Here is a 103,438-nt window from a genome sequence, read left to right on the forward strand (position 1 = left end):
CTGAACGGGACGCTGAACAACACCGGGATGTTCTCAAACACAGGCACGGCGGGGGCCACGACAAACTCGGGCACGCTCTCGAACTCGGGCACCATCGCGAGCCTGACCAACAATGGCGGCACCGCAACCAATACCGGCACCATCACAACCACCGTCACGCAGTCGGCGGGCACCATCAACATGAATGCCGGGTCGGTGGGTGGTTTGACCGACATCGGCGGGGGCACGTTCAACTTCAACGGTGGCACGCTTGCCAATGTCGAGAATGGCGGCACATTCGCCATTGTGGAGAGCGAGACCGTCGGCGGCAGCTTTGCCAACGAAAATGGCGGTACGCTGGATGTGACCGGCCTGACCGCCCCCGGGACGTTGACCACCAGCGGCTTCAGCACCGACGGCGATATCGACACGGATGGCACGAATGCCGTCACCATCTCGTCGGCGACCATCACGATTGAGGACGATGCCACCTTTGACGGTACCAATAATCTGGATGGCAATGTGCTGTTTTCCGGCAATGTCACCAACAATGCCGATCTGGATGCGACTGCGACCCAGACCGTGACCGGCGCCTTTACCAACAACAATCAGCTTGATGTCGACACGGGCACATTCACCGTGACCGGTGCTACCACCAACGCCAATGGTGGTACGCTGACTGTCGCCTCGGGTGCGACCTTGCAGGCGGGCGCGACCGGTACTGGCACGGTGACCAACCAGGATGGCGGTACGCTGGCGGTGACCGGCACCCTTGATGGTAATCTGATCAACCAGGCTGATGGCCCCGAAGGTGTGACCCTGACCGGCACGGGCGCGGGGACCACCACTGGCATCGTAACCGGGACTGTCACCAATACCGGCGATCTTGATATCAATGGCGGTCGTGTTGCCACGCTGATCAACAATGCCGGGGGCGACACCGATTTCACCGGCGACGGCACCGTGGACAGTGGCCTCACCCTGAATGGCGGTACGGTCGATGTGAACACTGGCACTCTGACTGTGACCGCAGGCGGTGCGCAGATCAACGGTGGTGCCTTGTCGATCCAGTCTGCGGGCACGCTGGCCTCGACCGTGACCAATGGGGGCGGCACCCTGAACGTGTTCGGCACGGCCAACAATGCTGTCACCAACACCAGCGGCACCGCCAACGTGAGCGGTACTGTCGGGGGTCTGTTCACCAACACCGGCACTCTGAATTTCTCGGGCGGGACCATCGACACTCTGGACGCCAATGCGGGTGGGATCGTCAACAGCACCGGCAACACCACCGTCACGAATGCCATCACCAACGCGGGCCGTTTCGGGATCTCGGGCGGGACCTTGAACAACGCCCCCACCAACGACTTCACCAACGAGAGCGGCGGATCCTTGACCATCGCTTCGTCCGGGACGTTGGTGAGCGATTTGACCAATAGTGCGGGCGGCACTGTCAGCCTGCTTGGTCAGGTGACCGGCAATCTCATCAACAGCGGCACGTTGACCACGACCGGCACCAGCGGCACCGTCACCGGCAACCTGTCCGGTTCGGGCGGCACCATTGATCTGGGCGATGGTGACCCGACCACGCAGCTGAACGTGTCGGGCAATGCCGATATCAACGGCACTGTGGTGCTGGATGCGGATGTCACCACCGGCTCGACCCGTGGCGATACGATCGCTGTTGCGGGCGCGCTGAGCGGTACGGCTGCGCTGCAGTTCAATACCATCGGTGAGGCGGGCAATATCGGCAACATTGATCTGTTCACCTATGGCACCTCGAACGCGCTGAGTTTCAGCAGCTTCTCGGGGCTGCCCGAGACGGCGGCCTTTGAGTATTTCGTGAGCGACAACGGGTCGGGTGCGATCCAGTTGCAAAGCCGGGTGAATACCGGGATTGCGAACCTGGCTGTGACCGTCGGTCTGACCCAGACGCTGGTCGATGCCATCATCAACCGTCCGACCAGCCCCTTTGTCAGCGACATTGCCGGCGACAAGGAGACTGATCCGTGCGGAGCGGGTGCGTGGTCGCGCCTGACGGGCGGGAATGCGGATGCCGAGGGTGCATTTGTCGATGATACGTCGGGGGCAAGTGGCACCTCGCCTGTTGAACTGAATTATGGTGGTTTGCAGGTCGGTGGCGATTTTGCCTGCTTTGGGGGTACCTATGGTGGTTGGGATCTGGCCTTTGGCGGGTTGCTGGGCGTGAACCAGGGCACCACGATCAACAACGTGTTTGACGTCGATCTGAACACGGGCCTGCCCACCAACACCCTGCTGAGCGTCACCGAAACCGACATCCTGCAACGCTATGCGGGTATCTATGCGACGGCCGCACGGGGCCGGTTCTTTGCCGATTTGCAGTATCGCTATGAGCTGACCGATTTCACCTCGACCAACACGGCCGTGGCGAGTGGGGCAGGCTTTGATCTGAACGATGAGGAATACGAAAACCGCGGCCAGACCCTATCGGGCGCGTTGGGCTATTCCTGGCCCGTGGGCAATACGCCGGGCCTGACTTTTGTATCCTCGGCGGGCTTTTCCTTTACCAACAACGAGACGGACACCATCAGCCTGGGCAGCACCGGCGAGCTGACGTTGGATGACAGCAAAAGCCGGATCGGCTTTGCCAGCGCCACCCTTGCCAAGTCGCGGGTCCTGCCGGATGAGATCAGCGTGTTGAGCTATTTCGGGACGGCCACGCTCTACAATGACTTTGCCAATGACCGGGAGGCACAGTTCGTGTCCGCCGCAGGCGCTGTGCGGGACCTGACGATTTCGAATGTGGGCCGCTACAGCGAGATCAGCGCAGGGATCAACTATGTCCGCCTGCTGGAACCGAGCAAGGCCGCCGGGTCACGCCAGCTGAACGCCGCCTTGCGGGTGGATGCGCGGTTCGGAGACGATATCGACAGCCTCGGGATCACAGGGCAAATCCGGTTCCAGTTTTAGGGCCGAGTGGTTTGAGAGTGGATATTTGAGCGTCTTTATGAGGGATGGGGGAACGTAGGGTTTAACCGCCGTTCCGCCATGTCGTGGACGAATCGGTGGGACGGCGGGACAAGCCAGACCTTCGCCCCGCTTGCACGAACGGCCACTTTGTTGCGCGGCATAGATTCTGGCTCGCTTGATGTATTGTGCATGTCGATACCAACGACGATGCTGCAAAGATGGCCACTGAAATCGAGTTCTCTTTCGCAGCACTGAACGCTTCAGCGCAACGGCACATTCGCGTATTTCAGATACACCAGTTCCTTGACCGTTTTGCGATGGGACTGACCGTCGCCGTTGTTGCTCTGGCATTGACTGACCGTGGCATGGACCTCTTTCAAATCTCGCTGCTTTTCGGGGTCTACTCGCTCACGACGATGGCGATGGAGCTGCCGTTCGGTGGCCTTGCCGACAGCATTGGCCGCAAGCCGGTCTTTCTGACGGCGGTCGTCACCAGCTTGATTTCGCTCGTGCTCTTTCTTTCGACGCGTGATTTTCATGTTCTGGCGTTTTCGTTTGCCTTCATCGGTTTTGGACGCGCGCTGAGGTCAGGCACGCTTGATGCGTGGTTTGTCGAAACCTTCAAGGCCGCAGCACCTGATGTGGATGTCCAACCTGCACTGGCCAAAGCGCAATGGGCCAATGCCGTAGGGTTGGCCATTGGCGCAGTCTTGGGAGGTCTTCTGCCCGATGTCTTTGGCGAGGTCGCGAAAAGCCTTGGGTTCAGCATCTATGATGTATCCTACGTGGCAAGCTTTTGCGTAATGTCGGGCGTGTTTGTTTTCACGATGTTGGCCATTGTCGAAAAACCGCGCCCTAGAGACGTCACTGCTCTCATCCAGGGCTTTGCGAGTGTCCCAACGGTGATAAAGGACGCGGGCCTTTTGGCACTGAAACATCCCGCGCTGTCGATACTTCTGGCAGCGTTGGCGTTCTTTCTGATGGCAACCAACCCTGTCGAGGTGATCTGGCCGACCCGTGCAAAACCCATGTTGGACGAGGGGTACGCAAATACCGTCATCGGTGTCGTCACTGCGACCTATTTCTTCTCCATCGCTTTGGGTGCATCTCTATCTTCGCATATCAGCCGGATATTCAAGCGGCGGCACGCCATGACGCTGGCGGCGGCCTTTGCCTGCTTGGCAGGCGCTCAGATCGCATTGGCGGTGCAAGACGATATCGTCGGTTTTGTGACGGCATTTATCCTGTATTCCGTGATCCTTGGTGTTTCTGAGACGCCAGCCAGCAGTATTTTGCATCGCTGCGTAGAAGACCGTCAGCGCTCGACCATGCTATCTCTGAGATCGCTGGTACAACAGTTGGGGGGCGCATTGGGTCTGGTGTTGGCCGGAACTGTCGCTGAGATTTACTCGACACCTATCGCATGGATTGTCGGTGCGGTGTTTCTGTTCATTGCAGTCATACTGATCTTGGTGTTGGCCAGACGACTGGCCGTAGAAGCCAAATAGCAGATATTCGTGTGCCGTGCAGCACTGATCATTTTGGGCTCACTCTTGGAATCCGCGACGCTGAGGACGAACGGCAGCTTAGCCGATAAGCCTTAGAGGCTCGTTGTTCCCGTCCAGAAAAGGACCCCAGATATACACGTTCGTTCCTTATGATCCCTTGAGGCAAGACTTGATCGCCAACCCGGACTGGACATCATCTTGCCCGCCTCCGTCACCCCGATGCTGACTTGAGCCAGACCCTGCAACTCACCCCTGCCGCGCGCCGCTTTACGCCTTGGACGCCCGCCCCAAGGCCTCTTCCGCACGCCCCACGAACAGGCGGCGCAATTCCTCGAGCCTCCGTGTGTTCAGCCGTTTTGACCATTTGCGCAGGGGTATACCCTGTTTGCATCCAAAGCTGTCGATCCAGACAAAGCGTCCGTGGCCCCGCCGTTCGGTCTGGAAAATGATGTTTTTGAGGTTCTTGTTGCTGACCACCACATGATGCGCGATCAGCGTATCGAAGAACGTGTGAAGCGCGGCCACGTGCCATGCCTCCAACCGCCCGGCATCCATCAACTCTCTGAGCGAAGGGGGCAGGCTGCCGTCGGGATCCGAGATGCGTTCATAGACCAACCCCAATCCCAGATCGGACGGCACCGTTCCGTGCACTGCGCTGATTGGCAGCAGCGCACCGGGGTCCTGATATTCGGCCTTGAGTTCAAGATAGGCGACGAATTCGCGCAAGAAACCCTTGTACATGGTCGCACGGCGAAAGCGGCGCGTCAGCCAGCCTGCGTCCGGCAGGTGCCCGTCGGGATCAAAGGTGCCGGGTTGGGGCACCTTGACCAGCAGGGTCGGATCGTCAGGATGCGCATAGACGTGTTGCCGCTCACCCTTGGCAATGACGGGCTTGTCGCTGAGCTTGAGCATATCCTGGTCTGCGCCTTCTTGTTTTGGACAGCTCTGGGACGGCTGTCTTAATCTTGGGTTTTGTCGTTGTTTTAATCGGAGATCAAGCGGGCCGGCGCGGTGCTTCCCGTGGGCCGTGATCCGGTGCCGTTACAGGCTTGCCAGTGCCTCGGAATAGCGCCGTGCGAACGCATCGACAAACGCGTCCAGCATCCCGTTTTCGCCTTGATCCGCGCGGGTCGTCCAGCGCTTGTTGTATTCGTCCCAACACTTGCGCGCGCCGCTGCCGAGCATGCCGCCACCGCCTCCGGCTGCGGCTTCGATATCCTTGGGCGCAAGCCCTTCGAGCATGTCGGCCATGGCGGGCTGGACCGCGGCCATCATCGCCATCTGGTGTTTGCGAATATCCGTCAGCGCGTTGTCGAACCCGTCTGGCCCTGTCTGATAGCCGTCGCGGGGGGTGACAAACATCGTCTCGAAGGCCTGATCGGGGTCAAGCATGAATTTCATCGGGTTGTTGCCCGAGGCCACGCGCATTGTCCGGTCTTCCTGCGCGACGAACAGTTTCACCGCCGAGCGGTCTTGCAGCATCTGCATCATCTCGCGCGTGCCCATGCGTGCGCATTGCCCCAGCATCCGCCCCAGATCGCGCAGCGGGATTTGCAGGGCCGCCGCATCGTCAATTTCCGCCCCCTCAAGGAAGCCTGCCAGAAGGTCATTCGTCGCCGCGTTCACGTTGGGGGCAGGGGTGTTTTCAACTGCTTGGGGTTGTGATGTGGCGGGATCGGGAGTGGGGTCGCTGAAGGACTCCCCGAACCCGCGCGGTGCCTTGGACAGTTCAGCCCCGATGGTGGGTTTGGCTGCGGCTGGCGTGTCCACGAAAGGCCCATCCACAGAGGGCGCGCTTGGTTTGGGCAGGTCGTGGGTGAAATCGTCATCCGGGATCTGGAGATCGTTGCCACCAGCCGGGGCACCGCCAACATCGCCGGGCGGATCAGAGGGAAGCGCCCCCGTTGGCGGCACCGAGACTTTGCTGCGAAAGCGGGTGAAGTCGGGTGTTTGTGCGGCCTGTGCCGATGAACTCGCCCCGCTGCCGGGCGCTTGCACCCCGGGCTTGGGCCCATTGTCCACGAATGCCGCGCCGGGAGGCGCCTGCACGGGCTGCCCGCTTTGGGTGAGGGGCCGCGTCTGGATTGCCACCTTCGCACCGGGGCTTGGCACATTTGTCGGCCCAAACGGCCTTTCCATTTCGCGCAGTCGCGCGTGCATGACATAGGGCCCGATCTGGAGCCGATCCCCATCCGCAATCACGTGCCCGTCCGCAATCCGTTCTTTTGACCCGTTCAGAAAGGTGCCGTTGGTGGACAGGTCGTGCACCAGATAGGCGCCGTCCGTGAACCGGATATCAAGATGGTGCCCAGAGATGTGCCGCGTCGGATCCGGCAGCACCCAGTCATTGCCCGCCTTGCGCCCGATCCGGATCGAACGCGCGGTAACATCGCATGTGGCCTCTGTTTCCAGGTCTTCGACCGCATGGCTTTCAATGGTGAGTGTCAGCGCATCCATTTGAAACGACGATCCTTTGGCGAGAACGAGTGGGTTGGCCGCGCGGCACCCCTAGTGAATTCGAAACAGTCCGGCGGCCCGGTCCAGCACGTGATCAAGGGTGGCTTGTCGATGTTCGGTCTGCACCTGCCCGACGGCCCGCAGCACAGCTGCACTGATCGCCCGCGGCGCCCGCCATGGCGGCACTGTCACCAGATCATTGGGCGCGAGCGGTCCACCTGACCATCCCACCGCCATGCCCAGATGCACCACCGCCGTCCGGCGCTGCGCAAACATCGCCATTTGCAGTGTTTTCCAGCGTGCGTCCGTTGTCGGTTCTTCGAGCCATTCGGCGATCCAGTTGACCAGCATGGTTTCTTCGGGCGTCAGATCCCCCTGAATCGCCAGCACACAATCCAGCCCCCATTGGATCGCCACCTTGGGTTCGATCGCAAAGGCGGTGAAGGTGATCGCGTCCTCGGGGGTTTGCGAGCTGCGCAGCCGGTCCAGAAAGCCCCGATAGCCTTCGTCGCCCTGAGGGCGTTCGTGCATGAACTCTTCGATTTGCGGCACCCGTCCGAACAGGTCGGCCACCCGGTCAAATCGTATAGCGCGTGCCGGGGGCAGCGTTTGTTCAGAATTTAGATCGTCCATGCAGGCCGTCATATAAGTTTCTGTTTAATCACAGGCACAACTGTGCGCCGCGCAGCACCGCAGGTCAATCATTTGGTGGCGCAAGGGCGTCACCTTGTTGCGTCTTGTGACACAGTGATCGGGGTCCGCCCTGTATTGTGGACAATTGTTCCAAGGTAGGGAATTCCCCTATGTACTTTATGTAGCCAAAGTGGATTCCTCGGATTATGGTGTCGAAGCGTCAGGCATCTAAAGCCAACCTAAACAAGGCGCACTGGGGAAAGTTATGGACGTCGAAACGCTGCTTCAGAGCCATGGGGAAGATATGCCCAGTGGTGAGGACCTGGAGTATGATCCGGCCTTCATGGAGCTTGAGATCGCAGCCCAGCCCGGCGAGGAACGCCAGGCGGGTGACGAGATCATCGCGGCTGAGGACCCCGACTATAAGGACGTGGCCGAAAAGGCTGCCACCATCATGGAGCGCAGTCACGATCTGCGCGCAGGCGTGTTCATGGCCGAGGCCCAGTTGCGCCTGACAGGCTATGTCGGGTTCGCCAAGGCTGTCGCCTATATTGCCGGTTGTCTGGACCAGCATTGGGACACATGCCACCCGCAGCTTGATGCCGATGATGACGACGACCCGACCATGCGCGTCAACGCCGTTTTGGCCCTGACCGACGACGGGCGCATCCTGCGCGGTGTGCGCCGCGCACCCCTGACCAAAAGCCGCACCTTTGGTGGTATCTCGTTGCGCGACATCGCCGTGGCCGAGGGCGAAAGCACCCCTGCCAGCGATATGGAAAATATCCCGGATTCCGGTCAGGTCGCCGCAGCCTTTCAGGATACGGATGAAGACGACCTGCGCGAGATCGCCGAGGCCACCGCACAGGCCTATGCCGATGTGCAGGCCATCGATGCGCTGTTTGACGACAAGACACCGGGGCAGGGCCCCGATCTGGACCCCCTTCTAAAACTGCTCAAGCAGGCCAATGCCCGTCTTCAGGCTGCGGGCGGGGCCGCTGTGGCGGATGGGGATGCAGGCGAGGGCGACGAAGATGCCGCGACCGGCGGTGCCCCGATGGGTGGTGGCATCCCCGCAGGGGGCGGTGGTGCCGTGGGTGGCATCAACTCTCCCAACGACGTTCAGAATGCATTGGACCGCATTATAGGGTATTATGAGCGCCAGGAGCCTTCGAGCCCGCTGCCGATCCTGTTGATGCGTGCGAAAAAGCTTGTGAATGCGGATTTTCTGACCATCGTAAAAAATATGGCCCCTGAAGGTGTTGATAACGTGAACCTAATCGGCGGCATAGAAGAAGACGATGATGACGATTAAGCAAATTTTGGTCCAGTTCGCGTGACCATTGAAAAAACAAACTGATTTCGAAGGAGACAAATCGGATGGCTGGGAGTTCACAGAAATTCATTGCGCGCAATCGCGCGCCACGGGTGCAGATCGAGTATGATGTGGAATTGTACGGTGCCGAGAAAAAGGTGCAGTTGCCGTTTGTGATGGGCGTCATGTCCGATCTGGCCGGTAAGTCCGAGGTCGAGCAACCTGCCGTTGCGGACCGCAAGTTTCTTGAGATCGACGTCGACAACTTTGACGATCGTATGAAGTCGATGGCACCCCGCGCGGCCTTTACCGTGCCCAACACTCTGACGGGTGAGGGCAACATGGCCGTCGACATGACGTTTTCGTCGATGGATGATTTCAGCCCTGCCGCCATTGCGGCCAAGGTTGAGCCCCTCAAGGAACTGCTTGATGCCCGCACGCAGCTGAGCAACCTTATGACATATATGGACGGCAAGACCGGTGCCGAGGAGCTGATCGCCAAGATCACGCAGGATCCGACCCTGCTCAAGACCCTTGCCGCACAGCCTGCCCCCAAAGCTGACAGCGAAGATCAGGAGTAAAAGATGGCCGAGACAGAAACAGAAGTCGCAGCCGGTGGTGAAGCCACGGCGTTCGGGTCCTCCGATTTCGAGAACCTGCTGAAAAAGGAATTCCGGCCCAAGTCGGATCAGGCGAAGTCCGCCGTTGAACAGGCCGTCAAGACGCTGGCCGAACAGGCGCTGGCCAATTCCGCCCTGATCAGCGACGACGCCCTGCGCACCATCGAAAGCATCGTGTCCCAGATCGACAAGAAGCTGACCGAGCAGGTCAACGCGATCCTGCACCACCCTGATTTCCAGCAACTTGAAAGTGCGTGGCGTGGGTTGCACTACCTCGTCAACAACACCGAGACCGACGAGATGCTCAAGGTCCGGGTGATGAACATCTCCAAGAAGGACATGCACAAGACATTGCGCAAGTTCAAAGGGACGGCCTGGGATCAGTCCCCGATCTTCAAGAAGATCTACGAAGAAGAGTTTGGCCAGTTTGGTGGCGAACCCTATGGCTCGCTTGTGGCCGACTATCACTTTGACCACTCCCCACCGGATGTGGAATTGCTGGGTGAGATGGCCAAGATTGCTGCCGCCGCCCACGCCCCTCTGATCACCGGTGCCAACCCGACCCTGTTCCAGATGGACAGCTGGTCCGAACTGGCCAACCCGCGTGACCTGACCAAGATCTTCCAGACCCCGGAATACGCCTCGTGGCGGTCCCTGCGCGAAAGCGAGGATTCCAAATATATCGGTCTGGCGATGCCCCGGTTCCTGGGCCGTTTGCCTTATGGGTCGGCCACCGACCCCGTCGAAGCCTTTGCCTTTGAAGAGGACACAGACGGGTCCGATGCCACCAAATATGGCTGGGTCAACGCGGCTTATGGCATGGCTGTCAATATCAACCGCTCGTTCAAGGAATACGGCTGGTGCTCGCGGATCCGTGGTATCGAAAGCGGTGGCGCGATCGAGGGTCTGCCGTCGCACACGTTCCCGACGGATGATGGCGGCGTGGACCAGAAATGCCCCACCGAGATCGCGATTTCGGATCGGCGCGAGGCCGAATTGGCCAAGAACGGCATGATGCCTTTGATCCACCGCAAGAACTCGGATCTGGCCGCCTTTATCGGTGCCCAATCGCTGCACAAACCTGCGGAATATGACGACGACGATGCCACGGCGAACGCCAATCTGGCCGCCCGTCTGCCCTATCTGTTCGCGACCTGCCGCTTTGCGCATTACCTCAAGTGTATCGTGCGCGACAAAGTCGGTTCGTACAAAAGCCGCGATGATATGCAGGACTGGTTGCAGACCTGGGTCAACCAGTATGTCGATTTCAACCCTGACACCTCACCGGAATCAGTCAAGGCCCAACAGCCGCTGGCCGCCGCCGATGTTGTGGTTGAAGAAGTCGAGGGCAACCCCGGCTACTACACATCGAAGTTCTTTCTTCGACCCCATTACCAGCTTGAAGGGCTGTCCGTATCCCTTCGACTGGTGTCCAAGCTGCCGAGCGAAAAGGGCTGATCTAGCGCCCATTGCCTGACAGAGAACCAACTGAGAAACGATCAATCATAAGGAAAATCCGAAATGTCATTTGACGCATTTATGTATATCCCCGGTGTGAAAGAAGTCGAAGGCGAGACCCAAGACGAGGACATGTCCAAAGAGAAAGCCTGGGAAATCCTGAGCTTTGAAATCGGTGCCGAGAACAACATCAACATCGGTTCGATCTCTGGTGGTGGTGGTGCCGGTAAGGCCACGTTCAAGGAATTGACCGTGACCAAAAAGACCGACACGGCCTCGTGTGGTCTGTTCCTGAAGCTGTGCGAAGGCGCTCACTTTGATGACGCTCACATCGTGCTGCGTCGTTCGGGCGGTGCCACAAGCAAATCCGGTGTGACCTTCCTGCAGTTCGATTTCAAACTGCTGATGGTTCAGGATATCAGCTGGTCCGGTTCGGACGGCGATGACATCTGCGAAGAGACGCTGGTCATGCAGTACGGTGCGATGAAAGTCACGTACCATGCGCAGGACAAGCAGGGTAAGATGAAAGAGCACTCCAAAGCCATGTGGAGCCGTGTCAAGAACAAGGCCGAGCTGGTCGTATAAGCCCCGCGCTTTTCGCACTTTCTTGAACAACCTGGTCAAGCCCCCCCTCGGGGCTTGCCCTTTGCCGCCTTATGCCCAATCTGGAGATGCCCCGTGCAAGCCGAAGACCTACTCAAAGCCGGTGATCTGGATGGCGCATTGGCCGCGTTGCAGGATGCCGTTCGCGCAGACGCGTCGAACCCTGCCTTGCGCATCTTTCTGTTCCAGTTGTTGAGCGTCCGTGGCGAGTGGAAGCGCGCCATTGCCCAACTCAAAGTATCCGCCGAGATGGACGAGATGGCCGTGCCCATGGCCCAGACCTATCGCGAGGGCATCATTTGCGAGGTCTACCGCGACAAGGTGTTCGCGGGCGAAAAGGACCCTCTGATTTTTGGCGAACCTCAGGAGTGGATCGCCCTGATCCTTGAAGCCCTCAAGGCCAATGCCGCGGGCCGCCCTGACGAGGCCGCCGCCACCCGTGCCCGCGCCTTTGACGCCGCCCCCACAACCACCGGGTCCATCGACGGCACCCGCTTTGAATGGATCGCCGATGCCGATATGCGCCTTGGTCCGATCCTTGAGGTGGTGATCAACGGCAAATATTACTGGATGCCCTTCACCACGATTTCCCGCATCGAATTTGACGCCCCCGCCGATCTGCGCGACGCGGTGTGGACCCCGTGTACCCTGACCACCTCCAATGGTGGCGAGGTCGTGGGCCTGATCCCGACCCGCTATGCCGGAACCATCGAACGGGGTGGTGCGGCCGAAAAGCTGGCCCGCGCGACCAACTGGGTCGATCTGGGTGCCGAGACCTTTGCCGGGATCGGGCAGCGCCTGTTTGCAACCGATCTGGGTGACACCGCCCTGATGGATATGCGCGTGCTGGAACTCGACACGGCCGAGGATGCGGGTGCGGACACCTCTGGCGACGGGGATTGATCCATGTCCGACAAGATGATCGCCGAACGCTTGCAGCCCTCCCTTCTGGATCGGCTGACGGATGACAATCCGACCGAGTTGACCGAGCGCCGCGAGACCCGTGTGATCGACGTGCGCCAGCTGCGCGACATCATCCAGCGCGATCTGGCCTGGCTTCTCAACACCGCCAACAGTGCCTCCCAGATTGACGGCGATCTCTATCCCAATGTCATCGCCTCGACCCTGAATTTCGGTATTCGCGAGGTTGCGGGCGACTATTCCACCGCCGAGCGGGCCGAGATGATCCGCAAGTCCATCATGGAATCGGTACAGGTTTTCGAGCCCCGCATTCACCCTGGATCGCTGGATGTGGAATTGCGTGTGGGCCAGGAAAACCACGACTCTGTCGTGTCCTACGATATCCGCGCCGACATGTGGGCCCAACCGATGCCGATTGAGTTGTATCTGCGCAGCCAGGTCGATGTGACCACGGGCGAGCTGCAACTGGAAAGGATCGCCTGACCCCGCCATGGATACCCGACTGCTCAAACATTACGAAGGCGAACTGGCTTTCATGCGCGACATGGGTGCCGAATTTGCGCAGGCCTATCCCAAGATCGCCTCCCGTCTGGGCATGGACGGGATGGAGGTCGTGGACCCTTACGTGGAACGCTTGCTGGAGGGCGTCGCCTTTCTGTCCGCCCGCGTCCAGCTTGAATTGGAATTGCAGTATCCCGCGCTGACCTCGCACCTGCTTGAGATCATCTATCCTCACTACCTCAGCCCATCGCCCTCGATGATGATCGCCGCGTTCGAGCCTGACATGCAGAACGCCGCCCTTGAGGATGGCTATGTCATTCCGCGCCATTCCGAATTGCGCAGCGCCTTGGGTGACGATGATCATACCGCTTGTGTGTTCCGCACCGCGGCAGATGTGAATCTGTGGCCCATCACCATCACCCAGGCCGAGTATATTGACGGCCGGGGCGAGTTGGTCGCCGCCGGTGTGTCGCGTGAGACCGAGGCCCGTGCCGGTATCCGGTTGCGTCTGAACCGCCACGGCGGATTGCCGATCTCGGAATTGTCGATGGACAGTCTTGTGCTGTACCTGAACGGGCAGGAGGGCAAGAACTGGGCCTTGCACGAATTGCTCAGCACGCAGGTCACGGGTCTTGTGGGCCGGTCAACCGACCGCCGTGCCGACTGGATTGCCGACCTGCCCAATGGCACGGTCGAGCCGCGCGGCTATGACCCTGACGAGGCCTTGTTGCCCACCCCGCAGCGCAGCTTTGACGGTTACCGGCTGTTGCAGGAATATTTCGCGATGCCCGAACGCTTTCACTTTGTCGAAGTGAAAGGTCTGTCGCTCGCGCTCACGCGCTGCACCGGGTCCGATGTCGATATCTACATTCTGCTCAGCAACGGGGACCCCGACATTGCCGCGGGCGTCACACCCGAGGCCTTTACCCTGAACGCGGTGCCTGCCGTGAACCTGTTTCACAAACGCTGCGACCGGGTGCATGTCACCTCGTCCAAGGTGGATCATCATGTGGTTGCCGACCGTACCGCGCCCATGGATTTCGAAATTTATGCCATCGAAAGTGTAACCGGGATTTCAGCCGATGGCGAAAAGGATGTGCCGTTTCGCCCCTTCTATTCCGCGACCGACCTCACTGCGGCGGGTGACATGCACACCGCCTATTTCACCCAGGCCCGCAAGATGCGCCAGCGCTCGGAAAAAGAGCGGCTGAAGGGTGTACGCACCTCCTATCTGGGATCGGAGATTTACCTGTCGCTGGTGGATTCCGAACAGGCCCCCTTTGGCCAATCGCTGGATCAGCTGGCCATTCAGGCGATGGTCACGAACCGCGATTTGCCCTTGCTGTTGCCCACAGGTGCCAAGGATGTGTTTCACTTGCCCGTGGGTGGCCCCGTTGCCCATATCACCACGCCGGTGGGTCCAACCCGCCCCCGCCAGACCCTGGCACAGGGCGACACCGCGTGGCGGCTGATTTCGCATCTCAGCCTCAACTATATCAGCATCGCCGACAATGACGCGGATGACAGCGCGGCGGCCTTGCGCGAACTGATCGGGATTTATGCACCCTCGGGCAACAAGGTTCTGGAAAAGCAGCTTGAGGGGCTGAATGCGGTCCGCACCCGCCCCATCGTACGCCGCATGGCGGATGAGGTGTTGTCGACGGCTGTGCGTGGTCTTGAGATTTCGATCACCTTTGACGAGAGTTTTTTTGAAGGCACCAGTGCCTATGCGCTTGGTGCCGTATTGGAGCGGTTTTTCCGCAAGTATGTATCCATCAACAGTTTTACCGAAACGGTGCTTGTCACCCAGCAACGCGGGGAGATTACCCGATGGCGGCCGGAAACCGGTCTGGGGAGGATCGTCTAGCCTCTCTTGAGAAGCTGGCCGCGTCCCCGGAAAAACACCATATCTTTCACGCCTTCCGTATGTTGGAAGCGGCGTTTCCCGATGCCCCCCGCATTGGCAAGGCCCGCCGCCCGCGCGAGGATGCGGTGCGCCATGGCCAAGAGGCTGAGCTGAAATTTCCGCCCTCGACCCTGGCCGCATTTGAGCCGCCCAAGGGCCAAAAGCCGGGCCGTCTGACCAATCGGTTCTTTGGCATGTTTGGTCCCTCGGGGCCCTTGCCGCTGCACCTGACCGAATATGCCCGCGAGCGGATGCGCAACCACCGCGACCCCACGCTGGTGCGCTTTGCCGACATGCTCACCCACCGCCTGACCACGCTGTTTTATCGCGCGTGGCGGTCGGGCCAGCCTGCACCCAGTTTTGATCGCGGCGAGAATGACGGGATCGAACAGAAGGTTGCCGCCATTGCGGGCTTTCACGGGCAGCACCTGCGCGGCAAGGATCACCTGCCCGATCTTGCCAAGCGCCACTTTGCCGGGTTGCTGTCCCAAGGCCCCAAGAATGCCGAAGGATTGCAGTCAATGATTCAGGCCTTTTTCGGGGCGCGGGTCGAGGTGCAGGAATTCGTCGGTTGCTGGCTTGAGCTGGAACCGGATGATCGCTGGCAGATGGGTGCCCCTGCCCAATTGGGCCGCACCGCCTCGATCGGGGATCGCGTGTGGACCCGCTCGGCCAAGTTCCGGCTGCGCATTGGCCCCCTCAGCTATGCTGACTATCAGCGCCTGTTGCCGGGCGGTGGATCGCTGGCCCGTCTGCGCGCGGTTGTGCGCAACTATGTGGGCGATGCACTTGATTGGGATGTGAACCTGGTCCTTGCGGCGGATGACATTCCGCAGCCGAAACTGGGCGAAACGGTCCGCCTTGGCCAAACCGGATGGATTGGCCAGAAAACCATAACAAAAGATGCGGATGATCTGTTTCTGGAGCCAAACGCCCAGACCCATGCCGCTGTACTCTCGGGAGGGACATAACCCATGACGGAAATCAGCCGCGTTGCCCTGTTTGGCAAGCTCAACAGCCTTGGTTTCAAAGCCATTGAAGGCGCCACTGTATTCTGCAAGATGCGCGGCAACCCGTATGTCGAGGTGGTACACTGGCTGCACCAGATCCTCAACAATCAAGACAGCGACATTCACCACATTATCCAGCATTTCGATCTGGATGCGGGTGCCATCGCGACCGAGATGACCAAGGCGCTCGACAATCTGCCGCGCGGGGCCTCGTCTGTCAGTGACCTGTCGGCCCATCTTGAGGACGTGATGGAACGCGCATGGGTCTGGGGCTCGCTGCTCTATTCCTCGAACCAGGTGCGCACGGGTCATTTGATTTTGGGGATGCTCGAAACCCCCAACCTCAAGAACATCCTGATGAGCATTTCGCCCACATTGGCAGGCATCAAGGCGGACGCGTTGGCGGATGATTTCCACACTATCACCGACGGTTCGCCCGAGGATGCGATGCGCCCGCAGGACGGGTCGGTCACGGGCGGTGGTGCCGAACCCGGCGAGGCGAGCGGTGCCATGGCCCCCTCGCAGATGGGCAAGGAGGAGGCGCTGGCGCAGTTCTGTACCGACCTCACCGAACAGGCCCGCAACGGCGATATCGACCCTATCGTGGGCCGCGACGAGGAAATCCGCCAGATTGTCGACGTACTGATGCGCCGCCGTCAGAACAACCCGATCCTGACCGGCGAGGCGGGCGTGGGCAAGACGGCTGTGGTCGAGGGGTTCGCCCTGCGCATCGCCCGTGGTGATGTGCCCCCCGCACTGCGCGACGTGCGCCTGTTGGTGCTGGATGTGGGTCTGTTGCAGGCGGGTGCCTCGATGAAGGGCGAGTTCGAGAACCGTCTGCGTCAGGTCATTGACGAGGTGCAGGGGTCAACCACCCCCATCGTGATGTTTGTGGATGAGACCCACACGCTGGTCGGGGCAGGGGGGGCCGCAGGGACGGGCGATGCCGCCAACCTGCTCAAACCCGCGTTGGCCCGCGGCACCTTGCGCACCATCGGCGCAACCACCTGGGCCGAGTACAAGAAATACATTGAAAAGGATCCCGCCCTGACCCGCCGTTTCCAGGTGGTTCATGTCGAAGAGCCCGACATCCCAAAGGCCGTGCTGATGATGCGCGGGATCGCCGCGATGCTCGAAAAACACCACAAGGTGCAGGTGCTGGACGAGGGGATCGAAGCGTCGGTCACTCTTTCGGCCCGCTATATCCCGGCCCGCCAGCTGCCCGACAAATCCGTCAGTCTGCTGGATACCGCCTGTGCCCGTGTCGCCGTCAGCCAGCACGCTGTGCCCGCCCAGGTCGATGACAGCCAGCGCCGGATTGAATCGCTGACCACCGAGCTTGAGATTATCGGCCGGGACGAGACCGCCGGCTATGACGTGGCCGACCGCCGCGCCGAGGTGCAGGCCAGCAGGGACGCCGAAGAGGAGCGTTTGCTCGGCCTCAGGGCCAACTGGGAGAAGGAAAAGGCGCTGGTCTCCGAAATCATCGAGTTGCGCGCCAAGCTGCGCGAGGGTGGTCAGTCAGTCGAAAATACCCACACGCCCGAAGGTGCTGCCGCCGATGAGGCCGCCGCCGAGAGCGAAGCCGTGACCCCGATCAGCGAAGAAGACCGCGCCGCGATCATGGCCGAGTTGAAGGCCAAGAACGCCGAACTGGTAGAGCAGCAGGGCGACAGCCCCCTGATCATGCCCATCGTGGATCATCAGGCGGTGGCAAGCGTTGTCGGCGACTGGACAGGCATTCCCGTGGGCCGCATGGTCAAGGACGAGATCGAGACGGTTCTGAACCTCGAAGAACATCTGGCCAAGCGCGTCATCGGTCAGGACCACGCGATGAAGATGATCGCCAAGCGCATCCAGACCAGCCGCGCGGGCCTCGACAACCCATCAAAACCCATCGGGGTCTTCATGCTGGCGGGCACGTCCGGTGTGGGCAAAACCGAAACCGCGCTGGCCCTCGCTGAGGTTCTGTACGGTGGCGAGCAGAACGTCATCACCATCAACATGTCCGAGTACCAAGAGGCGCACACCGTGTCCTCGCTGAAAGGGGCTCCTCCGGGCTATGTCGGCTATGGCGAGGGCGGTGTGCTGACCGAGGCGGTGCGGCGCAAACCCTATTCCGTCGTCTTGCTGGACGAGGTCGAAAAGGCGCACCCGGACGTCCACGAGATCTTTTTCCAGGTGTTCGACAAGGGCGTGATGGAAGACGGCGAGGGCCGCGTGATCGATTTCAAGAACACCCTGATCCTGCTGACCTCGAATGCGGGCACGGACCTGATCATGGACCTGTGCAGCGATCCCGAATTGCTGCCCGAACCCGAAGGCATGGCCAAGGCGCTGCGAGAGCCGCTGCTCAAGGTGTTCCCGCCTGCGTTGCTTGGGCGTCTGGTTGCGATTCCCTACTATCCGCTCAGCCCCGACATGATCGGCAAGATCACGGTGCTGCAACTCAACCGGATCAAGAAGCGCGTCGAGGCCGCCCATGGTGTGCCCTTCGAGTATTCCGATGCGGTTGTGGCCGAGATCGTGGATCGCTGTCAGGAACTGGAAAGCGGCGGGCGCATGATCGACGCCATCGTCACAAACACCATGCTGCCTGATATTTCCGCCGAATTCCTGCGCCGCATGATGGAGGGGGGCACCATCGACAAGGTGGCCATCGACGTCGCGGACCACGAATTCACCTACAGCTTCGAGTAAGGACAAAGAACGATGCAATTCGTCATTCAACCCAAAAGCGGGTTCGCCGCCAGCGAACTCATTCGCATGAAAAGCAGGTCAGGCCGGATCAACTTTGAAGGCTCGATTTCAGCCACATGGAAGGACCCGGGCCTTGCCAAGGTCGATCAGGCTGTCGCCTCGGATTTCCTGGTCAAACTGGGGATCAACCTTGAGCGTGCCTACAAGGCCAAGATCAGTGCCTGGAAAAGTGATTTGCAAAGCAAGATGGATGCGCTGGAGGAAAAGCTCGGCAAATCCGAAGAGAAGTTTCGCAAGGAAGCACTGAAGAAATCCAAGTCTGACAGCGAGAAACAAAAGTTCGTCGACTCCCAGAACAAGGATCAGACCAGCCGTCTGGAGAAGATCAAGAAAGAAGCGCAGGCCGCCTATACCAAGCTGATTTCGGATCTGGCCTTGCCAGCCCGCAAGGCGACGATGAAGGCGCTGGCGGATGCGCCCAAGGAGCTGAAGAAAAGCAAGCTGTCCACGGCCATCAAGATCGGCAAATGGCTTTTGACCGCGGCTGTGATTGTGGCGGCCGCCCTTGCCCTGCCCCCCGCGGGTGTCACGGCGGCCTTCGTAGTCGCAGCAGCAACCATCGTTCACAAAAGCATGTCCGCCGCCAATGACGCTGTCGGGATCTACAAGGAACAGTTCAAGACCGCCAAGCTGAAAGTCGAAAAGGCGAATGTCTCGCTGTCGGCGGCGGATGACGCCATCGGCGAGGCCATCGCGGATATGCGCGGCGTCAAGGATGCCATCGGCGCGATGCGCGTCAAGAAGGCCACGACCGAGATTGCGATCAACAAGTACAAGACCCAGATCGCCGCGTCAGGCAAGGATTCCCCGGCTGCAACCAAGGCAATCGCCAAGTCCACGGCCAAGGCGGACGAGGCCCAGAAATACATGACTGAACTCGACGCTGCCGTGGGTGGCGACCCGGATGCTGTCTTGGCCAACCTGCAAGCCGCACGCACAGCCCTCAAAAAGGCGATAAATGCCATGCCCGAACCGAAGAAGGCCAAGGACAGCAAGTTGCAAAAGATCGTGGATTGTCTGGATGCCGTGTCCGGCATTGCCGATGATGTGAAGGAGTTGGCCTGATCGAATAGCGCGGGGCCACCGCCTGTGAATGACCTGTGATGACACGCGCGGCCCTGTGACCACCTGATGACCCCGCGGATCGGTTTGCGGTTCGCATCTGACCCGATGCTTTTGAAAGGAACTTCATTATGCCTGCCGCCCCCGGAACCAAGACGATGACCGCCAAGTTGTCGGTGCTACCCACGCAGGAAATGAAGCCCGAGGTCGTCAAGTGGATCAAGACCATGCCGAAGGTCGCCAAGTTGTTCGTCAAACCGCTGACCTATGACGACAAGATTGATCTGAACCCCAAGAAGTGGACAGACAAGAAATTGTCCAAGGCGATGGCCGCGTTGGTGCGGTACGAGTTGGCCCTTCTTGCCAACCGTGCGAGCGATGCCAAGAAAGTGTCGGACAAGGCCAAGTCCCCCATGGAGGAAATCAAGGTGGTGGGCCTTCTTCAGAAGGCGATCAAGAAGGCCCAGGCCGACATCGACAGCAAGTGTTCGGACGCTCTTGAGGAACTCGCATCCGGCAAGGGCGAGGCCAAGGCCGGGCTTGCTGCGGGTAAAAAGGCGATGGCGCAGATCAATACGCTCGACGTCTCATCCCTGTTTTCCGGGGTCATCGACACTGGCACCAAAGCCGCCAAGAGCCTTTATGCCCCGCTGACGGGCAGTGATGATAAGAAGAAGCAAGCGGCCATTTCCAAAGCTTCCAAGGACGTGGAAGGGGCCGTGTCCAAGCTGAACGACACGGGCAAAACCGCCCAATCCGTGGCCAAGTATCTGCTTGATACAGGTAAGAAGCTGAAGAACCACGAGAACGGCCAACTGGCCGATTTCGGCACCAGCATCCTCAAGAAAGATGTCCAGCCCGAGTTGGAGAAGCTGGATGCGGACATGTCCAAGCTTGAAGATGCGCTGACCCCTTTTGCCGCCGCCCTCAAGAAAGGGGATTTGGACCTTGCCGCCGCCAAGGCGTATGAAAAGAACCTGTCTGCACTCAGCGGATTGCAGGCCACCGCCAACAAGGCTGTCGCCGCGATGAAGTCCTTGCAGACCAAGTTCAAGAAAATCGAAAAAGACCTGAAGTAAGCCCCACAGTTTACGACCGGAGATGTGATGACCCAGACGAGCAGCGATATGAACACACCCAGTGCGCCCACGGACCATCGGGCCCGGTTGCGTCTGTTTCTGGAACAGCCGCGTGTGCACAACGCCATCCTTGCGCTGATCATTTTCAACGCGATCACACTTGGGGTCGGCACATCGAAATGGGTGCAGGCCCAGACGGGTGATTTGCTGTTTGTGGTCGACAAGATCGTGCTGACCATCTTTGTGATCGAACTGGTGCTCAAACTTTATGCCTATGGGCTGAGCTTCTTTCGCAACTCGTGGAACATCTTTGATCTGTTCGTGGTCGGGGTGGGCTTGTTGCCCCAGACGGCGGGCCTGTCTGCCTTGCGGGGTTTGCGCGTCATTCGGGCCTTGCGCCTGTTGTCCGTCATTCCGCAAATGCGCGCTGTCGTGCAGGCCCTGCTGGATGCGTTGCCGGGCATGGGCGCGGTGATTGTGATGATTTCGATCGTGTTTTATGTGTTCGGGGTCATGGCCACGATCATGTACGGTGCCGCCTTTGACGAATGGTTCGGCAGCCTTGGCCGCTCGCTGTATTCGCTGTTCCAGATTATGACGCTGGAATCGTGGTCGATGGGTATCGTGCGCCCGGTGATGGAGGTTTACCCATCGGCATGGGCCTTCTTTGTCCCCTTCATCGTGATCACTGCCTTTTCGGTGCTGAACCTCTTTATTGGTCTGCTCGTCAACACGATGCAGTCCGCCGTGGAGGACGAGACCGAAGCCGAGTTTGAAAAGCTGCGCGAATTGGTGCGCGAAGAGACCGATCAGGTCGACGCCCATGTCCTTGAGCTCAAGGCCGAGCTGGTGGCGTTGCGCGCTGAACTCAGCGCCGCGCGGGAGGGCAAGTGATGAGCGGCAGTCAGAAATTTATCGCCCGCAACCGCGCCCCCCGTGTTCAGATCGAATATGATGTCGAACTTTATGGGGCCCAGAAAAAGGTGCAGTTGCCCTTTGTCATGGGTGTGTTTTCCGACCTGTCAGGCAAGGCCGAAACCCCGGCAGTTGCAGATCGTAAATTCCTTGAAATCGACATCGATAACTTTGATGAACGTATGGCCGCCATCGCCCCCAAAGCACAGTTTTCCGTGCCCAATACGCTGACGGGGGAGGGCAATCTTTCGGTTGATCTGACCTTTACCAAGATGGCTGATTTTTCCCCGCAAGCCATTGCCGAAAATGTCGATGCTTTGCGCCCGTTGCTTGAGGCCCGCCAGCAATTGTCGGACCTGATGACCTATATGGATGGCAAGGCGGGGGCCGAAACCCTGATTGAAAAGCTGCTGTCCGAACCTGCGTTGCTGGCCACCCTGGGTGGCTCCGAAGGCCCATCTGCTGATGTAGACGCTGCACTTGATAGTCTGCGTGGTGCGTTGCCCTCAGATAGTACTGCTGACACCGGCACGGACGACACCCTTGCCGCATTGGCCGCGCAGGCCCCCACGGATGCGGCCCCCGACACCTCTGTTGCGGACGCGCTGAGCACCCTGCAACCCGCGCCGGAAACCGTGGTCGAGGATGCCCATGGCTCTGCCCTTGACGCCTTGCGCGCGACCCCCGTCGAAACGGCGCCCGAGGGTGACAGTGCGGAGGACGTGTTGTCCGGCATCGCCCGGACAGAGGTTGACACCCCTTCGGAAGGTGAAGACCCATCCGGTGACATTCTGGCGGGGATCGAGCGGGTGGACGACGCGCCAGTGGCGGACACCACCGACGACGTTCTTGCCGGATTGGATGCGCCCACAGCACCTGCCGACATGGGCGACGATGCGTCAGACGTGCTGGCCGGTCTTGCCGACGCCGCGGTCGAAGAGGCCCCGCCAGAAGACACCACCACGGATGTGCTGGCCGGGCTGGATCGGATCGAAACCCCAGACGCCGCAGATGACACGGCGGACATTCTCGCCGGGCTAGAGGTGCCTGATGAAGATGTCGTAGGGGCCGATGGCGTCGCTGATATTCTTGGTGATATGGCTGCTGCGCCACTGGCCGAGGATGCCCCCGAGGACGCCACCGACGATATTCTTGCAACCCTTGAGACAACAGCGCCCACGGCTGACGCGGATCAACCCCTTGATGATATTCTGGGTGGCATCGCGGCCGCGCCAGAGGTCGAGGACACGCGTGATGGGTTGGATGATATCCTGTCCGGGTTGGAGATCCCGGAGGCCACGCCCGAGGCGGATATGCAAGATATCCTGGGCGATATCGCCCCTGTCGAGGATGTTGCCGAAGATAACGGCGCCGACACTATTCTGGCCGGTCTCGACGCCGCGCCCGAGGATGCGCCGGAAGCCGACATTTTGGATGATGTGCTGGCCGGTCTGGAAGCTCCGGCTGTAGATACTCCACCCGACACCCAGGCCGACGATATCCTTGCAGGGTTGGACGCGCCCGATGCTCCGCCCGAAGACGAAGACACGCTGGATGATATCCTGGGCGGGCTTGATGCAGTGGAAGACACACCCGCCGAGGACGGGCTAGATGATATTCTGGGTGGGCTGGACGCGGTGGAGGAAGACGCTCCTACAGATGATCTGGACGACATCTTGGGCGGCTTGGACACGCCGGAGGCCGCGGCCACCGATACAGACACCGACGATATTCTGGGTGGGCTCGACGCTGCCGCGCCCGAAGCGGCAGCGGATGATCTGGATGATATTCTAGGTGGGCTTGAGGTGGCAACGGATGCCCCCGCCGAAGACGGGCTGGATGATATCCTGTCCGGTCTGGACGCGGCGGAGGACGACACGCCCGCAGATGATCTGGACGACATCCTCGGCGGCTTGGACGCACCAGACGCCGCGGCCTCCGACACGGATACAGACGATATACTCAGCGAGTTGGACGCTGTCGCAGCGGATGAAGCGGTGGACGATCTGGATGATATTCTTGGCGACATCGACGGCGAGGACAGCACGGATACCGACCTCTCCGATATTCTGGGCGATCTTGGTGATGATACCGAAGCGCCATCTGAGGGCGATGACCTTGATGCGCTGCTTGGCGACAGCGATGCCGAAACGGATACTGCCGATCTGGACGCGCTGCTTGGTGATTTGGACGACGACTCCGCAGGCGATGACCTCGATGACATTCTGGCAGGGCTCGACAATCCGAACCCACAGGAAGAGGGGCCAGCGGAGGCCCTGACCAGCATGGATGAAACCGGGGCCGAGGATGATGTCCCCGTCCCGCCTCCGCCCGCAGTGCAGTCGCCATTTGGTCTGATTTCCGCGCCACGCCCGGAACGCGACAGCCTGAACCGATCGAAATTCCGCATGGCCGTGTTTGGTGACTTTACCGGGCGCGCCGCGCGGGGGCTGATGGAGACTGGCGATGCGCTCGCCAGTCGCACACCCATCCCGCTGGATGTGGACACGATTGACGATGTGATTGCGGGTTTCGGCACCACGCTCACCCTCAAAATCGGCAAAGATGGCGGTGGTGTGGATGTGAAGCTGAAAGAGCTGGATGACCTGCACCCGGATGAGTTATACGAGAACATCGCGATCTTTGACGAGATTTCGGGACTGCGCCAGCAATTGGGCATGGGGTCGATGGCGGACAAGGCCGTCAGCCAGCTGAAGTCATGGTCCGAGACCTATGCCACTCCGATCAAGCTGCCCAAACGGTCAGCCAGCACATCGGTACCCACGAACCTTAAACTCAGCGATTTTCAGGCGCTGATCGGAGACAGTGGCGGCGTGCTCACCCAACCGGATGCTGCCGACGATCTGATTGCCCAGATCATCGGACCTCATATCGTGAAGGCCCCCGATGCGGGTGCCGCCGAGATGACCAAGGCGGTGGACGAAGCGCTGAGTTCGGCCATGCGGCTTGTGCTGCACCACCCTGACTTTCAAGCGATTGAGGCGCAGTGGCGCTCGCTTGATATGCTCGCGCGGCGGATCGAAACGGACAGCACCCTTGAGATCATCCTGTTTGATGTGTCCGCCGAAGAGTTGGCCGCCGATCTGGCCGCCCATGAGGACCTTGCCCAAAGCGGCTTGTTCAAACTGGTAACAGATGTACTGGACCCCGAAGAGGGGGCAGGCGGCTTTTCCGCGCTGTTCGGCCTCTATACGTTCGAGGAATCCCCGCCCCACGCCGAATTGCTGGCCCGGATCGGGCAAGTGGGTGCCCATGTGGATGCGCCGTTTTTCTCGGCGATCACGCCGGGCTATCTTGATGTCGCCAAGGAAGACCGCCACCCGTTGGTCGCCAAGGCGTGGGACACCCTTCGCGCGCTGCCAGAGGCTGCCTATCTGGCGCTGTCCTCACCCCGGTTCCTGTTGCGCCAACCTTTTGGTACAAAATCCGATCCGATCTATGCGTTCGAGTTCGAGGAGTTCACACCCAAAGAGGGGCTAAAGGGCATGCTGTGGGCCAACCCGGTCGTGATGGTCGCGATCCTGCTGGCAGGCACCTACAAGAAAGACGGCAAAGCGATGGACCTTGGCACGCTGATGTCATTGGGTGATCTGCCATTCCATTATGTGAATGACCGGCACGGTGATCAGGTGGCGCTGCCATGCACCGAACGCAACCTGACAAGTGACGCCGCCCAGACAACCCTGGGCCGGGGCTACATGCCTGTGGTCTGGGTCAAGGGGCGCAATGAAATCCGCCTTGGCTCGTTCCGCTCGCTTGCGGGTGACATGATCGCAGGCCCATGGGAAGCCGAAGTACCCGCCCCCCGGCCCGGTCCGGGTGCAGGCACATTGAGCCTTGAGGTGGACATTCCGACCGACGACGGTGAGGATGGCGATGACACATCGCTTGACGATCTGTTGGGCGATCTTGACGATGGATCAGATGCAGATACGGGCGATGATATGGACACATCGCTTGATGATCTTTTGGCTGGCTTTGATGATGACGATGACAGCGCGGACGCAGAGGATATGGATCCCGAGCTGGCCGCCTTGTTGGAGGGATTATAGATGAATTCGATGGGCAATATCCCGGAACCGGATCCTGAACGGGATGACGAACCGGATATCATTATTCTGGGGATCCAGAAGAGCAGCTACTACCTGTACAAGGGTGACGACTATTTGAACCAATTGCTTTTGGTGGACGGGGAATATCCAAAACCTGTCCTGTGTGTACATTTTGAGACTTTGATTGATGCAAAGCTTGTGATCGGAGACGGTTTTTCCATTGCGCAATACTGGGCCATTCACCCGGAAATCATTGCGCGCCTCCGATCCGATGAATGCCTTATTGAAACGGACGCATAGCCGCGGATTCCGAGGCGAGGAGTGCTGAGATGGCCGAAAAAGACTTAATACTGGAGAACCGAAAGGTCTGGATGGAGGGGGAGTACTCCGCCAAGACCGTGAACCTGAAAAATGCGCGTGTGGTCGAGGGGCTAAGCACCTTGACCACAACCACCGTGGAATTCACGTCATCCGACGACAAGTTGGATCTTCAGGATATTCTGGGCTCGGATATATCGCTTGGCATGAAAGACGCTGACGAGGCAGATCGGTTTTTCACCGGCACCTGCACATCCGTTGAATATGTGGGCCTGTCCCAGGGTCTGAACCACTTTGTTGCCGAGGTCCGCCCCTGGTTGTGGTTCCTGACCCGCACGCAGGAAAACCGCATCTTTCAGGAAAAGACCGTTTTGGAGATTATCCAAGAGGTGCTTGAAGACGAGGATTACGGTTTCTGGTCGGACGTGCAAAAGAAGACCACGGGCAGCTACAAGCAGCGCGTCTATTGCGTGCAATATAACGAGACCGATTTCGACTTCATCTCGCGGTTGATGGAAGAAGAGGGCATCTATTACTACTTTGTGCAGGACGGCAAAAAGCTGAAAATGGTGCTGGCCGACAGCATCAGCGCGCACAAGGCCACCCCCGGCGGCCCCGAATTCGAGTTCCACTTCAAAGAGGCACAGTACCGCCGCCGCAATGACCACATCTTTGACTGGAGCGAAGCCACGGGTGTCACTACCGGCAAGATCACCCTGAACGACTATGATTTCGAAAAGCCGAAGGCGGACAAGAAGACCGTAAAGGCGATTTCAAAGGGCAAGCACAAACACAATAAATACGAACACTATCGCTATCCCGGTCACAGCCGGATTGAGGGGATGGGCGACGATTTCACCAAAATCCGCATGGAAGCCGAGGCCGTCAAGCACAAGCTGTCGCGCGGGGCGGGCAACATCCGCACCCTTGGTGTCGGTCAGACCCTCAAGATGAAAGGGCACCCGCGCAAGAACAACAATGCAGAATATCTGGTGACCCATGCGGTGCATCACCTACAGATCGAGACGGATTACGAGGTTGAGGAAACCAAGAAGCCGCTCTTTGACAGCACCATTCCGGTGGATGAGGACAACAAGGACACCTACCGCGTCGTCTTTGATGTCATCCCCAAGGCCGAACCCTTCCGCGCGCCACAAACGACTGAGTGGCCCCGGTTGCTTGGCATGCAGACGGCCGTTGTGACCGGCCCCTCGGGTGACGAGATCTACACCGACAAATATGGCCGTATCAAAGTCCAGTTTTATTGGGACCGCGTGGGCAAGAAAGACGAAAACACCACCTGTTGGGTACGTTGTGTCATGCCGTGGACCGGCAAAGACTGGGGCATGATTTCGGTCCCGCGGATCGGACAGGAAGTCGCCATTCAGTTTGAAGAAGGCGACCCTGATCGCCCGATCTGCACCGGCATGCTTTATAATACCGACACCATGCCCCCTTATGCGCTGCCCGCCAACATGACCCAGACCGGGATCAAGACCCGCTCGACCAAGGGCGGCGGGGCGGCCAACTATAATGAGCTGGTGTTCGAGGACAAAAAGGATGCCGAGTTCATCCGCATGCACTCCGAAAAGGACTATTTCCAGACCATCGAGAACAACGCCGAAATCAAGATCGGGCAAGAAAAGAAAGACCCCGGTGACCTGACCCAGACGATCTATCACACCAAGACCGAAACGATCGAGACCGGCGACCACATCTTTAAGGTCGAGACCGGCAATCAGGATATCTTCGTCAAGACGAACCACACCGAAAAGATCGAAGGCACCTCGACCGAGACAATCAAGGGCAATACCGAGACGACCATCGAGGAGGGGAACTATACCCAGACCATCAGTGCAGGCAACGTGACCCGCGAGGTGTCTATGGGCAATGAGGATGTGACCGTGTCGATGGGCAACTACAGTCTGGACACCACCGCAGGCAAAGTCGTGGTGACCGCAGGGATGGAAATTTCGCTGACGGTGGGTGCCAATTCAATCACCATCGACAACAGCGGGATCACCATTTCGGGCATCATGGTCACTGTCGAAGGGCAGGCCACGGTCGATGTCGGCTCACCCATGACCACCGTAACGGGGGATGGTATGCTGACCCTCGACGGTGGCGTGACCATGATCAACTGAGCAGGCTTATGTCAGACCGATTTGAAAATCTCAAAAAGATCCCGGACCAGCCCGCCGCGCGGCTGCTCGCGGGTGCCAATGCCAAGCTCAGGACAGTGCTCAAGGCACCGGCAAGTGCTGCGGTGCCCGTTGTGCTGGCCGAGTTGGAAGAGGTCGGCGCGCATGTGGATCTGATCCGGGTGCTGTCCGTGTCCTTACCGCCGCGCGAATGTGTGTGGTGGGCGTGCCTGGCGGGTCGTGACCTGATCGGTCCCGACGGTCAAAGCCTGTGCCTGACCACTGCCGAGGCGTGGGTTTTCGAGCCCACTGACGATATCCGCCTGCGCCTACAAACGGTGCTGGAAACCGAGTCCTCCGGTGACAAGACCGCGCCCTGTGCAACGGCGGCGTTTTATGCCCCCGGAAATCTGGGCCCCGGCGACATGAAAGAACACCCGGCACCGATCGGCGTGGTGGCGGCCTGCGCCTTTGGGATCAACCTCAAGACCCTCAAACTGGGCCCCGATCCTGAAACCCGGTTTAATCTGATCATTGATCGGGCACTCGACATTGCACGCGGTGGCAATGGCAAGGTAGAGTTGACCGAACCGACCTCGCAAGAAGGAACCGCTTGATGCCGGGCCCACCCCAAGCACGTGTTGCAGACATGCATACAGGTCCCTGCACCTTGGGATCGCCTTTGCCGATCATGCCGCCTTGTTGCGTGACTGTGCTGGTGTGCAAGATGCCCGCCGCCCGGGTGACGGACATGTGCCTTGGCCTTATCGCACCTCCGGCCGCCAACTTTCCACCCCACCCGATTGCCAAAGGATCCGCGACAGTCTTGATCCAGAAGTTGCCTGCCGCCCGGATCGGTGACATGTGCTCATTAGGTGGTGCGATCGTTGCGGGCGCGCCGACGGTATTGACGGGCGGCTGAGGCGATATGGCAATTACACTAAGGTTCCAGTCTACAGGCAGTATTCCGGGCAACGGCGACCCTGTGTCGATGCACGGAGCCAGCCTGACCATCGGGCGCGGCAACGAAAATGATCTGGTATTGCCCGATCCCAACCGCGAGTTGTCCAAGCGGCACTGCGCCATCGAGGATCACAACGGCAACGTCATCGTTGTCGACTTTTCGACCAATGGCACCTTTCTGAACTACGGCAAGCTGGCGCTAGGCAGCACGCCCACCCCGCTTAATGACGGCGATATCCTGTCGGTCGGCCCCTACGAAATTCTGGTGACCATCGCCTCGGACGCCACCGAGGACGTGATTGCAGCCCCTGTGGCGGATACCCCCATTTCCCATGGGCTGGCCTCGAACGCGCCAAGCAAATCGGATTTGCTGGATGCGCCCGGCGACGGCGGTGATTTTCTGGACGATTTGTTGGGCGGACGCGAAGCGGCCCCCAAAGGCCCCGGCAGCGTCAATCGCGAAGAGCCCGACGATGATGGATTGTTGCCTCCGCTTGGCGAGGACGACGATATTCTGCCCCCCGCATCCGATCCCTTTGACGGGCAGGGGGCCAGTGTCGGCATGCACAACGCGGCAGCGCAGGATCATTTCAACGTGGCGGCCCCCTCATCGGGTGGCGGGGCGATCCCGGATGATTGGGATGATGATTTTCTGTCGCCCAACCCGCCTGCGCGCGGTGCTCCTGCGGGCCAGAGTGACCCCTTTGCGGCCCCAACGCCACCCTCCGCCCGCATCCCGGACGAGCCGAAAACACAGCCCTTGCAGCCCGTGGCCGAACCCCGTCCGGTGCCCGCGGCCCATGTCGTCCCGTCCCAAACCGCACCCGTTGGTGGTAGCGGTGGCAGTGCCCCGGCGCGCGGATTTCTGGCGTCCCTTGGGGCTGAAGGTGTCGATGTGCCAGACGCCGAGTTGCCCGCCACGATGGTGCGCATGGGCAAGGTGCTGCGGGTGATGATTGAAGGGATGCGCGAAATTCTGATGACGCGCAGTTCGATCAAATCCGAATTCCGCATCGAGCAGACCATGATCCAGGTGGGCGGCAACAACCCTCTGAAATTCTCGATCAGCCCCGAACAGGCGATCGAGGCGATGGTCCGCCCCAAAGCCCAAGGCTATCTGGATGCCGCAGACGCCACGACCGAGGCCCTCAAGGACATCAAGGCCCACGAAGTTGCGATGATCACGGGCATGGAAGCCGCGCTGAAAGGTATCCTGAAGAAACTCGACCCGGCTGTGCTTGAGGGCAAGATCAGCAAGGACAGCAGCCTGAGCGGTATGCTCAAGAGCCGCAAAGCCCGCTATTGGGAAATTTACGAAAGCATGTACACCGAAATTGCAGACCAGGCCGAAAACGATTTTCAAGAGCTGTTCGCCAAGGAGTTCGCCCGCGCCTATCAGGACCAATTGGATAAGTTAAAATGATGACGCGTGACCGCCGGGAGGACACATAATGTCCTGGGACAGCAAGGTTTTGTGGAATGAAGGCCTGTTCCTTCAGCCCCACCATTTTCAGCAGGCCGACCGCTATACCGAAAGCCTTGTCGCGGGTCTGGCGCGCCGCATTGCGCCCTATGCCTGGGGTGTGAACGCGCTTGAGATTGACGAAGAGGTCCTGAAGTTCGGTCAGTTCGCAATCAAGTCCTGTTCGGGTCTGACCCATGATGGCACCGTGTTCCGCGTGCCCGCCTCCGAAGATCACCCGCCCGCACTGGATGTGCCCGAGGGGATCAAGGACTGCGCCGTCTACCTGACCGTCCCGCAGCGCCGCCAAGGCGCGCTTGAGGTCGACATGACCGGTGCCGAACTGTCCGCCGCACGTCTGCGCCCCGGCGAGATCGAAGTGACCGACGTCACATCGACCGGGAAAAAGGCCGTGACCATGGGCGTGGGCAAACTGCGCCTGCAATTCGCGCTTGAGGTCGATGATCTCGCGGATCGGCTGTGCATCCCCGTCGCCAAGATCATGGAAGTAAAGCCCGACAAGGAAGTCGTGCTCGACAAGTCCTTCATCGCGTCCTGTCTGGATTGCAATGCCGCCGGGCCGCTCAAGGATTTCGTGCGAGAGCTCGATGGGCTGCTTGGGCATCGCAAGACGGCTTTGGCCGGACGGTTGTCCGAAGGGGGGGGCACCAAGGGCGTTGCCGAGATTTCGGATTTTCTGTTGTTGATGTGTGTAAACAAGATGCACCCGCTGGTGCAGCATCTGGCCCAGATCGAAAACGTACACCCGCAGGATATGTACCGCGTGTGCCTGATGCTGGCAGGCGAGTTGTCGACCTTTATGGCCAACGACAAATCCGCGCCCGAGTTTCCGCCCTATGCCCATGACAAGCTGACCCAGACCTTTAACCCCGTCATCAAGGTGCTGCGCCAGTATCTGTCGTCCGTGCTGGAACAAACGGCGGTATCCATCCCGCTTGATCCGCGCAAATACGGGATCAGCGTGGGCGTCATTGCAGATCGCAAACTGTTGTCGACCGCTGGTTTTGTGCTGGCCGTACAGGCCGACATCCCGGCCGAGAACATCCGCCGCCATTTCCAGAACCAGGCCAAGATCGGCCCGGTCGAGGAAATTCGTCAGCTGGTGAATTCGGCCCTTCCGGGCATCCCGCTGCGCCCCTTGCCTGTGGCACCGCGTCAGATCCCATATCACGCAGGTGTGGTGTACTTTGAACTGGACGGTGACAGCACCCATTGGGGTAAGATGTCGACATCCGGGGGTGTGGCCGTGCATGTGTCCGGGGAATTTCCAGGATTGAAAATGGAACTTTGGGCCATTCGGCAAGGCTGATAGCCAATTCGGGGCTAAAATTGGGGGACAGAACGCATGTCTGACAAGGATCCATTCGCCGAACCGGATGATGCGGATCGCACGATCATCCGCCCCAACCCCGGTGGGCGACGCCCTGCGCCGTCCAGCCCATCCCCCTTTGCGCAACAACCCGAGCCCACACCGCAGGTTACTCCGAACCCGCAGGCCATGGGCATCCCTTCGGCCTCTTCCGCGACCCGCGATACATCCAGCGAGCCCAGTGTCGAACAGGGGATGACGGGTATGAACAAGATCAACGCGGCGGCGGCCACGTTGTTCTCCCTGGTGTCGCGCATCCGCAACCGCGCCCAGCACATGGACCCCGAAAAGCTGCGCCGCTCGGTGGTGGCCGAAGTGCGCGAGTTCGAGAACCGCGCGCTTCAGGTCGGTGTCGATGCCCAGGACGTCAAGATCGCCCGCTATGCGATTTGCGCCACTTTGGACGATGTGGTGCTGAACACGCCCTGGGGTGGTCAATCGATCTGGGCGCAGCAATCCATGGTCGGTACCTTCCACAAGGAGACCGTGGGCGGGGATCGCTTTTTCGATCTGCTTGCACGGCTTGAGAAAGAGCCGAGCAGCAATATCGACCTGCTAGAGTTCCTGTATATGTGTCTTTCGCTTGGGTTTGAGGGGCGTTTGCGCGTCGAACAGAATGGTTCGGACAAGCATCTCCAGATCCGCGCCGGGTTGTCCCGCATCATCCGGGCCCAACGTGGTCCGGTGGAAAAGGACATGTCGCCCCATTGGAAGGGTGTCGAACAACCCCACAAGGTGCTGTCGATCTGGCGTCCACTGTGGATCACCACCGCCAGCGTGGCGGTCGTTATGACGGCGGTGTTCCTGACCTTTAACTGGGTGCTGAACCGTTCGACCAATCAGGTGATCGGGCAGTTATCCGTGCTTGACAGTGGGCAAGTGGCCGAATTGATGCGCCGTGCCCCGCCACCGCCGCCGCCCCCTCCACCCCCGGATGTTCAGTTGAAACGCGTGCAGGGCTTTCTGGAACAGGAAATCACCGACGGTATCGTCGAAGTGTTCCAGGACCAGCAAACCATCACTGTGCGGCTGGCAGGATCCGGCATGTTCGGCTCGGGCTCTGACCGCCTTCAGCCTGCGTTCGAGGAGCCGCTGCGCAAGGTCGCGCAGGCTCTGGACGAAACCGCTGGCCCGATCATCGTGGTCGGCCACTCCGACAACGTCCCGATCCGCTCGTCCCGCTTTCCATCGAACGAACATCTGTCGCTTGCCCGCGCCGAGGCTGTGATGAACACACTGGCCGGTAAGGTCGAAAGCTCTGATCGGCTTGAGGCCGAAGGACGCGCCGACAAGGAACCCATCGCCGATAATGGCACCCGCGACGGACGCGCCAAGAACCGGCGCATCGAGATCGTATTGGTCAGGGAAGACGCAACATGATTTTCACCCTTTTGCGCCGCATCCGATCCGGTATCACCACCACCATTCTGGTGGCGATCGCCCTGTCCTTGCTGATCTGGTTCTTTGGTCCATTTCTGGGTTTCGGCAGCGTTACACCCTTTGCCAGCGTACTGGCCCGCCTGATCTCCATCGGGGTGATCGTGCTGCTGGCCCTGACCACAATCCTGATCATCATCATGCGCCGCGCCAAACGCGAAAAGCAGATGGAGGACGATATTGTCGAGTCCATCGACGAGGATGCGGGGGACGAAGACGACGAGTTGGTCAAGGCCGAACTGCTCGAACTCAAGGGCAAGCTGAAAGAAGCGCTTGGCACGTTGCGCAAATCCAAGCTTGGCAAACGTTCGCTTTATGAGTTGCCATGGTACGTGATGATCGGCCCACCCGGTGCGGGCAAGACCACGGCCATCATCAACTCCGGCCTCAACTTTCCGCTCGCCGAAAGCGTGGGCAAGGCCAGCATCGGCGGGGTCGGGGGCACACGCAACTGCGACTGGTGGTTCACCAATGACGCGGTCCTGATTGACACTGCGGGCCGCTACACCACCCAGGACAGCGAAGAATCCGAGGACAACGCAGGCTGGCAGGGCTTTCTCAGACTACTCAAGAAGCACCGCACCCGCCAGCCGATCAATGGTGCCATTCTGGCCGTGTCCCTGTCGGATCTGTCCTTGCAGGACGAGGCCACCCAAAAAAGCCACGCCGCCGCGATCCGCCGTCGTCTGCACGAGTTGCGCGAGAAGCTGGGCGTCCGCTTTCCGGTCTATGTGCTGTTCACCAAATCCGATCTGATTGCCGGGTTCACCGAGTTCTTTGACCATCTTGGCAAAGAAGACCGCGAACAGGTCTGGGGCTTTACCCTGCCTTTGCAGAAAAAAACCAAGGCCGAACTGTCCCCCGTGGCGGCCTTTGACGAGGAATTCAGCCTGCTTTTGGGGCAGGTCAACGCCCAATCTCTGGAGCGGATGCAGCAGGAAACCGATCACCAGCGCCGCTCGCTCATCGCGAGCTTTCCTTCGCAAGTGGCGTCTGTGCGCGCCACGGCACGTACGTTTCTGGATGAGGTGTTTCAGGACAATCGGTTCGAAAAACGCCATCTGCTGCGCGGAGTCTATTTCACATCCGGCACGCAGGAAGGCACGCCCATTGACCGTTTGATGATGGGTATGGCCCGCACATTCGGCATTGGCCGTCAGGCCATCGGGACGGGGCGGGGCACCGGGCGCTCGTTCTTTCTGACCCGGCTGTTTGAGGGTGTCATGTTCCCCGAGGCCGGTCTTGTCAGCGCCGATGACAAGGTCGAACGCCGCTATCGCTGGACCAAGCGCATCGCCATAACCGCCGCCCTTCTGGGCGGTATTGGCATGACGGGCCTGTGGGCGCGCAGCTATGTGGGCAACGCCGAATTGCTGGAAGAAGCCGCCGAAAGCGTCGAACTCTACCGCACGGCCGCGGCGCAAATTCCCGGCAGCCCCATTGAAGACAGCGATCTGCCCGGCGTCGTCCCTGCGCTCAACATCCTGCGTGGCATGCCCGCCAACCCGGCGGCAGGGGACCCAAGCCCGGATGGGTCCGTCACATGGGGTCTTTATCAAGGCAAGGTGCTTGGCAATCAGGCTGGCCAATCCTACCGCGCCGCGCTGAACGAACACCTGCTGCCGCGCCTTCTTCTGCGTCTTGAGGACCAGATGCAGGCCAACATGAACAACCCTGACTTCTTGTATGAAAGCCTCAAGATCTATCTCATGCTTGGCCAACAGGGCCCGATGAATCAGGATTTGATCAAGGAGTGGATGGCGCTGGATTGGTCCGTCGCATTCCAGGGCAGCGGGCGCGACGAGTTGCGCAATAATCTGACGCAGCACCTGAACGCACTACTCGACGCACCGCTGGACAAGATCGGGTTGAACGGCCCGCTGGTCGAGCAGATCCAGGGACTGCTATCAGAAATGCCGCTGGCCCAACGCATCTATAACGGGATCATCAACTCCCCCCGCGCCAAGGAACTGCCGCAGTGGCGCCTCACGGATATTGGCGGCCCAGCCATCAGCCGCGTGATCGTGCGGTCCTCCGGCAAGCCGCTCAACGAAGGGGTAGAGGGCATCTTTACCTATGACGGGTTCAACAACGTGTTCCTCGAAGAGGCGCTTGGCGTGGCCCAACGGATCCAGCGTGAAAGCTGGGTACTGGGCGCGCGCGGTGAGGCCGAACAATCCGAGACCGTGCTTGTCGCGATGAGCCGCGATGTTCTTGATCTTTACTACACCGACTATATCTCGCGCTATGATCAGATCCTCGGCGATATCGACATCATCCCGATGGAAAGCCTGAGCCACGCGGTCGAAGTCACCAATGTGCTGTCGGGGCCGACCTCGCCTTTGGTGAATATCCTCACCGCCGTGTCCGACGAAACCAAACTGACGGAAACCCGCGAAATCGATGCCTCTGGCCTTGCTGACGGGGCGCAGGAGATCGGCGCGCTCGAACTGCAATCCACCCTGTCCAGCCGCAGCCAGTTGTTCCTGAATGCCCTGACGTCCAACCTGCCCACCGATCAAGGCCCGCCGCCCAAAGAGCCCGGCGAATTTGTTGTCGAACGCTTTGCATGGCTCCATGAGCTGGTCGCAGAAATCGACGGCCAGCCGTCACAACTGGCCGAACTGACCGGGCGGCTGACGGAAGTCTACCAAGAGCTTAACAAGCTCAGCTTTGCGGGCGGTGTCGGGGCAGGGGCAGGGGACGCCACTGCGATTGTCCGTTTTCAGGAGCTCGCCAACCGTCTGCCTGGACCGATCCAGCGCTGGTCCACCCAGATTTCCACGGGGTCCTCGGGGATCACAGCGGATGGGACCCGCGCCTCGATCAACGCCAAGTGGCAGGCACAGGTGCTGCCGTTCTGCACCCAAGCGCTCGACAACCGCTATCCGTTTGAGCGCGGAGCCAAGGCGGATGTCGCCATGGGTGACTTTGCCCGGCTGTTCGGTCCCAACGGGATGATCGACGGGTTCTTTAACGACAATTTGCGCGAATACGTCGACACGCGGGCAAGACCATGGGCCTGGAAACGGGTCAATGACACCGATCTGGGGATCAGCCCGGCGGTTCTGCAACAACTGCAATACGCTGCCGAAATTCGCGACGCGTTCTTTGCCGGTGGCGCGAACCCTGCCGTGTCGTTCCAGATCACACCCGAAGCGCTGGACCCGAAGGCGCAGGAAGTCGTGTTGGACATTGACGGCACCGAGGTGAAATTCGCCCACTCCGTCGCGCCCAAACCTGCCGCGATCACGTGGCCCGGCACGGTCGGATCGGCGCGCATCGTGTTGCAACCCGTGGTCAACAACACCTCCAACGCGATCACGCGCGATGGGCCGTGGGCCTGGTTCCGCCTGCTGAGTGCGGCCGAAGTGCGCCGCACCAACGTATCAGACCGCAACCGCGTGATCTTCAACGTGGGGGGGCGCATCGCAATCTTCCAGTTGCAGTCCGGCTCGGTGCTCAACCCCTTTGCTTTGCCCGCGCTCAGCAAATTCAGCTGCCCCAAGTCGTTCTGATGTCCGCTGTAACAAATGGGCGGTTTGGCGCATTCGGAAAGATCCCCGCACTTGGGGATTTCCTGCGGCTGAACGTCAGCGCCGGATTTGTGCAGCCATGGGACGCCTGGATGCAGCAGGGCATGATCGAGGTGCGCGCAGCACTCTCCGAGGCATGGGATAACGCCTATATGTCCGCGCCGATCTGGCGGTTCACGCTGCCCAAGGGGATAGCTGGCGACACCGGTATGATGGGACTGTTGATGGCCTCGGTCGACCGGGTCGGGCGGCAATATCCGCTGACGCTGGCAACCCCGATTGATGCAGCGGACACAGCGCTCAGCCATTTTGCAAACGCCGCGCTTTTTGAACATCTCGAACAGATCGCTTTGTCGATGCTGGATGATGGCAACACCCGCGAGGTGCTGGCAGGGGCGCTGGAACCGCTTGGCCCGATGCCCCCATTGCCAACGCATGCGCCCGCACTGCCCTATGCCGGCCCGATGCCCCTTGAGCATATGTGGGCAGGCCAATTGCTGTCGCAACAGACCGGGGGTACGACCGCCATCTGGTCAACTGCCATGGATCACGACCACCGCCTGATGCTGACGCGCGGGCTGCCCGAAGGGCGCAACATGCGCGCCCTGTTCGATCTGTCTCCCCACGCATGGGGCACCCAAGGTATGGCCGCGCATATATGACCCAAATACGATATTCCGCCTCCACCCATGTGGGGCTGAAACGCAAGGTAAACGAAGACAGCATTCTCGCGCTGCCCGATCAACGGATCTGGGTCGTGGCCGATGGGATGGGGGGCCATGAGGGTGGCGATTTCTCGTCGCAGGCCGTTGTCGACAGCGTCGCGATGATCGACCCGACATTGCCACCCGTCGGGTTGCTGCACGCATTGCGCGACACGCTGGCGCGGTCACACGAGTTGATCCTGAAAGAATCCGAGGCGCGCGGCGGTCTGACAATGGGCACGACCGTCGTGACCTTTGCCATCGCCGAAGACCACTTTGCGACGTTCTGGGCCGGGGACAGCCGCCTTTATCGCCTTCAGGGCGGGGTGCTGGACATGTTGACCACCGATCATTCCGTCGTCGCCGCCTTTGTTATGGCGGGTGAGATGACGTGGGACGAGGCCGAACACCATCCACAATCCAATGCCGTCACCCGTGCCGTGGGGGTCGGTGACGAGTTGGAGTTGGAAAAGATCCGCGGTGAAATCCTGCCCGGCGACCGTTTTCTGTTGTGTTCGGATGGGCTGACCAAATACGCGACATTCGGTATTCTGGAGAGGGTCCTGTCCGAAGAACCCATCGAAACCGTGACTGAACGCCTCCAGCAGATCGCGCTCGACGGGGGCGGGGCAGACAATATCTCGATCATTGTGATCGACGTGATCTGAGGCACATGATCACGCCAGCGCCTTGCTGTGATGCGATTTGTTGACTTGGTCAAATCGGTCATTCACTGTTTCCCAAACCCCGTTTTTCAGGCCAACATATTATGGACAATCGTATAATTCCCGCAATTCTCGGCGTTATGGCCCTGATCTTTGTCGGGTTGGGCGTGCTGATCTATTTGCAGTTTCGGCCCGAACAGGAAATTCGATACGAGTCCGATGGCGACACCGAATTTGCAGCCTCTGCCATCGACAGCGGTGCCCGGATCGAGATTGAAGTACTGCGTTCACAAATCGAGGCCCTGACCGAGGCGGTCCAGAACCTCGAAAAGGAAATCGGGCGTGTCGAGTTTTCCAGCCGTGGCCCGACCAACACAACACCCGGTGCAGGCACCGAGCCTGTATTCCAAGGTGACGGCACCAACGACATCATCGATTCCTACGCGCAGGTCGTCCTGATTGCGGGACGGCGTGATCTGAACAAAGGTCTCAAGATCGCGTCGCCATCGTACCTCGAAAGCGTGTTTGGCAAACCGCGCGACGTGCTGACATCAGAGTGTCAGGGCATGACCAATACCCGGCTCGCCGACAAGCTCAAGACAGAACAGGTTGGCCCTGTGCGTGTGCGCATGCTGACCCCCGCTATCGAGTCCCTGGGCAGGGTATTTGACAAGATCAAGGCGACCGACCCCGATCTTTATGCCCGGATCAACACGGCAGGTGCCTTGTGCGTGCGCCACATCCGTGGGGCACCGGGGCGCACCTCAACCCACGCCTTTGGCTTGTCCCTTGACCTGAACATTGATGGCAAACTCGACCGGCTCGGCGATGGCAAGACGCAGCTTGGCCTCACGATCCTTGCTGACTTTTTCCGCAACGAGGGCTGGTACTGGGGGGCCGGCTTCTCGCGCGAGGACAGCATGCATTTCGAAGTGAGCCGCGGTTTGGTCGAACAGTGGATCGAGGAAGGCAAGCTGTAGGGTCTATGGATCAAACGGCCCATTGATGATCGCAGTGTGAACTATAGCTGACTTGCGTCCCCTATTGGCGTTGAGGATGGGAGGATCGTGTGATCTCATCCATTATCTTTTCATGGAACACCTCGGTGGGTATACTCCATACTAAGCATTTACGCGGCGTGTTATCGGGGCGGTTGCAGATTGTTGTCATATCCTGATCTGTACATATCCGGATGTCGCGCTTGCGGAAAAGCTATCTCGCGTACGGGCACCTTGGTGAGCCGCAAGATCTCAATCTTGCGACGTTCTTGAAGCGAAAGTTGCGTATGGACGGTTCTCGTACGATGTTTGCCCGCATGGTTAAACATCGTTTTTGAAGATAAGTTTCAACTCAAAGTAGCGCGCTACGCTTTGTGCCGCCCGATGGGTCACGACACTCTCGACTGTTTATCCTGTCTCACCCGTTTGATCCGGGCCGTTTAGATGTAGAATCCGTTCCTGTTTCTTTCTCGTGATTAGGTTGCGGTCAAGGCCGCTGAGCGGAGCCCTTGCGTAGCTCAATCGAAGCAGGCCGGGTGGCCACGGTTGAGATTGGCGTAAACGGCTGGAGCCAGCCCGCCAAGTGATGTGTGTCGTCACTGTGTGTTACAATCGATCCTCTAGTTTTCGATGATCTTTCGGGCTTCGGCGAGATTGCCGAAGATATGCTCATTCAAACACCCATCTCGCAGACGGCCATTGAAGCGTTCCACGGGCGCGATGTAATGCCAGCCCACTCCAGTATCTTGGCACCATCTCAGCACTGCATGAGACGTCATTTCCGTTCAGTTGTCAGAGACGATCATTTCGGGCTGGCCACGCCGACGGATCAGGTCATCCAGTTCACGCGTCATCCTCGCGCCAGACAAAGAGCGATCCACGGCAGTTGCCAGCGCCTCACGGGTGCAGTCATCCACGATGCACAAGATGCGGAACCGCTGTCCATCTTCGAAGGCGTCGGAGACAAAATCCAACGACCGCTGATTGGCGCGATCCGGCATCAGAATGGGGCGCCGCATGCCCAAAGCCCGCTTACGTGACCGCCTACGGCGCACCGCAAACCCTTCCTCGCGATAGAGCCTGAACAGCTTCTTGTGGTTCACCTCGAAACCTTCCCTGCCCAGCAAGATGCCGAAGCGACGATAGCCGAACCAACGACGTTCATTTGCCAGCTCGCGCAGCCGCTTGCACAAGGCATCATCGCCCTGATCCCGCTTCTGATACTGAAAGACTGACCTATGCAGCCCGGCCAATTCACACGCCCCCTCTCGGCAGATTTGCCATGCAAATCGCCTGCCGGGCAACGGACGCTCGGACAAGCCGCGCCAATCCATCACAGCGCGCACGGCTCGTCGCTTCACATCAGGCGTCAGTAGTTTTTTGTCGCCAGATCCTTCGATGCGGCATTGTCCAGCATCGCATCCGCCAGCATACGCTTCAGCTTGTTGTTCTCGTCTTCCAGCGCCCGCAGCTTCTTGGCATCCGATACGTTCATGCCGCCAAACTTTGCTTTGCATTTGTAGAAGGTCGCATAGCTAATGCCGTAGCGGCGACAAAGCTCCTGGGCTTTCACGCCCGCCTCGTACTCCTTGATCATTCCAATAATCTGCTCGTCTGAAAATCTGCGTTTCATGGTCCATCCTTTTCTCGGACGGATTGCTAACACCTCAATGGCCTGACTTCAGGGGGCTGGGTCAAGAGCACTTAAACTTCATCGATGCTGAAGTTCGAGATGGACCGACTATGACTAGTTTGTTAACCGTGCATGGCAATCGAAAAGCGTTCTGCAGATCCAGTGAAGGCAGCGACACGACACATGGCAAGTGAAGAAACTACCGATCGTTTCAAGCGCATATTTGGTTGCGACATACTTCCCGAAATACCAGATGTAGGTATTACAGCCATTGTGCTCAGTTATAATGAGGCAATTCGCTTACCACATTTCATAGAGCATCATGCGGCACTGGGAGTCGGACATTTCATCGTCATTGATAACGACTCTACCGACGAAACGGCGCAAATTCTTGATGGTGATGCTCGGGTTACCCGGCTTCATACGAGCAATCCTTACTCTGAGCATAAAGCTGCATGGCGCGAGGTTCTTGCTGACCTGTTTTGCGACGGAAAATGGGTTGTGTTCATCGATGTGGATGAGTTGCTCATTTACCCTGGATGGCCAGACATCGATTTAAAGTCATATTGTGCATTGCTCGAGACGCGAAATAAGAACGCATTGTTCACAACAATGGTGGATATGTATCCGAAAGAACCGCTTTCGAAAGTTCAATATCAAGCTGGAGCGCCTTTTCTAAGTGTTGCTCCCTTTTTCGACAGAGGGAACTACCGGCTGATCCCGCTTGAACCTAAAGCGCAGAAACTGTGGCCCACACCACACTACCGCATATTCGGTGGTGCACGGGAACGGTTATTTTCGGACGGAGAGGATCGCATACCCAGGCTTGTTGAAGAAGTTGTCGAGAAAACAGTTTTCAATCTTAAACGTCGCAATCTACGGCCGGGGAAGAAGCGCCGGAAACTTGATGCATGGGCGCGGAAATTCATTGGTGAAGGCAAGCAAAAGCTTTCGCCACCAAACATGTCAAAGGTCCCGCTCCTGTGGTGGCAAAAAGGTACCCAGTTTCCTGGTGGGCCACACAGGGTGAGCAAAGCGTATGCAATGTCAGATGATTGGGGTGCGTTGTTGCACTTCAAGTACTTCGATGATTTCGGCGCGCGCTCCAAGGAAGCGGTAGACCGGGAACAACACGCCGCAGGGGCTGCGCACTACAAGCTTTACCTAGGCGACTTGGACAAGGTCGAGGACCAGAGCTTAGTTTTTTCGGGATCACGGCGGTTTTCGTCAACGGAAGATCTTGTTTCAGCAGGCTTGATGCGCGTTTCAAAGGCAACGCGTAGTGCACTTGAAAGATACTCCAAATGAGCGACACCAGCCTGACAATCGAAACCCGGAGCATGTGCGTAACGTGCAGCATTTGTCGATGGGTTGCCGGATGATGATCCATAAACCAACACTAGAGCAGGATTTGGCGTCCGACAAACCAACGCTTGTAGAATTTGCCGCTGCATTTTGTTGTCTTGTAGGTTTTTTCGCATACAAATACTTGGCTCAGATGCTTTTAGGAGACAGCTTGGTCGCTGTTTGGGTTCCATTTAGCGTTCTCGCCGTTTGTATCGTGTTTCCCGGTCTTCCCAGTGCTTCTGTATCTCCAGCCCTTCGCATAGTTTGTCGTGTCGTAGCGGTAATGCTCGGATTTTATGCATATGCAGCCACAATAACTTATCCTTCGGGTGTCTCCGCAGAGGCCGACACAGTGCTTGCGATAGCCCGTTTTATTCCTCTGGCCGCCATCACTGCGGCAGTACTTACTTTCTTGTATCCAGCTTTCGTTATTGTTCCTGCGACGGCAGTTCTCGCCAAGAAAGCCATTGGAGCCAATCTATTTGAAATTCGGATAAGTCATACCGATTATCTTGCGGTCGTAGAGATGGGTTTACTGCTAGGGATCGCATGTATCGTATTAGCACGCGGCGGCCGTATTAGGTCCGCAAAACCGACCCAGATGTTATTTAGATGCAATCAGCAAGTAGCAACAGTAATCGTATTCATGATCGGCATCGCTGCGCATTTCTCAAATTATTTCTTCTCTGGTTTCCAGAAAATTATGCTAGACGGTGGTCCATTATTTTGGGTCTTTCAAAACCCCACACACGTACTATCCATTAATGCTTGGCTCAGTGGAAGCTTCCCATTCGGCCCGTGGCAAGAAACAGCTAAACTCGTAATCGAACTTGCCGATCAATCACACGTTCTTTTGAATATCATCATTCTTTTGGCACAGCTTGCTGCGGTCGTGTTTATCGCTAGGCGTGTTACAATGATTGGACTGACCCTATTCTATGACCTAACTCATATCATTATATTTTTGGTCAGTGGAATTTTCTTTTGGAAGTGGATAATCCTCAATCTGGCACTCGTTGCAGCCGTACACCGATTACCGAAATGGGTTGAGAAACGGTCTGTGGTGGCTGTATGTATAGCGGTAGTTCTTTTTGCCCCTGCAATTTTCGGGATAGTACGGCTCGGTTGGTACGATACACGCGCCCTCGTTATATCCGAAGCATTTGCCGTTACCAATTCTGGTGAGGTTATACGAGTACCATCGAACTACTTTGGTACGATTTCGATAACAGCCGCACAGCATCGGTTAGGGCGCTATGAAAAGGGTCACTTTCCCACAGTTACTTGGGGGTCAACACAGACTGTTGATGATTTTGAGCACGCCATTGACGGTTGTTCGTTCGACATTGAAACCCGGCAACATTTTCGCCGCACATCTGAGCAAATCTCCAAGACGATACGACTCACACATCTTTACGCATTGCAACGCGAAACACTAGCAGGACGCTATAACTACGATCTCTTCCCACATCACGTTTGGTCTAACCCGCTTTTGTACAGAGATTTCGCTGCTATTGCCGCCCACGATATCGAACACTATATTTACCGGACACGGTCAGGCTGCACGTCGTTGAGTGACGACGGTCCATTGTACGAGGAGCACAAGTCGACCGAGTTTATCGTGCCACTCCCTGATGGTTTATGAAGCGGCAGCAGAAAGTAGTAAAATGGAAGGCATTGAGATTATCTATGACGGTGAGTGTCCGTTCTGTTCTCGTTACGTGATGATGACGCGCCTGCGCGACACTGTTGGGCGGGTTAGACTCGTAGATGCGAGATCCAACGACCCGGTTGTATCCAAAATCAAGGAATTGGGCTTCGATCTCAATGAGGGGATGGTAGCGCGATATCGGGGGCAAAATTATTTTGGCGCCGATTGCATTCATCTACTGTCGATACTGTCCAGTAAGTCCGGAACGCTCAATCGGCTTTCAAGCACCCTTTTTTCGAACCGGTACATTGCCACGATTAGCTACCCAGTTTTACGCGCGGGACGAAACGCCACATTACGTATTATGGGCAGTCGCCCAATAGGTTAGGTTGGCGCGAAAATACTACATTCCGTCATGGGCGTGTTAGTACGATGTATTTATTTGACAAGTTTTCTGCGACCTTGAAACCTCGCGCCTCAAGCCGCTCGATCATCGATTGGTTCGCGTCTTCACCTACAATGCGTTCGTGCGCCTCCATGACAATGACGCGCACACCCGAGAGATCACCAGAATTGTTGAAGAGGTCAATCTCTCCACCCTCGATGTCCAGCACGATGACTGTTGCTTTATGGTCCCGCAGCACCGTTTCAAAGTCTCGTGTAGGAACGTCAAAGATTTTTTCATTACCTGAACGATCCAACAACGAAGAAGACGAGGGGTTCTCGTTTGAACCGAATGAAACGGTTTCCGGTCTTTCGGGACCGGACCACAAGATCGCATTTTCGACGCGAACGCACTTACCGTTGAGCTCAAAATTATGCTGCGCCATCTCCAGATTTCGAGGGTCCGCCTCAAAAACGATCAACCCATCAGCTCCTACGCGATCATATAAAAACAGCGACGTCGCCCCTAGACAAGAACCCAGTTCAACGACCCTGTCGTCTGATCGAACGTGCCTGTCAATCATGGCGATTTCACGCCACTCATAGGTTCCTTTCTCGAGCGCCTGCTGAATGCCTTCGATCATCCTCGGGTGTTTCAAGTCGAAGAGGTTCCCATGAAATTTAATATGCCCCGTTACTCGCGTCATGAGCTTGTTCCACGTTTCCTCCAGCCCGGAAATCTGCTTTCCGCCCGGTTTTCGCACTATTCGTTTGCGTATACTGTTTTTTAAACGCCGCAGGCGTCGTTGCACACGGGGCTCTCGTGCACGGTCATCGTTTCTCGAGGTCAATATTTTTCCTTCGCTCTGCACCGCATCCAGCGGTCTAAAAAGTACAGCGTCTGGATTTTCATTTTATAGCTGTGCGAACTCGGTTCCAACCGTAATCCACTTGCAGGCTTGAACAGGTTCCGGTCTTCACCTGTATTCCACAGGTCACTCAGCATATTTTTGCCGGAAAGCTGCGAGATGCCTTTCAAACTGAAACCGCGTTTCTTCTCATTCAGAAGAAAATCAAGACCCCTACCGCGCAGAATGTGTCGAACCGCATTCTTGGGTGCGGCGTCCATCCGATCGGAAATCGGCTGTGACAATCCCCACTCGATCACGCGATGGTCCAGTAGTGGCGGCCTGACCTCGAGACCAACGGCCATCGATGTTCGATCGACTTTCGGCAGAACGGAACCTTCACAAAACGTCATTAAGTCGATCCGCTGCAGCCGGCGTTTCAGCGGCAATTCAGGTGCATCGTGCCGTCGTAAAGACTCGATTGCCAATTCTTCGGCTCGTTCAGCTGAGAGCTGCGGGACGATATCCGCAACTTCGTCCGGACGGAGTGTCGGAAATACTGCGTGTAGATGGCGATGGAATTCTGAACGCTGCATAAAGTCGGTTTCACGGCTCGAATTTGCCACACGACGCAATTTCGAAGAGCCTAATATTCCAGTGAAGCGCGTTGACAGGCGGCCAAGGAAGTTATTGCCTTTTCCAAGGCCGCTGCGCATATCGGATTCATACCAACGATATCCACCGAAAACCTCGTCGCCGCCATCGCCCGACAAAACAACCTTCAACCCAGCCTTACGTGCAGCGTGCGAGATTGCCATCTGGCTGACAATTGCACTGTATCCTAATGGCTCGTCGAGCGCGGTAAAAGTAGAGTTTATAAAATCTGTTGCGGTATCTTTATTGAGATTGTGGCGTTCGATAGCCATGCCGAGATACTGAGCCGTGCGTTCTGCTATCGGTGCTTCATCCTCATCAGGCGCATCAGAATAGCCAATAGTCAGGGCCTTGACGTCTGTACCAATCGTCGCGAGAGACGACGCGATCAGTGAAGAATCGAGCCCTCCAGACAGAAATACGCCTACCGGAACATCCGAAAGAAGGTGTTCTCGGGTAACTAAGTTGACGAGATCTTCAAGTCCATCAATATCGGCGTCCTGAGAACTTGCCACAGCATCGGGGGGGTGCCAGTAAAAACGATGTTCGCTGCCCACTCCAGGTTTCCAGCGGAGCGTTTGTCCGGCTTCAAGCTTTCGTGCTCCGGAAAAAATAGACAACGGTGTCGGGACATAACCGAGCGTCAAATAAGCACCGAGCGCATCAATGTTAATGTCGTTGGTAAATCCGAGGCGTTCAAGGACACGCAGGTCGGAAGCCAACGCAATTTGCTGACCGCTTTCCGCAATATAAAGGGGTTTGATACCCACCCGATCTCTAGCCGCGAACAGACAGTGGTCCCTTGTGTCCCAGATTACGAAAGCGAACATGCCGTTCAACCTGTCTACAACCGCCTCTCCCCACTCTGCATAGCCATTCACAATGACTTCTGTATCGGATCGTGAAGAGAAGCGGTGCCCGCTTGCGATCAGATCGGACCTTAAAGATTCCGAATTATAGACTTCACCGTTGTATACGATCACGAAGCGGCCACAATCAGACCACATCGGCTGGTTTCCCGCATCAGAAATGTCGACGATAGCCAAACGTCTGTGTCCCATACGAATAGGGCCAGCTACGCCATCAACGAAGGTGGCGATACCCGACGCATCTGGCCCACGCGAGGTCATCAAGTCGCATGCCGATTTAAAAAGATCATCTGGTGCAGGTCGCGCGTTGTGCAGCTCACCGCTACAGAATACCAGTCCGCACATTATTCAGCCGTCCTACCTGTCGCTATCACTCTTGATATCAATTCAAGATTGCCTTCGACCAGAAATCATTGAAAGCAAGAGTAATAAGTTTAACCCCTTAAAGAAGGCCGTGTAAGACCCCTAAGATAGAGCTTTGATACATGTTGAGCAAATCGTTGAAACACCTAATTTTGCTTCCTCACATTGTTAAAAAGGATCGAGAGACCTTCTTCGTATTCCACGAACTTAAATAATTCTCTGATACTTGATAAATCAAAATACCCTAGATTTTCCACTTCGGTCAGACTCATCTCAGCTGGATTAAAGTCGTTTCGTTTCGCCCGCCAAAGCACAGTATTCGGCTTATATGCCGGGTTTTCAGGATCGTGCAGCGTCAAGTATCGTAGATTAGGGAAAAAATTGTGGATCACCGGGATTATTTTGAACACATCGCCCGTCCAAGCGCTCCCTTTTAGACCATGCTCTTCTCGTGCAGCAATTGCAAGATCTTGCGTCGCCAGCGAACTGAAGAAGTCTCCGGGTACCGTATCATCTATCACGATAACACCCCCGTCATTTAGGACCTGCAGAGCAGCGCAAAGATCCCGGAAGCATTGTTCAAAGGTGTGTAATCCGTCAAGGAAAATGAGGTCGTATGTCTTGTCGCAAGGGCCAGAAAAGTAGGCATCTGACGTCATCGGAAAAAACCGCACGATATCGCTTTCAAACTCGGGCGTTTCGAAAAGAAAATTTGGGTCTACTGCATCACGATAGCTCACCTCAATCGCTTTAAATGTGATACCCAGTTGCACGCCAACTTCCAGATAATCTGTGAACCCGAAGTGATCTGCAATTCTATTGAGCAACCTACTCGACTGCGCAGGATCTTGCGGCGGCTTTCGCGACGAACGCGCCGACGATTGGGCCTCTCTCTCGGCGTCGTCTTGTGTCACAGCCACATCTTTCTTGTCTTTTTTTGTAGAGCGCTTCGTGGGTCTAAACAGTTTCATTTATTGTCCTTGACAACCTTCATGGTGGGGCCGATCCTGCGGCAGGATTGAAGAAACACGTACGCTGCCGTAACATCCTGAAATGTATATTTCCACAGCAATAGAAGCGCAACTGAGCAAGTAGGAAATCTGGATAACCTTGGTCGTGTATACATGCGTTTTTGGGGGATACGATATCCCAATACTTCCGAATCCCCAAGACTCGAAAGTGGATTTCATATGCTTTACAGACAACCCAAACTTGCCGCCTAACGGCTGGAAAATTGTGCACCTGAATAGCGACGAGGAAGTTTGTGCAAGCTCAACTCGAAGCTCTCGGTTAGCAAAAATTTTACCACACAGGTTTTTGGAACGCTACGACAGCAGCATCTACATTGATGCCAATCTAAAGGTCAAAGGACCGCTGCAGAGCTTGTTTGCCCAGCTTGACAAAGCATCGTTGATTTTCTTTGAGCATCCAGAGGGTCGTCGTGACATTTACTCAGAAGTCGATATTTGCATCAAGATAAACAAAGACGATCCCGAAAAGTTGCTGGAACAGGCTGCGCGATATAAAGCGTTGGGTTTCGACGGGCGCGCTTCGGACGGTGATGCTCCGATCCCAGCAGGTATGGTAATATTGAGACGTCACAACGAACCAACCGTTGTCGAAGCCATGGAAAAATGGTGGTCAGAATATTTGGCTGGCTCGCTCCGTGATCAAATCAGCCTCCCCTTTGCACTCCGTCAAACCGGTGCGGAGTTCAACCTCATCCAAGACAACGTGCGCGACAACGAATGGTTCGAATGGCAACCTCACTATAAGAAGTGCGCACTTAAGAAACTTTCGGCGGCATACGAGCGGGCCGATGCAATTATTCTCCACGCGCCGGGTGCCGAGCAAGTTGCGAAGCATCTAGTCTCCGATAAATTACTTCCAGGGTCCAGAAGGCATGTGCGGCTTTTGAACTCTATTTTCCGGCCGCCCAAAAATTCCATTCTGTTTGATACAAACACTTTTGGAGTTTCTCCGCATGGCACGTCTGGTATTGAAATGGCGGCGGCAAATTGTCTTTTGAGAAAGCCGGTCGCGCTCCTTTGTGACGATCCCGAGCTACACGAGAAACATGCCATAGAAAACGCGATTTCAACTGGTGCCATTTTTCAGAATACATCCGAAGTACTAATATCCAATGCCTACGGCACCTCGCGTCGGATCTTATTTGAGGAGTCTGTCAAAGCTTTTTTAACCACCCATCCGGGTCCTAAAGCGATCCTCCGAGCCGAGGATATTGAATGTGGGAATCTAACTGAACTTTTGACGTGGTTTCATGCTCAGAAAAGAGCCACATGGCCAGTCAGAGTTAGGTCAATGATCCGGTCCAAGAGTTCGTCAATTCATTGATACCCATCAAGATGGGCGGAAGCGCGATCGCAGATCACTGAGGCTCAACGGATCGCCACTGTCAAATAAGACCTTAGTCCACTTCGTTTTCTTTTCGATCTGCCGAAGAAGCTGAGGGTCATCCTTTAGAAGAATGATAGCGCCAATCTGACGGTAAACAGGTTGCTTGAATTTGAGCTTCCGCTTCGAGCCATGTTTCGCAACATCGTAGTCGTGCTGGTCGCGGGGGGACGAAACAGGGTGTACAGCAAGATCGGAACTGTCCTTGATCAAGGTCTTGGAATAGATGCGCCACCTCGCTGCATTCGTCATTTTTACCAATACGCGGTAGATCTCCAAGGATGTCATCGCATTCGGATGACCGGTCCAGTCTGACCAATAGAGCTTCAAGCCGTTCTCAAAAAGGTAACCATCGCTATCGAACCACGGCTGACGGATAAAAACAAAATCGGTAGCAGCTTCACAGGCTGCCGCTATGCACCTCTCAGCGAGATCAATACTGGGTAGATGCTCCAAAAAATCTACCATTGTCACAAAACGTGTGCAATTAGGCTGTGTGATGAGATCTGTGACGTCTCCAACAACCGCATCAAACCCTGCGTCAATAGTCTGTTCTACCTTTCGTTCATCTACATCAACGCCGATCCCTTTCGTTCCACCAAGTAGCCTATGACCCAGGGCCAGTGACCCACCCTTGCTGCAACCGAAATCGATGTAATCATATTGTCCGTTTCGAAGAACCGCATCAAAGTCACTTTGCGCCATAATAACCACCCATCCTACGCTACACGACGTCACTTATTCTACTCGCGCTCGTCGTTGACAAGCCCCTAAGCGCCCATAAACACCGAGCTTGAATGCGCTGGTTTCCGCGCTCGGATACTCCAGGTGTTTATGGGATTGATTTCCGTGTAGGCCAGCAGATAAGACTGCAAGACACAACCAAGGGGTGCCACGATACATGGGACTGTCGCAATCATTCCGCCGACGCTTGAAAATCGTTAAAGGTGAATCTTTTTCGAGGGCAGTGGAAATTTTCTTTGCAGGCAGAAAAAAACGTCGCGCTTTTGAGTTCCAGAAATTTGGACACTACCTGACCGGAGACGATCTGACCCCAGGTGGAACAGTTTTATGGTCGGAAACAGACGTCATACACGGCAGCCTTGACATCGACTGGTACGCTCATTCGCATGGGATTGATGGCGGGGCAAAGGAATGCCTAGATCACTACCTTGTCGAAGGCCGAAAACGTGCCTTAGCTCCGAACAGCGCTCTTGCAGGCACAGATGGAAAAACTCTTTCGGCTTGGGGTTTGGAATTTCTGGTGCGGTGTGGTGTTATGATTGGCGACACCGGAGAAAAATATCTTTCGCCTGGTGACGAAAGGGCAATTGATCCTTTCAGGATTTCTAATCCAGGTGGCAAGAAGTTCGCCGTCGTAACCTCCATTTTCGGCGATTATGACAAGCTCATGCCAGTCGACAGTAATTGGTCAGACACCGCGGATTTCTTCTTGTTTTCCGACCGGTACTTTGATGCTTCCAAGACTTGGCAGCATGTTCATTCCCCTTATCATCATGTCGATCCGCGTCGAAGAGCACGTTTTGTCAAGCTGAATCTGCCGGTTTTTTTTCACGCTTACGAATGGGTAATCTGGATAGATGCCAATATGCTGCTTTGCCATAACCCTCAGGCTGTAGTCGAGGGAGTAGCAGATACACCTTTTGATTTTGCAACTTTCAGACACTCAAGTCGAAATAGCATAATGGCGGAGGCCGCGGCATGTGTTCACCTTGGGAAGGAGAACTTAAAAGATCTGTCGGAACATTTCGCGCGTATCGACATCTCCTCCCGGGAACCAGGTAAAAAACTTTTCGAGACAATGGCCATGGTGTTGCGTCCTTCTTCACCGGCGGTGCAGAAACTATTTACTAAATGGTGGGGGCTTTTGCTGAGGGGGTCGAAACGAGATCAACTATCTTTGCCTATTGCATTGGCAGACGTCCCCGAGATTCAGTTCGAGCAATTTTCAGATACTATCGATAATTCGACTGACTTTTTCCGGGCAAAACATTCTTCGAAAGCGAACTAATTCTCATGGATAGTGCAAAAAGCAGACCTCCAGTGGATGTTGTTGTGTGTGTGCACAATAGTTTTGAGGACGTGAAGTTGTGCTTAACTTCTGTCTTAAATACGCTTTCCGCCGATGATCGAATGATCATCGTCGACGACGGATCAGACACCGAAACTAAAGATCTATGCGAGGCCGTGAAGGCAGGTAACGAAGATTGCGTTATCCTGATCCGGCACGAAAAGGGAAACGGCTTTTGCAAAGCTGCGAATGTTGGTATGCGCAGAAGCAATCATGAGACAATCATTCTCCTAAATAGCGATACCATTGTTGTAGGCGACTGGATCGACAGATTACACGCGTGTCTGAACGTCAACGTTCGAGTTGGCATCGCCGGGCCGCTTTCCAATGCAGGAGGATGGCAGTCCATTCCTTACCTGCCCGGACCAAATGCAGCGCCCAATATTGTGAAATCAGATTTCGACACCTTGGGAGAGATAAACGCATTCTGTGCAGATTTCGCCTCGCAATTCAATTATCCTGTCGTCGATCAAGTGAACGGTTTTTGTCTTGCACTCAAGAAGTCCGTCTTGGATACCGTTGGCTACTTCGACGAAATACGTTTTCCCCAAGGCTACGGCGAGGAAAACGACCTCAACCTGCGCGCACAGGAAGCCGGTTTTCTGTGTGCTGTAGCTGTCGATTGTTTCGTCTATCATGCGAAGACTAAAAGTTATTCATCCGAACAGAGGTTGCGGCTTTCCGCCAATGGCCAAGCGCAACTTCACGAATTGTACGGCCCGCAACGGATTAAGGATGCCGTGCATGGCACGCAACGAAACCCTGTACTAGTCGAAGTGCGAAAAATGGCCATGGACATGTTTGAGACAAAAGCTTGGACCGTCACACCCTGATAACGCTAATTCAGAGACAGTAGCGTGCACTCGACAGCACGAACCAGAAAACTGAATTGGACAACGTCGCATTTTGTAAGACTTACGACTCTTCTTCCACACCCGCGGTGAACTGATGATCATAAAGTTCACGAAAGAGTCCGTTTCGTTCGAGAAGTTCGCTGACGTCACCCTGTTCAGCCACCCGCCCGCTGTCGATAACAACAATCTTGTCTGCATTCATGATCGTAGAGAGCCTATGCGCGATCAGAACGGTCGTTCTGCCTTCCGTCAGCCGATCAAGGGCTTGCTTAATGAGTACTTCCGAACCCGAATCCAACGCGCTCGTAGCTTCGTCCATCAACAGAATCGGACTTTGGCGAAGTAAGGCCCGAGCGATGGAAATCCGTTGCCTCTGCCCACCCGAGAGATGCGCGCCGTTCTCACCAACCCGTGTATCATAACCGGCCTCAAAACCCATGATGAAATCATGCGCATTGGCGGCCTTCGCGGCATCAAAGACCTGCTCTTCTGTTGCGTCTTTCAAACCCATCGCGATGTTGGTAATTATCGATCCATCGAACAAGAATGTGTCCTGACCGACAAAAGCAATCTGTTGCCTTAGGGAACTGAAAGTCACGTCCCGCAAATCGGTGCCACCAATTGTGATTGAGCCACTCGTCGGATCATAGAGCCGCATAATCAAGTTGATGATGGTTGATTTGCCTCCGCCAGAAGGCCCAACAAGCGCAGTGGTTTTACCAGCTTCGAACGTAATATTCAGATTTTTGATGACCGAATTTGCATCCTGATACTCAAAGTCGACATTTTGAAATTCGACACTCTGCGTCGCGGTCGTAAGGGCAATTGCATCAGGCTTTTCAGTGACTTCAACTGGGCGGTCAAGGACCTGATACATCATGTCAACCATACGCATCCCAGTTTCAATGTTCACACGCATCTTGGCCAGTCGTTTTGCGGGTTCGTACGCCATCAGGACAGCCGTGATGAATGACATCAACTGCCCGGCGGATGTCGGCGACTGCCCGAAAAACGACAGGGTACTCAATGCGACGACGCTCGCAATTGCGAAACCTGCCAGTGTTTCCATCAAGGGGCTTGTAGCAGCTTCCAACCTTCTGATCGCGTTTCGCTTCTTTTCGACATCACGCACAGCCCTGTCCATTCGGTCATAAACACTTTCTTCCAGATCAAAGGCTTTCACCACACGGATACCCGCAGATGTTTCTTGGATAATCTTCATGATTTCCGCCTGACCTGTCATCTCGGACGCCATGATATCTCTTACGTAGCTGAGGATCTTGCGGACGCCTAGTATCGCAATCGGCCCAAAAATCAGCGAGAAGAGAGAGAGGAATGGCTGCTGGTAGAACATAACGAAAATCAAACCAACCAAGGTCAGAAAATCACGGGCGAAGCCTGTCACAATCGTGTCGATTACTCTGCGCGCGCCCTGTGCGGACATCGTTACGCGCATCAGCAGATCTGACGAGTTTCCCTTGTTGAAAAAGGATACACTATGCTTGAGGATATTTGAGTATAGCTTTCGTTGTTGATGGGCGACGATGCTATTCCCGGCTTTTCCAAGCCAGACCATCTGAACGTATGTCGCTAACCCCTTTACTGTGAAGATGGCTGCAACCGCGGTCGCGACGCCCAGGACCTGTGCTCTATTACCACTCTCCATCATCGAATTGATAATGTCCTTCATGATCCAGGCAGTCAGCGCCGAGGTGACGGCGATAATAATCATGGCCACAATGGCTATCGAATAATTCAGCGCCTGCTTACGAACGTTTTCACGCAGCAATCTGACAAGGCTTTTGCTGGTCAGTTGGCTTATCAACTTCTTGAACATGTTCGTTCCGTCTTGTTTGGATATTCGTTGCGCGCCTTCACCGAATACTGTCGAAGAGCGTGCCCTGCAAGGTAGCCTGGTTTGTTGCAGGCTATGCGTTGAACCCATTTTGTGTGAGCGATACCTGAACCGCGACTCTCGTTCGTGTCAGGGTAGGGGGATCGGGTCATCTCTTCCATCATCTTTTCGCAGAACACTTCGGCGGGTGTCCTCGATCCGAGGGATTTCGGGTTGTGTTGTTGAAGCGATGGCAGACGGTTTTGATGCCCTGATCCGTGCATCGCCGGATGTCGCGGTTGCGCTGCCGGGCAAACCGATCTGCGGCGAGCAACTGGGCTTTCATCCCGTAGTAGCCCGTTCAGATACGGCAGCTTATCATCCGTAAAAAAGCCCCGTTTGATATCGCGGTAGATGGTCGAGGCGTCACGGACTAACCGATCTGCAATCTCGGCAATCGGCATTTTGGCCTCAAGCCACTTTGCTAACTTGCGCCGTTCTTCCAGTCTCAGGTGAGAGTAGTGGGTTCCCATTCTTCATACTCCATGCAAAGCTCTGTTTTAATACAGAATTCGCACTTCGTTTGTGAATCCACCCCGGTATATTCCAAAATCCTATAAGGTTTGTTATGTGAAATAATGCAGCGTAAATTCGATGTTCATCACTGCTCGAATGTCAGTGTCACTGTGATCAAGTCGCCCGGTTGAATTGCGACATCATCCTGCGCCGCATTCTCGATCACCTGCCCGTCAGATCGGGTGATCGTGACATTAACAGCGGGGCCACCCTCATCTACCACAAATCCCGCGTTCAGTGATTGCAGCTCTTCCAAAACCCCGACCATCTCCGCGCTGACCTGCGTGTGCCGGGCCAGCACATCACTCAAGTCATCAAGCCGCTCGAGATCGACCTTGGTGAACATCTCTTCAAGCTGGAACTCTATTTGACCAACTTCCCGCTCAAGGCTCGCAAGCTCACCAGCGGTTTCCAATCGACGGGTTGAAGCGGCCAGCCACGCGCGGCGGGCCGATGCAAGGCGGTCGACAGGTACCAACCCGTTATCGCGCAATTTGGTCAGGCGATCATATTCACCCTTATCGACCTCTTCACCTTCCATCTCTCGGGACAGTTGGTCTTGAAGGATCTTGATTTCACGTTCGACCGCGGCCTTTGAATTGCGCAGAAACGCGCTTTCGATGATGGCGGAACTTTGCTGTGCGGACAGGATCGACGTCTCTACATCCGAAACGGTTGCATCGGAATTATCAGCGCCGGCAACGGCATCACCCTCCGGGGTAACCGGCGCGCTCAGCCGCGCAATCTTTGTCTCAAGAGTGTCAATTTCAGCCTGCAAAGCGCGCGCGCGGGTGCGCAATTGCATGATCCGTGGGGTCATGTCCTGATCCAGCGCCAGTGGTGTTCCCACACCACCTGACAGGCCAATTACCCGCAACACTGTCAAACCGGGCAGAAAGTCGAAAGAGCCGGGCACGCGCACATCGCCAATCACATAGATCGGGACATAGCTGTCCACCTCGACCGAAATATCATCCGCATTGATGGCAAACAGCGCCTCGTCCCCGTTGATCCCTCTTTGCGTGAAAATCTTGCGGCTCATCTGTCCTGCGATCAGGTCCTCTCCGTTCGCCAATGTCATGCCTGCAACCATGATACGGCCCGCCAGCGGCAACGAAATCTCGCCGCTGCCTTCGATGCGCACGAGGCGATCAAGGTTGGGCAAACCCGCAACCCGCACATCAAGCACATCACCGGGTTGCAGCAGATATTCATCAGCCGCCAAAGCCGTGGATGGGCCGAGGCCAGAGAGGAAAAATATCAGGAATGACCAGAGGGAGAGAATACGCTTCATGCCTAAAAGACTGGAGCAGATATTTCGGAAACACAAGTTGTGCCCGCGCAGAATAAGACGGATGCGCGCGAGGGTCCCGCTTGGATCGGCAATGTGTCGCCGTCCCTTTCCATAAGCTTTTAAGATGGCAAACACCCTGCGTGCTCAGGGTGTTTATAAATCTCACATCACCTTTTTAGAACACTATGTGCATCAGCGTATCATTCGCGTTTTTATCCACCTCAATGGAGTTCGGAGGATGAAGATAAAGCGACTCACTTGGGTGGGATCCGACCGGTATGGCTGACAAACGCAGTTACGTAGTTCACGACCATCGCCCACGTACCGGTAGATAATTTCGCATTCCGTGGTCGGACACATTATCTACTCAACAGGCGAAAACCCGGTAGGAATGCCTGCGAAGCGCACCACGAGAATTATTATCCTAGAATAGCACTCGCCCGAAAAATCGCAGTTTCAACCCGTATGGAAGCTACCGACAGTGAACCTATAAATCACTGATCTGATGGCCTTTTTTCTTCCCTGCCTTGATTTTCGCAGCGCCTTTTCCAGATGACGGGGCAAAATTCCGAAAAATGGCGCGAAAGACGATCAACCAGATAACCGCCAATATTCCGCCCACGATGTAGCTTATGAAAACGCCCAAGACGGACCATCCGCTGATGATCGCAACCACCAGGCCAATTAGACCGCCAATTATGCCAATGAAAACCATTGCTGCCAAACCACCACCCAAAACGTTGCCGTCGCGCTCTACCAGAGCCTCAAATCCGTTTAATATACGTTATCATAGACAACTGAAGGCCATCCTGACGGTGATTTCCACCCTTTTTCGCGTGATCAGAGCGAAAAACATATCCCCTTGGAAGAATCCTATCTTTGCCCGGGTCCGTTCAATTCCCGAGCGGCACCTCGGCCTCCTCTGAGCGGAGGACCGCAGAGCGCCACGATCTCGTTGACCGGGCTTTGATGCGACTGCATGCTGCACCTGCACAATGGCCATGGGATTTGAGGATGCAAGATACTGATCGTCGCGTGCTGATCGTCGTGGAAAACCTGCCTGTGCCCTTGGATCGCAGGGTCTGGCTGGAAGCGACGAGTATGACGGCCACCGGATATCATGTCTCGGTGATCTGCCCGATGGGGCGGGGTTGGGACAAAGAATATGAGGTAATCGACGGCGTTCACATCTATCGCCATCCCGAACTGCCCGAGGCCCATTCCGGCGCGCGCGCCTACGCACTGGAATATTGGACAGCGATCAAGGCATGGTTTCGGCTCGCCAAAAAGGTCCGCGCCGAACAGGGGTTCGATATCATCCATGCGTGCAATCCGCCTGATCTGATCTTTCTTCTGGCGTGGCGCTATCGTCTGGCAGGTGTGCGGTTCCTGTTTGACCACCACGATGTCTGCCCCGAGCTGTTCAAAGCCAAATTTGGTCGCAAGGGACTGTTCCATCGCGCGTTGCTTCTCTGTGAGCGGCTGACCTTCGCCACCGCGACGGTATCCATGGCAACAAACGAAAGCTTTCGCAAAATCGCCATCAATCGCGGCCGGATGAAGCCGGATGACGTGTTTGTCGTCCGCTCGGCCCCCCGGATCGAAAAATTCCTTCCCGGTGCGGGCAATGCCGACTACCGCAAGGGCGCGCAGACCGTGTTGGGCTATGTCGGTGTCATCGGGCAACAAGAAGGCATGGACCTGCTGATCGCGGCCTTGGATCATCTGGTGAATACGATCAAGCGCGACAGCATCCACTTGGTCATTGTCGGCTTCGGCCCGCATGTGGACGTGGTCAAAAAGGATGTCGAAGATCGCAATCTGTCTTCGTTCGTGACCTTCACGGGAGCACTTTATGACGATGAACTGCTTGCCGCTTTGAATGTGATCGACATCGGCGTGGCCCCCGACCCTTGGAACGAGATGAACGATATCTCGACCATGAACAAGGTCATGGAGTACATGTGTCTGGGCAAACCCGTTGTCCAGTTTGACCTGACCGAGGGGCGCGCAAGTGCGGGCGATGCATCCCTTTATGCCAAGAACAACGACCCCGCCGAATTTGCGGCGTGCATCACCACGCTGATGGACGATCCCGCCCTTGGCAGAAAGCTGGGTGAAATTGGCCGGGCCCGTGTTCTGGATACGCTGTCATGGGAGCATTCGGTGCCACATCTGTTGAATGCAGTTGATCGGGCTTTCGAGAAATCAGGTCACAAACGAACACAACCCAAGACGGCTTCGGACGCACCTGCATCCGCGTCTCGCTAACCCGTGTCTGCCAACCAAAGTCACACCGAAAATACGGAGATGACACTGATATGCGACGCTCTGTAACGCAATATTCACTGGCAGCGATCTTCGCCTTGCTCGGTGCCGGTGCGCATGCGGACAGGGCACCTCAGGTTTCTGATCGTGGACTTCATGCGGGTCAGATTAACCAAAAGTTTGTGTCTTCAGCCTTACAAAAACCCCCTCTGGTCCCGATTCTGGGACCCGTTGATGGCAAGATGGGGAAGGTACAGATGGCAGGTTCCGCCGCGCAACAACAGATCGTCGTTTCAACGGCGCAGGACTTGATCAAGGCGCTGGATGCAGCCACGGGCGGCGAACAGATTGTACTGGCCCCGGGACACTACGGCAAGATCGAGTTAAGCCCTGCCAGCCTTCCGACATCAGGCGGGCAGTTTGACAAAGCAGTGCATGTTGCCTCGCTTGATCCGGGCAACATGGCTGTCATCGAAGGTCTGGACATTCGGGGACTGTCAAACCTCCATTTTGACAACCTGTCGTTTGCGCATATACCAGAAACTGGTGACGACAAAAATGATGCGATTGTGCAGGTGCGCGCCCATAAGGGCGTCGAATCCAGCGCTATTTCCATCTCGGGCTCCACCTTTGAAGGGCAGCCTGCTGCCACGGACATTGGCGGCGATCCGGCCAGCGTCACAGACGTCGCCACACGCGGAGGCCTCGTTCAAGGCAACTTTGGTGGCATCGCAGTGGCGGTTGGCGAGGCGTCCGACATCCTCCTTGATGGCAACGAGATCACTGGGTTTTACCGGGGCATCAGCCTTGAGGATGTCACCGGGGTCACGCTGTCCAAAAACCATATTCACGATCTGCGCTCAGACGGCATCGTCGTGGGCGAAGTGCGTAATCTGGTGATAGAGCAAAACGTGATCCGCGATCTTGACCCGTGGCGCCACGAGGATGCGCCGGGCCATGGCGATCACCCCGACCTCATCCAGTTTTGGACCACCAACTCCGACGCGGCAAGTACAGGTATTGTGATCCGTGACAACGTCCTGATCCAAAGCGATGCGGCGGGCGATACGTTCGCGCAAGGCATCTTCATGCGAAACCCCAAGGCGGAACAGGACCCGGGCAGTACCGACTTTTTTTACAGCGACGTCACAATCGAGGGGAATGTCATCTACAATTCGCACATCAACAGCCTCGTCGTTGGGGAAACTGTTGGATTGACCGTGGCCAACAACATTCTGATCCAGAACGTGGATGAAGAAATCAGGCATGTCACGACACCGATCATCGCGATTGCAGAACGCTCGCAGGATGTCAGCGTCACAGGAAACATCATGCCCGGCCTCGCGTTGACCTACTCCACCATCTCCAACATGGCGACGCTTCAAGAAGGGCGCGACAGCGGGTGGACGGTATCGACAAATGCATTCACCTCATTGGAGGGGGCTGGGCCAGACCTATCCGCCGTGGCCGACGGCGGAACGCGGATCAACTACGCCGCGCTGGACGACCAACTCGAAACGCTCAAGGCCGAGACATTGGCACGCGATACACCCCCTTCAGATGATGGCAACCAAGAAGACATTCCCGTCGAAACCGGCATCTTGGTCACAGATATTCTGGACTCAATGGGCGCGCTGATCGGTCGGGAATGGCGTGACCTTGACGACGTGAAACCTTGGGAAAGCAAAGTCGAAGACATTGATGCCGCAACCGGCAAGACAACGGCATCCCAGACGATTTGGGACAACGGGCTGCGCGACGATCGGTTTTTTGACAACGAGGGCGCCATGGCCTCCCACATCATCACCGACGACAGCGAAGGGGCTGCGTGGACGTCCAATGCACGTCTCTACGACCCGGACGGCACCTTGCGCCAGTCCGAATTCATCATGGCTGATGGGGAGCGCCGAACAAACAGCTACACTGAAAACGGTGACCTCTACAGCGCCAAATGGGTCGATGAACACGACTCGGAACGATATTCCACCAAGACCACCACCTACGAAAGTGACGGATCATTCACCGTCACCAAGCTGCTGGACAGCGGTCTTGAAACGATCCGCATATATGATGTGAACGGGGCGAACCGATCCAAAGTGTTGATCGACCACAATGATGAGTTTGACTGGACAGCCCGTGGGCTGGGCTATGACCCGAGCGGCAAGGAAATCTTTGAAACCACGCTGGATGATGAGGGATCTTTGGAGCAGCACTTGTTCAACGGCCCGTCCAACGCCCCTTCTGTCATATTGTATGATGACGATGCGCTTGAGCGCTACATACCGTGGGCCATCAACCTTGATCCCATCTAGGGACCTGCCGATATCACATTGAAACACGGCACCCCCTGACACGACCGGGCCACTGCCAGACCCGCTGACCGCCCGCATTTGGTCGCGAGGGTACGACCCACAGGCACCCCGGTGGCCTCAGATGGTTCCCGGCGCAAAAGCCTGCGGAAAAACAACGCACCCCAGCACCGATTTCATCTGCAAAACCGCCTGTTCTTTGTGCAGGTCCGCTCCATTCCATGCGCCAAATGAGCGGAATTCCGTTCGTCTGCACCCTTCCTCCAGCTTTGTGCAAGCCCTCGAAGATGTCGTGTTACATCTCGCCAATATAAGCGGTTGGGCAAGGACGGTTTCATTCTGGCTATGTCAAACAAACAATATGATTCGAATGTTCTGCGGCGTGTCGCATCGGCTGACATGTGTGCGGGATGCGGTGGGTGTGCGGCGGTTGCCCCGGCGCAAATCGATATGGAGATGTCGGGCAAAGGCTGGCTGCGCCCGGTGCAACATGCCCCGATTTCGGCAGACGCCGAGGCGCGCATAGCAGAGTTTTGTCCTGGCCACCGAATGACGCTTGATGCAAAGGCGCGGCCAGATCATCGGCTTTGGGGGCCCGTCATAAGGGCACGAACCGGCTACGCATCAGACCCAAATCTGCGCCACCAAGGGTCCTCCGGCGGTGTGATCTCGGCAATCGCCACCTATCTTCTGGCCTCTCGCGAGGCGGACATCGTCCTTCAGAACCACGCATCGGCAGACAACCCGGTTGGAAATGAGCCGATGCGAAGCCTGTCAGAGGCGGATGTGTTCGGCGCGGCGGGCTCCCGGTATTACCCGTCAGCACCGCTGGCAGGTCTCAATGACGCACTGGATACGCGAAAAAAAATCGCGTTTGTCGGCAAACCCTGTGATGTCGCCGCGCTGCGGGGCATGGCAAAAAATGACCCGCGCATTAACGAATATGTCGTCATTGCGATCTCGTTCTTTTGCGCAGGTGTGCCCAGCCATGCGGGGGCAATGGAATTGCTGGACACAATGGGCACATCACCAGACGAAATCGCAGCCTTTCGCTATCGCGGAGACGGCTGGCCCGGCTACGCCACCGCCCAACTCAAGGATGGCACCAAACGATCCAAAAGCTACAGCGAAAGCTGGGGCAGCGTGTTGTCACGCCATATCCAGAAACGCTGCAAATTGTGCCCGGACGGCACAGGCGGCTTTGCCGATCTGGTCTGCGCGGATGCGTGGGAAACCGACGCAGACGGGTATCCCCTGTTTGAAGAACGCGAAGGCATCAGCCTGATCCTGTCGCGCACCCCACCCGGCGAAGCACTGATCAGGCGCGCAGTCCAAGCGCAGGCCATCAACGTCGCTGATTTTGACGCGGAACAGATCGCACCGATGCAGCCCGGTCAGGTGCGCAAGCGTCAATTCCTGTTGTCGCGGCTTTTGGCCATGCGGGTGCTGTTTCGAAAAACACCGTATTTTCGGGGGTTTCACCTTGCTGCGAATGCAAGGCGGGCCGGATGGAAAGCGAATCTCCGCCAGTTTGCAGGGATGAGCTTTCGCGAACTCACAAGACGGTAGATATCTCGGGCGCGGCGCAGCCCCATGGACAAGGGGTCCGGGTCTCAAAGGAGAACGCAAGTGAAAGACGTCGGCATTATCGATACGGGGCTCACCATCAGCTTCTTTCAAGTGCTGCGCACGATCCGCCGCTGGTTCCTGCCCTTGTTCGGGGTCGCCACTGTCATGTCGGCAATCGTGTATCAAATACTCGCGCCCCTACCCCCACTGTTCACGGCAACGACCGTGCTTTGGTTTGATGAGCGTGAAAGCAGCCTGCTTGCCTCTGATTCAGCCTGGGCATCGCTGTCGGACCCCAACACGGTATCTTACGTCAACGAAGTCGCGCCCATCGTGAAAGAAGCCGAAATCATGGGTTCTCTCCCGATCTATCAGCGGGTCATCAACGAGCTTGCACTGGAACAGCAACCCGCAGTGCTGAATTCAGGCAAGCGTCTGTTGCGCAGCACGATCAAGGGGCGGTTGGCGTCAATCCTTCCCTTTTCGTCCCCCGACGATCCGGATGAAAGCGCCGTGCAAACAGGCACGCCTGAGGCAACGGATGATGCGGACAATACCGGTTACCTGCTTGAGTTGGCCAAGATGCTCGGGGCGATCATCACGGTCCAGACCAACGAACTGACCTCGGTTATTTCGGTCGAGGTGTCATCACCCAACCCCATGTTCGCCGCCGCCATCGCAAACGCCGTGCCGCAGGCTTACGTCGACGAGCACAATGAACGCATCACATTTGCCAGCCGCTCGGTTGTGAAACTTCTGTCTCAACGGGTCGCGCAAATCCGCAAACGGTTGGAGGCTGAAACCCCGGAAGAGATATCGGGCAGCCTCGCGTTGCACCAACTCACCCGCGAAGCCGAAGTGGAGCTGTTTCAATCCCTGCTCAATCGGCTGAACGAGGTGCAACAGCTTCAGGATATCCAATCCTCACCCGTCCAGGTGCTTACACCGGCGGTGGTCCCATCTGAACCCGCAGGCGCAAGCGCATTTGACTATGCGGTCCTCACCTTCATCGGGTTGATGTTGTCTGGCATGGCCGTGATCGCGGGCGTTGAACTCGCCAGCAATCGTATCCGCTTTCCCAAGCAGATCGAGAATATGAACCTCCAGATCCTCGCCGCCGCGCCCAGCCTTGATGCGCGGGGATGGATGCCTGAATGGATCAGCAGGAGGCTCGGCAAGATCGCCAAACCGCCTGCCCCCGATGTGGCCCTGTTCAATCAGGCGATACGGCGGCTTATGACCGTGACCCGACCCAAACGGCAGGATCAATCCGTCTCTCTTTTGCTGACTTCTGCCTCTGATGGCGAAGGCACATCAACCATTGCCTATGCCCTTGCACTGTCTGCCAGCCGCAGTGGTCTGAAGACCATTCTAATCGAAGCCGATATGCGGCCCGGCGTGGAACACGAAGGCGGGCCACGCGGTCTGGTGTCGTTGTTGCGCGGGCAATGCGAAATTGACGATGTTCTTGTCGAAAGCAAAGAAGATACGGGCGTATCACTTTGGATTTTGCCCGCCAGCGAGACCGTCGATTATTCGGCTGAACTGCTGGCCTCGCAGCCCATGCACAACCTCATGCACGAACTGCCAACCGTCTTTGACGTGGTCATCATCGATTCCGCCCCCGTCTTGTACAGCGCCGATGCCGAGGTTTTGGCAACCCTCACGGACGGTGTCATACTGGTTGCAGGCTTTGGAACCCGCCAAAAGCGGCTCGAGTCCGCGGTCGAGCTTTTGGACAGGGATTGCGACAATTTGCTGGGGGCGTTCGTGAACAATGCGCCGCCACAGTTCTTCAGCGACCTTTATGGCAAGGCCGATAGCGGATCAGGCTGGCTGCGCCGCAAGCCAAGAACGCGGTCCCGTAGCATACATGACGCGGTGTCCACCCAATTGGCACAAACAGGGAATGTGACGTCGATTGAACGCCATACCCAGGCCAAGGGACGACCGGGTGTCAGTTGAAACGCTGAAGGCAAGACGGTCCGGCACCACCCTGCACCGCAGGACGCCGACCAAGCTGACGAAGCACGCGCTGCCGGTGTTTCTGGCGATCTATCTGATCGCGATCTTTGTGCCCTTCCAGCTGAGCATCGGGCCGGTCGTCTTGTCAGCAAGCCGGGCCATCCTATTGTTTCTGCTCCCGTTTCTGATGCGGCTGTTGCTGGTTGGCAGCGCGGGCAAGATCATCCTCTCCGATATCCTGTTTGCGCTATATTGCGTCTGGATCGTACTCAGCATGACCGAAAATCACGGGTTCATCGCGTCGATTGAATATATCGGGATCGCAACGATCGAAACGATGGGCGCGTACCTGTTGGGCCGTTGCCTGATCCGGGATGCAGATACGTTCGAACGCATGGTCCGCTTCATGTTCGGGGTCATATTGGTTCTGATCCCATTCAGCCTGTTCGAGACGATCACCGGGCACAACCTGCTGCTTCAGATTTCAAACACGATCATCCCTTCCCAACCCGAGGTTCCGCCCCTGCGTCGCATGGGGCTTGAACGGGTGCAGGCCACCTTGGATCACCCAATCCACTTCGGCATCATCATCGGTGCCATGGTCAGCCTGACCTATGCGGTGATCGGACATGGCCGGTCCCTCCTGTTTCGCCTCAGCGTGACTGCCATGGTCTTTCTCACCGGGTTCTTATCCCTGTCCTCTGGGGCGTTGGCCATGATGTCTGCTCAGGTTATGCTGCTGGCCTATGACGGTCTGTTCAAACGGCTGGCCGAACGATGGCAGGTCTTTCTGTGGTTCGTCATTGCGGTGGCCCTGTTTGAATACCTGACCGGGACAATCCTGCAATTCGTCATTCAGGACTTTGCCTACAACCCCCAAACCGCGTTCAACCGGACCCGTATTCTAGGCTACGGCATCCAGAACATACAAAGCAGCCCCTTGTACGGGATCGGCCTGAACGAATGGACGAACCTGCCGGGCATGTCCGACAGCGTCGATATGTTCTGGCTGTTGATGACGATGACACATGGGATACCCGCAGGTGCGCTGGTGTTTTTGGGGTTCATCTGGTTGCCGTTGACGCTGGTGCCGCTGCGCATGCCCACCGCACGGATTCGAACCTACAAAACGGGCTGGCTGATCAGCATGTGTGGTATCTTTGTGGCGCTCTGGGGCGTGCATGTCTGGCGCGAAGCCTATGTGTTCCTGATGTTTTTGCTGGGAAGTGGGTCGTGGATGCTGCAAGCGGCCACCCCTTCCTACAACCTATACCCCACCAATCAGCCGCGGCGCGTTTACCGTCGGATGCCCGAGAAGATCTCGGCTGTTGAGCGCACCCAACACGCAGCGTCAGAACGAGACATCCCGCGATGAACAACCAAAACCTGCAAATGACCACGGAACGCTTGCCCGATTTCATCATCATCGGTGCGATGCGTGCGGGCACAACGTCATTGCACAACTACTTTGAACTTCATCCCCAGGTCGCCGTAACGACCGAGAAAGAGCCCGATTTCTTTATCGAGTCCAAGTATGGGAACGGGCTTGATTGGTACAAATCCCGGTTTCAGGGCGAAGCCGAATTTCTCGGCGAGGCCAGCCCGAACTACAGCAAGGTCGATGTGTTTCCCGGTGTCCCAAAACGGATTCACGACCTGCTGCCAGATGTCAAAATCATCTATGTTGTGCGCGACCCGGTTGAGCGGTTTGTATCCCAGTACAAACACATGCTGGCACGCGGTTTCGACCTGCCCGACCCTGCCAACATGTGCGCAACACCGGGGGACTTACCGGATATTGGTGTGCGCCTCGGGCTGGATCGGCCCTATCATCATATTCTGAGCGTGAGCAGCTATGCCCGCCAGTTGCGGGCCTATCTGGAACACTTCGCAATGGATCAAATCCTCGTCGTGGAATTTGAGGCGCTCTATTCAAAACCTGTCAGCGAGCTGGATAGAATTCAGGATTTTCTGGGCCTCAAACGGCTTGGCCCCGCAGCGCTGCCCAGCCTCAATCGCAGCGCCGAATTGGGGCGCGTGCCGCTGCCGGTTTTACGATCCGCGCGCGACACCCGCATGGGCAAATGGATGCGCGATAAAATGACCCTGCGCACACGGGACCGGATGAAAAAGCTGATCGCTTTGCCCTTTCCAAGCCGGGAACACATTTTCGAAGAGAGCCACCTTGCCCGCGTGCGCCGCGACCTCGGTGCCGACACCGCTGCATTCAGAGAGATGACGGATATGCCATTCGACAGCTGGTCGATTTAACGCAGAACGAAGGAGCAGACGTGATGGCAAATCGACAGCACAACGCCGCACCAAAGTTGGCGGACCGTGACAGCGGTGAGCACACGCTTCGCGTTTGGAACGGTAATGTGCCCGGCGCCCCCAAGCCTGACATCACCATCATCATCGTCAGCTACAACACCAAGGACCTGACCCTTAAGTGCATCGAGACTTTGCTGACATGCGGCGGCGACGTGCTTGCAGAGGTGATCGTGTATGACAATGCCTCAAGGGACGGCTCGCCCGACGCCATTGCGCAGACATTTCCACAGGTGCAACTGATCGCGTCGTCTGAAAACGCAGGCTTTGCAATGGCGAACAACATCGTCGCCGCTGAGGCCAACGCCCCTTATCTGCTGCTGCTCAACCCCGATACAGAAACCTACGAAGATGCGATTGCGAACCTTTTGGCCTTCGCCATGGCCAACCCCGGTGGGGGCGTCTACGGCGGGCGCACCTATTTCCCCAATGGGGATTTGAACCCGTTTTCCTGCTGCAACGAGATCACGATGCGCAGCATGGCGTGCCGGGTTCTGGGGTTGGACAAAATGTTTCCGGCCAGTGAATTTTGCAACTCCGAACAAATCGGCGGATGGGAACGCGACACGGTGCGCCATGTGGACATCGTCATTGGCTGCTTCTTTCTGATCTCCAAGACGCTTTGGGATAAATTGGACGGGTTCGACACCAAGTATTTCATGTACGGCGAAGAGGCCGACCTGTGCCATCGTGCGCGCAAGATGGGCTATCGGCCAATGATCACGCCCGATGCGCGGATCATGCACCTCGTTGGGGCATCGACCGGCGTGCGGGCTGACAAGATCCAACTGGTCGCCTGTGCCCGCGTCACTCTGATCCGTCAATACTGGCCCGCGTGGAAAGTGCCCATCGGGGTCTCGTTGGTGCGGGCCTGGGTCGCAAGCCGATTTGCGATCAGTTGGGTCATGGTCGGGATTGGCCGCGACGGGTCCTCCCAACTGCTGGACACGTGGCGGATGGTTTGGCGAGAACGGAAAACGTGGCTTAGAGGTTACTAAAAAAGGGAGTACGGCGCGCCCGACTTGGGGGTTTAATTGCCGTTTAGGTGCTGATTTGGCTAGAAAAAATACTTTGTCAATTCGACGGCGGTTCTGGCGTCTTTTGCTGACCGTGTTCGATCCGCGCGCGTATCTGCACATGTTGAAGATACTGAACTTCTACAACTACTCTCACGTGACACCGCTGAGAAAGGTCAAACAGGGGCGCAGTATCAGCATCAGCCCGAACGTCTGGTTTGCCGAACCCGAACGGATCGAGATTGGTGACAATGCGCATCTTGGGGGCCGCTGCATGATCTGGGCGGGGCCGACCGTCGCCAAAATCGTGATCGGGGCGGATGCGCTGTTCGGACCAGAGGTGATGATCACCGCCGCAAGCTATCGCTACAATGATGGTCCCTGCGTGACGAAACAGAATATGAACGAAGCAGATGTGATCATCGGCCGGGATGTCTGGCTGGCGACCCGCGTTGTCGTTCTGCCCGGAACGACGATCGGGGATGGGTGTATCGTGGCTGCCGGTGCTGTCCTGTCCGGCACATATCCGGCCATGTCCATCATCGCAGGCGCACCGGCCAAAGTCGTTTCGACCCGCCGTATCGGCGACACGGATCACCCCGGACCACACCAGCCGCAATGACCGACCCGTCGCCCACAATACCAGCAGCAGCCGTGATCATTCCGCATTACGATGATGTGGTGCGCCTTGATCGCTGCCTTGCGGCACTGACCGAAGCCCCCCTGCCCGCCCCCACCGAAATCGTGGTGGTCGACAACGGCTCGACCCAGGATCTGGGCAAGACGCGCGCGGCGCATCCCGACATCACCTTCCTGACCGAGCCGCAAAAAGGGGCCGCCGCCGCCCGCAACGCGGGGGTGGTGCATACAACCGCACCCCGGATCTTTTTCCTTGATTGCGACTGTGTGCCATCCACCGACTGGATCAAGACCGCCTACGATCTGATCGAGGGGCAGGATATCGTGGGTGGGGCGGTGGATGTGTTTGACGAAACAGCGCCCCCGCGCAACGGAGCGCAGGTGTTTGAAACCGTCTTCGCCTTCAATCAAGAGCGATATATCGCCGAGATGAATTTTTCAGTAACGGCCAATCTGCTGACGTGGCGTAGAATATGGGATGACGTTGGGCCATTGATACCCGGCCTGTCCGAAGATCGCGACTGGTGCAACCGCGCCGTCGCCAGAGGGTATCGCCTGACATATGAACCGCGCCTGTGCGTCGCTCACCCCACCCGGAACGACTGGACTGCACTGCGCAAGAAATGGCTGCGGCTGACAGAGGAGAGCTACGCACTGACGGCACAACAGTCTTTCCGCCGCTCGGTCTGGGCACTCCGTGCGGTGCTGGTGCTGATGTCGTCACTGGCCCATGCGCCAAAAATTCTGACCTCACCCAAATTGGGATCGACCAGCGAGCGGCTGCGCGGGTTGGGCATGCTGTTTCGGCTGCGCACAGCGCGCACGGTCTGGATGATGCGGCAGGTCTTTCAACACTGATTTTGCGCAGCAACGGAGGAGGATTGAACATGCACAGACACAAACGCCTGCCATCCTGCGTGCCCGCATATATGTCTGAACCACGCAGTCGCGGGCAGGTCCCGCCGATAAAGGCGGACGCGGCATATGATCCGTAACAGCGCCTTCATCTTTGGTGGCAATATGGTGTCATCATTGTTCTTGTTGGCCCGCAACGTGTTCCTGGCCCGACTGCTTACGGTTGAAAATTACGGGATCGCGATGACCTTTGCGATTGTCGTGGCAGCAATGGAGCTGGCGACAAACATGGCGTCAGACCGGATGCTCATCCAGGCCAAGGATGGGGACGACGCAAAACTTCAAGACACCATGCACGGGTTCGAAATCATCCGCGGCGCCGTGCTCGCCTTCTTGTTGTTCCTGTGCGCAGCCCCATTGGCCAAATTCTTTCAGGCCCCCCAAGCGGTGAACGCCTTTCAGGTGTTGGCACTGGTCCCCATGCTGCGGGGCTTCCGGCATCTCGACATGTTTCGGGTGCAGCGCAAAAAGGACTTCAAGTCCTTCGTTCTGGTCCCACTGATCTCGCAAGGCGGGGCAATGCTTGCGATCTTTCCACTGGCCATGATCTTTCCCGACTACCGCGCCATGGTCGCGTCGATCATGCTGCAACACGGCCTGTTTGTGCTGTTGTCGCATTACCTGGCCCAACGCCGATATGGGCTCGGTCTGGATATAGCGACCGCGCGGCGGGTCATGGCTTTTGGTCTGCCGTTGATGACCAACGGGCTGTTGATGTTTATGATCCTGAATGGGGATCGGTTGATCATCGCAAACCAGTTCGGGCCGATCGAGTTGGGTTGGTTCAGCGCCGCATTCACAATTGCACTGACACCGACCCTGATCGTTGGCAAGACGATCCAGACCGTGTTCCTGCCCACCCTGTCGCGCCGGTTTCAGCAACAGCGCGGCCTTGAATTGGGTGCGATTGCGGCTGTTCAGGCGGGCATTGCGGCAGGCGTTGGCTTTGCGGTGATCCTTGCGACCATCGGCCCGTTTCTGTTTCGCGCCCTGTTTGGCGCGGCATTTGATCAGGCCCTGCCGCTCTTGGTGTTGTTGGGGCTGATGCAGGGCCTGCGGATCGCCAAGGCCGGGCCGGTGACCATATCCATAGCAACCGCACATACCTCGGACCCACTCTATGCCAATCTCGTCCGCATCAGCGCAATCCCGGTGGGGTTGATCATCGTTCTGATGGGTGGCAGCGCGACACATCTCGTGATCGTGGCCATATTAGGTGAAATCGCATCGCTCATCATGTCGCTGTCCTTGGTCAATAAACGGATCGGGCTGGCATGGCGGACCTGGATACCCCTGCTGGCCTTCACATCTGTCATCGGAGGCATGATCGTCCTGACCGCACGCAGTGTGGACCCCTCATTCGGGTCTATCTTCGAAACGGAACGCATGGTCTTGCTGGTGATCTTTGGCACCGGCTTCTTTTTGATCGGGGAGCTTTGGGGAATGGCGATGAAAAAGGTCGCCGTACGGGATGACGCGGTGCAGTGACGCGGCTAGACGCGCACCTCATTTGACCATGTTTCAAGGGCCTGTGCGGCCTCCACCGTCATCTCGGACAGAAACAGATCAGGCCTGCGCATCAGGATATCGGGGGAATGTCGCCACCATGCCGCCGCTTCGATATGGGTTTGGATCGGGCCAGAAAACCGCAATCTGAGCATTTTGGCCGGAACCCCGCCAACCACTTCGAAGGGTTGCACATCCTTTGTCACAACCGCTCCGGCAGCGATGACAGCCCCGTTTCCGACAGATCGACATCCCGACAGGATCGTGGCACCGTCGCCAATCCAGACGTCATGGCCGATGCTGATCGGATTTTCGCGATCCGTTTCAATTGTATCGCGGTACAAGGCCCCCAACGCGGCATTGTAAAAGAACGGATGTTGGGTGGCGCGCTCAATCGGGTGGTTGCGGCGCCGCACCGTGATCCCCGTCCCAAATGAACAATATGCGCCAACGCGCGACCCCGGCGGCAATGCCCCCGGCTTCAGCAAGCCACCATAGGAATATAGTCCTACCTCAACGTCCATGGTCCGGGCCAGATGGTCCCGATAAGAGAGTGAGAACATCTCTCCCCCCTCCAGCCGCAGGACAAATTTAAGCACCCGTGACCGGAGCCAGCGAACCCGCGCCAGCCGCAGCACCACATGCGCCAGCGGACTGCGACCGCGGCGACCAGCCGCCTTCATCAAGGCCTCCGCGTTCAGTTTTACAGCACTCAGCGGGTCGGCGGTGTCGACCATACGTCTCTCCATATTCGATCCGGTCTGTAGCGGCCCCTGATCAGAATGCCCAATGATTTGGCCAAAGCCTGCACTGGCAGGCCAAAGACCGCCAAGTGCGGCGATGATCGGTTTCCCCGCTACGATCTTTCGGTATGAAGAACGCGCAGACCCAAGGTGATAAGACGCAAAAAGAGCGGAAGTACGCAACATGAACGCAGGTCGAGAGATCACAATCGGGCTGTTGGGCCACACGACAACATCCTCAAATCTGGGCATCGGGGCGCTCACCATCGCAGACATGCGGATCATCAAAGAGGCGGCCAGCGCGCTTGGGCACAGCGTACATTTCGAGATTGCGGCATGGCGTGAGCCAAATGATCCCTACATCACCGGGGACAACGTGACCTATCACCAACTCAGCCGAAAATTTCTGACCTCCCCAGGCGGAATGTGGGCGATGGCACGGCGGTGCAGCCTGATGGTGGATATCTGCGGCGGTGACAGTTTCACCGACCTTTATGGAACCAAGCGATTCCTCTATCAGATAGCAGCGCAACGGATCACCCTTGCGGCCGGCACGCCGCTTGGCTTTGCGCCCCAGACCATCGGGCCGTTTCAACGCACCTGGGTCCAAAAGGCGGCTGTGGGGGTCATGCGCAAGTCCGCCTTCGTGTTTGCACGCGATCAATTGTCGACCGCCTATGCAGCAGAAATATCCGGCAAAAACCTCAACCTGAAGGAAGCAACTGACGTCGCCTTCCTGTTGCCCTACGACCAGCCTACCCCGATCAAGGATGGCAAGGTACATGTCGGGATCAACGTATCGGGCCTGCTGTTTTCGGGGGGCTATACCGGCAAGAACGAATTTGGCCTCAAGTTGGATTACGCCGCGCTGATCCGGGATCTCGTATCATATTTCAATGGCCTGGACGAATGCACCGTGCATCTGATCAGTCACGTGATCCGGCCCGACAATTCCATGGCAAAGGAAGATGACCACGCAGCCGCCCTGCAACTCGCCCGCGAATTCGAAGGGGTGATTGCCGAGCCGCCTGCGCATGACCCCGGCATGGCCAAAAGCCAGATCGCGGCGATGGATTTCTTCTTTGGGGCACGCATGCACGCCTGCATCGCTGCGTTTTCCAGTGGGGTGCCGGTCATTCCAATGGCGTATAGTCGCAAGTTTATCGGCCTGTTTGGCACCCTTGGATACTATCATGTCGCAGATTGCCGACAGATGGACGCCATGCAGGCGCACAAGATGATCGTTGATGGATACCACAACCGGGCCACGCTAAAGCAGGCGGTGGGCATCGCTCTGAAAGATGTGGACCAACGGCTTGAAACCTATCGGGATTGCCTGACAACGGCGCTGCGCAATCCTCGGTAGGACGCCACATGCAGCGTGTTCCGGGCGCACCGCCGTCTACGCCAGCCAACCGCCAGGACAGACACTCATACATGCACCTACGGACCCGAATCGAACCCTCCGGAGCGGATTTTTCCACGCAAATGCAAGCTCTCAGACACGGTCCGCGTGTTTATTGCGCAGTTTTTCGTAATTTCAGCAAGGTTCGGCCAGAAATCGCTTTCGCGCGACGCTTGCATGAAATCTTTTTGCACGTGCAGCACGGTTTTGTCACAAACTGAACGTACCGATTAAGACGACAAGACGATGCGTCAGACCACCTGCACCTCTCTGTGATGTGTGTCCTGCGCCTCACATTCGCCGACGCTGGATATGGTCAGACTGCCAAGGAAGAATTCTATGTTTTTTGACAATATGATACCTTCGACACGTTCACAGTTTGCCTCAGGCCGCCGCGCCAACACATTCTACCGCCGATATGGCAAGCGGACACTGGATATTGCAGTTGTACTGGCCAGCCTTCCCATATTCTTGCCAATCATCGCGATCGTTGCGGGCCTCGTTGCGCTGGATGGTGGCAAGCCATTTTACCTCCAGGACCGTATCGGGCGGCGGGGTCGTGTCTTTAAGCTGCTGAAAATCCGCACGATGGTCCCCAATGCTGACGAACGCCTTGAACAACACCTCAGCGCCGATCCCGCCGCCCGTGCGGAATGGGACGCCACGCAAAAGCTCAAGAACGATCCCCGCATCATTCCCATCGGGCGGTTTTTGCGCCGGAGTTCGCTGGATGAGCTGCCACAGCTTTTGAACGTGCTTATGGGACACATGAGCGTGGTAGGACCGCGTCCGATGATGTGCTGCCAACGCACGCTTTACCCCGGCACAGACTACTATCTGTTGTTCCCCGGAATCACCGGAAATTGGCAGATTTCGGACCGCCACGAAACCAAATTTGCGACACGCGCCCGCTATGATTCCGAATACATGTCGACGCAGTCCCTGGGGACCGATCTGGGCATAATGATGCAGACCGTCCGCGTTGTTCTGCGTGGCACAGGCGTCTGACAACGCCCCTATCCCGCGTCACACCCCAATGCAGCGGCGAGGGTCGGGATGATGATATGCGCTTCTTGATCAGGGCTCGGATGCAGCCCATCAGCAGGTCTGCCAATCTCACGTGGTGCCATGCGCCATCTGGAATACAGGTCCACCAGGCCAATCTGGTGATCCACGGCCAGCGCCTGATATTGCTGGTAATGGGCGTTCAGAAAAGGTCGCACAACGCCGCGCAGCCCAAAGGCGGGGTTCATTGTCATCAGCGCAATACGCGCCTCGGGCAAGGCAGCACCAAGACCGCTCAGGATCGTGTCATGTTGGGTTCGCGCCCGGCTCAGCGGGACGCCATCAAGGATATCAGCGTCATTGATGGCAAATTCCAGCAGAACCACGTCCGGCTGCGCAGCAATCACATCAGACACAAGCGACTGCCCCCAGGCCGACCCTGCACCGGGTGCTGCGATACGCGTCACCTGAACGGGGGCATCGCGGCACGTGCTTAACACTGTTTGCAAATTATCAGGCCACGGGCTGCGCGCCGTCAGGCTGGTGCCGAACGCGACGATATGCACCGGCCCGGACGGCAGGGGTACGATGGCCACATCATTGATCTGGGACGGTTGCGGGCGCAGGAATACGACCAGCGTTGCGACCACCGCACAGGCACCAGCCGCCACGCCCCAGACACGAGATCTGAACCGGGGCATCATCCATCTTCTGCCATGGCAAGCCTGCTTTCGGTCTCGTCCGCATCCACGAACCGGCCATAGGCCACAACGTCGATGTTTTCGCGCAAGACCCGCGCCGGATTACCTGCAACCAGGCTACGGGCCGGTACGGATTTGGTAACCACAGACCCCGCCCCAATCACACAATTGTCTCCAATCTCGATGCCCGGCAGGATCATGCAGCGCCCCCCCAAAAAGCAGTTTTGCCCAATCCGTGTATGCACATACAGGCCTCGGGTGCGGTCATGGGTCAGAATGCGCGCCTCAAACGCGATGTAGGAATGCGCGCCGATATGCACCCCTTTGGGAAAGGTCCGGTCGAACTTGGCAGAGAGTGAAAACTGCGCCGTGGGATGAATATCGTGCCCCCAGATCCGGGTCAGATAGTGCCATCTGAGCCGCACAAGCGCCTTGCGCACCGCATTCAGCCGATTAAGCCCGGTCGGCCGCTTCTTTTGCAAATCACTCACCGGCTGTCCTTCTGGTCATCACCTCGACCCGCATCGAGATACCGTCAATGCAAACGCCTATCCATGACAGAAGTGCGCCCACCCTGCACGTTGGTCACAAGAACGCCGGATCTGGACCTTTTCGGCAGTAATTGGCCGAGGCTGGCAGGAATTGAGCCGTTGAGCGCACCAAGATCGTCAGCAACCCGGTGCAAGCCGGGCGGCACGCCATGCAGCCCAATCAGCATGGCGTCAAAATCAATATACGCGGTGAAGGACAGCACGTGCGCCACGTCGTGCATCGTGAAAATCAGATCATCAGGATCAGGCGAAGAATGGTATTTACCAATATCCAGCCAATCATCGTCGGGGGAAAGTGGCCATATGCGCCTTGATCAGGGGCGGCACTCGTCAAACGACACGAAACACCTCGCCCCGGCTGGCATCGCGGACCAGATCGACGCGAGCCCCGTTCCAATGGTAATCCAGATGCCGCCCTTGCACGGGATGACTTGCAAGATCGGGATAAAACAGACCCGCGCACGTGCCCTCGCCGCGCACACTTGGGTACACGACCCCATCACCTTTATCCTGACGCACCTGCGCGGCAAAGCCTTGTGCCGCGCTGTAATCATCCGGGTCAAGCAGGTCGGCCGGGGCAGCGCCGCGCAGATCAACCAACCGCGCATCCACACCCAAGACCAGCTCGCGAAACTGCGACGTCCAGCCGGGGGCCTGCGCGGTTTGCGCCATGAACCGCGCGTGGTGAAAAATCGTCTCGTGCACCGCTGTGTCAAAGTCGCTGGCAACATACAGCACACCCAACCGCCCGTCCGAAAACCGACTGGGGCGATCCGGGCTGGTGTGGGTGAACGGGGCCATCAGGTAACTCGCCCCCGGACCACTGACGCGGCGCGCCGGGGGCACAAGGTCGAGATTGCCAATCGTGTCCATCACCCGGGGGTTCGTCTTTTGCTCGGCTGAAATCAGCAGCGGCCAGTCTTCGGGGTCTGCAATATCTTCGAACAGATCAATGGGGGGAAAGCTGCTGCGGACAATCCGCACGCCTGCATCCCACACCACATGGGTCGCAGGGAACGTCACCAAGCCCCACGCTCCGCATCAAGATAACGGCGCACACGCATCAGATCGGTCAACTCGCCGCCCAGCATCACATGCAGCGCAGGTTGGCCAAAGGCCGCATTGGGGGCCTTGACCCAGGCATAGACGCGGGCCGTATCAACAAAGATCAGGCGCAGCGCCTTGTGAATGCCGATGATGTTGGACAGGCGGGCCTTAGTGTCACGATCCAGCCGCCCCGGCTGCCCCGCTTTCCACCGCCGATATGTGCGCACCGGCAAATCGAGCAAAGTCGCCGCCTCTTCATCCGTAATCTGCCATTTCGCAAACAGATTGACGACAGCACGCAGCATAGCCCCCGCTTCTGCATCCGTAATCGGATCAGCGGTAAAAGCCTGCGCTTTGGTTTCGAGAGGTTGCAACGACATCACTATCTCTTTTTGGCATCTATTTGCAATATAGATGCCATTTGGCAATTTGCAAACCGCAAATTTTACGGCCCACGCAAATGCCCATTGCAATACAGCGTGGCTTTCGTACTTTTACGCTATTCTTCCAATCCATTTGAAAAGAGACCGGATCGATGAAAACCTGGGCCGAATTGAGTGACGCACAGCAAACATTCATCACGCGCTACCTCAAGAAAAGCGTCAAAGATCTGTTCCGCAAACGCGAGAAATCAGCGACGAACAAGGCCATCATCGGGGCGTACGGGAACTACCTCGACCTCAAGACCATGTTTGACGCCAGCGCCGCACAGGTGCCCGACGACTACCCGCAGCGCGCGCCCATCATGGCACTGGCAGACACCGCCGATACAGCGCACAACAACGGGAAATTCGATCAGGCTGCGGCCATCATCGCCCGCGCAATTCCACAGATGGAACAGTTGCGGCGCGAACTGACAGATGCCGCAGATACAGCGCGCAGCGCCGTCGCAGCCGTTGGCGAAGACGGGTTTGCCCAGTCCGACAAGGACAAGATCGAAACCGCCCGCCGCGTCATCCTGCAACATCTGGCCGACCCCCTGCCGACGCAAGCGGCGATGACGGCAGCAAATGCCGCCAAGCCAGATTATGACCGCGCGGTACGCGCCGCGACTGAGGCGATGGCGGATGTACCGGCAGCAGCCTCCGCACTCGCGCAGGCCAAAACACTGGCCACCGCGATGCTGAACGCAGCCGCCGGCCTTGACACCACCCCTTATGCCACAACGCCCCAGGCGGCGGCCTTGACCGCAGCCGTTCAGACCGCCCAGGTGTTGCAGCGCGAAATCGCCTCTGTTCCCATGGATGATGCCACAGCGATGCGCGCTCTGACCACCAAACTGGACGATTTCCATACCGCTGATGAGGCGACACAACTGGTCGCTGCCGCGCTGCTGGCCCTGACGAATGCGGTGACCCGACAATTCGAACAGATCCGCACCAGTCTGGAAACCGGGCGCGATGCTGACCTTTCGCGGTTCAGCGGCGAGGCTGAATTCGCGCAGATGACCACGCTCCAGACCCAAATCAAAGACGACCTCGCCTTTATCAACACGCAGCTTGCATCGCGCGATGCGGACGACCTCAATGCCCTGACCACCCGCATAGACGAGGCCGCCAAGCGGGCCGTTGATCTCGATACGCTTCAACGCACGGTGGGCGTGCGCATGGCAAAGGCTGATCTGGCCAGCAAAGGGGCCAAAGAGGCACATCAGGACGGCATCCTGCGCCTGATGGACACCAATAAAGTGGCCGCTGACAAAGTCGTCGCCAGCCTTGAACGCAACGCCGCCCTGTTGGGCGGACAGCCCGCCACGCCGGACTTCGTGCGCACCAAAAAGGGCGAAGTGGAGACATTGCAGGGCGAATACGAGACCGCCAACGCAGCCAACACCGCCGCGAGCGTCGAATACAACCGATTGGACGGTCTGGAACAGGCCCGCATTCAGGAACTCCGCCAACTTGTGGCGCAACTCAACGCGATGCAGGGCCCGATCCCGACCAATCTGATGGACGACTACAACGACCTGCGCACCGACGTTCAACAACTGACAACGCAGAAGGCCACCGCCCTGACGGACCATCAGGCCAAATACGCCGCCTTGACGACCAAGAAAGCCGAGCTTGATCAGGCCAAGACGGTTTTGGCCGCCGCCACGACGCAGCGCACCATGCTGGATGCCATCACCTTTGGCCCTCTGTCTCCGGTTGCGGGTCGTCCGATCCCGGATGATATGGTGGCGGATGTCGTGGATCTGTTTGACACCAACCCCGCCCTTGCCACGCAAACCTGCCGCCTCGCCGCCACCGCCAAAGATCCGAAAAAGCTGGCCGAAACAGCCGTGTATCTGGCGGGCCAATGCGAAACCGGGTTCGAATGGCAGCCCCCAGATGGACCAGGCGGGGTCACCCCGCCCGTCAAAAGCATGAACACCGGGGCTGCCAATGACTACGCCGAAAAACTGCTGAACCGGGTGGCCTATTTCGGCCCGGACTTTGCCGATCAGGCCCAGGACGCGATTGCGCGCGGCATCCCGTTTGAACAGAACACCATATTGCGCGCCGCCGGATCCGTGACGCCCAAAAAGACCGCAGGCCTGCGCGCCACCGAGGCGGCGGGTGCGATGATGGAAAAGACCGTCAACACCGACGGCGACACTGTGGTGAAACTCGCGCTGGACGGTGACGCGTTCAAGGACGTGCTTGACCGGCAAAAGTTCTCTGCTGATGGCCAGTTCCAACCCTCCGCGATGATGAATGCCGAGATGGACAAGCTCGCCGCATTCTTTGGCGATCCCACGGATGGGGCGACCCGGCGGGCCGAGGCCGAAGCGATCCTGAATTCCGTGACCGCCGTCCCCGCTTCCCCCGCCGCGCGGGATTTGATGCACAAGTCGATGGGCATCCCGCTGACCGATTTCGACGATCCGGCCAAGGCGGACGAAATCAAGGAAAAGATCCAACAAAGCATCCTGAAGTCGATGGTCACCCCCGTGGCACAAGCCGATGTGGGGTCCTGCTTTGCCACCGCACCGCTGCGAAAAATGCGGGACGACGACCCGCTTGCCGTGATGGAGATGTACCGCGACATCGCCACCACCGGCACCTTCAAGCCCAAACAGGGCCGTCCCCTTCCCGCAGTGATCAATATCCCGCCGGGTGACGATCCGTTGACGCGCAGTCTGGAATATTCGGTGGCCGCCGCCAGCGCCCGCCTTGCCTCCAGCCGGGAACGGACCCAAATCAACGCCGCCGTCTTTGGCACCCGCGACCCGACTGCGCCGTCGCTGATGAACGTGGGCAGCGTGCTGGACAGCGCGGACTGGACCAAGCTGCAACCCCAACTTCTGCTCGCGGTCGCAAGCGGGTTTTCATTCACCTATGACCCGCTGGCCAATGCGTCCGGCACCTCCAATGACGGCTCTTCGAGCAAGGGCTTCATGCGGATGGTCGAGGCGGACACCCAAAAGCCGATCCTCTCCCAGGCGGAATTCCTCGCCTTCATCAAACGCAAATCAACCGAGGCCGTCACCGCCGCAGGGTTGCCGGACACAGACCGCGACAAGGTGCTCGACTACATTGACGATCCGGCCTTTATCGCAAGCGTCGACCGGCTGGCCGGGCCCAGCAAACCCTGGGACATGAGCTTTGGCGGGTTCGGTGACGAGGCGGGCGATGCGCTGTTCGGGCACGGCGGCACCAAACGCAGCACCGATCTGGTCAGCAAAGACAGCTCGGACACGCCGGGCGACCGGGCGATCAAAGTGCTCAAGAGCCTTGGCGGGCTCAGTGATCAGGGCATGACGATGGTGGCCACCAGCGGGATGCACTCGTTCAACGCATTGCCGCCCGATGGTGCCTACAAGGCGCTGCTGACGGGGGATGTAAATGCCAACGTCCAGTCCATGCTGGTCGAACCGGGGCGCAAGATCGCCACCACCAAGCTGCCCAAGGACAGGGCCGTCTACCTCTATGACAAACAGATGGAGGCGACGCTGAACCAGGTCAGCACCGATGCGGAACGCAATCTGGTGCGGGCGGCCTTTGGCAACCGACCCACGACGGACATGACCCCCGCTGAACTGGAAAGCCATATCAGCACCCAACTGGATGCGGTCAAAACCGCGCGCGCGGACGCCGCAGCACAGGCCTGGGCCAGCGTGCAAACCACCGCACCTTCGGCCACAGACCTCAACGCCAAGAAGCTGGCCGAGAAAACCGCCCAGGACGAACGCTTCACCAAACTTGCCACACAAACGCTCACTCAGGAACTGGGGGTGCCCGAATTTGTGGTTGCGGACCCCAACTGGGGCAGTGAAGGGGACCATAACCTGTTTGTCATCGCGCCTGACCCCCTGACGGGCGAACCCAAACTGTGGCAAAAGTCGGTAATGACCGGGGGGCTGTGGCCTCTGGGCGATGACTGGCTGAAAGCAAACTGGCGGGTCGAAGACTGATGCCAACACCTGAACTCGAAAGGTAGCCAAACGTGGACCTTCCCCCGATCGACCTGATGATTGACACGACCGGCGCGCCCATGGTGCGGGTCGATACCGCACAGGAATATACCGATATCGCGGCCCTCTTTGGGGACGTACCGGCGTTGCAGCAGCCCGATAACGCCGAAACCGCGGCCAAGGCGGTGAACCACCTCGCCGAGGGGTTCAGCTTTGGGGTGATCCTTGACCCGCAAGCGTTCAGCACCGCATATTTCGAACGCTATGACGCCGAGGAAAACGCCGAATGGCAGCAAGGGCAAAGCCGGCTGCGGGACTTCGGCAAACCGGACCTGTCGCACCTGACCCCGCCGCAGGTCAGCGACAGAACCCTGGTGTTCTTTGCAGATGACAAGTATCTGGGGCTGGCCTACCGGGTGACGATGCCGTTTGACACGACCATCCCCGACTACCAGCCCGTACCGATGGGCAACTAGGTCACGCAGCCTTTGCCAGCACCGCATCCACTTCGGCCAAGGCCGTTGTGGCCGTGCCGGTGACACTTACATTGGCAAAGCCGTTATTGGCGTCCACATCCTGAAAGAACGGGGTTTGCAACTCGGACTGATACTCGGCCAGAACCTTGCGGGCATCGCCCTTGAGGGTCTCGCGACGAGCTCCATCCGGCTCGACCACCAGCGCCTCCAGCGCGGCCTCAAGCCGATCATCCAGCGACTCCAGATATGAAAACAACGCCTTGGTGTCGTTGGCCATGCCTGCAAATTCCTCGCCCTGACACACGGCCAGAATGGCATTCTGCAGCTTCATCATCTCGGACTGCAACTGGGTGCGGGCCTTGGACCAGCCAAGGCGGGCGCGCACGAAGGGCACCACATCTGCCGGAATATCTTTTTCGGCATCGGTCTGTTCCGCCGCTTCGCCCTCGGCGATCAACTTCTCAAGACCGGGCACAACCTTCATCCCGTCCGCAAACGCACCCGCGTCACCCTTTTCGGTAAAGAACGCCCAAGCCGCGCGCATCTTGCTGACGTCACCCATGTTGCGCTCAAGCAGGCTCATCACAGCAGGTTCCAGACGGGCACGGGCCGCATTCCAGGCCTGACCGTCTTCGCTTGCATTGGGATCAGCGGCCAGTTCGGGTGCCGGCTCCGGGCTGGCAGCCTCTTCGGACGAGGCCGGGGCCTCTTTGGTCTGCGCGGCAGAGACTTTGGTGATCGCTTCACCCAAAGCCTTGGCCGTTGCCGCCGCCTTGGCAAAATCGCCACCCTCGATCTGGCTCAGCAATGCGGCATGCGCGGTTCCCAGACGGGTCTTGCCGTCGCCGTCCTGCAATCCCTCGATCCGCTTGCCAAGATTGGCCGCAGCGGTCTGCAATTTCATCGCCATCGGATCGGCAGACGGCGGAGGGGGCGGCGGCGGTGCCGCCGTCTCTGCACCGTCGCCAAGTTTGGCAATGGCCTGTTCCAGCTTACCTATTGTGGCGTCGGCGGTGTCCAAATCCCCGCCCTTCAACGCAACGACAGCCGATTTGTACCCTTTGGCGAGCGGTGCCTGCGCCGCACTTGGCGCGCCCTTGATCGCATCCTGCAATGCCATAGCGCGGGTTTTCAGCGCGTTGGCGCGTTCTGCATCATCATCACCGGACTCCACAGGCGCGGCATCTTCGACAACATCCTCGTCATCCGCGTCCATTTCAGGATCGGCGGGCAGATCCTCTACATCCTCTTCCAGAACATTGCCGTCCGCATCCAGAACGATCACGTTCATCGGGCATTTTTCAAGCTTGAGGTATTTCTTGAGCTTCTTGGCCATCTGCGGCAGTTCGCGGGTGCAAGTCAGCGACATGACCCGCCCCGAGCTTTCCACCGTGCCAAAGCCAAGCTTGGTGCCTTCGCTCTCGGCGCGTGCCTCACGGCCAATCACCTCGGGCTTTTTCTTGCGGTCGATATAGAACACATCATCCTGCGGGGATCCGGCAGGGCAGTAGGCAAAGGACATGGCGCGCTTCTTTGACAGCTTCACCATCTTTTTCAGTTCAGTCCCCCGAAGTGACGCGTCACCCATATCCATCATTCCCTTGTTGTGATCGGCCCCGTTTGCCAAGGCTCGGATGTAATCAATTGTCCCCGCACGGGGATAAACCGCAATATCTCTCGGCAGTCAGCCTACAGCATTCCATCCGCCTGACAAATCCAAAGGCGGTTCGATTTTGATTTATCCTGCGGGTTTCAGCGGCAGCACACGTGTCTAGCGGAAAACACCCGACCCACCGATCGACAGTTTGGGTTTCGGCTTGGCCGCCGGGGCGGGCGCTGCGGCGCGCGGGGCCGGTACCGGGGCGCGCCGGGTGGTTGTGGTGCGTTGCGTCGTGGTTGCGCGTGGTGTTGGTGCCGGACGCGCGGCCGCCACAGGTGTCGGACAGGCCACATCACCATTGATGATGATCGCACGGAACAAACTGTTTGAGGGCTGTGGATCATCCCACGTGACCGAGGCCAATTGCTGGAAATACTCGCCCACCGAACGGCGAGAACCCGGTCCCCACGCCCCATCGATGCCCGAACGATAACAATTCATCCGGGCCAATTCGATTTGCAGGGCGCGGTTCAGCTGATCCGCCTCGGGGTCCAGATGCCCCTCTTCGATCAGGCGGCGAAACAAGTCAGGGTTCTCGGCACGCATCGCTTCGCGGGCGGCAAGGTCATCGACAGAAAACGCAACCTCCTCCACGGTGGCGGGCAGCAGGCGTTCAATCCCGAACTCTTCTTCCTGTCCGGCACCGATGACACCCAGAATGATGGACGGTTTGGGCAATGTGCCCGGCGTGCGCACGGCCGCCTGAACGACCCCCGCTGATTCGATCAAACCGCTGAAAACCGGGCCCGTTGTGGCGCTCGGTAGGGCCGCAAGAACCAACTCATCACCCTCAGAGGCCAGTTCAATGCCAATAGGTTGGATATCGAGGCCCTGCGCGAACCCGAAAACAGGCGAAAACACGCCAGTCATTAGGGCAATCACCACATTTCGGCAGAACCGGGTCATTGAAAGAGGCCTCCAAACGCCTGTTTTCATCTGTGTAACACCTTATGCAGGCTCACAAATGCCATGCAAGCAAATCATCTTCGGCCAAGGGGCAGTACCCGGATCAGGGGTGGCGTTTCACATAAATGCGTCAATTTTATGACTACCCCCGGTTGTAAGTTCCGGTCTGTAGCCCCCAGACCCCCGAAACTGTTGCAAAAAATCAGCGGAAAGCCGCAAATATCTTAATCGTGACGATGAATTCCTAAGCACGACATGCTATATCGTATGGCATGAAACGCACCTTTATTCTCTCGTTGTCCCTTGTTGCTTTTTCTGCCGGTGCAGGATTTGGCCTGTCGGCTTTGCACGATTACAGTACGCCATTGCGCACAGCGACGCTCATATCCCCAGATGTCCGGGGCAACGCAGGCTCCGGCTTTGTGATCCCGGACCATGTGCCCGCCTCCTTCACAGCGACGACATTTACGCCAGAATTTCAGGAACCCACAGCCGACAGCGACGTGATCTCACCCAAGCTGCGCACCCAGGACGTCTCGAACGTACGGCCCCGGGGCCGCTCTGACGCGGTGGCGATGCTTGCAGCAGCAGATACAACCGCCAAGCCCGCAATCCGCCAACAGGTCGTGGCACGGGTCATCCCGCATACGACAAACCGCAGGGCCAAGGCGAAAGCCTTTGCGCCAACGGGCTATGCCACGCGGTCGTTTATTTCAGACGAAAGTGCGGCCCCCCGCAACGCCCCTGAATACATCGTGGGCGTCTACCGCTAGACCCAATCTGCCCGTAATGGCGGCATGCTCATCCGCTTTTGAGAGTTGACAGGCCAGAGCCCAAGACCGCTAATGCACGCATCTATTTGATTGCAGGCATTCCGGGGGCTTTGATGATGCGTTTTTTAACTGCCATGGCGGCAACACTCTTCTTTTCGGGTGCCGTGGCGCACGCACAGGACGCCACCCCGAACATCTCCCTCGAACTGAACCGGGCCACCGCCTCATCCGATGGAGGCTGCCAGGTGATATTCTTTGGCAAAAACGGGCTGGATCAGGATTTCGAGGAAGTCACCTGGCGCCTCGCCGTCTTCGGCGCAGACGGAGTATTCCGCAACCTGCTGGCCCTGCCGCTCGGATCGCTCAGCGCGGGGAAACGGCGGGTGGTGCAGTACAACCTGCCCTCGCCCTGCACAGACTTGTCCGAAATCATCGTCAACGATGTGGCCTCTTGCGCGATCGCAGGGGGGGACGCGGACAGCAGCGATGTGTGCCTGACCCAATTGACGGTGACCTCGCGCACCGATATCGCCTTCGGCCTGTGATCCACGCCTTTATCAGGAACAGACATGACCATCTTTGACCTCGCGACGTTCACCGTTTACGGCCTGCTCGGCTTTTTGTCCCTCGTGGCGCTCGGGATCGGGCTTTACAAAGTCGGGCAGTTCGCCCGCATGGGCGTGGGGCGGCGCAATGAGGCGGAAAAGATCCTCGACGATTGGCTGAACGGACGCGCGGACGAGGCGATCACCGCCGCCGGGCAACGGCGTTCCGTCCTGTCACGGATCCTGCAAGCGGTGTTTTCGGGCATTCAGGCGCGGCCCACCGACGTCTCCTATGCCGAGGAACTCAGCCGCCAGACCGCCATCGTTGAACTGGCCACGATGAGCGAACGGATGCGCGCACTTGATATGGTGGTGCAGGCCGCGCCCATGCTCGGGCTGCTTGGCACAGTGGTCGGCATGATCGACGCCTTCTCGGTGCTGGCGGTGACAGAAGGGGCGGTGGACCCGACCACGCTCGCGGGCGGTATCTATGTTGCGCTGACAACCACGGCTGCTGGCCTCGTGATCGCGCTGTTCGCCTTTTTCCTCGCCACCTGGCTCGAAGGGCGGATCGACCGTGAACGCAACATGATCGAGGCACTGATGTCAGCGGCCATCCACGGACGGGTCGATCCGAACGCGGCCAACTAGCAGGGTCCGCGTCGGATGGCCTCCACAAAGACACCGCTGCCGGAACGCCCAAGGCGCTACCGGTTTGTGCTGACACCTCTGGCAGATGCCATGTTTCAGTTGCTGATCTTTTTCATGCTATCGACCAGCCTGACGCCCTATTCACTGATCACGCTCAAGACCGCCTCCGGGCCAGCGCCCGACGCCGAACAGGCCCAAACCGCCGGAACGGACGAAAGCCAGCCGCCGCCTGCCCCCGGGGCGGATACGGACATCACCCTTTGGACCATCAACAACGGCACCGTGCGCACCGCCGGGCAGGATTACGACATCACGCAACTGGGTGATCTGGCAGATGCCATCGGATCACAGACTGCGGCAGGTTCGGTGGTGCTGATTGTGGGCGAAACCGCCCGCGTGCAGGACGTCGCCCAAGCGCTCGAAGCGCTTGAGGGGGCCAACGTGGCAGGTGTGCAAATCACCCGCGAGGGGGCCTGAGATGGCGCGCACACGGCTGCCCCAACGCCGCAAGGGCGCCGTCTTTGACAGCTCTCTGGCGATCATCAACATCGTGCTTTTGCTGATCTTTTTCTTTATCACCACCGGCTCACTGATGAGCTCGCGCACGGTCGAGGTGGCCTTGCCGGAAACCACCCGCCTGCCCCTTGATCTGCTACCTGACCCGCTGTTGATCGTGACCGGGGACATGGCGATGCTGCTGAATGGGGAACCGATCGAAAAAGGCGCATTGTCCGACGCCCTCATCGACAGCCCCACCGTCTACGTTCTGGCCGACCGTGATCTGGGCGCGTCCGCCCTTCTGGGCCTGCTTGACGCCGAAGAGTTGATTGCCGTCGAAGTGCAGCTTGTCACGCTCCACCTCAATACCGAGGACGCGCCGGAATGAGCTTTCTGCCCCATGCCGCCTCCAAAGGCCTGACGTGGTACGGATCGCTCACCGCCTCCGCGCTCACCCATGCGGGTGTCGTGGGCTTTTTCCTGTTTTCGGGGGCTGTGGCCTTTCTTCCCGAACCCGAAATCAACGAACCTGACGCGCCCGAATTTGCCGTCAGTCTCGAAATTCTGGACGCCGATATCGTGGACGAGGCCGAGGTGATCGACGAAAGCACCGTGATCCCACCGGATGCCATCGCGCTTGACCCCGAAGACCTCGCCACCCTGGCCCCGGACGATGATGTTCTGGCCCCTCTGGATGAGGACACGCTTGGCCCGCTTCAGGACGAAGCATTGGCCCCAAGTGACGCACTTGCCCTGCCCGACGATGTGGCAGCGACCGAACCTGAATTGACCGAACCGGACCTGCCTGAACCCGAGGTCATCGCGCCCGAGGTACTGGAGCCGGAAGTGACCGAGCCGGAAGCCGTCGAACCCGAAGTGGTGGAACCTGAGCCCACAGAGCCTGAGATCGCAGATCTGCAACCCGAAGAGACCGGGATTGCAGTCCCCGACGATACGCCTGCGATCCCAGAACCAGAGCCGACACCGACACCCGAGCCGCTGGTCGTGGCCCCCGAAGACCCCTCGCCGCTGGCCATTGATGGTCTCAGCCCCATTGACGACACGGTGCTGAATCCATTGGCCGAAGGTGGCGCAGGCCCCCTGCCCGATGTCGGTCCCGAAGAAGGTGACGCACTCGTTCTTGCACCTGAACCGACGCCCGCGCCGGATGAGCTGGCGCTTCTTGCGCCGGAACCGGCACCTGAACCCGCCCCGCCCGTCGTGACACCTGACGAGGACGCCCCCGCACCTGTCGCCTTGCCCGATCCTGTGGAACCGGAGGTGACAGAACCCGAGGTGGTCGTCCCCGATGAGGGCGAAACCGCCGATACAGAGCCTGAAATCACCGAACCCGATGGTGAGGGTGCAGGCGATGGCACCGCCGAGGCCCCTGTGGCCCCCTCTGCACCCGCCACGCGGCCCCTGCCCAACCCCACTGCATCAGACATCGCAATTGGCCAGTTGCTGCGCCGCATCCGCGCCACGCCGCAACCGCAATGCACACTCGCCCTGCCCCGCCGCGCGGGCGGCGATCCGGGGGCCGGTGTGTCCTTTATCGGGGCCGATCTGGATGTGCTGGATGAACTGGCGGGACGGGTCGTTGATGATCTGGATTTCGAACCCATCCAGACCCGCGAAGAGATCGACCTGCGCCAATGCGCCACCCTCGACGTACTGCGCCAGTCCGACAGCTATCCCGCCAGCCGCATCGGCCTCGCGCTCGACAGCACCAGCCTTGTCAGCGGGGACAGTCTGTCAGGCCGTGTGATCGGTGCCGAGGGGCTGTTTGTGACGCTGCTGCTGGTTGATGACAACGGGGTGGTGCAGGACATGACGCCTTTCGTGCGGCTTGAGGGGAACACTCCGGTGTTCGAGGCCCCCGTGGCGCGCTCCGGCCCCAACCGGGCCACCCGGCAGATCCTTCTGGCTCTGGGCACCCAAGGCGCACCTCTCGCCGTGACCGACCGGATCGGCAACGTGGCACAGGACGTGTTTGCCCCCATCCCCGGCGACGTTTTGCGGGCCATGGTGTTCGGGATCGCAACCTTCGACGTCCGCTAAGCCAAGGCGCCAGGAGCTAACGGGTCAACTCCAGAAACGCGACATCCGCCGCCCCCTGCCCGTCCGTGGCCAACTCGCGGGTCATCAGCGGCAGGATATCCGCCGCCTGCGTCCCGTCACGCATCGCGCCTGCCCGCACCAGCGGGCTGTCCGAAGCGGTCGCCACGATCATGTAAACCCCCGGTGCCGCCGACCCAAGCCGAAAGGCAAAGCGGCGCTCGTCGCCAATGGCATCATCAAACTGACGCATCAGCGAGAAGACCTGCCCGTTCGGGTCCACCAGCGCCAGCCAGTTCTCGCGACCCGTGCTGCCATGCAGCGTGCCCAGCACACCATCGGACCGGGACAAGGTGTTGGCGGCCAGCGACAACTCCACCCCGGCCCCGCGCGTGCCCTGCAAACTACGTGCAAAATCCAACACCGCACATTGCGCCGGAGTCACACCACGCGGCACCACATCCGGGGTACTGCCAAAGGCGGCCCCGAATGCCTCGCCAATCCCCTGCAACGGGGTCAGATCAGCGGCAAAACCCTCGATCAGACCCGCACTCTCTCCATGGGTGCGGCGCGCAGCATAAGCACACTCCTGCGGCACGGTCTCGGCCAGGAACGTCGCACGGCTGCCCGGAACACGGGTCAACCCGGCTGTCACCGGATCGGTGTCGGCGCTGGCAACCTCTTCACCGCCCGCCACCAGATCACCGCCAAAGTAATAGGCCGCCCCACCGGCACCCGCCAAAGCGAGCAACAGCACGGCAACCATGACACCGCGACCACCCGACTTTTGGGGCGAGGCGGCGGCAGAGGCACTGCGCGAAGCACCCGCCTGCGTCCCAGTCGAACTGGCCGCAAAAGGCACCGCCTGCAAGCCGGGGACCGACCGGTCCTGCGTCGGAACTGCGGGGGGCAACGTGCCACGCGACCGGGTGGTGGGACCCCCATCCAAAGCGCGCAACTCGTCCATCACAGCCGCCATGCCGGGCATCCGTTGGGCCGGATCAGGCTGCAACATCTCGTGCAGGATCGGCTGGAACTCCTCTGGGACCATGCTGATATCCGGCACACCCATGCGCATCTGCACCGCTTCGGCAAAGTTGCCACCCATGTTGTAGGGCTTGCCCATCAACATCGCGATCATCAGCAACCCAAGGGAATAGACGTCACTGGGGCCCTCGGCCTGGCCACCAAACGATCCCAACTGCTCGGGCGAGACATATTTCAACTTGCCCGCAAACTCGTTGCCAATGGTGACATCCTTGACCGTGGACGAGCGGGAAATCCCAAAGTCGATCAAGACGGCCTGACCGATATCACCGTCCTGCAACATCACGTTGTCGGGGGACAAATCGCGGTGGACAACGCCAATATTGTGGGCACGCTCAAGACCATCGGCCAAGCGCATGGTCAGCTTGATGACGTCAGCACGGGCCAGAGGGCCATCATCTTTCAAGACATCCGACAGCTTGGTGCCCTGAATGAAACCCATGACCAAAGCGTGCAGATTCAGGTTCTGATCCGGGGGAACATAGGCGAAATAGCGGACAATCGCGTCGTGATGGAGCTGACGCAGCACGCGGGCCTCACGGCGGAACATGTCAGCGACCTTGGTATCCTCGGCCATCTCGGGCAGGATCACCTTGATGGCAACGGACTCGCCTGTGCCGATCTCGACACCCCGGAACACGCGGCCCATGCCGCCCTGATCCAGCCGTTCCTCGACACGGTACATGTTGTTGATGACCAGACCCGGCTCAAGCGTATTGAGAGGGGTGGGCGCAGCCCCCGGCGGGGGCGGCACAACAGATGCGGTATTGGTGTGGGTGACGGGACCGGCACCCGCGCCCTCATCCCCCGTGGCAGAGACGATTTCGGTGGCCTCGTCATCTGCGTCAAAAGGCTCGGAAGGGGCGGCCGTGCGACCGGGGCCGGGATCGCGCACCACAACGGTGCGATCAGCATCGTCCGCGTCATCGGCTGAAGCCTCCTCTGGCGGGCTTGGCGCATCGGACGCATCCGCATCCTTGGCCGCAGGCTGAGGCCGAAACAGAATCGTCTTGTCGTCATCGTCGCCATCCACCTCGGGGGTGTCGGGGCGCGTTTTCTTGTCGTCGCTCATTGCAGTCCTCGAAACTCGGGATACTCACCGTCCACGGCCAACCCCGGCAAACTCAATCTATGACAGCGCACAATGACAACAGACACGTTGTCCTTTCCGCCACGCGCAAGGGCGGTGCCCACCAAATGCGCGCACATCCCGTCCAGCGGGAAATCTACGCCCTCATACAACACTTCCGCCAATTCTGAATCTTCGAAATATTCCGTCAAACCATCCGAACACAAAAGGAAAAGGTCCCCATCCTCCAGCGTTCCCTCGACCATGTCACATTCAGGCAGTTCCGTCACGCCAATGGCGCGGGTGATCACGTTTTTGCGGGGCCAGCTTTCGGCCTGCTCTGCGGTGATGGATCCGGCATCAAGCAGGGCCTGCACTTCGGTGTGATCACGGGTCACACGGGTCAGTTTCTGGCCGCGCATGCGGTAGACGCGGCTGTCACCGGACCAGATGCAGGCAAAGTGGTCCTGCTGAATGATCAGGGCCGCAACCGTGGCCCCGATGGTGCCCCGGCCCACCTCGACGGCGTGGGCCTGAATGGTGGCATTGGCGCGGGTGAGGCGATCCATGAACCGCGCGCGCAAATCCATCGCGCCTGCGGGCACACCAATGGTTTCCATCTCGGCCACGATGGCCTGACTGGCAAAATCGCCTGCGGTATGACCGCCCATCCCGTCAGCCACCAGCCACAACCCCGACATGGGTTGGACAAGCAGGCTGTCCTCGTTCAGCTTGCGCACCCGGCCGACATCCGTTCGGGCACTGGTCTCGAACGACATCAGGCCCTCGGCAGGTGTCACCGTATCATCGTTCATCTGCGTCCACCCTCCTCAGCGTGGCCATCGTCGTCCTGTGCGGGCATGGTGTCGGTGTCGACCTCAGCCATCAGCCAGCGCAAGGCGCGTGCGTTCGGCAACCCGTTTGTCCCCATCCAGCCGGCATCGCGGCCCGCCCCTGCCGGATACCACCAATGGCTCCGACCCAGTTGGGCACGGGCTGCGTCCGTGGCGCGTGCATCCCGCATCAGCCGGGGCAAATCCCCATCTGCCCGCTGTCCCCATATCATCCCAGTAGGGCGCATTTGTGGCACTGTGCCATTGATCGGGGGGACGGCGATACCCTCAATCAACCCCTGCACCCCGCCTTGAGTGAAAGTGGTTGCATCTAGGTCGCGCAATGCGCCCTCAAGAGCCACATAAAACCCCTCGTCATGGTCAGGGTGGACGGGCGGAACCGTGTCATAGCCCGCAACACCGACGATCAGCGGATAGCGCCGCCCGACCCTGTCCCACGATGGCACCCAGATGCCCATCAGCGGCACCCCGATCACATCCGCACCGATCCACACCCGCAAGGGCGGTGCGTTGTCCCATGCGCTCTCCCATCCTTCACCCAGCTCTTTACGCAAGGCTGTCAGGCAGGGTTGCACCCAGGCCTCCAGCTGCGTCAGGGCGGCAGGGTCCAGCCCCGCTGTCAGGAAATCGCCAAAACCCGGATGTTTGCCATAGATCACCGTGGTCATGGGCCTATTCCAGCGTGTCCAGGCAGGTGAAATCGGACCATATAGGCCCAACAAACGGTGGGGGGGCCGCTCCCTCCGCTGCGCCCAGCATCATACGAAACGCATGAGGGCCCACGGTGTGGGTGGCTTCGGCCCCTGCCCCGTTGGTCTGCACGTCGCTACCCACGCGCAGCGCCTCGACGATGGCCCAGGCACCGCCTTTCAACTCAAGCTCTGCGGCATTGGCCTCACCCGCGTTGACACTCCAGCGCATCCCCCGCACATCGGACGGCCATTGCACCGCAATCCCCGGCCCACCCGACACCAGCCGCTGCGCGCCATTGCCCAGATCAACATCGATTGACACGACGTCGGCACTCACCCCGCCAATGCGTAGGCTCAAGGTCATGTCCGGCACCGCGGAACTATCGGGAAACACCGCGCCCCGCATCCGTGCCATCGCGTCAAAGTCGCGGCGGGCCATGTCCGACATCGGCAGGGCGATATCCCCCTGCCCCGCATAGGTCGCCCAATAACGATCCACATGCCCGCCATACCCAAAGAACGCCGCGAAATCGACAACGGGCAACGGCTTCTCAATCGGGCCGCCAAAGGGATAGAACGGCGCAATCCGCGCACGACACACCCCTGTCACATCCGCGCGCAACGCCGCCTGCGCTGCCCCCAACCCCACATCAGCCACCATGCGCTGTATGGGCGCGGGCATAGCCGCCGCACGCGCCGTCACAACGGGCCAGCGGGCCGGATCAGACGCCAACCCCGTCACATCACGCACAACAAGGTCCACGGGGGTCGCCCCACCCTGCTCCCGCACCGCCGCAAACCACGGGGCAAACGGACGCTGCACCGCCTCCGCGCGCCGACGCAACTCACCAACAGCGACACCACCCCACAAATCTCTTATATTTTTCAACGCACTAGAGTCTCCACCCGTCATAGGATCAGGATCCAAAACCGCACTCAACCGGGTCTGCACAGCCACCACACGGGCCAGCGACGGGGCGACGGACATGGCACTCGCGCCATCAATCCGGGACAGCATCTCGGACCACACCGCCTCAAATCGCGCCGCATAAAGGGCATGCACATCCGCCACCAGCGCACCCCGCTGCGTGGCAGAGGCAGGACCACGGGCCAACACCCACGCATCCGCCTCGACATAGGCTGGCGCCGCCACCAAGGCCTGCTGAAACGCGCTCCAATACCCTTCAAAGGTGAACAGACCCGGCACAACCAAGGTCGCCGGATCACGACCATCCACCAGCCGCAAGCCGGACGGATCCGGCAACGCCTTGCCCAGGGACCAGGCCGACAACACACCCGCCTCCGCCTCAATCGCGGACATCACCTGCACAGCCAGGGGCAGACCGGACAACTCCAACCGGGCGCGGTCCACCAACGCCTTGTTGGGCTTGATGGGCGGGGACACACGATCATCCAACGCCAGCATCGCAGACAAATGGGCATTGATCGCACGGTACTCGGTATCCGACCCCGACACCGCATATTCACGGCTCCACGCCTCGGCAAAGAAACTCTGGATCGCCAGATCATCATCCCGGCCATCCTGTTCCTTGGCGAGCAGGATATAGACCTTGAGCGCGCGATAAGCCGCCGCATGATCCGCATCGATCAAGGCCTGGCCCAAACGACGCTCGGCCAGCAGCATCATGCGCGGACGCAACAGGCGCTCAAGACTGTCGGAATAGGCGTCGACCGCCGCACCGCGCAAGGTGGCACGACGCGACAAACCCAACTGTTCAAGCTGGCTTTGCGGGCGCGGATCGGCGTACCCCGCCGGGATGACACGAACGGCGGCCAAAGCAGGCAAAAGCGGACGGGTGGCGGCATTCTCGACATAGCGAGCCGTCAATAACGGGGCCGCGCGGGTGGCATAGGCACTGGCCTGCGCATCAGCCTCGCGCACCAGCGACGCGTTCTTCCAGAAACTGTAGCCAAAGGCCGCCATCGCCGCCAGGCTGGCCGTGACAATCACGGTCTTGGCAAAGCCGCGAAACAGGGCCCGTCGCAGCATCCGGGCGCGGTCATAACCCACCCAATCCCGCTCGGCAAAAATCACTTTCTTGAGCAGATCATGCAGGAAATAGCTGCGACCCCGCCCCGACATGAACGAGGGCTGCAAGCCCCCTGCCCCGGCACGTGCACCAAGGACCTGATCAATCGGCGTGCCTTCCTGCGTGCCGGACGTGAAATAGAACCCGCGCAGGATCGCCTTGTTGGCGCTCGCATCCTCGAACACGCCCTGCAAAAAATCGGTCACCCTGGTCTCTAACAGCGCCATTTGAGCCGGAAACCCGAAGATGGCGATGCGGGTCGCACTGTCCAATTCCTCTGCCATGCGGTCGGTCACCTCATCCGACAAACGGCGCACGAGGCGGGCATATTCGGCAGACGCCGTGCGCCATGTCTCATGCGCACGGTCGCGGGTCTGAAACGTGACACCCCAAACACCCCGCCGGCGCAACTCGTCAAAGGCACCAAAATACTGGCGGAACCCGGCAATCATGTCCGCCTTGGTGAACATCACATAGACCGGGACATGAGTGCGCAGGGTGCTGTGAACCTCTGCAAGACGCGCCCGAACCGTGTCAGCATGACCGCGCAGGGTTGCTTCGTCGGCTGTCAACAAATCCGCGCAGGACAGGGCCAGAATGACGCCATTGATGGGCTGATCCGGACGCGCGGTTTTCAACTGCTCCAGAAAGGCGGCCCAACTGGCGCGATCAGCGGTCGCATCACTGTCCTGCGTCGTATAGCGGCCCGCCGTATCCACAAGTACCGCGTCGCGCGCAAACCAGAAATCGCAGTTGCGCGTGCCGCCAAAACCGGCCACAGCCCCCGGATCCGTGTCCGGAAAATCAAGGCCAGAATGGACCAGCGCCGTGGTCTTGCCCGCCCCCGGCGGACCAATCAGAACATACCACGGCAAATCATAAAGCGCGGTCGCCCCACCCGCCTCTTTCAGCTTGGCAACGGCGCCCTGCATGCGTTCCGCAAGGATCGCGCCATCGCCCGCCTTGGCATCCATCAGACTGCGCTCAAGGGCTTGGGCCGATTTGCGCCGTGCCCGATGGCGCAACAAGGCGACCAGCAACAGGCTCAGCAAAATAGCCCCGATCAGGGCCGCGCGCACCTCGGACAAGGCCAGCACATCATTGCCAAGTAGGGGCAGCCCCACCCAGATCGACGCACTCAACGCGACCGCACCAACCAGATAGGTCAGAACAGCAAAAACCGCGCGCACCACTCTCACAACCGCTGTTCCTTGAGCAACAGGATATCCACGCGCCGATTGCGGGCCCGCGCTGCGGGCGTGTTGGTGCGATCCAGCGGTTTGGCCGCACCCGCACCCACCACTGACAATCGCTCGGGATCAGACAGATATCGGGCCAGCACATCGCGCACCGTTGCCGCGCGCGCCTCTGACAATTCCTCGTTGGTCTTGTAGCGCCCGCGCCCGCTCAGCGGAATGTTGTCGCTGTGCCCTTCCACGATGATGCCACCACGTTCCTCTTCCAGAACCTCTGCGATGCGCACAATGATCGGGTTTTCGCTCGTCAGGTTCGCCGCACCCGCCCCGAATTGCAGCGCGGGACCAAGGCGAATGGCCACAAAATCCCCCTCTTCGGTGACTGTGGTCAGGCCCGCATCAATCTCCACCTGCAACCGCGCGCGCACCCGATCCACCTGACCGGTTGGCGGCGCTTCATACAAAACGATCCCATTATCCGGTTCAGGGGTGGCGTCCGTAACGACCTCGGGCTCGGCGGTCGGTGTGGGGGCAATCTCTGGCACCGCGATACGCTCAATCGCAATCGGGTCATTCGGGTCATGCAGACCAAGGATCGTGGCTTGGGCCGCCTGCGCCTCCTGGGTCAGGGTCCATGCCAGTGCGACATACAGCGACACCACCATGCCAGCCCCAACGCCCGCGATAATCCACAGCGGCATACGGGCATGGCGGCGGCGCCCAGACAAGACCACGGGCGCGACCGTGGACGACAGCGCCGGGCGCGGGCGGGGCAGGGTGCTGCGCACCCGCTGATACACGTCCTTCCTCAGGTTGACCAAAGCCACCATACCGTCGGGTGCCTTGCGATATTGCCCCTCAAATCCGAGGGCCAGGCAGGCCAGCATCAGCTCCAGAACCGGGCCGTGCCGCCCCGGATTGGCCGACAGTCGGTGCAATCTCGTGAAAAAGCCGACGCCGGGATTTGGATCGTCAAAGAATTTTACCGTCAGGCTGTTCTGCCGCCAAAAGCCCGGCTCGGTGCCCGGCAGGTTCTGGGCAATGTCATCACACGTTGCAGCAAGCGCATAGCGGGCATCCGCAATGTCCTGCACACGGACGTTCATGGCCCGCGCATCCTGATCAAAGCGGACCAGCCGCCGCCTCAGATGGGCGTGCAGGGGTTCTGACTGCATCTCCACCAGACCCGTCCGCAGCAGGCCCAGCAATTCCATCAAATCCGCCGCTGCCGCCATGATGGTGTTTGACGCAAGGCCCGTGCGGCGCGTCTTGAGCTGCAGCATCTCGGCCAGCGGCACTTGGCCCGCCTGAGAAGCACCAGGATCAACGGGACGCCGCGCCAGAATCGTGCGCTCATCATCGTTTTGTGTATCAGACGTTAATCGAGCGCGCGGTCGTAGGGCAGGGGGCGTTGGCAGCGCCTGACCAAAGACAGTGCGATCATCATCATCGTCAGACATGCGACCCGCCCCGCACCATCTGCCGCGCCACCCTGAAATTGGGTGAGATATGCGGACCCATGATCATCTGTCTTTGCTCTCTTTTGTGGCTTTTACATCCCGTCCCGGCCGTTTTGCGACCGGTGCGACAGCCATCTGCTGCTCATTGCGCGCACTGTGCGGCTTCGGTTTCGCTGCGTCAAGTTTTGCCCCACCTTACGGCTGTTGACAGCTGTCAACTTCAGCCCACCGCGTTACCCCGCACCCCAAGTTGACAGCTGTCAATTTTCCGCGCTCTTGACGGTCGCAGGACGCTGGATCAGCGCCATAATCAGCCGCGCGATCGAAAAACGTCCCTCGGCCGCTTCGCGCGTCAAGGATCGGATATAGCCACCGGGCGATCGAATGTCGTCAATGCGCTCAACGAGGCAGCATACCGTGATGCCAGCAATGTCGGGACCCATCGTGTCCACGGCGTCTTGCCAGGCGGATGGGCTAATCCCGATCATCCCGCGTAGGAACGCGCCTAGCCGGGCCAGATCACTGAATCTCGTGATGGGTTCTTGAGTGTAGGCCAATGATTCGGGCAGGGCGCGCAGAATGAGGGGGAGCGGTATGTTCAAATTCCCGACTTCGGTATCACCACTTGATCCAGACGGCTCCGGATGAGAGGTTCTATCGACCTCCGCGGCCATGCTCTTTTCTGAGCAATGTTCAAAAGCAGAAGAATCTGTATTTGAATTCTGATATTGCCGCTCGGATTGATTGTCTTTGCCGCTCGTATTTTCTGCTTTGTTAAGCCATATTAGAGTCTGTTGCAGGAGTTTGGAGGCCCGATCACCCGCAGCGTCAAGCTCTTCCACAGCAAGACGACGGCGCAGGAGGCGGGACAGGTCGAGCAGGTCGAGCAAAATCGCGTCCCATGGACCAGGGTAACCTTGCTCAGCTCCGTAGGCCGCCAGTTTCTGGGCATCTCGCTTGTTCAGGGACGCTTTCTCGCGGAGGGCCTTCAGACGGGCCGTGGCGGCACGGGCAGCTTGGGCGGCCTGCGCGATCTCGGCACTGCGCACCAGAAGCGGGCGCAAATCAAAACCGAAAGCACGCAGCAGCGTCCCATCATGGTCACGTGCGGCGTAGCGTTTGCCGTTGGGGCTGTCGTGCCTCAGGATCAGACCGGCATCCACCAGACGGGCCAGATGACGGCGCAGCGTGCTTTCGGCCATGCCGTGACACCGTTCGCCCAAGGCGCGGTTGGAGGGAAACACGACGGTGTCGGCGTTTCCGCCGAGCATTTGTTCGGGATGAAAGCTGAGCAGCCCTTCGAGCACACCAAGTTCGCGGTCTGTCACACCAAATGCGGCGCGGGCCACGCAAAGTTCCCGCAGGATCTGCCATTTGTCGATATGGGGCAGGGCAGGGGTATCGGCCATCCGTGCGGCGGCCTGCAAGAGGCCAGCCGTTACGGGCCGCTGCCCAAAGGGCGTCGTTGAAAGTCGTTCCATCGTTGTTCACAAGACAAAAAAATCCCGTTCACCCGCCAGGTGTTGTTGACAGCCGACTCGTGTGGGGGTTAGATTCGGGGTGCTAGAACCAAATCGAAGCCTCTCGGGTCGTTATATGATCTGGGGGGCTTTGTTCGTTTTAGTGCCTGTCTGTGCCTCCTGTTGTTTTGCTTTTCTGCTCGGGGTTATTCATCAGAGGATGTGCCGCGGGCGGCCCAGCTCTGGTGAATTTGGTCAAGGTTATCGGTCAGCCAATCCTCAAAGCCGCCGCTGCCCTCACGGGGGAATGTGAGGGTAACCTTATCGTCCTTGGACAGCACTGTGGCGATCACGGTGCCAGTGGTGGAACTTGTGACGGAGGCGCGGGTGCCGGGACCTGATTTCGCCTTGTTAGAGACTGGTATCGGGGCACCCCCGGTGCCAGTGACGGCGCGATATGCTTCTTTCAGCGTCGCCTCGAAGCGATCATTGCTGTCAGTGTCCCCCCCTTGCACATGCACCACATCTGCAAGCGTGGCTGTGTCCAGATCCTGCGCTTCGATCAGGGTGGCCAATTGCCCCCACCGATCCCGCCCCACCGCAGGGGCAGCACCGATCAGATGGATCAGGTCCGCACCGATGCGATCCACAATCGCAAGCATGCGTGACACCACGGTCTTGTCGATGCTGAGCGCGTCACACATCGCCTTGCGATCATAGTCTGCATCGCGCATTTGAGCCGCAAAGTTCGCCTTTTCAATAAAGCTGAGACCCCGCCGCGCGGTGTTTTCCTGACCCTGTGCCATGACAAGGGCCGTGTCATCCAATTCGCGCACCAGCGCCTTGACTGTTTGCCCCAGATCGCGCATCGCCAGCACCCGGCGGCGCCCATAGACGATCTGAAACCGCCCCTCGACCTCGGGGTGGGGGCGCACGAGCACCGGCACCTGTTGTCCGTATTCGCGGATCGAGGCGAGCAACGCGCTGTCTTCGGCATCGTCGCTTTCGAGCCTGTCCTGAAGGCCGCCTGCGTCAATGGCATGTGGGTCTAAATCAAGCAAAGAGCGGGCTTTGAGTGCCTCAATCGACTGGCTGACCGCGCCAATGGCCCCTTTGAGGGGCCGCTGTCCGGGTTTGGATTTGGCGGTGTCCGGGGCAGGGGGATCGCCCCCTTCCATCAGCCCCTGAAGCAGGTTTTTACGTGCCATGCCGCCCCCATGCCGTTTGAATGAGTCCTTCGATTTCGCCATTGACCGCGTTGATGGATTCCATCGCCCGGTCGTAGGTCGCACGGGTGAATTGTCCCTTTTCGACCTCGTATAGAGTCTGTTTTGTGATCCCGGCATCCGAGATCGCGGTGGATTTCAGCACGGTGTGATTGAGCACATGATCGCCAAACATCGACCGCATGAAACTGACCATCTGGTTTTGCGGCCCATCGCCGGGTTCATAGCGCGTCACCACGTAGCGCAGCCAATCATAGCTCATGTCGCCCCCCGCATCCGCCACCACCCCAAGCAGGTTCGAGGTCATCAACAGGAATTGGCACATCGACATCACATCAAGCATTTGCGGATGGACCGTGACCAGCACCGCCGTGGCCGCTGAAAGCGCGGACATCGTGAGGAACCCAAGCTGCGGCGGGCAGTCGATGATAACCACGTCATAGTCCTGTTGCACTTCGCCCAAAGCAGTCCCTACACGGGTGAAAAACATCGCTCCGTCCCGTTGCGCGAGCGCGCGGGGTGTTTCGTGTTCGAACTCCATCAGGTCCAGATTGCCCGGCACGATGTCGAGATTGGTGAAGTAGGTCTTGCGGATCAGATCGCGCAGCGGCACCGGATCGTCATAGCGGATCGCGTCATAGATCGTGCCCCCGTCCAGCAGGTCGAATTCTGGCTGGAACCCGTGCAGCGCCGAAAAGGACGCTTGCGGGTCAAGGTCGATCGCCAGCACCCGGTATCCATCGAGCGCGAGTTTCTGGCTGAGATGTGCAGCCGTTGTCGTCTTGCCCGAACCGCCCTTGAAGTTGATCACGGTGATCACTTGCAGCCCGTCATCGCCGCGCCGTCCCGGCAGGTAGGTGCCGGGCGATTTCGCGCCCTGTTCCAGCATGTGCCGCAGCGATTGAATGTCGTCAGGGGTGTAGTGGCGCCGCCCTCCGGCCCGGATTTCCGGTTCGGGTCCGCGCCCATCGAGGTGAAGTTTGCGCAGATACGCGTCCTTGACCCCGAGCAGGTCCGCCACCTCACCCGAGGTGAACGTGCGCAAGGTCCGCTGTGCGTCGGGCGGAAACAATTGTTCCCGGTGCGCCTGAAGCCGCTCGGAGAGTTTGGCGGCATGTGCCCCCACCAGAGTATCAATTCGCGCCGAGAGATCTTGCATCTCGCGTCCTGCCTGTTCTTTTGGTACGACCGTGGTCGTACCCTGCCTGCTGCGGGTTTGCCCCGCATTTGGTACCTTTGTCGCCCCCTCTGGCCTCTTGTTTTCGGTGTATCGCACCGATTGGCCAGCGTGAGTTACGCTAAAAGGCGTTTTATTCTGTTCTTGGCGTAAATGTTTTACGTGCTTTGGTGATTCCTGCAAGCCCTTTCTATATTTCGCTGTTGCGTGGGATACACCCACTAGCCCTGCGTTTCCCGCCCCGCATACGGATGCGCCCGTGCCCAAAGGCCACAGCTGTCGTGTTTTCGCGCGGACCGTGGCGGCAAAGATTTGCTCAACGTCGCGTGACGTGCTTGACTATGTCGAATTGATTTATTTCCCGGGGCTTATCTCCATGAACGTCTCTCAAGGTCATTTTCGACTGCGTTGCGTGCGCGCGCTGTTGCTGAGCACGGTGGTGTTCGTGGCACCGGCGGCCTTTGCGCAGACGGTGACTTGGGATGGGGATACCGACTCGGACTGGAATACGGGCACCAACTGGGATGGCGATCTGGTTCCGGCACCGGGCGAGGATGTCCTGATCAATGTTGCGCCGCCAGCCGTGGTGGATGTGACCGTGCCGACCGTAAACAATGTGGACGTCAACACCGCTGGTGTGCTGAACGTCGTGACCGGCGGCACGTTGACTGCGACCGGCACCGTCACCATCGGTGCGGGCGGTTCGCTGAGCGTGAGCGGTGGTGGACAGATCAGCGGCACGGCAGTGAACTCGGGCGGCACCGTGACCCTCGCGCAGTCCACGCTGTCAGCCTATTCCCAGAGCGGGGCGGGTGGCTCGACCAGCGTGACTGGCGCTGCTGCGATCAACAGTGATGTCACTTTATCGGCGGGCACGTTCTCGAACACGGGCGTGTTGACCATCACCGGCACGAACAGCACGCTGGACGTGACGAGCGGTGTCACCAACATGACCTCAAGCGGGACCATCACCGCGAATGTGACGACCGCCGCGACCGCATCGGATCTGAGCGGGACGGTCACGGGCACGCTGGATGTGACTGGCGGGCAAGCCAATGCCACCGCGGACCTGTCCACCACCGACCAGATCAGCGTCACCGGCGGAGAGTTCCAGATCGACAGCGGGGTGACCGTCACGGCCGACACGGGCGGCAACACGAGTGATGATTTCGATGTGGGCGCATCGGGCATACTAGACATCGACGGCACAGCCATCGGCAACGTCAATTCGGTTGGCACGGTCCAGTTGGGCGGGGCCATCACCGGCACGCTGACATCGGGAGGCAGCGGGTCGGTTGTGGTCAACAATACCGCGAGCGTCTCTGGCCTGATCCAGATCGACGATGGCACGCTGACCGTCAACACAGGCCAGACCCTGACCGCGACAAGCGACGTCAATATCGCCTCTGCAGGCCAGTTGACCGTGAATGCCACAGGCACGATCACCGGGAATGTCACCAATGCGAGTGCCGTGGCCAATGCCAGCTCGAACGCGGGTACGATCAGCGGCACGCTGACCAACACTGGCGGGCAGTTCACCAACACCGGCACCGTCAACGCGCTGGATGTGGATGGCGGCACCGTCATCAATTCAGGCGCGGGCGTCGTCACCAACGCGACCACAATCGACAACGGCACCGTGCAGATCGACGGAACCGGGGCAGGGGGCTTTAGCGTCGGTTCGACCGTGACGGTCAATGGCGGCGGCACGCTGGACGTCAACGCAGGCACCATCGGCGCGGTGACAAACACCGCAGGTACCGTGACCCTGGGCGGCGGCACGCTCGCCAGCCTGACCCAGAACGGCACGGGCGTCAGCACGACGGTCGATGGCAGTACAACGGTGAGCGGTGCCACCGATATCGATGTGGGCACGCTGACCATCAACAGCGGCCAGACCCTCACGGCGACCGGAGGCATCGATATCGCCGCCGCCGCCGCCATGACCGCGACCGGCAACATCACCGGCAATGTGGTCAACAACAGCACCGCGCTGTCCTCAAGCGCGGGCACACTGAACGGGACGCTGAACAACACCGGGATGTTCTCAAACACAGGCACGGCGGGGGCCACGACAAACTCGGGCACGCTGACCAATACCGGCACGCTGGCCTCGCTGACCAATTCAGCCGGAGAGACCACGAACACTGGTACGATCACCGGGGCGGTCTCCGTTACGGGCGGCACGTTTGATCAGAACGGGGGCACCACCGGAGCCATTACCAACTCGAACGGCGCAGTCGAATTGGGCGGCGGCACAGTGGCCAGCCTGACCCAGAACACAAACGCCTCGACGACCACGATCGTGGATGCGAACACCACAGTGTCAGGCGCGACCGACATCGACGAAGGCACGCTGACCATCAACAGCGGCCAGACCCTCACGGCGACCGGAGGCATCGATATCGCCTCTGCAGGCCAGTTGACCGTGAATGCCACAGGCACGATCACCGGGAATGTCACCAATGCGAGTGCCGTGGCCAATGCCAGCTCGAACGCGGGTACGATCAGCGGTACGCTGACCAACACTGGCGGGCAGTTCACCAACACCGGCACCGTCAACGCGCTGGATGTGGATGGCGGCACCGTCATCAACTCAGGCGCGGGCGTCGTCACCAACGCGACCACAATCGACAACGGCACCGTGCAGATCGACGGCACCGGGGCAGGGGGCTTTAGCGTCGGTTCGACCGTGACGGTCAATGGCGGCGGCACACTGGACGTCAACGCAGGCACCGTCGGCGCGGTGACAAACACCGCAGGTACCGTGACCCTGGGCGGCGGCACGCTCGCCAGCCTGACCCAGAACGGCACGGGCGTCAGCACGACGGTCGATGGCAGTACAACGGTGAGCGGTGCCACCGATATCGATGTGGGCACGCTGACCATCAACAGCGGCCAGACCCTCACGGCGACCGGAGGCATCGATATCGCCGCCGCCGCCGCCATGACCGCGACCGGCAACATCACCGGCAATGTGGTCAACAACAGCACCGCGCTGTCCTCAAGCGCGGGCACACTGAACGGGACGCTGAACAACACCGGGATGTTCTCAAACACAGGCACGGCGGGGGCCACGACAAACTCGGGCACGCT

At 58.5% G+C, this 103,438-nt stretch carries 78 protein-coding genes and 3 pseudogenes; 53 read left to right on the forward strand and 28 right to left on the reverse strand.

Translation table 11 applies throughout. The features are described 5' to 3' along the window. A pseudogene (locus Q0859_RS18220) lies at positions 1 to 2,931 on the forward strand (hypothetical protein); the annotation flags it as partial. A 218-nt stretch (positions 2,932 to 3,149) separates the two neighbouring features. Continuing rightward, positions 3,150 to 4,439, forward strand: coding sequence for an MFS transporter (locus Q0859_RS18225; protein ID WP_299153898.1), 1,290 nt, complete (start codon positions 3,150 to 3,152; stop codon positions 4,437 to 4,439). A 267-nt stretch (positions 4,440 to 4,706) separates the two neighbouring features. On the opposite strand, the gene Q0859_RS18230 is transcribed toward Q0859_RS18225, so the two are convergent. The 3 genes from Q0859_RS18230 to Q0859_RS18240 form a co-directional block, all read right to left on the reverse strand. After that, positions 4,707 to 5,351 (reverse strand): YrbL family protein, encoded by a 645-nt coding sequence (locus tag Q0859_RS18230; protein WP_299153900.1) that lies wholly within the window; start codon positions 5,349 to 5,351, stop codon positions 4,707 to 4,709. Positions 5,352 to 5,480: 129 nt separating this feature from the next. After that, positions 5,481 to 6,896: a type VI secretion system-associated FHA domain protein TagH gene (gene tagH, locus Q0859_RS18235; RefSeq protein ID WP_299153902.1), complete on the reverse strand. Its 1,416-nt coding sequence runs from the start codon at positions 6,894 to 6,896 to the stop codon at positions 5,481 to 5,483. 51 nt (positions 6,897 to 6,947) lie between these two features. Continuing rightward, positions 6,948 to 7,529, reverse strand: a complete 582-nt coding sequence (locus Q0859_RS18240; RefSeq protein ID WP_299153903.1) for a hypothetical protein — start codon at positions 7,527 to 7,529, stop codon at positions 6,948 to 6,950. Between the two features lie 265 nt (positions 7,530 to 7,794). Here Q0859_RS18240 and tssA point away from each other — a divergent pair, with 265 nt between their 5' ends. The 24 genes from tssA to Q0859_RS18365 all read left to right on the forward strand — a co-directional run bounded on the left by tssA (position 7,795) and on the right by Q0859_RS18365 (position 39,348). Continuing rightward, positions 7,795 to 8,844 carry a type VI secretion system protein TssA gene (gene tssA, locus Q0859_RS18245; protein ID WP_299153905.1) on the forward strand — a complete coding sequence of 350 codons (1,050 nt, stop codon included), beginning with the start codon at positions 7,795 to 7,797 and terminating at the stop codon, positions 8,842 to 8,844. Between the two features lie 65 nt (positions 8,845 to 8,909). After that, a complete protein-coding gene (gene tssB / locus Q0859_RS18250) occupies positions 8,910 to 9,425 on the forward strand; it encodes a type VI secretion system contractile sheath small subunit (RefSeq protein ID WP_299153907.1) in 516 nt (171 codons plus the stop codon). A 3-nt stretch (positions 9,426 to 9,428) separates the two neighbouring features. Next, the gene (gene tssC, locus Q0859_RS18255; RefSeq protein ID WP_299153909.1) at positions 9,429 to 10,922 is read left to right on the forward strand and encodes a type VI secretion system contractile sheath large subunit; all 1,494 of its coding nucleotides are present in this window, start codon (positions 9,429 to 9,431) and stop codon (positions 10,920 to 10,922) included. A 63-nt stretch (positions 10,923 to 10,985) separates the two neighbouring features. Beyond that, positions 10,986 to 11,507: a type VI secretion system tube protein Hcp gene (locus Q0859_RS18260; RefSeq protein WP_299153910.1), complete on the forward strand. Its 522-nt coding sequence runs from the start codon at positions 10,986 to 10,988 to the stop codon at positions 11,505 to 11,507. A gap of 93 nt (positions 11,508 to 11,600) precedes the next feature. Beyond that, positions 11,601 to 12,428 carry a type VI secretion system accessory protein TagJ gene (locus Q0859_RS18265; protein ID WP_299153912.1) on the forward strand — a complete coding sequence of 276 codons (828 nt, stop codon included), beginning with the start codon at positions 11,601 to 11,603 and terminating at the stop codon, positions 12,426 to 12,428. Between the two features lie 3 nt (positions 12,429 to 12,431). Further along, a complete protein-coding gene (gene tssE / locus Q0859_RS18270; RefSeq protein WP_299153913.1) occupies positions 12,432 to 12,929 on the forward strand; it encodes a type VI secretion system baseplate subunit TssE in 498 nt (165 codons plus the stop codon). 7 nt (positions 12,930 to 12,936) lie between these two features. Beyond that, complete coding sequence (gene tssF, locus Q0859_RS18275; protein ID WP_299153915.1) at positions 12,937 to 14,814, forward strand: type VI secretion system baseplate subunit TssF; 1,878 nt, start codon at positions 12,937 to 12,939, stop codon at positions 14,812 to 14,814. Further along, positions 14,778 to 15,824: a type VI secretion system baseplate subunit TssG gene (tssG, locus tag Q0859_RS18280; RefSeq protein WP_299153917.1), complete on the forward strand. Its 1,047-nt coding sequence runs from the start codon at positions 14,778 to 14,780 to the stop codon at positions 15,822 to 15,824. Before tssF ends, tssG begins: the two co-directional genes overlap by 37 nt. A gap of 3 nt (positions 15,825 to 15,827) precedes the next feature. Next, on the forward strand, positions 15,828 to 18,563 hold the full coding sequence (gene tssH / locus Q0859_RS18285; RefSeq protein ID WP_299153919.1) for a type VI secretion system ATPase TssH: 2,736 nt from the start codon (positions 15,828 to 15,830) through the stop codon (positions 18,561 to 18,563). 12 nt (positions 18,564 to 18,575) lie between these two features. Further along, complete coding sequence (locus Q0859_RS18290; RefSeq protein ID WP_299153921.1) at positions 18,576 to 19,688, forward strand: hypothetical protein; 1,113 nt, start codon at positions 18,576 to 18,578, stop codon at positions 19,686 to 19,688. A gap of 128 nt (positions 19,689 to 19,816) precedes the next feature. Beyond that, complete coding sequence (locus tag Q0859_RS18295) at positions 19,817 to 20,764, forward strand: hypothetical protein (RefSeq protein ID WP_299153923.1); 948 nt, start codon at positions 19,817 to 19,819, stop codon at positions 20,762 to 20,764. A gap of 27 nt (positions 20,765 to 20,791) precedes the next feature. Then, positions 20,792 to 21,658: an ion transporter gene (locus Q0859_RS18300; RefSeq protein WP_299153925.1), complete on the forward strand. Its 867-nt coding sequence runs from the start codon at positions 20,792 to 20,794 to the stop codon at positions 21,656 to 21,658. Further along, entirely contained in the window at positions 21,658 to 25,752 is a 4,095-nt protein-coding gene (gene tssB, locus Q0859_RS21545) for a type VI secretion system contractile sheath small subunit (RefSeq protein WP_366523226.1), read from the forward strand. Before Q0859_RS18300 ends, tssB (Q0859_RS21545) begins: the two co-directional genes overlap by 1 nt. Beyond that, positions 25,753 to 26,052, forward strand: coding sequence for a hypothetical protein (locus Q0859_RS18315; protein ID WP_299153927.1), 300 nt, complete (start codon positions 25,753 to 25,755; stop codon positions 26,050 to 26,052). A 29-nt stretch (positions 26,053 to 26,081) separates the two neighbouring features. Beyond that, a complete protein-coding gene (gene tssI, locus Q0859_RS18320) occupies positions 26,082 to 28,214 on the forward strand; it encodes a type VI secretion system tip protein TssI/VgrG (RefSeq protein ID WP_299153929.1) in 2,133 nt (710 codons plus the stop codon). A gap of 8 nt (positions 28,215 to 28,222) precedes the next feature. Continuing rightward, positions 28,223 to 28,828: a hypothetical protein gene (locus Q0859_RS18325; RefSeq protein WP_299153930.1), complete on the forward strand. Its 606-nt coding sequence runs from the start codon at positions 28,223 to 28,225 to the stop codon at positions 28,826 to 28,828. A gap of 74 nt (positions 28,829 to 28,902) precedes the next feature. Beyond that, positions 28,903 to 29,133, forward strand: coding sequence for a PAAR domain-containing protein (locus tag Q0859_RS18330; protein ID WP_299154053.1), 231 nt, complete (start codon positions 28,903 to 28,905; stop codon positions 29,131 to 29,133). A 6-nt stretch (positions 29,134 to 29,139) separates the two neighbouring features. Continuing rightward, positions 29,140 to 30,597: a type VI secretion system-associated FHA domain protein TagH gene (gene tagH, locus Q0859_RS18335; RefSeq protein WP_299153932.1), complete on the forward strand. Its 1,458-nt coding sequence runs from the start codon at positions 29,140 to 29,142 to the stop codon at positions 30,595 to 30,597. A 28-nt stretch (positions 30,598 to 30,625) separates the two neighbouring features. Beyond that, on the forward strand, positions 30,626 to 31,966 hold the full coding sequence (gene tssK / locus Q0859_RS18340) for a type VI secretion system baseplate subunit TssK (protein WP_299153934.1): 1,341 nt from the start codon (positions 30,626 to 30,628) through the stop codon (positions 31,964 to 31,966). Positions 31,967 to 32,002: 36 nt separating this feature from the next. Then, entirely contained in the window at positions 32,003 to 33,406 is a 1,404-nt protein-coding gene (icmH, locus tag Q0859_RS18345) for a type IVB secretion system protein IcmH/DotU (protein WP_299153936.1), read from the forward strand. Beyond that, entirely contained in the window at positions 33,403 to 36,981 is a 3,579-nt protein-coding gene (gene tssM, locus Q0859_RS18350; RefSeq protein ID WP_299153938.1) for a type VI secretion system membrane subunit TssM, read from the forward strand. Before icmH (Q0859_RS18345) ends, tssM (Q0859_RS18350) begins: the two co-directional genes overlap by 4 nt. Next, entirely contained in the window at positions 36,981 to 37,661 is a 681-nt protein-coding gene (tagF, locus tag Q0859_RS18355) for a type VI secretion system-associated protein TagF (RefSeq protein ID WP_299153940.1), read from the forward strand. Before tssM (Q0859_RS18350) ends, tagF (Q0859_RS18355) begins: the two co-directional genes overlap by 1 nt. Further along, positions 37,658 to 38,371, forward strand: coding sequence for a protein phosphatase 2C domain-containing protein (locus Q0859_RS18360; protein WP_299153942.1), 714 nt, complete (start codon positions 37,658 to 37,660; stop codon positions 38,369 to 38,371). The genes tagF (Q0859_RS18355) and Q0859_RS18360 overlap by 4 nt, the downstream gene beginning before the upstream one ends. 137 nt (positions 38,372 to 38,508) lie before the next feature. After that, a complete protein-coding gene (locus Q0859_RS18365; protein WP_299153944.1) occupies positions 38,509 to 39,348 on the forward strand; it encodes a M15 family metallopeptidase in 840 nt (279 codons plus the stop codon). A 656-nt stretch (positions 39,349 to 40,004) separates the two neighbouring features. On the opposite strand, the pseudogene Q0859_RS18370 reads toward Q0859_RS18365, so the two are convergent. Continuing rightward, positions 40,005 to 40,999 (reverse strand): annotated as a pseudogene (locus Q0859_RS18370) (IS3 family transposase); the annotation flags it as partial. A 132-nt stretch (positions 41,000 to 41,131) separates the two neighbouring features. Between Q0859_RS18370 and Q0859_RS18375 the strand changes: the two are divergent. Genes Q0859_RS18375 through Q0859_RS21550 form a run of 3 tightly spaced genes read left to right on the forward strand, consistent with a single transcriptional unit; the run spans position 41,132 to position 44,385 of the window. After that, positions 41,132 to 42,307 carry a glycosyltransferase family 2 protein gene (locus tag Q0859_RS18375; protein WP_299153946.1) on the forward strand — a complete coding sequence of 392 codons (1,176 nt, stop codon included), beginning with the start codon at positions 41,132 to 41,134 and terminating at the stop codon, positions 42,305 to 42,307. Beyond that, a complete protein-coding gene (locus Q0859_RS18380; protein WP_299153948.1) occupies positions 42,282 to 43,991 on the forward strand; it encodes a hypothetical protein in 1,710 nt (569 codons plus the stop codon). The genes Q0859_RS18375 and Q0859_RS18380 overlap by 26 nt, the downstream gene beginning before the upstream one ends. Positions 43,992 to 44,013: 22 nt before the next feature. Next, positions 44,014 to 44,385, forward strand: a complete 372-nt coding sequence (locus tag Q0859_RS21550) for a DCC1-like thiol-disulfide oxidoreductase family protein (protein ID WP_366523228.1) — start codon at positions 44,014 to 44,016, stop codon at positions 44,383 to 44,385. Positions 44,386 to 44,410: 25 nt separating this feature from the next. Here the strand turns inward: Q0859_RS21550 and Q0859_RS18385 are convergent, their stop codons facing one another. From Q0859_RS18385 to Q0859_RS18395, 3 genes are all read right to left on the reverse strand, one after another. Then, positions 44,411 to 45,025, reverse strand: coding sequence for an FkbM family methyltransferase (locus Q0859_RS18385; protein ID WP_299153949.1), 615 nt, complete (start codon positions 45,023 to 45,025; stop codon positions 44,411 to 44,413). Positions 45,026 to 45,228: 203 nt separating this feature from the next. Further along, positions 45,229 to 47,097 carry an asparagine synthase (glutamine-hydrolyzing) gene (gene asnB, locus Q0859_RS18390; protein ID WP_299153951.1) on the reverse strand — a complete coding sequence of 623 codons (1,869 nt, stop codon included), beginning with the start codon at positions 47,095 to 47,097 and terminating at the stop codon, positions 45,229 to 45,231. Between the two features lie 164 nt (positions 47,098 to 47,261). Next, on the reverse strand, positions 47,262 to 48,086 hold the full coding sequence (locus tag Q0859_RS18395; protein ID WP_299153953.1) for a class I SAM-dependent methyltransferase: 825 nt from the start codon (positions 48,084 to 48,086) through the stop codon (positions 47,262 to 47,264). 265 nt (positions 48,087 to 48,351) lie between these two features. On the opposite strand from Q0859_RS18395, the gene Q0859_RS18400 reads away from it, so the two are divergent. Then, the gene (locus tag Q0859_RS18400; protein ID WP_299154056.1) at positions 48,352 to 49,470 is read left to right on the forward strand and encodes a glycosyltransferase domain-containing protein; all 1,119 of its coding nucleotides are present in this window, start codon (positions 48,352 to 48,354) and stop codon (positions 49,468 to 49,470) included. A 6-nt stretch (positions 49,471 to 49,476) separates the two neighbouring features. Here the strand turns inward: Q0859_RS18400 and Q0859_RS18405 are convergent, their stop codons facing one another. Further along, positions 49,477 to 50,235, reverse strand: a complete 759-nt coding sequence (locus Q0859_RS18405; RefSeq protein WP_299153954.1) for a hypothetical protein — start codon at positions 50,233 to 50,235, stop codon at positions 49,477 to 49,479. A 196-nt stretch (positions 50,236 to 50,431) separates the two neighbouring features. On the opposite strand from Q0859_RS18405, the gene Q0859_RS18410 reads away from it, so the two are divergent. Beyond that, positions 50,432 to 51,562, forward strand: coding sequence for a glycosyltransferase domain-containing protein (locus Q0859_RS18410; protein WP_299153956.1), 1,131 nt, complete (start codon positions 50,432 to 50,434; stop codon positions 51,560 to 51,562). 5 nt (positions 51,563 to 51,567) lie between these two features. Next, the gene (locus Q0859_RS18415) at positions 51,568 to 52,455 is read left to right on the forward strand and encodes a glycosyltransferase family 2 protein (RefSeq protein WP_299153957.1); all 888 of its coding nucleotides are present in this window, start codon (positions 51,568 to 51,570) and stop codon (positions 52,453 to 52,455) included. 82 nt (positions 52,456 to 52,537) lie between these two features. Here Q0859_RS18415 and Q0859_RS18420 read toward each other — a convergent pair whose 3' ends face one another. The 4 genes and pseudogenes from Q0859_RS18420 to Q0859_RS18435 form a co-directional block, all read right to left on the reverse strand. Next, positions 52,538 to 54,313, reverse strand: coding sequence for an ABC transporter ATP-binding protein (locus tag Q0859_RS18420; protein ID WP_299153958.1), 1,776 nt, complete (start codon positions 54,311 to 54,313; stop codon positions 52,538 to 52,540). A gap of 392 nt (positions 54,314 to 54,705) precedes the next feature. Continuing rightward, positions 54,706 to 54,843: pseudogene (locus tag Q0859_RS18425) on the reverse strand (helix-turn-helix domain-containing protein); the annotation flags it as partial. A 128-nt stretch (positions 54,844 to 54,971) separates the two neighbouring features. After that, positions 54,972 to 56,180, reverse strand: coding sequence for a polysaccharide biosynthesis/export family protein (locus Q0859_RS18430; protein WP_299153960.1), 1,209 nt, complete (start codon positions 56,178 to 56,180; stop codon positions 54,972 to 54,974). A 487-nt stretch (positions 56,181 to 56,667) separates the two neighbouring features. Continuing rightward, positions 56,668 to 56,904 carry a hypothetical protein gene (locus tag Q0859_RS18435; protein WP_299153962.1) on the reverse strand — a complete coding sequence of 79 codons (237 nt, stop codon included), beginning with the start codon at positions 56,902 to 56,904 and terminating at the stop codon, positions 56,668 to 56,670. Positions 56,905 to 57,194: 290 nt separating this feature from the next. Here Q0859_RS18435 and Q0859_RS18440 point away from each other — a divergent pair, with 290 nt between their 5' ends. The 10 genes from Q0859_RS18440 (at position 57,195) to Q0859_RS18485 (ending at position 70,677) form a co-directional block, all read left to right on the forward strand. Next, positions 57,195 to 58,451: a glycosyltransferase family 4 protein gene (locus tag Q0859_RS18440; RefSeq protein ID WP_299153964.1), complete on the forward strand. Its 1,257-nt coding sequence runs from the start codon at positions 57,195 to 57,197 to the stop codon at positions 58,449 to 58,451. 254 nt (positions 58,452 to 58,705) lie between these two features. Further along, positions 58,706 to 60,760, forward strand: coding sequence for a right-handed parallel beta-helix repeat-containing protein (locus tag Q0859_RS18445; RefSeq protein WP_299153967.1), 2,055 nt, complete (start codon positions 58,706 to 58,708; stop codon positions 60,758 to 60,760). Between the two features lie 342 nt (positions 60,761 to 61,102). Beyond that, a complete protein-coding gene (locus tag Q0859_RS18450) occupies positions 61,103 to 62,326 on the forward strand; it encodes a Coenzyme F420 hydrogenase/dehydrogenase, beta subunit C-terminal domain (protein ID WP_299153970.1) in 1,224 nt (407 codons plus the stop codon). A 60-nt stretch (positions 62,327 to 62,386) separates the two neighbouring features. Next, positions 62,387 to 64,291 carry a hypothetical protein gene (locus tag Q0859_RS18455; RefSeq protein ID WP_299153973.1) on the forward strand — a complete coding sequence of 635 codons (1,905 nt, stop codon included), beginning with the start codon at positions 62,387 to 62,389 and terminating at the stop codon, positions 64,289 to 64,291. Continuing rightward, positions 64,281 to 65,666 carry a hypothetical protein gene (locus Q0859_RS18460; RefSeq protein WP_299153976.1) on the forward strand — a complete coding sequence of 462 codons (1,386 nt, stop codon included), beginning with the start codon at positions 64,281 to 64,283 and terminating at the stop codon, positions 65,664 to 65,666. The genes Q0859_RS18455 and Q0859_RS18460 overlap by 11 nt, the downstream gene beginning before the upstream one ends. Next, entirely contained in the window at positions 65,663 to 66,562 is a 900-nt protein-coding gene (locus Q0859_RS18465) for a sulfotransferase (RefSeq protein ID WP_299153978.1), read from the forward strand. The genes Q0859_RS18460 and Q0859_RS18465 overlap by 4 nt, the downstream gene beginning before the upstream one ends. Before the next feature lie 23 nt (positions 66,563 to 66,585). Further along, entirely contained in the window at positions 66,586 to 67,617 is a 1,032-nt protein-coding gene (locus tag Q0859_RS18470; RefSeq protein ID WP_299153980.1) for a glycosyltransferase family 2 protein, read from the forward strand. 139 nt (positions 67,618 to 67,756) lie between these two features. After that, on the forward strand, positions 67,757 to 68,257 hold the full coding sequence (locus Q0859_RS18475) for an acyltransferase (RefSeq protein ID WP_299153983.1): 501 nt from the start codon (positions 67,757 to 67,759) through the stop codon (positions 68,255 to 68,257). Between the two features lie 32 nt (positions 68,258 to 68,289). Beyond that, the gene (locus Q0859_RS18480; RefSeq protein WP_299153986.1) at positions 68,290 to 69,132 is read left to right on the forward strand and encodes a glycosyltransferase family 2 protein; all 843 of its coding nucleotides are present in this window, start codon (positions 68,290 to 68,292) and stop codon (positions 69,130 to 69,132) included. A gap of 126 nt (positions 69,133 to 69,258) precedes the next feature. After that, positions 69,259 to 70,677, forward strand: a complete 1,419-nt coding sequence (locus Q0859_RS18485; RefSeq protein ID WP_299153988.1) for an oligosaccharide flippase family protein — start codon at positions 69,259 to 69,261, stop codon at positions 70,675 to 70,677. Between the two features lie 5 nt (positions 70,678 to 70,682). Here the strand turns inward: Q0859_RS18485 and Q0859_RS18490 are convergent, their stop codons facing one another. Further along, complete coding sequence (locus tag Q0859_RS18490) at positions 70,683 to 71,432, reverse strand: CatB-related O-acetyltransferase (RefSeq protein ID WP_299153990.1); 750 nt, start codon at positions 71,430 to 71,432, stop codon at positions 70,683 to 70,685. 190 nt (positions 71,433 to 71,622) lie between these two features. Here Q0859_RS18490 and Q0859_RS18495 point away from each other — a divergent pair, with 190 nt between their 5' ends. Together Q0859_RS18495 and Q0859_RS18500 are read left to right on the forward strand one after the other, a co-directional pair. Beyond that, positions 71,623 to 72,804 (forward strand): polysaccharide pyruvyl transferase family protein, encoded by a 1,182-nt coding sequence (locus Q0859_RS18495; RefSeq protein WP_299153992.1) that lies wholly within the window; start codon positions 71,623 to 71,625, stop codon positions 72,802 to 72,804. Between the two features lie 378 nt (positions 72,805 to 73,182). Then, positions 73,183 to 73,851, forward strand: a complete 669-nt coding sequence (locus tag Q0859_RS18500; RefSeq protein ID WP_299153993.1) for a sugar transferase — start codon at positions 73,183 to 73,185, stop codon at positions 73,849 to 73,851. An 8-nt stretch (positions 73,852 to 73,859) separates the two neighbouring features. Here the strand turns inward: Q0859_RS18500 and Q0859_RS18505 are convergent, their stop codons facing one another. The 5 genes from Q0859_RS18505 to Q0859_RS18525 form a co-directional block, all read right to left on the reverse strand. Beyond that, positions 73,860 to 74,549: an SGNH/GDSL hydrolase family protein gene (locus Q0859_RS18505; RefSeq protein WP_299153996.1), complete on the reverse strand. Its 690-nt coding sequence runs from the start codon at positions 74,547 to 74,549 to the stop codon at positions 73,860 to 73,862. After that, positions 74,549 to 75,040 (reverse strand): acyltransferase, encoded by a 492-nt coding sequence (locus tag Q0859_RS18510; protein ID WP_299153999.1) that lies wholly within the window; start codon positions 75,038 to 75,040, stop codon positions 74,549 to 74,551. The genes Q0859_RS18505 and Q0859_RS18510 overlap by 1 nt, the downstream gene beginning before the upstream one ends. Positions 75,041 to 75,084: 44 nt before the next feature. Continuing rightward, a complete protein-coding gene (locus tag Q0859_RS18515; RefSeq protein WP_299154001.1) occupies positions 75,085 to 75,312 on the reverse strand; it encodes a hypothetical protein in 228 nt (75 codons plus the stop codon). A gap of 118 nt (positions 75,313 to 75,430) precedes the next feature. Further along, positions 75,431 to 76,126, reverse strand: coding sequence for an RES family NAD+ phosphorylase (locus tag Q0859_RS18520; protein ID WP_299154003.1), 696 nt, complete (start codon positions 76,124 to 76,126; stop codon positions 75,431 to 75,433). Beyond that, a complete protein-coding gene (locus tag Q0859_RS18525) occupies positions 76,120 to 76,530 on the reverse strand; it encodes an MbcA/ParS/Xre antitoxin family protein (RefSeq protein WP_299154005.1) in 411 nt (136 codons plus the stop codon). Before Q0859_RS18525 ends, Q0859_RS18520 begins: the two co-directional genes overlap by 7 nt. Before the next feature lie 152 nt (positions 76,531 to 76,682). On the opposite strand from Q0859_RS18525, the gene Q0859_RS18530 reads away from it, so the two are divergent. After that, entirely contained in the window at positions 76,683 to 80,543 is a 3,861-nt protein-coding gene (locus tag Q0859_RS18530; protein WP_299154008.1) for a hypothetical protein, read from the forward strand. Between the two features lie 32 nt (positions 80,544 to 80,575). Next, positions 80,576 to 81,019: a hypothetical protein gene (locus Q0859_RS18535; RefSeq protein ID WP_299154010.1), complete on the forward strand. Its 444-nt coding sequence runs from the start codon at positions 80,576 to 80,578 to the stop codon at positions 81,017 to 81,019. Between the two features lies 1 nt (position 81,020). Here the strand turns inward: Q0859_RS18535 and Q0859_RS18540 are convergent, their stop codons facing one another. Continuing rightward, entirely contained in the window at positions 81,021 to 82,607 is a 1,587-nt protein-coding gene (locus Q0859_RS18540; protein ID WP_299154013.1) for a hypothetical protein, read from the reverse strand. Positions 82,608 to 82,790: 183 nt separating this feature from the next. Beyond that, positions 82,791 to 83,540, reverse strand: a complete 750-nt coding sequence (locus Q0859_RS18545; protein ID WP_299154016.1) for a hypothetical protein — start codon at positions 83,538 to 83,540, stop codon at positions 82,791 to 82,793. Positions 83,541 to 83,857: 317 nt separating this feature from the next. Between Q0859_RS18545 and Q0859_RS18550 the strand changes: the two genes are divergently transcribed. The 6 genes from Q0859_RS18550 (at position 83,858) to Q0859_RS18575 (ending at position 88,113) form a co-directional block, all read left to right on the forward strand. Next, positions 83,858 to 84,358, forward strand: a complete 501-nt coding sequence (locus tag Q0859_RS18550; protein WP_299154018.1) for a hypothetical protein — start codon at positions 83,858 to 83,860, stop codon at positions 84,356 to 84,358. A gap of 134 nt (positions 84,359 to 84,492) precedes the next feature. After that, positions 84,493 to 84,903 (forward strand): hypothetical protein, encoded by a 411-nt coding sequence (locus Q0859_RS18555; RefSeq protein WP_299154021.1) that lies wholly within the window; start codon positions 84,493 to 84,495, stop codon positions 84,901 to 84,903. A gap of 24 nt (positions 84,904 to 84,927) precedes the next feature. Continuing rightward, the gene (locus Q0859_RS18560; protein ID WP_299154023.1) at positions 84,928 to 85,554 is read left to right on the forward strand and encodes a MotA/TolQ/ExbB proton channel family protein; all 627 of its coding nucleotides are present in this window, start codon (positions 84,928 to 84,930) and stop codon (positions 85,552 to 85,554) included. 15 nt (positions 85,555 to 85,569) lie between these two features. After that, positions 85,570 to 86,031, forward strand: coding sequence for a biopolymer transporter ExbD (locus tag Q0859_RS18565; RefSeq protein ID WP_299154025.1), 462 nt, complete (start codon positions 85,570 to 85,572; stop codon positions 86,029 to 86,031). Position 86,032: 1 nt separating this feature from the next. Beyond that, entirely contained in the window at positions 86,033 to 86,440 is a 408-nt protein-coding gene (locus Q0859_RS18570) for a biopolymer transporter ExbD (protein WP_299154027.1), read from the forward strand. Then, positions 86,437 to 88,113, forward strand: a complete 1,677-nt coding sequence (locus tag Q0859_RS18575; protein ID WP_299154029.1) for a hypothetical protein — start codon at positions 86,437 to 86,439, stop codon at positions 88,111 to 88,113. Before Q0859_RS18570 ends, Q0859_RS18575 begins: the two co-directional genes overlap by 4 nt. 16 nt (positions 88,114 to 88,129) lie before the next feature. Here the strand turns inward: Q0859_RS18575 and Q0859_RS18580 are convergent, their stop codons facing one another. The 8 genes from Q0859_RS18580 to repA all read right to left on the reverse strand — a co-directional run bounded on the left by Q0859_RS18580 (position 88,130) and on the right by repA (position 100,324). Continuing rightward, positions 88,130 to 90,229 carry a serine/threonine-protein kinase gene (locus Q0859_RS18580; RefSeq protein ID WP_299154031.1) on the reverse strand — a complete coding sequence of 700 codons (2,100 nt, stop codon included), beginning with the start codon at positions 90,227 to 90,229 and terminating at the stop codon, positions 88,130 to 88,132. Beyond that, positions 90,226 to 91,041 carry a protein phosphatase 2C domain-containing protein gene (locus tag Q0859_RS18585; RefSeq protein WP_299154036.1) on the reverse strand — a complete coding sequence of 272 codons (816 nt, stop codon included), beginning with the start codon at positions 91,039 to 91,041 and terminating at the stop codon, positions 90,226 to 90,228. The genes Q0859_RS18580 and Q0859_RS18585 overlap by 4 nt, the downstream gene beginning before the upstream one ends. Next, positions 91,038 to 91,748 (reverse strand): type VI secretion system-associated protein TagF, encoded by a 711-nt coding sequence (gene tagF / locus Q0859_RS18590; RefSeq protein ID WP_299154038.1) that lies wholly within the window; start codon positions 91,746 to 91,748, stop codon positions 91,038 to 91,040. Before tagF (Q0859_RS18590) ends, Q0859_RS18585 begins: the two co-directional genes overlap by 4 nt. A 4-nt stretch (positions 91,749 to 91,752) precedes the next feature. Further along, positions 91,753 to 95,022 (reverse strand): type VI secretion system membrane subunit TssM, encoded by a 3,270-nt coding sequence (gene tssM / locus Q0859_RS18595; protein WP_299154040.1) that lies wholly within the window; start codon positions 95,020 to 95,022, stop codon positions 91,753 to 91,755. Further along, positions 95,019 to 96,479, reverse strand: a complete 1,461-nt coding sequence (gene icmH, locus Q0859_RS18600) for a type IVB secretion system protein IcmH/DotU (RefSeq protein WP_299154042.1) — start codon at positions 96,477 to 96,479, stop codon at positions 95,019 to 95,021. The genes tssM (Q0859_RS18595) and icmH (Q0859_RS18600) overlap by 4 nt, the downstream gene beginning before the upstream one ends. Before the next feature lie 260 nt (positions 96,480 to 96,739). Continuing rightward, a complete protein-coding gene (gene repC / locus Q0859_RS18605) occupies positions 96,740 to 97,960 on the reverse strand; it encodes a plasmid replication protein RepC (RefSeq protein ID WP_299154044.1) in 1,221 nt (406 codons plus the stop codon). Positions 97,961 to 98,145: 185 nt separating this feature from the next. After that, positions 98,146 to 99,147 carry a plasmid partitioning protein RepB gene (gene repB, locus Q0859_RS18610; protein ID WP_299154045.1) on the reverse strand — a complete coding sequence of 334 codons (1,002 nt, stop codon included), beginning with the start codon at positions 99,145 to 99,147 and terminating at the stop codon, positions 98,146 to 98,148. Further along, entirely contained in the window at positions 99,137 to 100,324 is a 1,188-nt protein-coding gene (repA, locus tag Q0859_RS18615; RefSeq protein ID WP_299154047.1) for a plasmid partitioning protein RepA, read from the reverse strand. Before repA ends, repB begins: the two co-directional genes overlap by 11 nt. Positions 100,325 to 100,718: 394 nt before the next feature. On the opposite strand from repA, the gene Q0859_RS18620 reads away from it, so the two are divergent. Next, positions 100,719 to 103,438 (forward strand): S-layer family protein (locus Q0859_RS18620; protein WP_299154049.1); only part of this gene is annotated, 2,720 nt, incomplete at its 3' end.

This window comes from uncultured Tateyamaria sp. (assembly GCF_947497045.1).
Classification (GTDB): domain Bacteria; phylum Pseudomonadota; class Alphaproteobacteria; order Rhodobacterales; family Rhodobacteraceae; genus Tateyamaria.

Excerpts from the sequence above, each read along its gene's own strand:
- Q0859_RS18225 (WP_299153898.1), top strand. The coding sequence starts at position 3,150 with ATGGCCACTGAAATCGAGTTCTCTTTCGCAGCACTGAACGCTTCAGCG.
- Q0859_RS18230 (WP_299153900.1), bottom strand. The coding sequence starts at position 5,351 with ATGCTCAAGCTCAGCGACAAGCCCGTCATTGCCAAGGGTGAGCGGCAA.
- tagH (WP_299153902.1), bottom strand. The coding sequence starts at position 6,896 with ATGGATGCGCTGACACTCACCATTGAAAGCCATGCGGTCGAAGACCTG.
- Q0859_RS18240 (WP_299153903.1), bottom strand. The coding sequence starts at position 7,529 with ATGGACGATCTAAATTCTGAACAAACGCTGCCCCCGGCACGCGCTATA.
- tssA (WP_299153905.1), top strand. The coding sequence starts at position 7,795 with ATGGACGTCGAAACGCTGCTTCAGAGCCATGGGGAAGATATGCCCAGT.
- tssB (WP_299153907.1), top strand. The coding sequence starts at position 8,910 with ATGGCTGGGAGTTCACAGAAATTCATTGCGCGCAATCGCGCGCCACGG.
- tssC (WP_299153909.1), top strand. The coding sequence starts at position 9,429 with ATGGCCGAGACAGAAACAGAAGTCGCAGCCGGTGGTGAAGCCACGGCG.
- Q0859_RS18260 (WP_299153910.1), top strand. The coding sequence starts at position 10,986 with ATGTCATTTGACGCATTTATGTATATCCCCGGTGTGAAAGAAGTCGAA.
- tssE (WP_299153913.1), top strand. The coding sequence starts at position 12,432 with ATGTCCGACAAGATGATCGCCGAACGCTTGCAGCCCTCCCTTCTGGAT.
- tssF (WP_299153915.1), top strand. The coding sequence starts at position 12,937 with ATGGATACCCGACTGCTCAAACATTACGAAGGCGAACTGGCTTTCATG.
- tssG (WP_299153917.1), top strand. The coding sequence starts at position 14,778 with ATGGCGGCCGGAAACCGGTCTGGGGAGGATCGTCTAGCCTCTCTTGAG.
- tssH (WP_299153919.1), top strand. The coding sequence starts at position 15,828 with ATGACGGAAATCAGCCGCGTTGCCCTGTTTGGCAAGCTCAACAGCCTT.
- Q0859_RS18290 (WP_299153921.1), top strand. The coding sequence starts at position 18,576 with ATGCAATTCGTCATTCAACCCAAAAGCGGGTTCGCCGCCAGCGAACTC.
- Q0859_RS18295 (WP_299153923.1), top strand. The coding sequence starts at position 19,817 with ATGCCTGCCGCCCCCGGAACCAAGACGATGACCGCCAAGTTGTCGGTG.
- Q0859_RS18300 (WP_299153925.1), top strand. The coding sequence starts at position 20,792 with ATGACCCAGACGAGCAGCGATATGAACACACCCAGTGCGCCCACGGAC.
- tssB (WP_366523226.1), top strand. The coding sequence starts at position 21,658 with ATGAGCGGCAGTCAGAAATTTATCGCCCGCAACCGCGCCCCCCGTGTT.
- Q0859_RS18315 (WP_299153927.1), top strand. The coding sequence starts at position 25,753 with ATGAATTCGATGGGCAATATCCCGGAACCGGATCCTGAACGGGATGAC.
- tssI (WP_299153929.1), top strand. The coding sequence starts at position 26,082 with ATGGCCGAAAAAGACTTAATACTGGAGAACCGAAAGGTCTGGATGGAG.
- Q0859_RS18325 (WP_299153930.1), top strand. The coding sequence starts at position 28,223 with ATGTCAGACCGATTTGAAAATCTCAAAAAGATCCCGGACCAGCCCGCC.
- Q0859_RS18330 (WP_299154053.1), top strand. The coding sequence starts at position 28,903 with ATGCCGCCTTGTTGCGTGACTGTGCTGGTGTGCAAGATGCCCGCCGCC.
- tagH (WP_299153932.1), top strand. The coding sequence starts at position 29,140 with ATGGCAATTACACTAAGGTTCCAGTCTACAGGCAGTATTCCGGGCAAC.
- tssK (WP_299153934.1), top strand. The coding sequence starts at position 30,626 with ATGTCCTGGGACAGCAAGGTTTTGTGGAATGAAGGCCTGTTCCTTCAG.
- icmH (WP_299153936.1), top strand. The coding sequence starts at position 32,003 with ATGTCTGACAAGGATCCATTCGCCGAACCGGATGATGCGGATCGCACG.
- tssM (WP_299153938.1), top strand. The coding sequence starts at position 33,403 with ATGATTTTCACCCTTTTGCGCCGCATCCGATCCGGTATCACCACCACC.
- tagF (WP_299153940.1), top strand. The coding sequence starts at position 36,981 with ATGTCCGCTGTAACAAATGGGCGGTTTGGCGCATTCGGAAAGATCCCC.
- Q0859_RS18360 (WP_299153942.1), top strand. The coding sequence starts at position 37,658 with ATGACCCAAATACGATATTCCGCCTCCACCCATGTGGGGCTGAAACGC.
- Q0859_RS18365 (WP_299153944.1), top strand. The coding sequence starts at position 38,509 with ATGGCCCTGATCTTTGTCGGGTTGGGCGTGCTGATCTATTTGCAGTTT.
- Q0859_RS18375 (WP_299153946.1), top strand. The coding sequence starts at position 41,132 with ATGGCAATCGAAAAGCGTTCTGCAGATCCAGTGAAGGCAGCGACACGA.
- Q0859_RS21550 (WP_366523228.1), top strand. The coding sequence starts at position 44,014 with ATGGAAGGCATTGAGATTATCTATGACGGTGAGTGTCCGTTCTGTTCT.
- Q0859_RS18385 (WP_299153949.1), bottom strand. The coding sequence starts at position 45,025 with ATGATCGAAGGCATTCAGCAGGCGCTCGAGAAAGGAACCTATGAGTGG.
- asnB (WP_299153951.1), bottom strand. The coding sequence starts at position 47,097 with ATGTGCGGACTGGTATTCTGTAGCGGTGAGCTGCACAACGCGCGACCT.
- Q0859_RS18395 (WP_299153953.1), bottom strand. The coding sequence starts at position 48,086 with ATGAAACTGTTTAGACCCACGAAGCGCTCTACAAAAAAAGACAAGAAA.
- Q0859_RS18405 (WP_299153954.1), bottom strand. The coding sequence starts at position 50,235 with ATGGCGCAAAGTGACTTTGATGCGGTTCTTCGAAACGGACAATATGAT.
- Q0859_RS18410 (WP_299153956.1), top strand. The coding sequence starts at position 50,432 with ATGGGACTGTCGCAATCATTCCGCCGACGCTTGAAAATCGTTAAAGGT.
- Q0859_RS18415 (WP_299153957.1), top strand. The coding sequence starts at position 51,568 with ATGGATAGTGCAAAAAGCAGACCTCCAGTGGATGTTGTTGTGTGTGTG.
- Q0859_RS18420 (WP_299153958.1), bottom strand. The coding sequence starts at position 54,313 with ATGTTCAAGAAGTTGATAAGCCAACTGACCAGCAAAAGCCTTGTCAGA.
- Q0859_RS18430 (WP_299153960.1), bottom strand. The coding sequence starts at position 56,180 with ATGAAGCGTATTCTCTCCCTCTGGTCATTCCTGATATTTTTCCTCTCT.
- Q0859_RS18440 (WP_299153964.1), top strand. The coding sequence starts at position 57,195 with ATGCAAGATACTGATCGTCGCGTGCTGATCGTCGTGGAAAACCTGCCT.
- Q0859_RS18445 (WP_299153967.1), top strand. The coding sequence starts at position 58,706 with ATGGCAGGTTCCGCCGCGCAACAACAGATCGTCGTTTCAACGGCGCAG.
- Q0859_RS18450 (WP_299153970.1), top strand. The coding sequence starts at position 61,103 with ATGTCAAACAAACAATATGATTCGAATGTTCTGCGGCGTGTCGCATCG.
- Q0859_RS18465 (WP_299153978.1), top strand. The coding sequence starts at position 65,663 with ATGAACAACCAAAACCTGCAAATGACCACGGAACGCTTGCCCGATTTC.
- Q0859_RS18470 (WP_299153980.1), top strand. The coding sequence starts at position 66,586 with ATGGCAAATCGACAGCACAACGCCGCACCAAAGTTGGCGGACCGTGAC.
- Q0859_RS18475 (WP_299153983.1), top strand. The coding sequence starts at position 67,757 with ATGTTGAAGATACTGAACTTCTACAACTACTCTCACGTGACACCGCTG.
- Q0859_RS18485 (WP_299153988.1), top strand. The coding sequence starts at position 69,259 with ATGATCCGTAACAGCGCCTTCATCTTTGGTGGCAATATGGTGTCATCA.
- Q0859_RS18490 (WP_299153990.1), bottom strand. The coding sequence starts at position 71,432 with ATGGTCGACACCGCCGACCCGCTGAGTGCTGTAAAACTGAACGCGGAG.
- Q0859_RS18495 (WP_299153992.1), top strand. The coding sequence starts at position 71,623 with ATGAACGCAGGTCGAGAGATCACAATCGGGCTGTTGGGCCACACGACA.
- Q0859_RS18500 (WP_299153993.1), top strand. The coding sequence starts at position 73,183 with ATGTTTTTTGACAATATGATACCTTCGACACGTTCACAGTTTGCCTCA.
- Q0859_RS18505 (WP_299153996.1), bottom strand. The coding sequence starts at position 74,549 with ATGCCCCGGTTCAGATCTCGTGTCTGGGGCGTGGCGGCTGGTGCCTGT.
- Q0859_RS18530 (WP_299154008.1), top strand. The coding sequence starts at position 76,683 with ATGAAAACCTGGGCCGAATTGAGTGACGCACAGCAAACATTCATCACG.
- Q0859_RS18540 (WP_299154013.1), bottom strand. The coding sequence starts at position 82,607 with ATGGGTGACGCGTCACTTCGGGGGACTGAACTGAAAAAGATGGTGAAG.
- Q0859_RS18550 (WP_299154018.1), top strand. The coding sequence starts at position 83,858 with ATGAAACGCACCTTTATTCTCTCGTTGTCCCTTGTTGCTTTTTCTGCC.
- Q0859_RS18555 (WP_299154021.1), top strand. The coding sequence starts at position 84,493 with ATGGCGGCAACACTCTTCTTTTCGGGTGCCGTGGCGCACGCACAGGAC.
- Q0859_RS18560 (WP_299154023.1), top strand. The coding sequence starts at position 84,928 with ATGACCATCTTTGACCTCGCGACGTTCACCGTTTACGGCCTGCTCGGC.
- Q0859_RS18565 (WP_299154025.1), top strand. The coding sequence starts at position 85,570 with ATGGCCTCCACAAAGACACCGCTGCCGGAACGCCCAAGGCGCTACCGG.
- Q0859_RS18570 (WP_299154027.1), top strand. The coding sequence starts at position 86,033 with ATGGCGCGCACACGGCTGCCCCAACGCCGCAAGGGCGCCGTCTTTGAC.
- Q0859_RS18575 (WP_299154029.1), top strand. The coding sequence starts at position 86,437 with ATGAGCTTTCTGCCCCATGCCGCCTCCAAAGGCCTGACGTGGTACGGA.
- Q0859_RS18580 (WP_299154031.1), bottom strand. The coding sequence starts at position 90,229 with ATGAGCGACGACAAGAAAACGCGCCCCGACACCCCCGAGGTGGATGGC.
- Q0859_RS18585 (WP_299154036.1), bottom strand. The coding sequence starts at position 91,041 with ATGAACGATGATACGGTGACACCTGCCGAGGGCCTGATGTCGTTCGAG.
- tagF (WP_299154038.1), bottom strand. The coding sequence starts at position 91,748 with ATGACCACGGTGATCTATGGCAAACATCCGGGTTTTGGCGATTTCCTG.
- icmH (WP_299154042.1), bottom strand. The coding sequence starts at position 96,479 with ATGTCTGACGATGATGATGATCGCACTGTCTTTGGTCAGGCGCTGCCA.
- repC (WP_299154044.1), bottom strand. The coding sequence starts at position 97,960 with ATGGAACGACTTTCAACGACGCCCTTTGGGCAGCGGCCCGTAACGGCT.
- repB (WP_299154045.1), bottom strand. The coding sequence starts at position 99,147 with ATGGCACGTAAAAACCTGCTTCAGGGGCTGATGGAAGGGGGCGATCCC.
- repA (WP_299154047.1), bottom strand. The coding sequence starts at position 100,324 with ATGCAAGATCTCTCGGCGCGAATTGATACTCTGGTGGGGGCACATGCC.